Annotated in this window: 83 protein-coding genes, 1 tRNA gene and 1 pseudogene (2 of these 85 only partly in view); 34 read left to right on the top strand and 51 right to left on the bottom strand. The window is 57.4% G+C overall.

The genetic code is table 11. The features are described 5' to 3' along the window. The 6 genes from SELIN_RS12780 to SELIN_RS12810 all read right to left on the bottom strand — a co-directional run. Window positions 1-958 carry the beginning of a tetratricopeptide repeat protein gene (locus tag SELIN_RS12780; protein WP_013507062.1) on the bottom strand. The gene continues 1,004 nt to the left of window position 1, outside the view, so only the first 958 of its 1,962 coding nucleotides appear in the window; it begins with the start codon at window positions 956-958; the stop codon falls past the left edge of the window. Between the two features lie 367 nt (window positions 959-1,325). Then, the gene (locus SELIN_RS12785; RefSeq protein WP_013507063.1) at window positions 1,326-1,703 is read right to left on the bottom strand and encodes a multiheme c-type cytochrome; all 378 of its coding nucleotides are present in this window, start codon (window positions 1,701-1,703) and stop codon (window positions 1,326-1,328) included. Between the two features lie 645 nt (window positions 1,704-2,348). Continuing rightward, entirely contained in the window at window positions 2,349-2,693 is a 345-nt protein-coding gene (locus SELIN_RS12790; protein ID WP_013507064.1) for a hypothetical protein, read from the bottom strand. An 865-nt stretch (window positions 2,694-3,558) separates the two neighbouring features. Further along, entirely contained in the window at window positions 3,559-6,192 is a 2,634-nt protein-coding gene (locus SELIN_RS12795) for a hypothetical protein (protein WP_013507066.1), read from the bottom strand. A 98-nt stretch (window positions 6,193-6,290) separates the two neighbouring features. Further along, window positions 6,291-7,181, bottom strand: a complete 891-nt coding sequence (locus SELIN_RS14250) for a cytochrome c3 family protein (protein WP_013507067.1) — start codon at window positions 7,179-7,181, stop codon at window positions 6,291-6,293. 18 nt (window positions 7,182-7,199) lie between these two features. Next, window positions 7,200-8,435 (bottom strand): hypothetical protein, encoded by a 1,236-nt coding sequence (locus SELIN_RS12810; RefSeq protein ID WP_013507068.1) that lies wholly within the window; start codon window positions 8,433-8,435, stop codon window positions 7,200-7,202. Window positions 8,436-9,064: 629 nt separating this feature from the next. Here SELIN_RS12810 and SELIN_RS12815 point away from each other — a divergent pair. The 3 genes and pseudogenes from SELIN_RS12815 (at window position 9,065) to SELIN_RS15470 (ending at window position 10,191) form a co-directional block, all read left to right on the top strand. Further along, entirely contained in the window at window positions 9,065-9,334 is a 270-nt protein-coding gene (locus SELIN_RS12815) for an Rpn family recombination-promoting nuclease/putative transposase (protein WP_041726140.1), read from the top strand. 152 nt (window positions 9,335-9,486) lie between these two features. Continuing rightward, window positions 9,487-9,828: pseudogene (locus SELIN_RS15465) on the top strand (Rpn family recombination-promoting nuclease/putative transposase); the annotation flags it as partial. Window positions 9,829-9,972: 144 nt separating this feature from the next. Further along, window positions 9,973-10,191 (top strand): DUF4351 domain-containing protein, encoded by a 219-nt coding sequence (locus tag SELIN_RS15470; protein ID WP_269493440.1) that lies wholly within the window; start codon window positions 9,973-9,975, stop codon window positions 10,189-10,191. Between the two features lie 191 nt (window positions 10,192-10,382). Here SELIN_RS15470 and SELIN_RS14950 read toward each other — a convergent pair. Further along, a protein-coding gene (locus SELIN_RS14950) for an IS630 family transposase (protein ID WP_013507069.1) occupies window positions 10,383-11,514 on the bottom strand; the annotation gives its coding sequence in 2 pieces (ribosomal slippage) (window positions 10,383-11,082 and window positions 11,081-11,514; 1,134 coding nt in all). A 207-nt stretch (window positions 11,515-11,721) separates the two neighbouring features. Between SELIN_RS14950 and SELIN_RS14255 the strand changes: the two genes are divergently transcribed. Genes SELIN_RS14255 through SELIN_RS12850 form a run of 4 tightly spaced genes read left to right on the top strand, consistent with a single transcriptional unit; the run spans window position 11,722 to window position 17,444 of the window. Then, window positions 11,722-14,634, top strand: a complete 2,913-nt coding sequence (locus SELIN_RS14255) for a response regulator (RefSeq protein WP_013507070.1) — start codon at window positions 11,722-11,724, stop codon at window positions 14,632-14,634. Next, a complete protein-coding gene (locus SELIN_RS12840) occupies window positions 14,631-15,017 on the top strand; it encodes a response regulator (protein ID WP_013507071.1) in 387 nt (128 codons plus the stop codon). The genes SELIN_RS14255 and SELIN_RS12840 overlap by 4 nt, the downstream gene beginning before the upstream one ends. Further along, complete coding sequence (locus tag SELIN_RS12845; protein ID WP_013507072.1) at window positions 15,010-16,665, top strand: diguanylate cyclase; 1,656 nt, start codon at window positions 15,010-15,012, stop codon at window positions 16,663-16,665. The genes SELIN_RS12840 and SELIN_RS12845 overlap by 8 nt, the downstream gene beginning before the upstream one ends. Further along, entirely contained in the window at window positions 16,665-17,444 is a 780-nt protein-coding gene (locus SELIN_RS12850; RefSeq protein ID WP_013507073.1) for an ATP-binding response regulator, read from the top strand. The genes SELIN_RS12845 and SELIN_RS12850 overlap by 1 nt, the downstream gene beginning before the upstream one ends. Before the next feature lie 343 nt (window positions 17,445-17,787). Here the strand turns inward: SELIN_RS12850 and SELIN_RS12855 are convergent, their stop codons facing one another. Beyond that, window positions 17,788-18,771: an Rpn family recombination-promoting nuclease/putative transposase gene (locus tag SELIN_RS12855; RefSeq protein ID WP_013507074.1), complete on the bottom strand. Its 984-nt coding sequence runs from the start codon at window positions 18,769-18,771 to the stop codon at window positions 17,788-17,790. A gap of 231 nt (window positions 18,772-19,002) precedes the next feature. Between SELIN_RS12855 and glgA the strand changes: the two genes are divergently transcribed. From glgA to SELIN_RS12890, 7 genes are all read left to right on the top strand, one after another. Further along, the gene (glgA, locus tag SELIN_RS12860) at window positions 19,003-20,457 is read left to right on the top strand and encodes a glycogen synthase GlgA (protein WP_013507075.1); all 1,455 of its coding nucleotides are present in this window, start codon (window positions 19,003-19,005) and stop codon (window positions 20,455-20,457) included. A gap of 100 nt (window positions 20,458-20,557) precedes the next feature. Next, complete coding sequence (locus tag SELIN_RS12865; RefSeq protein ID WP_013507076.1) at window positions 20,558-21,580, top strand: Fic family protein; 1,023 nt, start codon at window positions 20,558-20,560, stop codon at window positions 21,578-21,580. A gap of 174 nt (window positions 21,581-21,754) precedes the next feature. Then, window positions 21,755-22,546, top strand: coding sequence for a sulfate reduction electron transfer complex DsrMKJOP subunit DsrO (gene dsrO / locus SELIN_RS12870; protein WP_013507077.1), 792 nt, complete (start codon window positions 21,755-21,757; stop codon window positions 22,544-22,546). Between the two features lie 8 nt (window positions 22,547-22,554). Beyond that, complete coding sequence (nrfD, locus tag SELIN_RS12875) at window positions 22,555-23,742, top strand: NrfD/PsrC family molybdoenzyme membrane anchor subunit (protein ID WP_013507078.1); 1,188 nt, start codon at window positions 22,555-22,557, stop codon at window positions 23,740-23,742. Then, entirely contained in the window at window positions 23,729-26,758 is a 3,030-nt protein-coding gene (locus SELIN_RS12880; protein ID WP_013507079.1) for a molybdopterin-dependent oxidoreductase, read from the top strand. The genes nrfD and SELIN_RS12880 overlap by 14 nt, the downstream gene beginning before the upstream one ends. Before the next feature lie 671 nt (window positions 26,759-27,429). Continuing rightward, complete coding sequence (locus SELIN_RS12885; protein WP_013507080.1) at window positions 27,430-28,167, top strand: response regulator transcription factor; 738 nt, start codon at window positions 27,430-27,432, stop codon at window positions 28,165-28,167. Beyond that, window positions 28,164-29,720 carry a sensor histidine kinase gene (locus tag SELIN_RS12890; RefSeq protein ID WP_013507081.1) on the top strand — a complete coding sequence of 519 codons (1,557 nt, stop codon included), beginning with the start codon at window positions 28,164-28,166 and terminating at the stop codon, window positions 29,718-29,720. Before SELIN_RS12885 ends, SELIN_RS12890 begins: the two co-directional genes overlap by 4 nt. A 21-nt stretch (window positions 29,721-29,741) precedes the next feature. Here the strand turns inward: SELIN_RS12890 and SELIN_RS12895 are convergent, their stop codons facing one another. Next, on the bottom strand, window positions 29,742-31,022 hold the full coding sequence (locus SELIN_RS12895; RefSeq protein ID WP_013507082.1) for a methyl-accepting chemotaxis protein: 1,281 nt from the start codon (window positions 31,020-31,022) through the stop codon (window positions 29,742-29,744). 365 nt (window positions 31,023-31,387) lie between these two features. On the opposite strand from SELIN_RS12895, the gene gloB reads away from it, so the two are divergent. Next, on the top strand, window positions 31,388-32,167 hold the full coding sequence (gene gloB, locus SELIN_RS12900) for a hydroxyacylglutathione hydrolase (RefSeq protein WP_013507083.1): 780 nt from the start codon (window positions 31,388-31,390) through the stop codon (window positions 32,165-32,167). Window positions 32,168-32,914: 747 nt separating this feature from the next. On the opposite strand, the gene SELIN_RS12905 is transcribed toward gloB, so the two are convergent. The 5 genes from SELIN_RS12905 to cobO all read right to left on the bottom strand — a co-directional run bounded on the left by SELIN_RS12905 (window position 32,915) and on the right by cobO (window position 36,714). Continuing rightward, a complete protein-coding gene (locus SELIN_RS12905; RefSeq protein WP_013507084.1) occupies window positions 32,915-33,535 on the bottom strand; it encodes a protein-L-isoaspartate O-methyltransferase family protein in 621 nt (206 codons plus the stop codon). A 3-nt stretch (window positions 33,536-33,538) separates the two neighbouring features. Beyond that, complete coding sequence (phrB, locus tag SELIN_RS12910) at window positions 33,539-34,948, bottom strand: deoxyribodipyrimidine photo-lyase (RefSeq protein WP_013507085.1); 1,410 nt, start codon at window positions 34,946-34,948, stop codon at window positions 33,539-33,541. Beyond that, a complete protein-coding gene (gene cutA / locus SELIN_RS12915) occupies window positions 34,945-35,259 on the bottom strand; it encodes a divalent-cation tolerance protein CutA (RefSeq protein WP_013507086.1) in 315 nt (104 codons plus the stop codon). The genes phrB and cutA overlap by 4 nt, the downstream gene beginning before the upstream one ends. Window positions 35,260-35,435: 176 nt before the next feature. Then, window positions 35,436-35,774, bottom strand: coding sequence for a nucleotide pyrophosphohydrolase (locus SELIN_RS12920; RefSeq protein WP_013507087.1), 339 nt, complete (start codon window positions 35,772-35,774; stop codon window positions 35,436-35,438). A 259-nt stretch (window positions 35,775-36,033) separates the two neighbouring features. Further along, entirely contained in the window at window positions 36,034-36,714 is a 681-nt protein-coding gene (gene cobO / locus SELIN_RS12925) for a cob(I)yrinic acid a,c-diamide adenosyltransferase (RefSeq protein WP_269493427.1), read from the bottom strand. 304 nt (window positions 36,715-37,018) lie between these two features. Between cobO and typA the strand changes: the two genes are divergently transcribed. Continuing rightward, on the top strand, window positions 37,019-38,857 hold the full coding sequence (gene typA / locus SELIN_RS12935; RefSeq protein ID WP_013507089.1) for a translational GTPase TypA: 1,839 nt from the start codon (window positions 37,019-37,021) through the stop codon (window positions 38,855-38,857). Between the two features lie 131 nt (window positions 38,858-38,988). Here typA and SELIN_RS12940 read toward each other — a convergent pair whose 3' ends face one another. From SELIN_RS12940 to SELIN_RS12955, 4 genes are read right to left on the bottom strand one after another with little or no spacing between them, the layout of a single operon-like run. Continuing rightward, entirely contained in the window at window positions 38,989-40,713 is a 1,725-nt protein-coding gene (locus SELIN_RS12940) for a YcaO-like family protein (protein ID WP_013507090.1), read from the bottom strand. Beyond that, on the bottom strand, window positions 40,714-41,385 hold the full coding sequence (gene ispD / locus SELIN_RS12945; RefSeq protein ID WP_013507091.1) for a 2-C-methyl-D-erythritol 4-phosphate cytidylyltransferase: 672 nt from the start codon (window positions 41,383-41,385) through the stop codon (window positions 40,714-40,716). It abuts the gene before it with no gap. Continuing rightward, window positions 41,376-41,948: a class II aldolase/adducin family protein gene (locus tag SELIN_RS12950; RefSeq protein WP_013507092.1), complete on the bottom strand. Its 573-nt coding sequence runs from the start codon at window positions 41,946-41,948 to the stop codon at window positions 41,376-41,378. The genes ispD and SELIN_RS12950 overlap by 10 nt, the downstream gene beginning before the upstream one ends. 3 nt (window positions 41,949-41,951) lie before the next feature. Continuing rightward, entirely contained in the window at window positions 41,952-42,221 is a 270-nt protein-coding gene (locus tag SELIN_RS12955; RefSeq protein ID WP_013507093.1) for an acylphosphatase, read from the bottom strand. On the opposite strand from SELIN_RS12955, the gene SELIN_RS12960 reads away from it, so the two are divergent. Together SELIN_RS12960 and SELIN_RS12965 are read left to right on the top strand one after the other, a co-directional pair. Further along, entirely contained in the window at window positions 42,220-42,753 is a 534-nt protein-coding gene (locus tag SELIN_RS12960; protein WP_041726149.1) for a hypothetical protein, read from the top strand. The two genes, SELIN_RS12955 and SELIN_RS12960, sit on opposite strands and share 2 nt — an antisense overlap. Window positions 42,754-42,809: 56 nt before the next feature. Next, a tRNA-Arg gene (locus SELIN_RS12965) sits at window positions 42,810-42,886 on the top strand. A 41-nt stretch (window positions 42,887-42,927) separates the two neighbouring features. On the opposite strand, the gene SELIN_RS12970 is transcribed toward SELIN_RS12965, so the two are convergent. Further along, window positions 42,928-45,597, bottom strand: coding sequence for a PAS domain S-box protein (locus SELIN_RS12970; protein ID WP_041726150.1), 2,670 nt, complete (start codon window positions 45,595-45,597; stop codon window positions 42,928-42,930). 35 nt (window positions 45,598-45,632) lie between these two features. After that, a protein-coding gene (locus SELIN_RS14970; protein ID WP_156788070.1) for an IS5 family transposase occupies window positions 45,633-46,470 on the bottom strand; the annotation gives its coding sequence in 2 pieces (ribosomal slippage) (window positions 45,633-46,064 and window positions 46,066-46,470; 837 coding nt in all). 1,112 nt (window positions 46,471-47,582) lie between these two features. Here SELIN_RS14970 and SELIN_RS14260 point away from each other — a divergent pair. The 4 genes from SELIN_RS14260 to SELIN_RS14270 are packed head-to-tail and all read left to right on the top strand — an operon-like array spanning window position 47,583 to window position 53,462. After that, the gene (locus SELIN_RS14260) at window positions 47,583-47,975 is read left to right on the top strand and encodes a response regulator (RefSeq protein WP_013507096.1); all 393 of its coding nucleotides are present in this window, start codon (window positions 47,583-47,585) and stop codon (window positions 47,973-47,975) included. Window positions 47,976-48,019: 44 nt separating this feature from the next. Beyond that, window positions 48,020-50,281: a PAS domain-containing sensor histidine kinase gene (locus tag SELIN_RS14265; RefSeq protein ID WP_013507097.1), complete on the top strand. Its 2,262-nt coding sequence runs from the start codon at window positions 48,020-48,022 to the stop codon at window positions 50,279-50,281. Next, on the top strand, window positions 50,278-51,378 hold the full coding sequence (locus SELIN_RS13000) for a hybrid sensor histidine kinase/response regulator (protein ID WP_013507098.1): 1,101 nt from the start codon (window positions 50,278-50,280) through the stop codon (window positions 51,376-51,378). The genes SELIN_RS14265 and SELIN_RS13000 overlap by 4 nt, the downstream gene beginning before the upstream one ends. Further along, window positions 51,375-53,462: an ATP-binding protein gene (locus tag SELIN_RS14270; protein WP_013507099.1), complete on the top strand. Its 2,088-nt coding sequence runs from the start codon at window positions 51,375-51,377 to the stop codon at window positions 53,460-53,462. The genes SELIN_RS13000 and SELIN_RS14270 overlap by 4 nt, the downstream gene beginning before the upstream one ends. 88 nt (window positions 53,463-53,550) lie before the next feature. On the opposite strand, the gene SELIN_RS14275 is transcribed toward SELIN_RS14270, so the two are convergent. The 17 genes from SELIN_RS14275 to SELIN_RS13090 form a co-directional block, all read right to left on the bottom strand. After that, on the bottom strand, window positions 53,551-54,207 hold the full coding sequence (locus tag SELIN_RS14275) for a TorF family putative porin (protein WP_013507100.1): 657 nt from the start codon (window positions 54,205-54,207) through the stop codon (window positions 53,551-53,553). A gap of 293 nt (window positions 54,208-54,500) precedes the next feature. Next, window positions 54,501-56,240 (bottom strand): heme ABC transporter ATP-binding protein/permease CydC, encoded by a 1,740-nt coding sequence (cydC, locus tag SELIN_RS13015; RefSeq protein WP_013507101.1) that lies wholly within the window; start codon window positions 56,238-56,240, stop codon window positions 54,501-54,503. Next, entirely contained in the window at window positions 56,237-58,003 is a 1,767-nt protein-coding gene (cydD, locus tag SELIN_RS13020; RefSeq protein ID WP_013507102.1) for a thiol reductant ABC exporter subunit CydD, read from the bottom strand. Before cydD ends, cydC begins: the two co-directional genes overlap by 4 nt. 6 nt (window positions 58,004-58,009) lie before the next feature. After that, a complete protein-coding gene (locus SELIN_RS13025; protein WP_013507103.1) occupies window positions 58,010-58,348 on the bottom strand; it encodes a zinc ribbon domain-containing protein YjdM in 339 nt (112 codons plus the stop codon). Between the two features lie 84 nt (window positions 58,349-58,432). Further along, window positions 58,433-59,455 carry an HhH-GPD family protein gene (locus SELIN_RS14280; RefSeq protein WP_013507104.1) on the bottom strand — a complete coding sequence of 341 codons (1,023 nt, stop codon included), beginning with the start codon at window positions 59,453-59,455 and terminating at the stop codon, window positions 58,433-58,435. A 64-nt stretch (window positions 59,456-59,519) separates the two neighbouring features. Continuing rightward, window positions 59,520-59,642 carry a hypothetical protein gene (locus SELIN_RS15475; RefSeq protein WP_269493428.1) on the bottom strand — a complete coding sequence of 41 codons (123 nt, stop codon included), beginning with the start codon at window positions 59,640-59,642 and terminating at the stop codon, window positions 59,520-59,522. Further along, complete coding sequence (locus SELIN_RS13035; protein WP_013507105.1) at window positions 59,629-63,000, bottom strand: UvrD-helicase domain-containing protein; 3,372 nt, start codon at window positions 62,998-63,000, stop codon at window positions 59,629-59,631. The genes SELIN_RS15475 and SELIN_RS13035 overlap by 14 nt, the downstream gene beginning before the upstream one ends. A gap of 1,094 nt (window positions 63,001-64,094) precedes the next feature. Beyond that, complete coding sequence (locus SELIN_RS13040) at window positions 64,095-66,842, bottom strand: PD-(D/E)XK nuclease family protein (protein WP_013507106.1); 2,748 nt, start codon at window positions 66,840-66,842, stop codon at window positions 64,095-64,097. A gap of 668 nt (window positions 66,843-67,510) precedes the next feature. Further along, complete coding sequence (locus SELIN_RS13045) at window positions 67,511-68,812, bottom strand: phospholipase D family protein (RefSeq protein ID WP_083806064.1); 1,302 nt, start codon at window positions 68,810-68,812, stop codon at window positions 67,511-67,513. Window positions 68,813-68,821: 9 nt separating this feature from the next. Beyond that, window positions 68,822-69,660, bottom strand: a protein-coding gene (locus SELIN_RS14990; protein WP_156788070.1) for an IS5 family transposase whose coding sequence is annotated in 2 segments (ribosomal slippage) — window positions 68,822-69,253 and window positions 69,256-69,660 — 837 coding nt in all. Because the reading frame shifts where the segments join, the coding sequence is not laid out codon by codon here. A 69-nt stretch (window positions 69,661-69,729) separates the two neighbouring features. After that, window positions 69,730-69,996, bottom strand: coding sequence for a hypothetical protein (locus SELIN_RS13060; protein WP_041726154.1), 267 nt, complete (start codon window positions 69,994-69,996; stop codon window positions 69,730-69,732). A 132-nt stretch (window positions 69,997-70,128) separates the two neighbouring features. Next, window positions 70,129-71,022: a hypothetical protein gene (locus SELIN_RS13065; RefSeq protein ID WP_013507107.1), complete on the bottom strand. Its 894-nt coding sequence runs from the start codon at window positions 71,020-71,022 to the stop codon at window positions 70,129-70,131. Window positions 71,023-71,045: 23 nt separating this feature from the next. Then, the gene (locus tag SELIN_RS13070; RefSeq protein ID WP_013507108.1) at window positions 71,046-72,065 is read right to left on the bottom strand and encodes a lipid A deacylase LpxR family protein; all 1,020 of its coding nucleotides are present in this window, start codon (window positions 72,063-72,065) and stop codon (window positions 71,046-71,048) included. Between the two features lie 133 nt (window positions 72,066-72,198). Next, the gene (locus SELIN_RS13075) at window positions 72,199-73,653 is read right to left on the bottom strand and encodes a TolC family protein (protein ID WP_013507109.1); all 1,455 of its coding nucleotides are present in this window, start codon (window positions 73,651-73,653) and stop codon (window positions 72,199-72,201) included. Further along, window positions 73,650-76,826 (bottom strand): efflux RND transporter permease subunit, encoded by a 3,177-nt coding sequence (locus SELIN_RS13080; RefSeq protein WP_013507110.1) that lies wholly within the window; start codon window positions 76,824-76,826, stop codon window positions 73,650-73,652. Before SELIN_RS13080 ends, SELIN_RS13075 begins: the two co-directional genes overlap by 4 nt. Further along, window positions 76,826-77,953, bottom strand: a complete 1,128-nt coding sequence (locus tag SELIN_RS13085; RefSeq protein WP_013507111.1) for an efflux RND transporter periplasmic adaptor subunit — start codon at window positions 77,951-77,953, stop codon at window positions 76,826-76,828. The genes SELIN_RS13080 and SELIN_RS13085 overlap by 1 nt, the downstream gene beginning before the upstream one ends. 158 nt (window positions 77,954-78,111) lie before the next feature. Continuing rightward, on the bottom strand, window positions 78,112-78,747 hold the full coding sequence (locus tag SELIN_RS13090) for a TetR/AcrR family transcriptional regulator (RefSeq protein WP_013507112.1): 636 nt from the start codon (window positions 78,745-78,747) through the stop codon (window positions 78,112-78,114). Between the two features lie 190 nt (window positions 78,748-78,937). Between SELIN_RS13090 and SELIN_RS13095 the strand changes: the two genes are divergently transcribed. Continuing rightward, window positions 78,938-79,753 carry a formate/nitrite transporter family protein gene (locus SELIN_RS13095; protein WP_013507113.1) on the top strand — a complete coding sequence of 272 codons (816 nt, stop codon included), beginning with the start codon at window positions 78,938-78,940 and terminating at the stop codon, window positions 79,751-79,753. Between the two features lie 194 nt (window positions 79,754-79,947). Here SELIN_RS13095 and SELIN_RS13100 read toward each other — a convergent pair whose 3' ends face one another. From SELIN_RS13100 to SELIN_RS13110, 3 genes are all read right to left on the bottom strand, one after another. After that, window positions 79,948-82,560 carry a PAS domain S-box protein gene (locus SELIN_RS13100; RefSeq protein WP_013507114.1) on the bottom strand — a complete coding sequence of 871 codons (2,613 nt, stop codon included), beginning with the start codon at window positions 82,558-82,560 and terminating at the stop codon, window positions 79,948-79,950. 132 nt (window positions 82,561-82,692) lie between these two features. Beyond that, window positions 82,693-84,486 (bottom strand): YgiQ family radical SAM protein, encoded by a 1,794-nt coding sequence (locus SELIN_RS13105; RefSeq protein ID WP_198007100.1) that lies wholly within the window; start codon window positions 84,484-84,486, stop codon window positions 82,693-82,695. Next, entirely contained in the window at window positions 84,487-84,957 is a 471-nt protein-coding gene (locus SELIN_RS13110) for a chemotaxis protein CheX (protein WP_013507116.1), read from the bottom strand. It lies immediately after the preceding gene. A gap of 460 nt (window positions 84,958-85,417) precedes the next feature. On the opposite strand from SELIN_RS13110, the gene SELIN_RS13115 reads away from it, so the two are divergent. From SELIN_RS13115 to SELIN_RS13125, 3 genes are read left to right on the top strand one after another with little or no spacing between them, the layout of a single operon-like run. Continuing rightward, entirely contained in the window at window positions 85,418-86,836 is a 1,419-nt protein-coding gene (locus SELIN_RS13115; RefSeq protein ID WP_013507117.1) for a PAS domain-containing protein, read from the top strand. Between the two features lie 22 nt (window positions 86,837-86,858). Beyond that, window positions 86,859-87,431 carry a class I SAM-dependent methyltransferase gene (locus tag SELIN_RS13120; RefSeq protein ID WP_013507118.1) on the top strand — a complete coding sequence of 191 codons (573 nt, stop codon included), beginning with the start codon at window positions 86,859-86,861 and terminating at the stop codon, window positions 87,429-87,431. Between the two features lies 1 nt (window position 87,432). After that, window positions 87,433-88,296, top strand: a complete 864-nt coding sequence (locus SELIN_RS13125) for a hypothetical protein (RefSeq protein WP_013507119.1) — start codon at window positions 87,433-87,435, stop codon at window positions 88,294-88,296. A 71-nt stretch (window positions 88,297-88,367) separates the two neighbouring features. On the opposite strand, the gene SELIN_RS13130 is transcribed toward SELIN_RS13125, so the two are convergent. The 8 genes from SELIN_RS13130 to argH all read right to left on the bottom strand — a co-directional run bounded on the left by SELIN_RS13130 (window position 88,368) and on the right by argH (window position 97,900). After that, window positions 88,368-88,844 (bottom strand): hypothetical protein, encoded by a 477-nt coding sequence (locus tag SELIN_RS13130; RefSeq protein WP_013507120.1) that lies wholly within the window; start codon window positions 88,842-88,844, stop codon window positions 88,368-88,370. 97 nt (window positions 88,845-88,941) lie between these two features. Then, complete coding sequence (locus tag SELIN_RS13135; RefSeq protein ID WP_013507121.1) at window positions 88,942-89,952, bottom strand: ATP-binding cassette domain-containing protein; 1,011 nt, start codon at window positions 89,950-89,952, stop codon at window positions 88,942-88,944. 690 nt (window positions 89,953-90,642) lie between these two features. Beyond that, the gene (locus SELIN_RS13140) at window positions 90,643-91,332 is read right to left on the bottom strand and encodes a GTP-binding protein (protein WP_013507122.1); all 690 of its coding nucleotides are present in this window, start codon (window positions 91,330-91,332) and stop codon (window positions 90,643-90,645) included. Then, window positions 91,329-92,540: an ABC transporter substrate-binding protein gene (locus tag SELIN_RS13145; RefSeq protein ID WP_013507123.1), complete on the bottom strand. Its 1,212-nt coding sequence runs from the start codon at window positions 92,538-92,540 to the stop codon at window positions 91,329-91,331. The genes SELIN_RS13140 and SELIN_RS13145 overlap by 4 nt, the downstream gene beginning before the upstream one ends. A 170-nt stretch (window positions 92,541-92,710) precedes the next feature. Then, on the bottom strand, window positions 92,711-94,690 hold the full coding sequence (locus SELIN_RS13150; RefSeq protein WP_013507124.1) for a sensor histidine kinase: 1,980 nt from the start codon (window positions 94,688-94,690) through the stop codon (window positions 92,711-92,713). 40 nt (window positions 94,691-94,730) lie between these two features. Further along, window positions 94,731-95,363, bottom strand: a complete 633-nt coding sequence (locus SELIN_RS13155) for a hypothetical protein (RefSeq protein ID WP_013507125.1) — start codon at window positions 95,361-95,363, stop codon at window positions 94,731-94,733. 13 nt (window positions 95,364-95,376) lie between these two features. Then, window positions 95,377-96,486: a serine hydrolase domain-containing protein gene (locus SELIN_RS13160; RefSeq protein WP_013507126.1), complete on the bottom strand. Its 1,110-nt coding sequence runs from the start codon at window positions 96,484-96,486 to the stop codon at window positions 95,377-95,379. A 19-nt stretch (window positions 96,487-96,505) separates the two neighbouring features. After that, complete coding sequence (argH, locus tag SELIN_RS13165; RefSeq protein WP_013507127.1) at window positions 96,506-97,900, bottom strand: argininosuccinate lyase; 1,395 nt, start codon at window positions 97,898-97,900, stop codon at window positions 96,506-96,508. Window positions 97,901-98,233: 333 nt separating this feature from the next. Here argH and SELIN_RS13170 point away from each other — a divergent pair, with 333 nt between their 5' ends. Further along, window positions 98,234-98,635: a response regulator gene (locus SELIN_RS13170; protein WP_013507128.1), complete on the top strand. Its 402-nt coding sequence runs from the start codon at window positions 98,234-98,236 to the stop codon at window positions 98,633-98,635. A 496-nt stretch (window positions 98,636-99,131) separates the two neighbouring features. Here SELIN_RS13170 and SELIN_RS14285 read toward each other — a convergent pair whose 3' ends face one another. The 3 genes from SELIN_RS14285 to SELIN_RS13190 all read right to left on the bottom strand — a co-directional run bounded on the left by SELIN_RS14285 (window position 99,132) and on the right by SELIN_RS13190 (window position 104,909). Then, window positions 99,132-101,684 (bottom strand): PAS domain S-box protein, encoded by a 2,553-nt coding sequence (locus tag SELIN_RS14285; RefSeq protein WP_013507129.1) that lies wholly within the window; start codon window positions 101,682-101,684, stop codon window positions 99,132-99,134. A 64-nt stretch (window positions 101,685-101,748) separates the two neighbouring features. Further along, complete coding sequence (locus SELIN_RS13185) at window positions 101,749-103,623, bottom strand: ATP-binding protein (RefSeq protein ID WP_198007101.1); 1,875 nt, start codon at window positions 103,621-103,623, stop codon at window positions 101,749-101,751. 14 nt (window positions 103,624-103,637) lie between these two features. Next, window positions 103,638-104,909, bottom strand: a complete 1,272-nt coding sequence (locus SELIN_RS13190) for a diguanylate cyclase (protein WP_013507131.1) — start codon at window positions 104,907-104,909, stop codon at window positions 103,638-103,640. A gap of 1,086 nt (window positions 104,910-105,995) precedes the next feature. Between SELIN_RS13190 and SELIN_RS13195 the strand changes: the two genes are divergently transcribed. From SELIN_RS13195 to SELIN_RS14290, 7 genes are all read left to right on the top strand, one after another. Further along, a complete protein-coding gene (locus SELIN_RS13195; protein WP_013507133.1) occupies window positions 105,996-106,946 on the top strand; it encodes an RsmB/NOP family class I SAM-dependent RNA methyltransferase in 951 nt (316 codons plus the stop codon). Then, window positions 106,946-109,153: a patatin-like phospholipase family protein gene (locus SELIN_RS13200; RefSeq protein ID WP_013507134.1), complete on the top strand. Its 2,208-nt coding sequence runs from the start codon at window positions 106,946-106,948 to the stop codon at window positions 109,151-109,153. The genes SELIN_RS13195 and SELIN_RS13200 overlap by 1 nt, the downstream gene beginning before the upstream one ends. Window positions 109,154-109,237: 84 nt before the next feature. Next, window positions 109,238-111,220: an excinuclease ABC subunit UvrB gene (gene uvrB, locus SELIN_RS13205; protein WP_013507135.1), complete on the top strand. Its 1,983-nt coding sequence runs from the start codon at window positions 109,238-109,240 to the stop codon at window positions 111,218-111,220. Window positions 111,221-112,103: 883 nt separating this feature from the next. After that, window positions 112,104-112,841 carry a hypothetical protein gene (locus SELIN_RS13210; RefSeq protein WP_013507136.1) on the top strand — a complete coding sequence of 246 codons (738 nt, stop codon included), beginning with the start codon at window positions 112,104-112,106 and terminating at the stop codon, window positions 112,839-112,841. 95 nt (window positions 112,842-112,936) lie between these two features. Further along, a complete protein-coding gene (locus tag SELIN_RS13215) occupies window positions 112,937-113,722 on the top strand; it encodes an SMODS domain-containing nucleotidyltransferase (RefSeq protein ID WP_013507137.1) in 786 nt (261 codons plus the stop codon). After that, window positions 113,719-114,504, top strand: a complete 786-nt coding sequence (locus SELIN_RS13220; protein WP_013507138.1) for a hypothetical protein — start codon at window positions 113,719-113,721, stop codon at window positions 114,502-114,504. Before SELIN_RS13215 ends, SELIN_RS13220 begins: the two co-directional genes overlap by 4 nt. 104 nt (window positions 114,505-114,608) lie before the next feature. Continuing rightward, a protein-coding gene (locus SELIN_RS14290; RefSeq protein ID WP_013507139.1) for an ATP-binding protein crosses the window boundary here: on the top strand, window positions 114,609-115,343 show its 5' portion. It continues 585 nt past the right edge of the window; the window shows 735 of its 1,320 coding nt (coding positions 1-735); it begins with the start codon at window positions 114,609-114,611; its stop codon lies beyond the right edge, outside the window.

Below are 115,343 nucleotides of genomic sequence, written 5' to 3' on the forward strand. Positions count from 1 at the left end.
ATGTGAATATGGACTGCACTATGGCGACATCATACTCAAGGGCCTGACCATAGGGAAGGAAGAGCAGTCGAATATACAGAAAAATCACGGAAAACTGTGTAACCAGATACGTCAGAGGAGAGTTATTTTGCAAGTGCGATAGATCGGGCATCCCCCCCACACCATCAATACCCTCCCCTGCCACCAGTGGCACCAGAAGCATTTTCACCCCCAGCCACAGGGGAACCAATGCGAAAGGCGCAACCAGGAACAGTAACCGACGCCACGACACAGGATGACGCTCCTGTATAAAAAAGCGATCCAGCAAAATCAGGGCCAGTGGAAGCACCGCCGTATTCTGCTTGGTAAGCACCGCCAGGGCACCACTGAGCAATGCCATGACATAGAGCACCCATCGATTACGTGCCCCTTCTTTCGATTCCCGGAAAAGCAGAAAAAGATACACCGCCAGAAAGAAAAAAAGTCCCGCAAGACACGACATACGCTGAACAATATAGGTTACAGCCTGCGTTTGCAGAGGATGTGCCAGAAAAATCAAAGCACCACCAAAGACAAAAAGAGGAAGCTGACGAAAGACCCGCTTCAAAATACCAAAAACCAGGCAGGCGGTAAGCAGGTGAATAGTGATATTTACCAGATGATACCCGGTGACCTGCGTAGAGCCAAAAGCGTAATTCAGCGCAAACGTCAACTCGGCAAACCCACGCGCACCATGAAAAACATTTGTTAAAGCTTCCGGCAAAGATCGGATAGCGGGATTTTCGACAATGTTCACTAAATCGTCCAGATACCACGGCACCTGGAGCGTATGCCCATAAAGCATTGCTCCTACAGTACAGAGAACACCAAGCGCCATCAGATCCCAACGCCACCTACTCCATTCACTCTTCTTTGCCGCCTGGACTGGAATATTCTTACGCTTATGCACAGCGCTTTTGCGCACCTTTCGTGGCTTCACTTCATCTCCCTTTCCCTCCTGCCTTACCTTAGCCTTACGCCCAAGCGCAAACAGAAAAACAGTATAACAACAAAACGCAGACCCCGAGTAACAGTGCGGCGATCTGTTTTCTGTCCGCCTGCCATCAGAATCTGCGTTTCGCCAGAACATCCTGTACGCACTTGCATGCAAATGCATACAGCATATCCCGCTGTCACTCTCACATATGGATTTTCATGTACACCAAACCAAGGGCTAACGCCGCAACCAGAAAGCACTGCCACAAGGTCAAAAGAGTCTGTTTCATCAGTTGAGTCCACATATCAGAGCAAAACTCCCCCGCCATGCAATGGAGAAAACACAGCGGGGGAGAACAGGCATAATACATTTACTTTGGAATAGTGAACGTGTGCCCCTGAACCCGCTTCATGTCCCAATTGGTCCAGTAGGGGCCGGGGATTCCACCTTGATTATGGCAGCCAACACAGGCAGGAGCCGTTCCCAGAGCCTCCAGGCTTCCCCCCAGCAGACTCTCGCCAGCTGAAGCAGCCGCGGCCAGGTTATCCGTCGCATGGCAGCTGGTGCAGGCACGCAGCGCACCGTGCATGGGGTTTTGCATATCCTGCAGACCCTGCACCTGAACGCCATGGACATTCCCCATAGCTGCACCAGCCAGCTCACCCTTGTGGCAAGTGCTACAGTTCATGGCAGCAACAGAAGCCACCGCCATCAGAACCACCAGTAACGACAAAATCAGATTTCTCATACTCAACTCTCCTTATCGGTAATCTCCCTGAAGAAAACAGAAGACAGGGCTCGCATCAAGCAAAACCTGACTCCCAGCTTCTTCACAGGAACAAAACTCTCACACAAAGCCCTCAAAGACACCAGAAAAGGCAATTCCTCTCGCCCGCTCGCTGCGCTCACTGGGGACACCAAGTGCGCAAAGGAAAAGGCAGCGAAAGCTTCAGTTTTTCTGTCCCTGCGTTCTCATCGCCTCCGCGAGGGATATCCTTCAACTGGGGTTTGCATTCATTCGCGTCCATTCGCGGTTAAAAATTCCCTACTTTTTGTGAGCTAAGATTTTTTGCCACCCGCTGCGCTTGACGGAACAGCCGACGGGAAAGGCAGACAAAAAAGAAACGGTTTACCGCGTGATGAGTTACTTTTTTGCCTCTGTCTGCTGCTCCTGTCCTGCCTTTGCCTGTGGCAAAAACGCTTCAGTTTTCTGCGAAAATCAGCGAAATCTGGAAACAAAACCTTCTCCGCAGATTGCACAGATTTACGCAGATGAAAACCATGAAACTGGGATCATAGGGACAGGAAACAAAGCCACTACGTACGCTCAATTCATACTTCCCGCTATTTTCTACCCTCTATACCCTATTCCCCGTTCTCCAGCCCCTATTCCCTACCCATGCGCCCGATGAACTTCCGTATCGGCGCGGTGAGCGGAGAGGTCGGCGGCAACGCCATCAATTTTTCTGCTGAGTTTGGTATCAACTTCGTCGATGCGCTTGCTGAGCTTGGTATCAACTTCGTGAATCTGTTTGCTGAGTTTGGTATCAAAGGTGTCAAGCTTGTCATTAAGAGCGAGGATTTTGGTGTCCACTTGTTTAAAGCGGTTATCCATCTTCTCTTCCATCTCAGTAAATTTGCGTTCCATTTTCTGGTCAAGGGATGCAATTCCTTCAGCCGTCAGTTGGAATTGACCCCTTATCTCTTCAAGTAAAATTTCAAAATGCTCTTTTTGCATAACTCACCTCCACAGAGAGAAGATACCTCAAGCAGGGTGAAATGAAAAGATCAGTACGCATTAGATTTAAACTGACTGGCAATCTCAGGCAAAGCTCTCAAAGATACCAAAAAACAATTCCTCTCGCCCGTTCGCTGCGCTCACTGGGGACACCAAGTGCGCAAAGGAAAAGGCAGCGAAAGCTTCAGTTTTTCTGTCCCTGCGTTCTCAGCGCCTCCGCGAGAGATATCCTTCAACTGGGGTTTGCATTCATTCGCGTCCATTCGCGGTTAAAAATTCCCTACTTTTTGTGAGCTAAGATTTTTTGCCACCCGCTGCGCTTGACGGAACAGCCGACGGGAAAGGCAGACAAAGACGAAACGGTTTACCGTGTGAAGAGTTACGCTTTTTTTGCCTCTGTCTGCTGCTCCTGTCCTGCCTTTGCCTGTGGCAAAAACGCTTCGGTTTTCTGCGAAAATCAGCGAAATCTGGAAACAAAACCTTCTCCGCAGATTGCACAGATTTACGCAGATGAAAACCATGGAAGTGGAGTCATAAGAGTTAGGAAATAAAGCAACTACGCCCTCATTCATTCTCTACCCACTACTTTCTACTTTCCATCTACTACCCACTACTTGCTACGGACTACTCACTGACGAGCTGCTCAATACCCCACATAGGTAGTCAAAGCCATGACCGTGGCGGCAAAGGCGGTAACGATAATGGAAGCGGCGACGATAAAACGCAGGGTGAGATTCATGTTATTCTCCTTGCGATTTTTGGTTTTGGATATTCCGGGCAATGCAGATGCACTCTGCACTCCCCGGAAAACCCAGTGAAAGAAAAAACCGGGGGGAGGAACTCCCCCCGGAAAATCAATCAACCTTTACGGGCAAACAAGCGCATCCAGTGTGGCAATGCGGTCATCTCCAAGGCCATAGAGGAGTGTACCGTTATCACTTCCCTGGTGATCAACAATAGGCTTATCAGTCGCCTTGACAGGAATGCCCTTGTCAACTGCTTCATCAAGCAGCGCACACAGATACTGGTCGCCCAGATCCTCAAGGGCGTCAAACATCAGCTGACGGGCAAACATGCTGTTGTGAGCCCAGCCGGCTTTGTCGTCATACATGACGTTTTTCCAGGCTGCTGCTGCTTTGGCAAGTTGTGCTGATTGCATCTCAGAGCCTGCCGTACGCGCCGTAATACGGCTCTTCAGAGTAGCAGCATCCTCGCCCGGTGATTCAGCCAGAATAGCTGCAAAGAGCGTGTCGCCAAAGACCTTCGTACGAGCACGCAGTACGTTGAAGCTTCTCCAGTAGTTATTTTGGGTTTCATCATCGACGTAATGGCAGCTATTGCAAAGGTTGGTCTGCAGGCCACCTTCCCTTGGCTCGAAGGTACCCTTACTGTCACCGTTAAACGGAGTGTGAATGTCGTGGCAGTACGTACAGTCATTGGTGTGGTTCGCACGGCCTGAGGCTCCACGGGTATACTCAGTGGCATCCTTGTACAGAACGTACATGCCGGACTCCGCACCAACGGTAGTGGCAAAACTTGGGCTGTAGTGCAGATAGTTCACATCGTAAACCCGCTTGGAGGTCTCCCATGCATCTCCAGCACCTGAGCGACCTTTGTGACACTCGAAGCAGACACCGTTGTTGCCATCAACAACAACTGCGGCGCTGGTATCGGCGAGATCCACACCACTGTTGAACGTGAAGGCAAATTCAGCAGGCATGGTACGCACTGTCACCAGGTTCGGTGCATTATCAGTGGAATTAGTACCGGCTGGTGTCAGGTCGTGACAGGTCATGCAGCCCAAAGTGTTCCAGCGGGGTTCACCAAGAGCCTCTACAGTAGCCCCGTAGGTCATTCTGGTGAAGTCACGCCCAGTGTGACAGGGAGTACAGCTGGCGCTGGACTGATTACGGGAAAATGCATCAGCAATGTAATTCAGGTGTGTTTTACCCATGCCCTGGGCATAGGCCACGACATTGTTGCGAGTATTGTCACTGTAGTCTGTCCAAGTGGGATTGTCGACTGTAGTCGAACCGCCCTGAGCCAACATTTTGCTGGCAGCGTGGGGGTCGTGACAGATGGTACAGGCGTTGCGATCGCCAGGGTTAATATTGTAACCGGTAATGTAGACATTGCCATCTTCATCTTCGCTGCCGGCAACATAGGGCACATCGTTCGCCTCTGCGCTGCTCTTTGGAACCCAGCCAGCAAAGTGAGTGTCAGTGAACATGCGTCCGTAACCACTGGTCCAGTCGTGATAGAAGTTTTTGTTGAATTCAAGGGTAGAGCCATCTTCTTTCATAAGACCAGCTACAGTGTAGTCCTGACTCAGCTCATACTCAATCATCCCTCTGCTGCTGTAGCCAGCAGAAGCGTTCCAGGTTGCATCCAGATTCACCATGTGGCAGGCAGCACAGAGATTGAACTCTGCGGAATATACCATGCGGTCCTCACCATCAACTTCACTTCCTGCAGCTGCAGGGAAGTTGGCAACATTAGCTGAAGAAGCAAGAATGTCACCCATACCACGCAGGCCGGTACTATGTGGATCGTGGCAGGTTGCGCAGGTCTTTTTCTGAACGCCTTCAAGTGTAGAAGAACCAACACCTAAGTCAAAAATCTCAGGGAAGGTGTCTTCATTGTACGCAGCCTTCAGGTCAGCATCGCTGGTAAAGCGATCCATGGCAAGCAGTGCAACACCACCCTGGTGACTGTGACATGCGCTACAGTCACCGGCACGAGCACCCTGATTGGCGTGACGGCTACTGTAAAACCGCTCAGCTATCTCGTTTGAAATAGGGTTGTTTTGCATGTGTCGTTCGCGAACACTCAAGTCAGTGTGGCAGTAAACACATGCACTTGCAGGCTGCATGGTATTATTCCAGTAAGCCAGTCCATCAGCATCAGTAAACTCACGAACCTCACTCTTGATGGGGTTGTGGCAAGTCGCGCAGCCAACAGAGTGCACGTCACCTGGAAGTGAGCTTACTACCAGACCAAGACTTTCTTCGGCAAAGCCTTCGCTGGTATGGCAAGCACGACAACTGGCACTGGTGCGCCCAGTAGTCTTCATAGTGAGGTCTTCTGGCCCTTTGTAGTTATGGGCAGCAGTCAGGTACTTGCCGACTTCATCCTCGTGACACGAAATACAGCGTGACAGATCAGGATTTGGATAGGGCATTGGGCCCACACCATGGTGATACTGTCCACCACCGTGACAATCCTGGCAGCTGTGTTTGGCCATAAGCAGGGTATCGCCACCGGTCAGCTCACCAGCAAAAGCACTAAAGAAATAGAAGTTATTGTGGTGAGACGTGGGGTTCGTGTGGCAGGTGGTGCAGGAGCTATCCGATACCCTGTCAGCATCCTCGACATTCTGGCCTGGGCTACCGGGCTCCGGTTTCGTGTTCACACTGCTGCCACTGTCGCTGCCGCAACCAGCCATCATGACGGCCGCCGCTAACAGGGCGAAAAGATACAATGTCCATTTACTCTTCATGTTTCTCTCCTTGCATTAGACATATTGGTTTTCAAAAAAGTACTTCTGCTGTAGTGCTGGGCCACCTCCCGTTATGGAGTTGCATATGTCGTATATCTTCAGTGACACTTGGCGCAGGTTGCTCCGCCAGTGGCACTTTCAAGACGTCCGCCCTTCCAGTCCTTGGGGTGAGGGTTCACACCGAGGCCGGTTTTGGCACTGTGGCACTTGATGCAGGTATTGCCGGTGGGGTGACAAGCCTGACAGGTAGTCAGATTTTTGCGGGCTTCGATACCGTGGCCGCGAGCCCATTTATGGGTGGGCAATACGGAGTCTACGTGACATGTCTGGCACTGGGTTTCATTAAACTGCTCGTGAGCCACACCGGACGGGCTTGTCAGCAGGGAGCTGAATCCGCGGCGGTGAGACTCAAGGGCCAGCTCGTTGCGGTTAAAGTCATTATGACAGTCAACACAGAAGCGAGGTTCCGTATGACAGCTGGCGCACAGGCGCTGGTCGGTGCGGGCCGCCAGGGGGTGGGTGACGTGGAAATCGCTGCTGTGCACGTTGTGCAGGCTGCCGCCGAAGGGGCCGAATTCACTGTCTTTGCCACTGGGAGTGTGGCAATCGTAGCAAGTGGTTGCCCTCGGGTTGCGATCCTTGCGAGCTTTGTCGGTGAATTCCTGGTGGCAGGCCATGCAGTCCATCACCTCGGCTTTAGCCATGGGGCCGTGGTTCAGGGCCCAGGCGGGGCCGTGGGTCTTTTTGCCGGGGTAGGTGACGAAATTCATGAAGTCGTTGCCGTGACAGCTGACGCAGGTGGCTGGTTCAGGGCTGAGGTTCTGGAGCCCTTCACCATGGCAGGTGGCGCAGTCCATGCCACCCATGTAGGCGACGTGACGATCGTGGTTGAAGGTCATGGCGCTGTACTGTGCAACGGCAACGGAGAGCCCCCCCAGTGCAAGACATGCAGCTAGCATGAATGCGATGTAGGTAATGCGGTTTTTCATGGGTTGTGCTCCTTGTGCCTAGAAATGGTAGTTAAAGCGAATGCGGCCATAGTAGTACTCGTCCCAGCGATCGCTCTGAATGCGCTCAATGCGAGCTTCAAGTGACGCCGCACGACTGAGAAAAGCGGTGACATCGGCCCAGATACGGTGGGTAGTCTCCTCGTACATGCCGGTCAGGCTTGTCTCGCTGCCGTCATAGACCTGCAGGCTGCGCTCGAACACGTCGATGCTGGCGCCACCGCCCACTTGATACTGGTGGTTCAGCAGGTAGCTTCCGCGGGCACGCACTCCGAAGAGATCCTGACCTTCATCATGTTGACGCAGTACGCCGGAGAAAGAGCCGGAGAAACGCTCCATGCGAACCTGCTCTATGCCTGCCTCAATGACATTGGCATTGGAGACTTCTTCGTACATTTCATGTGTCAGGCGGCCAAAGGCGAACATGCCGGGACCAAGGCGGTAGGTAAGTTGAGCCATGACCTCTTCATATTCGGAAACAGCGAATACAGAATAGATGGATGTGGCGGAAAAAACCGGCTTGGAGGAGAGGTACTCGGTCCTCACCTGCCAGTCTTCGTTCTGGTAGTAGTTGGCTCCAACGCGCAGATAGCTCATGGTATCGGCCAGGTAGTTAAACTGGTAGTCACCGTAAACTTCCACGGTATTATTGTGATCGTAGTACGCGTCTGCGCCCAGAAGTTTGTGGCTGGTATCGCCAGCATCACGCTTCTCCAGATAGGCAAAGTTCATCTTCAGGTTATTATCGAAAAAGCGACCACCTACTTTACCGCCAAACATGAGGTCCTTTTCATGATAACCCTCGTAATACTGGGCATCTCCGCCCCCAAAAAGGCTGAAGGTATAAAAGCTACCGTCGTCATAGTTCATGTTGACGCCATCCATAATAGATGAGCCAGCGGGGTTGAAGATGAACTGACGCCCGACGCGCAGGTCGATGGCGTCATTGATGCCGCGCTTTTCGGCGTAAGCATAGTAAAAGCGATTATCAGCATCGACTTCATCATTGAGGTCGGTACCCAGTCGCCCGTAGAAACGAAAGTCAATACCCGTGTCATGAATGTTGCGGGCATTCAGCATCAGATACTGATAAGCCGGAAGGGCACTATTGCCATCGGGGTCATCGTACCACTCCAGCATAGTACTCGACCTGCCCGTCACGGTTGTCGCCATTGCCGCGCCAGCGCTCAGCAAGGCAACCAGTGCGGCAGCCCAAAAACGTTGCCGAAACTCCATAGATCCTCCTTCTCCTTCAATGTAAAAAGATAGACTTCGTGAATGCAATCACAACTTCAGGATAAACCCAAAGCAATCAGACCGGCGCACGCCCTAACCGCTTCACGGCAGGTGGTGTCCGGTGAAAACACTAGTAAGAGTGCAGCAGAAAAGAAAGCCCAGGCAGCCTCTGTTTTTCATGTCTGGCTGCCGTGATCACGGAATCTCTCTCCTTCCCATGACCATTGAAACGGCGTTCGACTTCCCACTTACTGTAATGAGATAGCTCCTGGGGGTAATCTGAATCTAGTGAATTCTTGTTCACAGAAATGCAACAAAGGGGGAATTGAGGCTAAACGAGGGGCAAAACAGCTGCAAGTAAAAGAGTAACAGTTCCGGTTATTTTTCTGCCACCAGAAAAAAAATTTTCGGATACGGAAGTGACAGTAGCATATGGCGTAATTGCCATTTTAAAACAGCAGCAAGAATACCGAGCAACCTCTATGGCCAGCACAACTCCTGAACGACAGAAATTTTTAATCCGCAGAGTGGGGGCTGGAGAATAGCCAACATCTTCCCCATTCCCAACCCCTAATCCCCCAGGCACAGAAAGACTTGCCTTCAAAATCCCCTGAACCTATACTCGCACCATGGGTGACGACAAAATCAACAATCCACATGATACCTTTGTACAGGCAATACTGGAGCATGAGAATGTGGCGCTGGATCTGCTGCAGCACGAGATGCCAGCACACATTGCTGAAGCGTTGGATTTTTCCACCCTGCAGCGGCTGGAGACCACATACGTCAGTGATGATCTGAGAAAAACCTACAGCGACCGGGTATTTCTGGCAAATTTCAAAAACAGCGACAAGCAGGCCTATGCCTACAAACTGACTGGACGCAAACAGCCTGCTTAAATACTCTCTATCGACAGGCAAATGAAAAATCCCCCAGGTGCAAGGCGCTCGCAGAGCAAGGAACGAGGCGTACATAGAGTACGTTGCAATGACGAGCGACAGCGAGCAACACAGCAGATGGGGGTTTTTCAGCAGCCTGTAAGAGTTATTCCGACGACTGGTGCAATCTACAACTGCTCAAGTACATGAGCGCCCAGTGGCAAAAGTACCTTCGGGAGAACCCCCAGGCAATGAGACTGCCGCCCATCATACCCCTGGTGCTGTATCATGGCGAGGGGCAGTGGCGCCGCAAAGAGATTGTGGATTTGCTGGATGTGAATGATCCCGAGTCCATGGCTCCCTACACCCCGGTCTTCGGTTATGTACTGTGGGATGTATCGCAGATGGATCAGCAAAGGCAGGTATATCGGCCCGATACAAGCGCGTTTTTGATGATCCTGCACCATGGACGCAAGCAAAGCCTCATGGACGTCTTGCCTACCATTATGGTGCTCATTGACAAAGCCGCCTATGACAAGCCTACAACCCTGGAATTGATTTACCAGTTTTTGACCTATGCCATAAGTGTGAACAACGACTTGGATGAACAAACGATACAACGCTCACTGGACAAAGTACATGAGCACAAGGAGGTTGTCATGACCACAATCACGAAAGAATGGGAGGCCAGGGGAGTTCAAAGGGGAAGGCAAGAGGGAAGAACCGAACTCCTGTACGCTCTGATAGAGCGCCGATTCGGCTCTGTGCCGCCAGAAGTGCATGATCGCATCACCCAGGCAACCGAAGAAGAACTCTCCCACTATGCCATAAACGTACTTGATGCAGGCTCAGCCCACGAAGTGGTGGAGATACGCTGAAGCCCGTTATTGCCTTTATCTGGGTAAATCCGCGAAATCTGTGGACTATCTTATTTTCTCTCCCTCTGCGTCCTCAGCGTTCTCCGCGTTCTCCGCGCGAGACATTCTTTATTTTCTGACTTTTATCCCGTCAAAGAGAACAGCCTGAAAGACAAATCTCTCGCCCGTTCGCTGTACTCACTAGTGTCTCGTCACTCTTCAAGTGTCGGATAAAGCCTCGATAGCCTTATCCTCGCATCATCGGTTCTGAATTGCCAGTTTATCTTTGCCCGAAGGTTGTTTCTGTTGGCCTGCCAAGCGTTGACCTCTTCCCTGAGCTTTTCGATGCTATCTATTCTGCGGTTCAGGCATTGTCGGCTTAAAACACTGAGTTCAATTTCAGCCACATTTAGCCAGCTGCCATGCTTTGGTGTATATACAAACTTGAACCGATCAAGGAGCTCTTTTGCCTTTGCGGGCTCAAAGGCCTTATACAAGGCTCCGGCTTCGTGAGTGCTCAGGTTATCCATCACAAGCGTTATGAGCTCAGCATGGCAGTAGTGCTTCGCAATTTTCTCAAGAAACTGCGCCCAGTCCCGCTTGGTCCTCCTGGAGGTTACACTCACAAGCCGCTTGCCGCAAAGCGGCTCGCTGGCTATGAATATATTGCTGACTCCGCAACGGCGATATTCATAGTCATAACGCTCAGGCTGTCCCGGTGAAGCTGGAATCGGCTTGCGTGTTTCGGCAATGAGCTGCTTGGGCGACTCATCCATGCAGACCACAGGACGCAAGGGGTCATAAGGCCGTTTGTAAACATCCAGGATCTTTTCCATGTTGGCCACGAATGACCCACTGTTTTGCGGAGGAATTACCCATGCCTTTTGTTTCCACGGCTTGAGTTCGTTTTTTTAAAATGCGGCGCACCGATTCATGGGAAATGCTTTCAATGTAGTTGAGCTCCACGGCTTTATCGGCCAATAAACGCAATGTCCACCTCGAAAAGCCTTCTGGAGGCTCACTGCAGCTGAGTGCAATCAAATGAGCTTCGAGCTCACCATCTGCCTTGCGCTTATACTCTCTTTCTGGTTTACGTTTCCCAAGCGACTTCTCAAAACCCTCCTCGACAAATCGCCTCTTTACCCGGTCGATCTTGCGCATACTGATATTCAGCACGCGGGCTATATCTTCGTTCTTCACTCTATTTTGCTGGTGGGCTCCTTCGTCTACATCGAGAAGTATCAGGGCGTTGATTACCTTTTGAGACTCATGCTTGCCCTTACTGGTGATCGAAAGAAGCTCTTCGCGCTCTTCTTTGGTCAAGGTCACAATGTACTTCTTCATGGCAAACCCTCCACGTTGTACGTGAAGAAAATTCATCACACCACATGCGATAATTCAATATTGACGTGACACTAGGCAAGCTGCTCACCGGCGCCTGCGGATTTGCCAGGCGCATTCCTGTAGTGTTTCCGTGCGGAGAGTGGTATTCTGTAGCGAGTTATGCCGAATTTTACGTTTTGAAGTAGTCATGCGTTTTGCGGAGGTTGCATGAGGCGGCACTTCACGATCACCCAGCGTATCCTGCTGACCACCATGGGTGGGTTCCTTTTGGCTGGTACGGCTTTGGTGGTGTATATCTATATCACGCTTCCCGGCAGTATCGGCCAGCTCCTGATTGACGAGCAGCAGGCCAAGGCGCAGCGCATTGTCAGCCATATTGAAAACGAGCTGCAGATGCGTCAGCGGGCTCTGGAGAGGCTGGCGCCGCGCCTGCTGGATGGCGAGCTCCTGAAAAGCCCGCAGCAGATCACACAGGTACTGGAAAACCTGGTGATGGACACGATGGAATTCAACGGTGGTATCGCCATCTTCAACGCCCAGGGCATCGGCGTGGGTGAGTATCCCCGCGCTTCCGGGCGCATTGGCCTGGATATTTCCGACCGGGAGCATATGCGCCTGGCCCGCTCCACAAAAAAACCTGTCATTACCCGCCCCCTGCTCAGCCGCAGCCTGGGGGTTCCTTCTTTTTTCATCAATGTGCCTCTTCTGTCGGCCACGGGCGAGGTGGTGGGGTTTGCCGTGGGGGTCACGATTCTGGGGACGGACAACTTCCTGATCAAGATTGGCGATGATCACCAGAGCCACTCCGGGAACTTTTTTATCCTCGACCCCGCAAACAAGCTGATCGTCACTTCCTCACTCTTCAACCTGGCCATGCGGCCGCTGCCGGAGCCGGGAGTTCACCCTGTGATGGATCGCGTCCTGGAGGGTGTGCCGGCGGGTTTTGCCCCCGGTCTGGATGGCAGCGACCGGCTTTTTGCCAGCGCCACCATCCCCCAGCTGGGGTGGGTGGTGATTCAAACGCTGCCCAAGGATCTTGTGCATTCACCGGTAAATCGTCTGGTGGTGCAGGTGCTGATCTTCTCTTTTTTGATTCTTATCGCGGCCTGGACGCTGCTGGCTGCTGTGGTAGCCCGTCTGTTGCTTCCCCTTGGGCTGGCGGCCAGCTCCATTGACGCCATGGTGGATAATCGCGCTGCCTTCACCCCACTGCCCATAGCCGGAAATGACGAGATCGGGCAGCTGGTGCAGGCCTTCAATCGTCTGCTGCTGTCCCGCGACGAACAGCGGCAGCGCCTTTTTCTGGCGACTTCCGGTGTGGGGATCGGTATCTGGGATTATGATATGTCCGCAGGCACAATGACCTGGGATGAGCAGATGTTCGCTCTCTATGGCGCTACTCCCGGCGAAGAGGCAGATGCCCAGCGGATATGGGAATCCCGTGTGCACCCCGATGACCTGGAGTCTGTAAACCAGTTGCTGCACTCCGCGCTGCAGGGGGAGAGTTTCTTCAGCGCGGAATTCCGCATTGTACTGCCCGATGGGAATATCCGCTGGATAAAAGCCAACGCGGTGGTGCTGCGCGCTGATGGTGACGGGGGCGAGCCGCTGCGCGTGATCGGCACCAACTGGGACATCAGCGAGCAAAAGCGGGTGGAGCTGATGAAGAGCCAGTTCGTCTCCACGGTCAGCCATGAGCTGCGCACTCCTCTGACTTCCATCAATGGCTCCCTGGGGCTGATTGCCGGTGGTGCCGTGGGAGAACTGCCGTCCCAGGCCAGGCAGCTGGTGGATATCGCCTACAAGAACAGTCAGCGCCTGGGATACCTGATTAACGACCTGCTGGACATGGAGAAAATTGCCGCTGGCAAGATGCGCTTCGACATGATCCTGCAGGAACTGATGCCCATTGTGGAGCAGGCTATGGAGGCCAATGAGGCCTATGGCAGGCAGTTCAATGTGACCTTTGCTCTGGTGGAGCGCGACGATTCCATGCTGGTGCGAGTCGATGCCCAGCGTCTGATGCAGGTGCTTTCCAACCTGCTTTCCAACGCGGCCAAATTCTCCGCGTCCGCTGAACGGGTGGAAATCGCGGTCATGGCTCAGAATAATCAGGTGCGGGTGGAAGTGCGCGACCAGGGGCCGGGAATCTCCCCGGAGCTTCAGGCACGTCTCTTTACCAAGTTTACCCAGGCGGACTCCTCGGATACCCGCCAGAAGGGGGGGACCGGCCTGGGCCTGGCCATCGCCAAAGAGCTGGTGGAGCGCATGGGCGGCACCATTGGCGTCCACTCGGAAGTGGGCAGGGGTTCGGTGTTCTTCTTTGAACTTCCCGCCGTGCACCGCGACGAACTGTGCGGCCTGCCTCCTGTTCCTGCAGTGGCTGACGGGCGGCCCCGCGTCCTGGTGGTGGAAGACGATCCCGACGTGGCCCACTTGCTGGCCACTCTGCTGCAGCACCATGGCTACCATGCCGACATCGCCACGACGGGGGCGGCGGCGGTTGCCATGGTGGAACAGGTGCCCTATGATGCCATGACGCTGGATCTGCGCCTGCCCGACCGCAACGGTATTTCCATTATTCGTCAGCTGCGCACCCACTCCACCACCGCCCATATTCCCATTGTGGTGGTGGCGGGGAATATCGAGGAAGGGCAACTGGCTCTCAATGGTGGCTTCAACGCCATCGACTGGCTGCAAAAACCCATTGATCAGCAGACGTTACTGGAGTGCATACACCGTGCCACGGGCGGCTCCGGCAATAAGCCACTGGTGCTGCATATTGAGGATGACGAGGATACCCGCCACATCATTTCCCTGCTGGGCCAGGAAGTGGCCACTTTCCATGCCGCCTCCACCAAGCAGCAGGCCCGGCAGAAGCTGGAGCAGAATACCTATGACGTGGTGATTCTGGATATCGGCCTGCCCGATGGGTCGGGCTGGGATCTGCTGCCACTGATCAAGCAGCAGAACAGGATTCCGCAGATCATTGTGCTGTCCGGCCATGAACTGACTTCCGAACAGGCCTCCCAGGTGGATCAGGCTCTGCTGAAGGCCCCCACATCAGTCCAGGAACTGATTGCAATGCTCAATACGGTCAAGCAAGGAGAGAGGGAATGACACTTGAACGCATCCTGTACGCAGAAGACGAACCGGATATTCAGGCAGTTGCCAGGGTGGCTCTGGAAATGGTGGGCGGCTTCACCGTGCGCATCTGCTCTTCGGGGCAGGAAGCTCTGGAAACAGCTCCCGGCTTTGCGCCCCAGTTGATACTGCTGGACGTGATGATGCCTGGCATGGATGGCCCCACCACACTGCAGAATCTGCGGAGAATACCTGCCTTTACCACGACACCCGTGATCTTTATGACCGCCAAGGTGCAGCCTGCTGAGGTAGCACACTACACCTCCCTGGGTGCCATTGGCGTCATTCCCAAACCCTTTGACCCCATGGCCCTCGCGGGCCAGATACGCGCGCTGTGGCAGGAGGTGACCAATGGCTAGTCAGGAAGAGATTGCCGCCAGGCTCAGGGAGCTGCAGGATCAGTATATAAGCCGCCTGAGCAATGAACTGGAAACGCTCAGTGAGCTGGTGGAAAATATCCTCTCCCATGACATGGCACCCACCCTGCAGCTGCTTCATCAGAAACTGCACAAGCTGGCCGGATCAGCGGGAACCTTCGGATTCTCCACCCTGGGCCAGCAGGTGCGCAAGCTGGAAATCCAGACCCAACTCTGGCTGGCAAATCTGCCTGCCGAGCTGCCTGCGGACTGGAATGACTTTGCCGCGCAGGTGGTCAATCTGCGTCAGTGTCTTTCCAGCAAACTCCCCGACCCCGCAGAGGATACCACTCAGTTTCAGCCTATGCAGGAAGCTGCCATGGAGGTGCCCCGCCACCACGAAGCCTCCATCTACATCGTGGACAGTAACCAGGAGCGCGCAGAGGAGCTGGCCTTTACCCTGCGCCACTTCGGCTACAGCACCTCCCGCTTTACCAGCATCACCCAGGGTGGCCTGGCCCTGCGTCAGAAACGCCCACAGGTGGTGATCATCGAAGTTGAGGCCCTGGAAAAAGAGGGAACCGGCTCCCTGATGGCCTTTGCCAATACCCCCATGGTCTTCACCGCCGCGCGGGACGATTTTGACACGCGCATTCAGGTGGCACGGGTGGGTGGCCAGGGATTCTTCCTCCATCCCGTGGATATTCCCAAATTGGTGGATCGTCTCTACCAGCTGCTGCGCACCCGCAACGACAAGCCCTACCGGGTGCTGATTGTGGACGACGACCTGGAGCTGGCCGAGCACTTCAAACTGACCCTGCAGGGGGCGGGCATGGAGGTGTACCTGCTGGAGGAGCCCTCCCACATTCTGACCACGGTGCAGCAGCAGCGGCCCGAGATTATCCTGATGGATCTGAATATGCCCGGCTACAGCGGCATGGAACTGGCCCGCCTGCTGCGCCTGCAGGACGACTGGCTCCACACGCCTATCGTGTATGTCTCCGCCGAAACCGATCTGAAAAAGCAGATGAACGCCGTGGGCTTTGCCGGGGACGACTTCCTGGTCAAACCCCTCTCCAACGAGCAGCTGGTGGCTGCCGTTACCGTGCGCGTGGCACGGGCGCGCATGCTCAGCGAACTGATGGCCCGCGACAGCCTGACAGGCCTCTTTAACCACTCCCGCATCAAGGAGCAGCTGGTGATTGAGCTGGCCCGCGCCAAGCGCAGTGGCAAACCCCTGAGCGTAGCCATGCTGGATATGGACAAATTCAAAACCGTCAACGACACCTATGGCCATGGCGTGGGTGACCGGGTCATCAAAACCCTGGCACACCTGCTGCAGCAGCGGGCGCGCCAGTCAGACACCGTGGGACGCTATGGTGGCGAGGAGTTTGCCGCCATCCTGCCCGACTGCGACCGGGATGCCGCCTGGAAGATTGTGGACGATATCCGCCAGCGCTTCGGCCAGGTTTCCTTTGTTTCAGGCGGTCGCGAATTTCACGTCACCCTCAGCGCCGGAATTGCCGCTTCCAGCCATTACGATGACAGCGAAACCCTGCTGGTGGCCGCAGACGAAGCCCTCTACCACGCCAAGCACACCGGGCGCAACCGGGTCTGCATGGCCCCGGTGGAAAGCACGGAGGCTCCCTGATGGAGGGAATGGAGCAATTCCAGGCCATGCTCAGACAACTGAAACAGGCTTTTCTGGAAGAAGTTCCCGAGAGGCTGGTTCGCATGGAGAACCTGCTGCTGGATATGGAGAAAGCCCCCCACGACACCCGGCTGCACGAAGAGCTCTTTCGTCACGTTCACAGCCTCAAAGGGTCCGGCGGCACCCACGGCATAACTCCCATGAGCACCGCCTGCCATCAATGGGAGAGTTTTCTGCAGGAAAGCACGAAAACAGACAGCGAAACCTTTACCGATGTTGGTCTGAAATACCTGGACATCCTGTCGTGCATCGTCCGGTGCGCCCGCCAGGAAAAACCCGACTACAGCCAGTGCGAACAGCAGCTGGAAGCCCTGCACGCGCGCAACCTGGGCCAGCGACGCTCCATCCTGATTGCCGAATCGTCACGCCTGATGTGCAGCCAGTTCCACAAAATCCTGGCACCCCTGAACCTGCAGATAACCACCGTGGACAGCGGCGTTGCGGCCCTGGAAAGACTTGCCCACAGCGCTTTTCACCTGGCCATCCTGGGAGGCGAACTGCGGGAGCTGAACGCCCACGCCGTCATCGCAGCCCTGCGCCTGAGCGCCAGCCGCAACAGCCAGATTCCCGTCATCCTCGTAACCAGCAGCGAAAAACACGTGCCACCCGCCATCCGGATTGACCACATCCTGAAACGGGACCAGCATCTGCCGGAAAACCTGGCAAAACTGGTGCCGACGGTACTTGGGGAAAGCGGCGAAAGTCTGCCCAAGGGATAGAGAGCGGCCAGAAACAGGAAGAACACTCTCCCGCAGGGCCGCAGAGAAGCGGCAAAGGGAAACTCCTCACCGCAAATGAAAGCGAATAAACACAAATGGGATCACTCAAGCAGAACAGCCATTTTCTCGCAGAGCCGCAAAGAACGCAGGGAAAGAGAATGCCGAAGAGCAGGTCAAATGCATGAAAATCAGCTGGGCGATATAATTATTTCCACCGCAATCGACTTACACCAAGGCCTGGGCCTGGACTACTGGAAAGCGTTTACGAAACTATTCTTTCGCGCTTGCTCGCGGAAAGGCTATTCCCCGAGCCCCGAGTCCCAACCCCCAGCAGCAAGGGGCTTCAGCGTATCTCCACCACTTCGTGGGCTGAGCCTGCATCAAGTACGTTTATGGCATAACGGGAGAGTTCTTCTTCGGTTGCGTGGGTGATGCGATCATGTACTTCTGGCGGCACGGAACCAAATCGGCGCTCTATCAGAGCGTACAGGAGTTCGGATCTTCCTTTGAGTATCCCTCTGGCTTCTCCTCTGGCTTCTCCTCTGGCCTCCCATTCTTTCGTGATTGTGGTCATGACAACCTCCTTGTGCTCATGTACTTTGTCCAGTGAGCGTTGTATCGTTTGTTCATCCAAGTCGTTGTTCACATTTATGGCGTAGGTCAAAAACTGGTAAATCAATTCCAGGGTTGTAGGCTTGTCATAGGCGGCTTTGTCAATGAGCACCATAATGGTGGGCAAGACTTCCATGAGGCTTTGCTTGCGTCCATGGTGCAGGATCATCAAAAACGCGCTTGTATCGGGCCGATATACCTGCCTTTGCTGATCCATCCGGGATACATCCCACAGTACATAATCGAAGACCGGGGTGTAGGGAGCCATGGACTCGGGATCATTCACATCCAGCAGATCCACAATCTCTTTGCGGCGCCACTGCCCCTCGCCATGATACAGCACCAGGGGTATGATGGGCGGCAGTCTCGTTGCCTGGGGATTCTCCCGGAGGTACTTTTGCCACTGGGCGCTCATGTACTTGAGCAGTTGCAGGCTGCACCAGTCGTCGGAATAACTTTTGTGCTCAAGCAGCATGTAGATATAGGCCTGCTTGTCGCTGTTTTTGAAATTTGCCAGAAATACCCGGTCGCTATAGGTTTTTCTCAGATCATCACTGACGTATGTGGTCTCCAGCCGCTGCAGGGTGGAAAAATCCAACGCTTCAGCAATGTGTGCTGGCATCTCGTGTTGCAGTAGATCCAGCGCCACATTCTCGTGCTCCAGTATTGCCTGTACAAAGGTATCGTGTGGATTGTTGATTTTTTCGTCACCCATGGTGCGAGTATAGGTTCAGGGGATTTTGAAGGCAAGTCTTTCTGTCACTCGCGGAACCGCTGAGGGCGCTGAGAAAAAACAGAGGCTTTCTCAGCCTTTCCCTTGCGTCTTGAGTGAGCGCAGCGATCGGGCCACAAAACATGTCCTTTTTCCTTGACTGCCGCTCCTGGTACCTTTAAGAGCTTTGTGTAAGGGTGTATGATTTGAGCGATAACCGTAAGGAGAAAGAGTATGGAAGACCTGCGCGTTCTTTTTGTCTCCAGCGAAGTTGAGCCCTTTGTCAAATCCGGCGGTCTGGCCGATGTCAGCTCTGCCCTGCCCCGCGCCCTGAAAAAGCGGGGTGTGGATATACGTATCATTCTTCCCCTCTACGGAAAAATCGACCGTCAGCGCTATAATATTCAGCCCTGCCTGCCTTCACTGTGCGTGCACATGGGCGACCGTGAGGAGTGGTTTGCCCTGCACCACACCAAACGCGATGGTGTGGATATCTACTTTGTGGAGTGCGAGAAGTACTTTGGCCGCGCGGAGCTCTACCACACCCGCGAAGGGGAGTATCAGGACAATCCCCGGCGCTTTGCCTTTTTCAGCCGCGCCGCGCTGCAGGTGGCCCATGATCTGTGCTTTTCGCCCGGGATTATTCACTGCAACGACTGGCAGACCAGTCTGATTCCCGCCTTTCTCAAACTGGACCACGATCCCTTTTTCCAGCATACCAAAACCCTGCTGACCATCCACAATATAGGCTATCAGGGCATCTTTACACCAGATGTACTGACCTACGCCCGCATCAACCGTCAGCATTTTCACGCCGGAACCTTTGAGTCCTTCGGCGCCATGAACTTCCTCAAGGGCGGTATCGTCTTCGCCGACGCCGTCACCACTGTCAGCCCCACGTACCGTCACGAAATCTGCGGACCCATTGGCTCCGGGGGCCTGCACGACGTGCTGCGCGCCAAGGGGGACAATCTGGTGGGCATCCTCAACGGCGTGGACTACAGCGCCTGGTGCCCCGCCACCGATCCTCATATTCCCAAGCGCTACAACGTGCGCAGCCTGCACTTCAAACGGGACAACAAAGCCGCTCTGCAGGAGCGCATGGGCCTGGAAAAGCGCCATGACCTGCCGCTGTTTGGTTTCGTGGGCCGCTTTGCCCATCAGAAGGGGCTGGATCTGCTGCAGGGGGCCATCGAAGCCGCCGTAGTCAACATGCATTGCCAGATGGTCGTGGTTGGCAGTGGGGAGCAGGAGTATGAACGATTCTTCGGCGAACTGCCCCAACACTATCCCGGCCGCATCGGCTCCTACATAGGCTACAGCGAAGAGCTGGCTCACCTGGTGGAAGCCGGGGCCGACTTCTTCCTCATGCCCTCACGTTACGAGCCCTGCGGACTGAATCAGATGTACAGCCTGGCCTATGGCACCCTGCCCGTGGTGCGCGCCACTGGCGGACTGGAAGACACGGTGGAAAATTACGATGAACTCACCGGCAAAGGCACCGGCTTCAAGTTCCACGACATGACCATCAGCGCCCTCTACAACACCATTGGCTGGGCCATCAGCACCTGGTACGACCGCCCCCAGCACATTGAAGCCATGCGCCAGCGCGCCATGAAACGGGACTTCAGCTGGGACAAACCGGCGCGCCAGTACCGGGAGCTGTACGGGAAGCTGGCGGGGGAGTGAGGGAAGCTGTGGCAGAATACACCGGCGCATCTGGAAAATCCGCGCGACTTTGCTTGAATACATCACATAGCGCCTGATGTGTGGGCGGAGTCAATACGTTATGGACAAGAAATACCACCCCCCATTCACCATAACTCCATCCATACTGAACCTCGTGGCCCGCATCAGTGAGCTGATTGGGGGCCTGGACGCCCGGTTGGATCACGAGAGCGCCCTGCGCCTTCGGCGCATCAATCGCATTCGCACCATTCAGGGGTCGCTGGCCATTGAAGGCAATACGCTCAGTGAAGAGCAGATAACCGCGATTCTGGATGGCAAGCACGTTGTGGCACCGCCGAAGGATGTTCAGGAGGCGCGCAATGCTTTGGCGGCCTATGACTGCCTGGAAAGCTGGTCTGCCCATTCGGAGAGTGATCTGCTGGCTGCCCATGACAGGTTAATGGCCGGGCTGATTGATGAAGTGGGGATGTACCGCCGCAGTGGTGTTGGGGTGATGGCTGATGGTGAGGTAATCCATATGGCTCCACCCGCCGGTCGCGTACCTATTCTGATGTCAGAGCTGCTGCAATGGCTTGCGAATACCGATGTTCACCCCCTGATTGCCAGCAGTGTCTTCCACTACGAGTTCGAGTTTATTCACCCCTTTGCCGATGGCAATGGCCGCATGGGTCGGCTGTGGCAAACGCTCATACTTTTTCGCTGGAACCCGCTCTTTGCGGATGTTCCCGTGGAAAACCTGGTCCATGCCCACCAGTCCGAGTACTACACGGCGCTGCAGGAAAGTACGCGTCAAACAGACTCGGCTCCCTTTATTGAATTCATGCTGCGCATGATTATCAGCGCCTTGCAAGGGATCACCCCCCAAGTCACCCCCCAAGTCACCCCCCAAGTCAGGGAGCTTCTGCGCGCACTCAAAGGAGAAATGGGCCGTGAAGCGCTGCAGGCAGCGCTGGAATTGCATGATCGCAAGTCTTTCCGCGAGCGGTATCTCAGGCCCGCTCTGGCAGTCGGATTGATTGCAATGACGCTTCCTGATAAACCCAACAGCCGTCTGCAGCAGTATCGCCTGACGGACAAAGGACGAAAATACCTTGCCGCACTCCAGCAAAAGGACACGCCATGAAATTCACGGCATGGAGCGCGCGGGCAGCGGTGGCTGGCAGCGTTGCACCCTCTTTCCAAGGGAGGCGCGCACAGGCTCAGCCATGAGTCTGTGAAATATTTCTCCCGCCCCCCCCTTTTTCCACACTTTTTTTTCTTACCCTGATCTTCATTAACCTGTAATGGAGGTCATCCCATGGGTGAACACAAACTCAAACGGCGTCATTTCGTCAAAGGATTGGGTGCCTGGACACTGGCGGCCGGAGCGGCGGCTCAGGCCCAGGCCATCTCCCTGCGCAATCCCGGTCGTGACCAGGAGGACCCGCGCTACGTGGGGCAGACGGGGAAGCGTTTCGGCATGGTCATCGACCTGCGCAAATGCGTGGGCTGCCAGGCGTGCAGCGGTGCCTGCAAGGTCGAAAACAAAACCCCCAAAGGCCATTTTCGTACCTGGGTTTCCGAGTACGAGCGTGGCGAGTACCCGGCGGTACACAAGGTCTTTTTACCCCAGCTGTGCAATCACTGCGCTGAGCCTTCCTGTGTCAGGGTCTGCCCTACCGGTGCCACTTTTTCCCGCGAGGACGGGGTCGTCATGGTGGACGACAAGGTGTGCTGGGGATGCGGATACTGCATCAATGCCTGTCCCTATGACAAGCGCTACTTTCATCCCGCTGCCAAAACCGTCGACAAGTGCACCCTGTGCGCCCACCGCATGGACAAGGGTCTGCTGCCTGCCTGCGTGGAGAGCTGTGTCGGGGGAGCCCGCATCAGTGGCGATCTCAATGACAAGAATTCCGAGATTTCCCGTCTGCTGGGTGCCTACTCTGTCTCCGTCCTCAAACCTTCCCAGGGCAATCGCCCCCAGGTGTACTACATCGGCCTGGATGGATCGGTGCAGAATGCTCCCGTGGGTACGCTGAATCTCGATGACCTGGCCCGCCAGCGCGACGGATTGCCCCGTCGTGAGTGGCAGACGACGTACAAGTGAGGTGAACCATGGATTTTCTGCAATCGCTGACCACCATAGCGTCCATCACTCCCAATCGCCCCTGGGGGCTGGATGTTCCCAACTACTTCTGGTTTACGGGCAGCAGCGCGGCGGCCTTTATCATCTCCAGCTTTGCCCATGTTTTCGGCATGCGCAAATACAAGCCCATTGCGGGATTCTCCCTGCTGCTGGCGTTTGTGCTGCTGGCGGCGGCGCCCTTCAACCTCATCGACGACCTGCGCCAGCCGGGCCGTATCCTCAACTTCTTCGCCTACGGCTGGGAGAATTTCCTCACTTCGCCCATGAAGTGGGGGGTGCTGCTGTTGCTGGCGTATCCGCTGCTGATTCTCTTCGAGGCTCTGGTGCTCTACCGTCCCTTCTTTGTCCGCCAGGCCGAGTCGGCCCGCAGCGCCTTTGCCGGTCGCTGGTTCCGCATGATGGCCCTGGGGAATATGCGCACCGATGAAGCGTCCCTGGCCCGCGATGAAAGACGCGGCCTCATTCTGGGTATCATCGGTATCCCTCTGGCCCTCAGCGTCCACGGTTACACGGGCTACATCCTGGGTGTGGTGCACGCCAACCCGCTGTGGAGCACTCCCCTCATGCCCATTCTCTTCCTGGCCTCGGCCATGGTTTCCGGCACTGGTCTGCTCATCATTCTGCTGCCTCTGGTGCAGAAATTCTTCACCCCCATGGGCCGCGTCGATGGCGACATGATGCGCGAGCTGGCGCGTCTGCTGGGCTGGTTTATCATCATCGACCTGGTGATCCGCTTTTTCTGGCTCACCTTCGCCATGCCCTTTGCCGGTGAGGAGCGCTTTGTGCTGCAGGCCTTCTTCCAGCATCACTTCTTCGATGTCGTGTACATCGAATACCTGCTCTGCCTGTTCGTCCCCCTGGCCATCGCCTTCAGCCCCCTGGCAAGGCGCACGGGCTGGGTCTTTGCCGCCGGCCTCATCGCCGCTGTCGGCGTGTGGCTCTTTCGCTGGAATACGGTTATCGGTGGCCAGACCATTGGCCGCACGGCCACGGGTTTTCTGGAGTACAGCCCCCACTGGTTCGGCCAGGGCAGCATAACTGCCGTCATGGCCAACTGGGGTGTTTTTATCGCCCTGCTCGCCCTGGTGATGGTGCTCTTCCCCTGGGACAAGGAGATGGCGGTACACTATAAAGGAGGAAGTCATGGAGAAAAATAGACGTCAATTTCTGCTGGGCACTGCCGCGGTGGCGGGCCTGGGCGCGGTGGCCGGCTACAGCGAAACCCTCAGTTCCGTGGTGACCCTTGGCGACAAGGGCGAGCGCATGGCCGACCCGGTCTATGGTCAGGCGGAAGAGCCGGAATTCACCATAGACAGCGACGGCAAGGCGCAGCCCAACCCCCGCTATCGTGTGGCTGCTTCGGTGTGTAATGGCTGTACGACCCACTGTGGCGTGCGGGTGAAAATAGACCGCGAGACCAATCAGGTGGTGCGCGTCAGCGGCAACCCCTACAACCTGCTTTCCAGCGATCCATGGCTGCCCTACCAGACGCCCCTTGGCGAGAGCTTCACCCGCACTTCCGGCTTTCAGGAGCAGGGGAATGCCAACCGCTCCACTGCCTGCGCGCGGGGCAATATGGTCTTTGACAAGCTCAATGACCCCTTCCGGGTACTGCGCCCTCTCAAGCGGGTGGGCAAGCGCGGAGAAGACAAGTGGGAGCCCATCAGCGTCGAACAGCTGATGCGGGAAATCGTGGAGGGGGGAGACCTCTTTGGCGAAGGGCATGTGGATGGCCTGCGCGCTCTTCGCGATATCGAAACGCCCATCGACGCGGGAAATCCGGAGATGGGGCCCAAAGCAAACCAGCTGGCCATTTTCGGTACCGGCGATGAGGGGCGTCAGGCCTTTATCGTTCAGCGCTTTGCCCAGTCCTTCGGCACTCCAAACTTCTTTGGGCACACTTCCATCTGCGGTCTGTCCATGCGCGCCGGCGAGGCGGCTTTTCTTTCCGGACTGGGGGCTGATCCCCACCTGAAGCCCGATTTTGAAGAGTGCGAATTTCTGCTGACTATCGGCACGTCGCCTGCCCAGGCAGGCAATCCGTTCAAGCGCCAGGCCAAGCTTCTGGCCCGCGCCCGCAGCGACAAGAATCTGAAGTATGTGGTGGTGGGGCCCATGCTCACCAACTGCGACAGCATTGCCTGCGGTGAGCGCTCACGGTGGCTGCCCATCAAGCCCGGCGAGGATCTGGCCCTGGTCATGGGGATGATTCGCTGGATTGTGGAGAACGATCGCCACAACGCCCACTACCTCGGCATTCCCTCCCAGCAGGCCATGCAGGCGGCAGGGGAACCAAGCTTTACCAATGCCTCCCACCTTGTGGTACAGAGTGGTGAGCGCCAGGGGCATATTCTGAAAGACGGCGATGATGCCCTGGTGATAGATGAACGCGATGGGGCTCTCAAAAAGGCTTCCGAAGTTCTGCAGGCCCGCCTGGAAGTTGACGGCGAAGTGCAGTGGCAGGGCCACCGCTATCAGGTGAAAAGCGCCTTCACTCTCATGAAGGAAGCGGCCCAGGAGCATACTCTGGAAGAGTATTCGCGCTTCTGCGGTGTGCCGGTGAACGATATTATCGACCTGGCCCGCGAATTCACCAGCCATGGTCGCAAAGCGGCCATCGACTGCCACGGTGGCACCATGCACACCACTGGTTACTACACCACCTACGCCATCATGATGCTGGGCGCGCTCATCGGAAACCTCAACTACCGTGGTGGCATGAGTGTGGGCGGCGGCAAGTTCCGCGATTTCAATGGCGCGGCCTACAACCTGGTCGGCTATGCCGGCAAGGTGCAGCCTCGCGGCTACCGCGCCGACCGCGCCCGTCGTGCCTACGAAAACACCAAGGAGTACCGCGATCGCGTGGCTGCGGGTCAGAACCCCTATCCGGCGCGGGATACCTGGTATCCCTTTGCCCGTGCCCTGGAGTCGGAGGTGATCGTCTCCAGCATCAAGGAGTACCCCTACAAGCTCAAGGCCCTCATCAGCTGGAATGCCAACTTCATCTATGGCCAGTCGGGTATTGAGCACCTGCTGGACGACCTGAAAGATCCCCAGCGCAGCATTCCCCTGATCATCGCCATTGATCCCTTTATCAATGAATCGAGCCGCTATGCCGACTATATTATTCCCGACGCGGTGCTCTATGAAACCTGGGGGGTCGTGCGCCCCTGGAATGGTTACCTGACCCGCGCCAACAACTTCCGCTACCCGGTGCTCCCCGCGCCCCAGGAGCGCTTTGCCAATGGCGAACCCATCACCATGGACAGTTTTGTGATTGAGCTTGGCAAGTACATGGGACTGCCGGGCTTTGGTCCAGGCGCCATCAATGGCACCGATGGGAAGAAGTACGCCATGGATCGTCCAGAAGACTTCTACCTGCGCGCTTTCGAAAACGTGGCCCTGGATGGGCAACCTGTGCCTGACATCAGTGACGAGGAAATCAGGCTGGCAGGGCTCGAGGGGTATGTTGACACCCTGAAGCGCGTCAACGGCGAGAACTGGCGCAAGGTGGCCTACTGCATGGCGCGGGGCGGGCGCTACGACGGCAAGGAGCGCGCCTATAACGGAGCCGTGCTCGGCCAGACCTACAAACAGCCCATCAGTGTCTATAGCGAACAGGTGGGCAACCACCGCAACAGCCTCACGGGAGAAAAATTCAGCGGCGTCCCCCGCTACTTCCCCCAGAGCTATACCGATGGCACCCCCCTGAGCAGCAGCTTCGACCCACAGAAGTTTTCGCTGCGCGCCTTCAGCTATAAGTCCAGCGTACTCTCCCAGGCAGTGGCCGCCAGCGACGCCATCACTCAGCTGCGGTACACCACCTATGTGGATCTCAACCCCGCCACCGCCAGAAAACTTGGCCTGCAGCACGGCGACGAGGTTGAAGTGCAATCTCCCGCTGCCGCTATCCGTGGTCTGTTGCGCCTGCGCCAGGGAGTGCATCCCGAAGCCGTGGCCATTGAACACGGAGCCGGCAGGGAGGGAGAAGGCGCCATCACCCTGACAGTTGGCGGACAGACCCTCAAGGGACGCATCAACCGCAAGAGTGGCCTGAATATCAACAAGCTTGGCCTGACCGACCAGAGCCGTGACGGCGTGGCAACCCTGGCCGATATCGTGGTGGGCTCCAACGCTCGCCAGGCCATCCCGGTACGAGTGAGCAGGGTATAGTATAGTTCCCAGCCTATGCCATGCTGGAATGGCAGAATGATTCTGCACAGACGGCATTGCTTAACATTACCCTCACCTTGTTTATGAGTTTCTTTTGCCACTTTTGACTCGCCAAAAGTGGCGCAAAAGCGACCCCCAGTGCTGTCCTTATCAGCCATCCGCTTGCCTGGAACTGTGGACCGCAAACAACCGCCCTCCGTGGCTTTTGGTTTGCGGTTGCCGCCCTCGTGGCGTCAACCCTGTGGGTCCATAGCGTTCCAGTCGGCGCGTCCTGGCTGGGCCAGCACACGGGGGAGAGGCAGAGGAAAGCCGTTCCCCCCTGAGCCCGTCCGGTGAGTGCGACGCCTGGCTGGTAAGACCCGAACGGGACACCTGCAGGAAGCAGGTGGTCCGGCAGCACTGCAGGGACGCAGTGGTCAGGCAACGCAAAGAGGCCCAGGTGCAAGGCGCGGGCGAAGAGAGGAGTGAGGCGTACTCCCTGTACGTCGCAGTGACGAGCGATGCCCTGCAACGCAGCAGATGGGCCTCTTTGAGCAGCCTGCTGCCGGATCTCCAGAACAGGCGAGCAATGAGCCGGATAAACGGGCGTTCGGGGGGAGGGGGGAAGACTTCAGTTATTCAAAAGCTTTTTCCTTCCTGCCGGTTTTCCATTATGCTCAGGGGTGCATGTTATGAAGTACTTCATCGAGGATGCCCCTGTGCCAATGAGCATTTCCGCCCGTGAGGTTCTGCGCAGCCAGCTGCTCCTGTTTGCCGAGGACGATGACCAGACCCGCCAGATGTTTCTGCCGTATTTTTCTGCCATCTTTCAGAGGGTGCTTGAGGCACAGAACGGCATTGAGGCTCTGGAAATGTACCAGATTCACCAGCCACCCGTGATGGTGGTGGATATTGATATGCCCTACCTGAGCGGCCTTGAACTGATCAAAAAACTGCGGCGCGAAAATGCAAACTGCCGCATTATCATCACCAGCGCCTACACGGATCAACGTTACCTGCTGGACGCGGTGGAGCTTGACATCAGCCGCTATCTGGTGAAACCCATATTCAAAAATGACCTGGATACGGCCCTGGAGAAGGTTGCCCGCGAAATTGCCGGTGAGCTGGGGAAGGCCATCGGTTTTGGCGATGGCTGGCAGTATGATCCCGCCACCCGCTGCCTGTCCCTTCAGGGCACGATTATCGACCTGACACCCCTGGAGCGGCAGCTTCTGCATCTGCTGATTACCAACAGCCACCGGGTGGTGGAATACGCGGAAATCGAGAACCGGGTATGGTGTGACCGCGACATGACCCACGACGCGCTGAAAAGTGTCGTTCGGGAGTTGCGGCGCAAGGTGGGGCGATCCTGCATCCTGAATGTTTCGGGGACGGGTTACCGCTTTTGCGATAACGGAGGAACGTCATGACCAAAGCGCTGTCAACACGCCAGACTCTGGTGCTTCTGGTGGCTGGCATGGCACTGCTGGCAGGAACAGGCTCCATGGCCTGGGTGATGATGGACCCCTGCCCATTTCTGCTCAGCTCCTCTGTCATTCGTCTGATGGCCTGCCTGATCGCGGTGGCTATCTATCTTCGCTGGCGCGACTGGCGCATCCTGCCCCTGGCTCTCATGTTCTTCCTGATGGCCTTGCGCCAGATGTTCACACTCCTGAGCAGCACCTACGGCATTGACGAGCCCTGGCTGGTGCAGACCCTGGTGGAAGGGCCGGGCTTTGTGGTTACGGTGCTGGCTTTGCTGGGGGTGCTCTACCTGTGGCGGGTCTTTGCCAATCAGGCCAGGGCCGAAGCGGCGGAAGCCGAGGCTGCTCACAGGCGCCGCCAGATCCATCAGATTCTCGACTCCCAACCTTCCCTGGTTGCCCTGGCCGACAGTTCCACGGTGCTGAGCGCCAATCGCAGTCTGCTGGATTTCATGGGGAGCGACTCCCTGGAAGCACTGGGGACTTCGGTGCAGTGGCTGCGGGATCTGTTTGAAAAGGGGGGAGCGCTGGAGCCGGGACAGAGCTGGGGCGACTTTTTAATCCCGTTTCGTCAGAAAGATATTGCCGAAGTGCGTTTGCACCTGGCGGAGAAGGACGGACAGCCACGGGTTTTCCTGGCCCGCCTCTGCCCCTTTGCCGACTCCACAGAGGAGATTATTGTCACCCTCTTTGATATTACCGCCCTGGAAGCCTATCAGCGTGAGCTGGAACAGCGCCACACGGAGCAGCGCCATATGCTGGTTCAGCAGTCCCGACTGGCGGCGCTGGGAGAGATGACGGGTGTCATTGCCCACCAGTGGAAGCAGCCCTTGAACACCATCAACTGGCAGGTGCAGATGCTGCAGGAGCAGGTCGCGGAGCTGGACAATCCCCGCACCGCCGCGGCCAGCCAGTCGCTGCAGTCCATCCTGGGCCAGCTGGACTTTATGAACCGCACCATCACCAATTTCCGCAACTTCTTTCATCCCCAGGCGCAAGCCACCCGTTTCAACGTCTGCCAGGCGGTGAATCAGGTCATGGAGCTGCTGCAGGTGGAATTCCGCAAACACCATATCCACTTTGACCTGCAATGCGACGTGGAGGGACTCAATGTGTGGGGCCGCATGAATGAGTTTCAGCAGGCTGTCCTGAATATCGTGGTCAACAGCCGGGATGCCATCACGGCTCTGCGACGCAAACGCATTGAGGCCGATGGCGCCAAGGCGGGCAGGTTTGATGGAGTGATCCGGATTACCTGCCGGCACCCTGATGAGATGCTGGAAATGACCATCACCGATAACGGCGGCGGCGTCAGCGCCGAGATACTGCCCCGTGTTTTCGAACGCTTTGTCAGCGCCAGACAGGATGAGGATGGAAGCGGCATCGGTCTGTATGTCGCAAAGATTATCATTGAGGAGCATATGGGCGGCTCCATCTGCCTGGAAAATGGAGAAACCGGCGCGGTGGTAAGCCTCCGGATTCCCGTCAGCCAGAACTGACGGGAATCCGGAATTTCTCCACTATGGCTTCACCGAGACCAGTCCGCGAGAAGCGGTTTTTCCGTCAAAAAAGCTGACCAGATCGACCAGTTCCCCAGCTTCATTCAAGAGCCGCAGAGCCACCTGGGCCACTTTTTCATTGGCATTGCGGGTACTGTCCCAGGTCTGCTCATGGGTCTGGATGGTGTGCATGATCTCCTGGGTCATGCCGGCCATGCTGAGGATTTCCTGCTCCATGGAGCCAATAGTGGCGGTGGTCTCCCGGGCTTCCTGGGAGATGACCACAGTGTGTTCGCGGCTCTGGGTAGCCTGCTCAATGGCGTCGGCGCAGCGCAGGCGCATTTCGCTGGAGAGAGTGTCGATCTCCTTGGCGGTCATCATGGTCATTTCGGCCAGTTTGCGCACTTCGTCTGCCACCACCGAGAAGCTTCTGCCGTTTTCTCCGGCCCGTGCCGCTTCAATGGCGGCGTTGAGAGCCAGCAGGTTGGTCTGGTCGGCAACTTCGTGAATGGAGCGGATAAAGTTGCCGATCCGGTTGGAACTGTCTTCAAGCTTTGCCATCAGATGGGTCAGACGGTCCAGTGACTGGGTAATGGTACCCATGCGCTCAATGGTATCGCGTACCTGGGCGGCTCCGCGCAGGGTAATGTCTTTCATCTGCTGAGCTTCCTGCTCCGCATTGTGCAGCTTTGCGCTGATATGCTCCATCAGCTTCACCAGGCTCTCGTTACTGTTGAAGAGTTCCTGACTGGAGCCATCCAGCTCACGGGCACTGGTGCTGATGATATCGGTGGACTGGCGCACTTTGCCAGTTACATCCCGCAGGCTGCTCAACAGCCGATCCACGGCATTGCCCAGCACATCACGGGGGCCGCGGGACAGCGCTTCCTGCTCCAGGTTACCCTCGCTGGCCTGCTCCAGGGTTCTCGCCTTGGCGTCCAGGTCCGCCAGAAAGCGGTTAAAGGCGCTGGCCACATCGCCTATCTCGGTTCCCCGTTCAACTTCCACCCGCTGGGTCAGATCACCGCTGCCGGCAATGCTGGTGACGGTGGAAATGGTATCCACCCAGCTCATGCGCGCGCCATGCTCACTGACGTTCAGGCCCACCTCTTCATCTTCAGGGGAGGCCCGCACCATGCCCGTTTCCAGCAAAGTGAACCCTGCCTGCATGATAAACACCAGCGCTGTGGCAATCAGGATCCACAGCATATCTATATTCGCCTGGGTCACCAGATCTTCCGGCACTCCCCACGCACTCCCCGTAAACGCAAGCACACCCATGACAACTGGTACGACTTTCACGCGCTCCCTCTTCTCCGAGGCAGAGCAAGCAGCCAGCGCACATCGTCCACCCCATGGAAATTGATCTATCTCACCTTATAGACATGACTTACCAGATAATGTCAACAGGAAAATACTGTGTAGGAAATATGACAAGCGTAAATATGACAGGAAGTTAGGCGAAATGACACCCTGATTCCAGAGACTTGCCTCGCCTAACGTATTTCAAAAGAAACAACTATCCGGTTGGAATTGCAGACAGCGCGAAAAGGCAGTACATTGCCGCAAGCAAAGGCGTCCTGAAAAAAATTCACAATGTCATAAAGCTAACACAAGCTTTCTCGGCAACTTACACAGGACTTCCCCGCCGAAAAAGGAGCGTACCCATGAAAATTATCCCCATTCCCTGCGCCCAGGACAACTACGCCTACCTGATTCTCTGCGAGGAGACCGGAGAGTCAGCAGTGGTGGATCCATGCCAGTTCGCTCCCGTCGATCGCGTCATCAGGCATCATGATATCCGCCCCACGGCCCTGCTGTGCACCCACCACCACGCCGACCATGTGGGTGGTGTGGAGGAGCTGCTGCAGGCGTATCCCGGCCTGCGGGTGTGGGCTCACACTTCAGACCGTGGGCGCATCCCCGGTCAGAACGGCTTCGCCAATGACGGTGATACCCTCACCGTCGGCAAGATCCCGGGGCGTGTCCTCCATACCCCCGGCCACACCAGGGGAAGTGTGGTGTATCACTTTGATGGCGCCGCCTTTACGGGGGACTCCCTGTTCAGCGCGGGCTGTGGGCGACTCTTCGAGGGCAGTGCAGAGCAGATGTACCACTCACTGAACGTCAGGCTGGCCAGCCTGACGGATGATGTGGCCATCTACTTCGGCCACGAATACACCGAAAGCAACCTGCGCTTTGCCCGCCATGTTGAGCCATCCAACCCGGCGCTGCTTGGCTACCACGACGAAGTACAGGCCCTGCGCCGCATGGGCAAAGCCACCACGCCTTCCACCATGGGGCAGGAGCGACTGATAAACCCCTTCCTGCGCTGTCATACCGAAGACGTTCAGGATTACGCGCGGCGCTTTCTGGGTGAAGTGGACCAGGATCTGGACCCCGCAGAGGTATTCGGCATACTGCGTGGGCACAAAGACCGCTTTTAATAACTGAGGTTTCGCATCCTTGCCGCCTTGGCTTCAGGCATTACTGTTCTGATGTTTGCACGCGAAAATAGTATTGATTTTGCATGCTTGACTCATCTGGTATTTCTCTTTTCGTTTGTGGATATTGTCCTTTTTGACCGCGCAAAAAGGACGCAAAAACGCGCCCCCCGAACGCCCGTTTTTTCCGGCTCGTTTGCTCGCCTGTTCTGGAGATCCGGCAGCAGGCTGCTCAAAGAGGCCCATCTGCTGCGTTGCCGGGCACACGGGGGAACTGTCTGCTTCTGCCTCTCCCCCGTGTGCTGGTCCAGCCAGGGCGCGCCGACTGTCAGGCTGCTGAAAAGCCCTCATCTGCGGCGTTGCTCACAAGTGCTCGTCGCTGCGACGTACAGGAAGTACGCCTCACTCCTCACCTTGCTTGCGCCTTGCACCTGAGAACTTTTCAATTGCCTGCATAACGCTATGGACCCGCAGGGTTGCCGCCATGACGGCGGCAACCGCAAACCTAAAGCCACGGAGGGCGGTTGTTTGCGGTCCCCAGTTCCAGGCAAGCGGGCGGCTGAAAAGGACAGCACTGGGGGGCGCTTCCCAGCCACTTTTGGCGACCCAAAAGTGGCAAAAGAAACTCATAAACAGGGTGAGGGCAATGTTAAGCGACGCAGTCTGTGCAGAACCATTTCTGCCATTAGAACATAGCATCAGGGTCAGCGCAGACAATCGCCGCGGGGTGCGAAAGTTCAGTAAGAAGTGTTACAAAAGAGGTACAAAGGCGAAGCCGGGGTGCTCCCAGGACTGCAGAACGCCGTCTTCACCCTTGTGGAGATGCCAGATGGAGCCCGCCACCGGGATCACCAGGTTCCCGTTACAGGCCAGCTGCGGCAGAAGCTGCTGTATGGCTTTCTGACTGGCAGCGCCAGCGGAGACGAGAATGCGGTCGAACACCTGCCCCGGCTGCCCCAGCTCTCCGGGGGTTGCCTTGTCAATGGCTGCCTGGGGAAAATCCCACAGGCTCAGATTCTGCTGTCCCAGCTCCACCAATGCGTCAATCAGCTCCAATCCCTGCACGAAACCCTCGGCACCCACCACATGGGCCAGCAGAGCGGTGGTCCAGCCTGACCCCGAACCAATATCCAGCACGCGATTGCCCGGCTGAGGCTGCAACCGTTCCAGCATGAAGGCCACGGTCCAGGGCTGGGAGATGGTCTGGCCATGACCGATGGGCAGGGGGTGATCCTCATAGGCGTTGAAGAAAAATTCCTCGGGAACAAAGCTGCGACGATCAACAGCGCGGAAGGCTTCCACCAGGGCTGGAGTTTTCAGAACCCCCCGCTGTTTCAGATGCTCCACCAGTTGCAGATTGGAATCAGGCACAGGTCACCTCGGCTTCAGGTTGCGGGAGAATGCGTCAATGGCCCGCTGGCGGGCCACTTTATGGTCCACCATGGGCCGGGGATAATCGATGTTGGGCCTCAAAAGGCCGCTGCTGTCATGGGGTTCGTGGATGTATTTCTCGTCAAGCTCTGCCAGCTGAGGCAAAAAGTGGCGGATGAACTGCCCGTGGGGATCAAAGCGCTTTGACTGGGTGGTGGGATGGAAGACGCGGAAGTAGGGTACGGCATCGGTGCCGGTGGAAGCGGCCCACTGCCAGCCACCATTGTTGGCGGCCAGGTCGCCATCCACCAGGTGCTCCATGAAGTAGCGCTCGCCCCAGCGCCAGTCGATAAGCAGATCCTTGGTGAGAAACATGGCGCAGATCATGCGCAGGCGGTTGTGCATCCAGCCGGTGGAGTGCAGCTGTGCCATGGCGGCATCCACGATGGGGTAGCCGGTGCGCCCCTCACACCAGGCGGCGAACTCCCCTTCATCATAACGCCAGGCTACGGTTTCCGTATGCTCCTGAAAGGCGCGGTTTGTACTGACCCGTGGAAAAGCGCGCAGAATGTGCTGGAAGAACTCCCGCCAGATGAGTTCACTGAGCCACACCCGCGCCCCTTCACTGCCCCCGTTGGCCAGTTCCAGAGCCGCGCTGACACACTGGCGAATGGACAGCACCCCGCAGGCCAGGTAGGGCGAAAGGGCGCTGGTACCCTCTATGGCGGGGAAATCCCGATCCAGATGGTAGCGGCGGATGGGGCCGTCCAGAAAAGCCTGCAGGCGGCGCTGGGCCTCGGCCTCCCCGGCGGGCCACAGGTGGGCCAGCGGGTGGGGGATATCCGTGGGAAGTGCAGCGCCGTCGCCGGGGAAAGGGTGCGGCTGCGTATTTACGATGGGAGCAGGCGCAAGCAGGGCCGGATTTTCCACCACCAGCTTCAGCCAGGCCTTCTGGAAGGGGGTGAAGACCCGATAGCACTCCCCGCGACCACTGCGCAGCTGCCCGGCGGGAACCACCACGTGGTCACAGCAGCGCCGCACCTCCATGCCGTTTTCCCGGAAACATCGCTCCACCGCCATATCGCGCCGCCACTCATCGATGGCGTACTCCTCGTTGAAAAAGAGCCTGCGCGCGCCGGTGGTGCGAGCAAGCTTCAGCAGTGCCTCTGGCACAGCGGCAAAGTCGTGGCAGTCCAGAACAAACAGGGGAATACCCACGGCCTGCAGCTGCAGGCGCAGGCACTCCAGATTGCGCAGCAGAAAATCCCGGCGCACCGCAGCCATGTGGTGGCGCTGCCACTGTCGCTGGCAAAGACAAAAGACGGCCAGTACGGAACCGCCTTCCGCAGCAGCCGCGCCCAGGGCACGCTGATCGCTTATGCGCAGATCATTGCGCAGCCAGACCAGGTTCACCTGGTACTCTCGCCGATCCACTGCAGAAAAGCCGGATGACCACCAGCCACCGGCAGACTCACCACACAGGGGCAGTCGTAGGAGTGCAGCTGCACCACCCGCCGGGCAAGCTCATCCACCAGCTCTGGACGGGTTTTGGCCAGAAAAGCCACCTCGCCCCCCTCCTGCACCGCCCCCTCCCACCAGTAGAGGGAAGTGATGCCACCCAGAATATTCACACAGGCAGCCAGCTTCTCCTCCACCAGGACATGGCCAATGCGGCGGGCCTCCTCCTCGCTTCCGGCGGTCATGTAGACGATAGTTGCGGACATGGTCCCTCCTTTTCACAGAGTGCTGAAAAACTCGTCACTCTCACAGTGACGCAGGTAATTGAAAAATCCACAGGTGCAAGGCGCCCGCAAAGCGAAGAGTGAAGCGTACTCCCCGTACATCGCAATGACGAGCGACAGTGGGCAACACCGCAGATGGGGGGGGGGACAGCAGCCTGTCAATACTCCGTATACTTCCGGGCACTCCCCTTTACCAGCTCCGCCGGGTATTTGGCGGCGCTGGCCTGCAGTTTTTCCATGGCGCAGGCCTGGGGGTCGAGACCCAGCTTGTCGCACAGGTTGACCAGAAAGATGAGCACGTCGCCCACCTCCTCACTGACCCGCTGCCGCTGCTCCGGGCTCAGGTTGCGACTCTGCTCCTCGCTGAGCCACTGGAATATTTCCAGCAGTTCGGCGGCTTCCACACTCAGGCCCATGGCCAGGTTCTTGGGGGAGTGAAACTGCTCCCAGTCGCGTTCGCGGCAGAACTGCCGAATGCTTTCTTTGAGGTGTTGCATGATGCCTCCGGTGCAGAGCGTATTGCATGTCATTACTGAGTTTTTTGAATGCAGGAAAGTCCATTTCCTCTCGCGGAGCCGCTGAGAACACGGAGGAGATGGGCAGCCAGATCAATGTCCCTTGTATTTGCTCAGCACGTCCCGAGTGAGCAAAGCGAACAGGCGTCAAATATTGCCTTTTCTCTTAATTGCCTTTCTTGGAGTGCTTTGTGAGCTTGGTGTGAGACCCTCTTTTGTCTTCCGATGACACCGTGAAGCGTTACATTTCAATGCCGGTTCGCGCGGGAACTCCGGCGTCAAAGTAGTGGCGCAGCGGGACCATTTCCGTGACCAGATCAGCCAGTTCCAGAATGGGCGCGGGCACATTGCGTCCGGTCAATACGAGCTCGACGGAATCAGGACGGTTGCGAATCAGCTGAACCACCTCTTCCACGGCCAGCACGCCGGCACCCATGGCGCCGATGATTTCGTCCAGGATCACCAGCCGATACTGTCCACTGTGCAGGGCCTCCCTGGCCCTCTGCAGGCCATTACGGGCGCGGGCCAACTCGTCTTCGTCCGGAGCGCCCATGATAAAGCGCCCACTGCCGAAGGTTTCATGGACAATGCCTCCCTGCAGCATGGCAATGGCTTTGGCCTCCGAAGTATCCGCCGTCTTGATGAACTGCCCCAGGTAGACCCGGTATCCCGCCCCGACACAGCGCAGGGCCAGCCCGAGGGCGGCGGTGGTTTTGCCTTTGCCATTACCTGTATAGATCTGCACGTAGCCCCTGTCTTCGCCCATGGTGCCTCCTGAGTTCTCGCAAGCTGTTGGTTTGCGGTTATTGTGCAGCAAAAGTGATTGCCATTCAAGGGTGAGGAGCCCTGAAGCAGCAGGCCGTTCCCCCCTGAGCCCGTCCGGTGAGTGCGACGCCTGGCTGGCAAGACCCGAACGGGACACTCACAGGAAGTGAGTGGTCCGGCAGCACTGCAGGGATGCAGTGTCTGCAGGATCTCCAGGACAGGCGAGCCAACGATCCGGAAAAACGGGCGTTCGGGGGGCGCGTTTTTGTGTCCTTTTTGCGCGGTCAAAAAGGGCAAGAATTCGCTGATATGCCGTGGGGGATTCCCCATTTTCGCACTCTTCACGCTTTCCTTTTTTTCAGGCCTATTTCATTTTGCCTGATGTTATGGTAAAGACTTGCCTTCCCGAATATCCGCGAAATACTTTACCAGATTCCAGACACAACAGGAGAACGTCCCCCATGTCCCAGCTCAGCACCAATGATTCCATCCGCAATATCGCCATTATCGCCCATGTCGACCACGGCAAGACCACGCTCGTTGACCAGATTTTTCGCCAGAGTGGTCTCTTCCGTGACAACCAGTCCGTGGATGAGCGGGTGATGGACAGCATGGATCTGGAGCGGGAACGAGGTATTACCATTGCCGCCAAGAACTGCTCGGTGCGATGGGAAGGCGTCAAGATCAATATTCTGGATACTCCCGGCCACGCCGATTTCGGCGGCGAGGTGGAGCGGGCCCTGGCCATGGTGGACGGTGCCATTCTGCTGGTGGACTCTTCGGAAGGCCCCCTGCCCCAGACGCGCTTTGTACTGAAAAAGGCTCTGGATCTGGGCCTGAACATTGTGGTGGTCATCAACAAGATCGACCGTCCCGACAGCCGCATTGATGAAGTGCTGGAGGAGATTTACGATCTCTTTATCGATCTGGACGCCAATGACGAGCAGATCGACTTCCCCGTCCTCTACGCCATCGGCATTCAGGGCATCGCCAAGCACAAGCTCGAAGACGAATCCACGAACCTGAAACCCCTGATGGATACGATCCTCCAGAAGATTCCCGGCCCCCGCCACAACCCCGTTGAACCCTTCCAGATGCTGGTGGCCGACCTGGGCTACTCCGATTACCTGGGCCGCCTGGCCATCGGCCGCGTCGCCCACGGCACCATGGAACGCAACACCGCCCTGGTGTGCATTGGCGAAACGGGCGAGCAGCACTCCCTGAAAATCAAGAAGGTGCAGGTCTACGCTGGCCTGGAGATGGAAGAGGCCGAACAGGTGCAGGCTGGCGACATCCTTATTCTGGCTGGTGTGGAAGATGTGCATATCGGCGACACCATCTGCACCAAGGAGCAACCCAAGGTCCTGCCCCGCCTGCGGGTTGACCGTCCCACGGTCTCCATGCGTTTCGCCCCCAACACCTCTCCCTTTGCCGGCCAGGAGGGCAAACTGGTGCAGTCCACCAAGATCCGCGAGCGCCTGCAGCGCGAAACCCTGCGCTCGGTGGCCATGGAAGTGGAAGAGACACCCAACTCCGATACCTTTATCGTGAAAGGCCGGGGCGAACTGCAGATGGCGATTCTCATTGAAACCATGCGCCGTGAAGGCTTTGAACTCATGGTGGGCAAACCGGAGGTCATCTACCGCCGCGATGAAGGCGGAACCCTGCTGGAGCCCATCGAGGATGTCTATATCGACTGCGAGGAGATTTACCTGGGCGTTATCTCGGAGAAACTCTCCCACCGCAAGGGTCGCATGGTCAACCTGACCAATCGTGGCACCGGGCGAGTGCGGGTGCAGTTCAGCATCCCTTCGCGGGGCCTGATCGGCTATCGCAGCCAGTTCCTCACCGATACCCGTGGCACCGGCATCATGAATTCCATTTTCAGCGGCTACGAGCCCCATCGCGGCGATTTTGCCAGCCGCCTCAGCGGCTCCCTGGTTTCTGATCGCCAGGGCGAAGCCACCGGCTACTCCCTCTACAATATGGAGCCCCGTGGCGTGCTCTTCATTATTCCCGCCACCAAAGTCTATGAGGGCATGATTATCGGCGAGCACAACCGGGACAACGACCTCAACGTCAACCCCTGCAAGGAGAAGAAGCTCTCCAACGTGCGCGCCAGCGGCAAGGACGACGCCATCGCCCTGACTCCCGTACTGCCCATGACCCTGGAACGCGCCATTGAGTTCATCCGTGAAGATGAGCTGGTGGAAGTGACCCCCAAGAACATCCGCCTGCGCAAGGCCATTCTGGACGGACAGGAGCGCCACCGCATGGAAGGCGCTTCCAAGAAGGGATAGCAGACCGCCAGGGTGTGCCGAGCTGAACATGGCAGCCCCGAAGGAATCTGGGTTTTACACAAAAAAGGCCGCGCAGGAAAACTGCGCGGCCTTTTTGCATCTGCGCCAAATACTTCCTTCTGGGCAGATTTTCAAAAGCTTTCCCGGTTGGCCTGCTGAGCATCCACTATTTTCTGGTACGCGCTGAGCACTGCCTGGTGCGGGCTGTTGTTGTCGAGGGGGAGCTCCTCCAGGGCGCTCAGGTGCCCTGCGGCCAACTGTCGGGCCTGGCGCAGGATGTCGGGAGCGATGAGCTCTTCCAGGGGCAGTGGACACGCGCCATCATCCTGCTGGTTTTCCATCAGAACGGTGTGCAGGCAGTGCAGCAGGGCCTGGTTGCGGCCATGGTGGCAGGGGAGCTGGAGGCGCTGTTCCAGCCACTCCAGGGCTTCATCCCGCTCGCCCACGGCCAGGGCAATCAGCATCTTCACGTCACCGCTGAGCATATCCTGCCACAGCAGGCCTTCCTGGTTGGCGGGCATGGCGATTCCCAGGGCTTCCAGCATGGGGCGCCATGGTTCGGGGTCCAGCTCATTCCACTGCTGCCACAACTGATGGATTTCCGGGTACTTCAGGCGGGGCAGGCGCAGTATACGTGGTCGCAGCGGGGCGGCCCGGTAGGTGTTGTTCCACACCAGCTCTTCGGGGGGATAGATTTCGGAAAATCCGGGGGCGATGATCTGGCAGGCGGGAAACCCCAGGTGAGACTGGTCGATGAGGTACAGGTCCTGCCCCATCTCCTGAAAGAGGGTGAGCAGGTCCTGCCACTGCTGATGGCTGTCCGCTGAGCCGTTCCAATGGGTAAAGGCATAATCGGCGGGCTGGCGCAGGCTGTCCATGTGTACCAGTCCGCTGGAGTCGATAAAGTGGGTTTCCAGGTTGCTGGTGCTGGCCACCGCTTCCCGATCCCAGCTGGGAAAGCGCAGGCCCTCGGCGCTGTAGAGGGGGCGTCCCTGGAGGAGTTCGGTGATGGTGCGCTCCAGGCTGACTTCCAGCAGGGGATGGGAGCCGAAGGACCACAGGCAGCGTCCACTGGTCTGTTCCATGAGGACGGCGGCGGTGGCGGGAAAGCGGCCACCCAGGGAGGCGTCCAGCAGCCGCAGGCCGTAACCCTTCTGCTGGAGCTGTTCCACGGCTGACTTCACGGCGGGAAATCCCTGCCATACTTCGGCAGGGATGACTGGCAGGCTGAGGCCCTGGCCGATCATCTGGTACTTGACGGAGCGTTCGATGATTTCGCACAGGGCCTGGACGCGCGCTTCGGCGAGGCTGTTCCCGACGGCCATGCCATTGCTGGCGTACAGGTTGCCAAGCAGGCTGACGGGCAGCCACTGGCGGCTGCCATCGCTGGAGCGTTCAAAGGGCAGGCAGCAGATGTGCCCATCGCCCAGCGGGCCATTGTGGTCCAGCAGGTCGGTGGGTTCCAGTTCGCCGGTGGGGTCGTAGATTTCCCGCAGGTGGGGTGGAAAAATGGCTTCCAGGGAAGCTTCGCTGGCACTGAACCACTGCTCGCGCGGGTCGTAAACCCATGGGGCGTCCTGGCGGGCCAGGTAATAATCGGCAAAGAAGTGGCGGCAGGCCAGGCGCTCGATCATTTCGCCCAGGGCGCTGGCGCGGGCCGCCAGCTCTGTGGTGCCTTTACCGTTGGAGGCCACGGCGGGGCAGTCCCGCTGGGAGAGGCGCACCGAGTAGACGGGGTCGATCTGATGCATCCAGGCCGATTCCTGCAGATCAAATCCCAGGTCTTTCAGAATGCGGGTCATGGCGGCAACGGATTCTTCCAGGGGGGCGTCTTTGCCCGTGATCCAGTGTGACATCTAAAAGCCTTTCAGTATGGCTTCGGCGATGGCCATGTCTTCGGGAGTGGTGATCTTGATATTGCGCAGATCTCCCAGAACAACGGCCACGGGCAGTCCTTCGCGTTCCAGGGCGGAAGCGTCGTCGGTCAGGCCGGCAGTGCCTTTCTCCAGGGCGGTGCGAATGGTTTCGAGGACGAATGCCTGGGGGGTCTGGGCGTGGTAGATGGTGCGGCGATCGAAGGTTCCCTGAATCAGGGGAGGTTCGACGACGACCTTGATGGTGTCATGGGCTTCCACGGCCAGTATGGCCCCGGCGTAGGTGCTGAGCATCTGCTCGAGCCGGACCACCTGCTCGCGGCGTACAAAGGGGCGCACGCCGTCATGGATAAAAACCCGAGCTCCGGCATGGGGAATGGCGCGCAGGGCGGCCAGCACGGAGTCGGCCCGCTCGGCTCCTCCCTCCACCTGGGTGACGGGAACCGGTACCTGTGCCTGTTCCACTATGGAGGTGACCATGGGAGCGTCCTCAGGTCGGCGCACGAGAACATAGGCATCAAAAAAGCCGAAGCTGACGAAGGTTTCAAGGGTGTGCTGCAGAATCGGCTTGCCGGCAAGTTCAAGGTACTGCTTGGGGAGGGTGGCCCCCATCCGTCTGCCCTGGCCGCCGGCCAGGATGATGGCTATTCGCATGGCTGACTCCTTTGCTGATAGTGGGCGGTCATGTAGAGAATACGGCAGATGCTTTCGGTGCAGGAGGCGTACAGCAGCGCTTCGTCCAGATCACGGCCGGCGGCGAAGACGCCGTGGGAGCGCACGATGACGGCGTGCTGCTGCTGCAGTATGCTGGATACCCCTGCGGCCAGTTCGTCGGAGCCGATGGGGTTGGCGCACTCCAGCACGGGAATGCGGGGCAGGTAGTAGCGCCCTTCGGCATCGGCCGGAAGGATCTCATCGTGAAAGGTGGAGAGCACAGTGGCGTGCAGGGCGTGTACGTGCACCACTGCCCCGACGGAGGGGTTGGCGTCGTAAATGGCGCGGTGCACCGGCAGTTCGCGGGAAGCCTGGGGGTGCTCCCCGCCTGCCTCCACCCGAATGACGTCCCCTTCGGTCAGAAAGCCCAGCATGGAGCCCCGGCGGGTAATATGGATGCTTCCATCGGAAGCTCGAAAAGAGATGTTTCCTGAATGTGACGAGTTGAGATCCTTGTCGTAGGTGATCCTGCCAACGCTCATCAGTCTGGCGATACTGTCCATGCTTTACCCCACAATGCGAAAGCCCTCAAAGGCATGGGCCTGCACTTTCCTTTCCTCGATTTCATCCACCCGCGACAGGGGTGGGCCGGCGGCAACCCTGGCCTTGAAGGTCGCCTGATCCGCTTCGTCCAGGCAGGCATAAATACGCACGGAACCATCGGGCAGATTCTCCACGGTTCCCGCGATGCCCATGGCCTGAGCCACGCCGTGAACAAAGTAGCGAAAACCCACGCCCTGAACCTTTCCGCGTACGATATAACACAGAGTCTGCATGGTACTCCTCGGTGACACAGTTGAAAAAGAACGTTTTTCGGTGTATGAACTTCCCCATGATAGTGACATTGAGGTGGTTTTTCAAATGGTTCCGGGAAAAGTAATCGGGTGGAGTGGAATACTGCTGACGGGTCTTGGTCTGCTGGCGCTGGCCTCACAGGCGACGCCACTGCCTCAGCTGGTCGATGCTCAGGAGAGGCAGCTGCGCGAACCTTCCATCTCTGTGGAAAAATCCAACTCACCCAGCGCCTCCATGAAGCTGGATATCAATCTGGACGAACTGGAGATCCGCCTTGATGATATGCCACTCTCCCTGACCCTGGGCTCGGATCGCCCCCCAAAAGACCTGGAATTCACCCTTTCCGGCGGAGACTTCAGCTTTATGTTCGATGACCTGCTCTACTTCGCCGAGCGCAAGAGCCCCTTTCAGATGGCCCAGCGCAATCTGTTTCCTCGGCCAGGGCAGTTGCGTGAACTCAACCACAGCGATCAGCTGAGTTTTTATGAAAATCCATTTGTTTTTCTGAAGTGAGATTTTTACTTGCAATCTCACGGCGCTTTGGGTATGCTCCCCCAGCAGTTTGAGAGGCCCCCGTAGCTCAATTGGATAGAGTGCCGGACTACGAATCCGTAGGTTGCGTGTTCGAATCGCGCCGGGGGCGCCACACATACAACAAGTCCCGCTGGAGTATTCCACCGGGACTTTTTACGTTTCCTCTCTTGTTTCTTCCTGGTGCAACGGCAGCCAGAAGGTGAAGCGCGCGCCGCCATCGGTATTGCGGGCAGTTATCCGCCCACCCATCTTCTCTTCTATAATGGTTCTGCACAGCGAGAGTCCGATGCCGGTTCCCTCCTCTCCCTTGGTGCTGGTAAAGGCATTGAAAAGCTTGTCGGGCAGCAGCTCCGCAGAAATACCACCCCCGTTATCCTCGATGGCAATCATGACAAAGTCTCCCTCCACACCCAGCTCAATGGCGATATGGCCCTGTGGCACGGAGCGCTCCACCAGTACATCAATGGCATTATTGAGTACAGAGAGCACCGCCTGCCGGAACTCTCCGGAGTATCCCCAGGCAGGGGGGCCACCCTCTGTGTCCATATCCACTTCGATGCCATGGCGCGCCAGGCGATCCTGGAGCAGCTGGACTACCGCCCGGACATCATCGGCGGGGGAGAAGGCCGCCATTTCACGGGATGGCCGGTAAAAGCTGCGGAAGTCATCGACAGTCTGATTCATGAACTGAATGAGGTTCATCAGCTTACCCGTGTAGTCCACCAGGGTTTTTCGATCCAGCTCACCCGTTTCCTGCATGTCAGGCAATGACTGGGCAATAATGGCAATATTGTTGAGGGGCTGCTTCCATTGATGGGCAATGGCGCCGATCATGTGACCCAGATCCGCCAGCTTTGACTGCTGGATCAGCAGCGCCTGGTTCATCTCCCGCTCGCGCTCCAGACGTTTTTTCTCGGTGATGTCCCGCACGATACTGAACAGAATCTGGCGTCCGTTCATGGCATGCAGGCTGGAGGTGCGCTCAATGGTCAGAACTCTCCCGTCGGCCGTGCGCAAGGGCTGCTCCAGGAGAATGTGCTTCTTGCGAAGGAGCTCCTCCATGCGCACAGCCACCTGTTCGTGATACTCGGGAGGCAGAATGTCCATGGGCCTGAGCTTCAGCACCTCTTCCCGACTCAGACCCAGCAGGCGACACGCGCTTTCGTTCACCTCTTCAAAGACACCGGGCATATTGTTCTCGTCCAGGGGGTGAATAAAGATGGCGTCGGGAATGGTATTGAAAAGGTTCTGGTACTTGGCGTCGCTTTGCAGCCGCTCCCGTACCTCCAACTCCACCTGTTCGGAAAGGTGCTCGTTCAACAGGTGAAGGCGTCCCTCTATCATCTTGCGCTCGTCAATATCCGTAATGAAGCCATGCCAGAGCACAGAGCCATCGTCCTGCATTTCCGGCATGGCGTAGCCTTCGCGCCAGGACTCTCCCCGCCCGGGCAGGAGCACCCGGAACTCCGAACGCCAGGGGGTCAGGTTGCGGGCCGATTCGTCAATACTGCGCAGCACATCATCCAGCTCATCGGGGTGTATGCGCAGAAATACTGCCTGGACATCATCTTTGACATCTTCAAACTCCAGCTCGAAGATCTTCCGGATACCATGGCTGACATAGGGTGCCGTGAACTGCCCATCGGGCCCGAGGCGAAACTGGTACAGCACGCCGGGAATCTGGGAGGAGAGTTTGGCCAGCAATTCATCGCGGGCGCACAGCTCGCGGTGCTGCTGGCCAAGGGTTTCCAGCAGGACATTAAAGCTCTTGAGCAGTTCGCCGATTTCGTCATTCATCCGCACCTCAAGGAGCTGAGGAAAGAGGTCTGGCTCCCGGGCAGCGCTGCGGATGCTGTGAATGGCCTGGTAAAGAGGGCGGAAGTGACGACGCAGAACCCAGGCCATCAGCAGACCACTGACCAGAGTCAGACCCAGGGCCAGGAGCAGGATGCGCTTCTTCAGGAGGGCAATGGGTGCAAAGGCTTCACTGACAGGCAGTATCGACATCAGAAACCAGTCAGGAGTGGCTATGGAGTGGGCCGATGAGAGCTGGGCCACCCCCTTTGAGCTGACGGAAATCCCCGATCCCTCGTAACCCGACATGTAGCGATCAAACTGCGGATTGATGCCGGATTCCGGCACTCTTGCCATAACATAATCGCTCTGGGTTCCCGTGACAAAAACCCCATCCCGGGGAGAGACGAGCAGATACCCGCCACTGTGTCCATAAGCCTGGGCGGCAATATCGTCCAGGAAATTCGGCAAGGCAAGATTGGTAGCACCGCTGATGACGCCAACCACATTGCCGTCAACCAGGACTGGAGCAGCGATAACCACCAGGGGCCTCTGCAGGGCTCCCCCAATGAGGGGCGGACTGATGACGGTGCGCTTTTCCTGGAAAACCGTGGGCAGATAGGGGCTGCTGGCGTAGGTCAGACCGCGACGTCCCGGCTGCGGCGGAGCATCGGCTCGAACCGTAAAACCCTCATCCACAAAGAGAAGTCCGCCATTAAAGAGCTGATGCAGGGAAGTCCGGTACTCGAGCATGGACTGGATAGCCTCGGGATCATGGGCAATCCCCAGCTGTCCAACCCTGCCTGCCAACTCTTCGAGGGCCTGGACGCGAGCCTGAAAGCCCCGCTCAATCTGGTGGGCCATCAGGGATACCGTAGCGTACTGTTGGCTTGCCAGTAACCGCTCCATATCCTTCTGCAGGGAGTTGGTGACAATAAATGACAAAAACCAGATACCCGCAAAAATTATCGCCAGCGTCGTTACCAGTACCCGGCGCTGAAAAGACTGTCTGCGAACCATAGCTTTCATCTTAACTTTTGCACCTTACTGCATCGACTTAGAACTTATCCATAAATTACGCCGATTTTCCTGTATGTGATTATGGCTGCCGCAAGACACGTCAACCCGTAGTGAGTGACCTCAAGCTTCTCAAAGCGCACATGAATCTTCCTGAAACGGTTGAACCAGGAAATAGATGCTTCCACTATCCAGCGCCTCGCCTTCTTTGATGGGTCACGCTTCTTGTCCTCGATCTCTTCTTTTCGCTGCTTTACATGGGGTATGTATCCGCGCTGAAGAATGCTGCTGAGCGCCTGCTTTCCCTTGTAGCCACAATCTGCGCAAAGATGCTGCTCCTGCTCTGCAGGCTTCTCGAAGACTACGCCATCAAGAACAGCTTCAAGCTGGCTCACATCATGCCGGTTCGCTCCGGTTACGACGATGGACAACGGGACGCCACGACCGTCCACCAGGACATGACGCTTGCTCCCGTTTTTTTCCCCGATCCGTCGGGTTCTTCCCTACGGTTTCAAGAGCCATTGGTGCTTTGTACATTCCGCCATCTATGCTTTGCCACTCCCAGGCAATTCCCTCCATCTCGTCGTACTCAGCCAGCCCTTGACGCCAAATAGCTTCGAATACACCGGCCTTACTCCACTCAATGAAGTACTTGTGCACGGCACTGGCGCAACCAAACTGCTCCTTGGGTATCGCTTTCCACTGACAACCGGTGCGCAGAACATAGACAATGCCGGAAAACGCCTTCCTGGGGTTAAGTCGCTTGCGCCCACCACCAGGCTTGCGCTTGTAGACCTTGTCAAGATCTCTTTGCTGGATTGGCAGCAAAGGCTCAACTCTTTGCCAGAAAGCATCTGAGACTTCCCATGATTGCACTTTAGACATAAATCACCGCCATGAATGATCTCTCACTGAATCATTCTATAGCAAACTATCATGATGGTCAATGATTATTTATGGACAAGCTCTTAGTCAATTATTTCCCCAGCACTTACCACGCGGAAGCAATATTGATTCTGCATGCTTGACTCATCTGGTGTTCCACTTTTCGCCTCCGGATATTGTCCTTTTTGACCGCCCAAAAAGGACCCAAAAACGCGCCCCCCGAACGCCCGTTTATCCGGATCGCCTGCTCGCCTGTTCTGGAGATCCGGCAGACACTGCTTCCCTGCAGTGCTGCCGGACCACTCACTTCCTGTGAGTGTCCCGTTCGGGTCTTGCCAGCCAGGCATCGCACTCACCGGACGGGCTCAGGGGGGAACGGCCTGTTTCTGTCTCTCCCCCGTGTGCTGGCCCAGCCAGGACGCGCCGACTGGAACGCTATGGACCCGCAGGGTTGCCGCCACGAGGGCGGCAACCGCAAACCAAAAGCCACGGAGGGCGGTTGTTTGCGGTCCCCAGTTCCAGGCAAGCGGGCGGCTGAAAAGGACAGCACTGGGGGCCGCTTTTGCGCCACTTTGGGCGGGTCCAAAGTGGCAAAGAAACTCATAGACAAGGCGAGGGCAATGTCAAGCGACGCAGTTGTGCGGAACCATTCCGCCATTTCAGCATATCATCTGGAACACGCAGACAACCTGTCGTTTCGGGGGTGCGAAACTTCAGTTTCATAAAGCTCTATCCGGAATTTTCAGTGCTGCTGAAGAAACTCACCTGCGGTGGATGAGATATTTCCGCACCCGACCTGTGGTTCATTATAATCAACTGCCACACCATAACAATACCTTTTTCTTTTCGGAGCACCAGAGGACAAGGGCTCACGCAGGAGGGTTCCCTCCCCTTCAATTTTCCCGATTAAACAGCGTACCAGTCAATACTTAAACCATCTGTGGCGTACAATGTTCATGGACCCTGCGAAAATTTCCCATTACAGCACATGGCAATGGGAAGTATCGACGAAAAAATCAGCAGACAATATCCGTTATCAATTGACTTTAATTTGTCATTCAGACTACAGTTTTCCTGTGTCATCGGAACGCCGCATACTCCAGGAGAGCATTATGCCCGCAAAAGCCTCACCAATGCGCATTCTGGTCGTCGAAGATGATGAAACCCTGCGCAATAACCTCACCACCATTCTCGCCCTTGAGGGATACAGCGTCGCCACTGCCGAAAATGGTCAACGTGGCATTGAGCGAGTATCCAAGGAAAAGTTTGATCTCATCATCACCGATATCTCTATGCCCAGGCTAGGTGGTGTTCAAATGATCGACAGCATCCGCAAGCGCAGTTTTCTGAATGCAGATACTCCTATCATCGTTTTCAGCGGCACCATCAATATGGATGTAGCGCACGGGATCAAGGGTAAGGTCACCAAAGCCTTCTGCAAACCAGTTGAGTCCGTTGAAGTTCTCAACTACATTCGGATACACCTGGATCCGAATTTTTTGTAGCCATGCGATTCTCGCACGCGTCAACCGGCACACAGGAGCACGCCATGGCTGACACTTCCAAATCTCCGCCTCACATACTGTTTCTGCACGCATTTCATGCTTCTCCCTTTATTCAGCTGCTTTTCCGTGGCAATGGGGAGCTGGCGGAAGCCAGCGATGGAGCGCTGCGAGCGCTGAGATGCCAGCGGGAGAAGCTTCCCGAGCACCCATGGTTACGACAAACAGACGCGCTTCAACTCAACAATGCCGTGAAAATGGTCGCCAGGACAGGCGAACCCGCTGTCACAGCAATCCAGTTGCCCCAAGGTGAAATTTTCCTGGAGTTGACGCAGGTATCCTTGACATCGCAGCAGACCTGCTGGGTTCTGGCAACACAGACTGAGCTCACAGACACCATTGCTTCGGGCAGCTCTCCAGGCTTGCAAAAGCGCAAAGAGGAGTTACTTGCCAACAGACAACGTTGGCAATTTGCGCTGGAAGGCACCAATATTGGCGTCTGGGACTGGAATATCCAGAGTTCAGAGGTCTATTTTTCTCCACGCTGGAAGGAAATTCTGGGTTACCGCGACCATGAACTTCCCAACTCCCTGGAACAGTGGCAACAGCGCATTCACCCTGATGACTACCAGCGCGTCATGCAGGCCCACGAGCCTGCCTTCAGCAAGTCTGACCGGCTCTATCGATCGGAGTACAGACTGCGGCATCGCGACGGTAATTATCGCTGGATCAGCTCCCAGGGAAAGGTCATGAGCTGGGCCAGAGACGGAACGCCCCTGCGCATGATCGGCACCCATGCCGATATCACGGAACGTAAAATCCTCGAAGAACAGCAGGAGCGCATGGTGCGCATCCTGGAAGCCACCACCGACAGCGTCAATATTGCCACCCCCGACGGCACCATGATCTTCTGGAATTCCCACGGACGCGCCATGGTCGGAGTTGAACCCGACGAAGACGTCACTGCCATCTCTTTTGACCTCTTCCACCCTCCAAAATCCCTGAAGATTCTCACCAGAGTTGCGATTCCCTCTGCCATCACCAATGGGATCTGGCAGGGCGAAAACGTCATAACCAACCGACACGGAAAAACCATTCCCGTTACACAGGTCATAATCGCCCATCGCGACCAGCAGGGAAACCTGGAGTACCTTTCATCTATCATGCGCGACATGAGCCCCCAGAAAAAGGTTGAAGAAGCGTTGCGCAGCAGTGAACAACGGCTGTGGCGCCTGCTGGAGAGTACACCACTGGGAGTTGTGATCATAAACTCATGTGGCACCATTGAGTGGGTGAATCCGGCCATGTGTCACAAGGTGCATTATCACTTTGAATCCCTGGCAGGGCACAGCCTGACAAAAATCCTGCCAGAAGAGAGCCGCATGGCCTGGCACCAGTGGTTCGAGCAGTTTGGCAACGCTCACACCAGCTCCAGCGAAGAGTGGAAATTCGTGCGACGTGGGGGCGAGAGCTTTCTGGCAGAGATTGTTTCAACGAGTTTTGCCGACACCAGCGGCCAGTGGCGCATGGTCGCTTATGTCACAGACATAACAAAGCGCAAGCGCTTTGAAGATGAGCTGTTGCGCAGTCTGCGTCAACAGGAGGAACTCAATGAACTCAAAAGCACCTTTGTACAGATGGTCTCCCACGAGTTCCGCACTCCACTGGCTGGCATCATGGGCTCGGCGGAACTGTTGAAAAAATATTTGGAGCGCCTGAGCCCTGAGCGCCGGGATGAACATCTGGATACTATCCTCAGCGGGGTACAGCGAATGGTCTTCATGATGGAGGAGATCCTGGCTCTGGGCGCCATGGACTCCGGACAAACGAACTTCAGCCCATCTCCTGTTGATCTGGTGGCCATGTGCCGCGCGATTCAGGATCAGCTGCACAGTATCTTCCCCGGCCAGCGCATCCAACTTGACTTCAGGGATATTCCGACTTGTGCCATGCTGGACGAATCCCTGCTGCACCACATCCTCACCAACCTGCTGAGTAATGCCCTGAAGTATTCGCCCGCCACATCACCGGTACACTTTTCCATATTCAATACCACCAAAGAACTGTGTTTCCGCGTTACCGACTTCGGGATAGGTATTCCCGAAAGCGATCGCGGGCGCCTGTTTGAAGCTTTTTTTCGCGGCAGCAACGCCAGCCATATTCAGGGAACCGGCATCGGCATGATGATCGTCAAGCGCTGCCTCGACCTGCACAACGGCACCATCCAGATACAGAGCAAACCGAACCAGGGCAGCACGTTCACCGTAACCATACCCCTATCCCAGTGTATTGCGGAGGAGAAATCATGAGACGAATTCTGCTGATCGAAGATGATCCGGTACTACGCCACAATATGGTAGAGCTGCTGACCCTGGAAAATTATGACGTCGATGACGCCCAGGACGGAGAGGAAGGGGTACGCAAGGCCCTCGAAAGCCATCATGATCTGGTTCTGTGCGATATCATGATGCCGAAAATGGATGGGTATCAGGTATTTGAAGCCCTCAAGAGCCATCCGCGCACCGCCAGCATTCCCTTCCTCTTCCTCACGGCCAAGGTTGACAAGGAAGACGTGCGACGAGGAATGGTGATGGGTGCCGATGACTATATCCAAAAACCCGCGCCTATTGAGGAGCTGCTGCAGGCCATAGAGGTTCGTCTGCGGAAAAAACGCCTGCAGCTGGAGCAGGAGCAGCAACGTTCGGAGGCCCTGTGCTCAGAGCTGGCATCGCGAATCCCCCATGAACTCATCACCCCTCTCAACAGTATCCTGGGATATGCAGAGCTGATTATTGAAGAAGAGCCGAGCAACCTCAGTCACCAGGAAATCGTCCCCATGGCCTGCGCCATCCAAAGTGCTGCAGAACGCTTGATGGAAACCATCCACAAGTATCTGCTCTATAATGAGCTGCAGTTTCTGCGCTTCACCGGCAACAGGAGCGGCTCCGGTGAGATACGAGACAACCTGTGCACTATAACCAGGCATATTGGCAGTGACGTTGCGAAAAAGTGGAAGCGCATCGAAGACATGGAAATTGCGCTTCCCGAATATCCCATTCACGCCTGCATTCCCTACTTTTCCCATGTGGTGCGACAGCTGACAGATAACGCCTGCAAGTTTTCTGCAGCAGGCAGCCCGATTACCTTGCAATGCCGCCTGACAGGTAATTCCATAACCCTGAGTGTCAGCGATCAGGGGCGAGGCATTCCCGCAGAAAACCTCGACCAACTGGGAGCATTTCAGCAATTTGAACGCCATCATTACGAGCAGCAGGGTTCAGGACTGGGACTGGCAATTGTGAAACTTATTCTCCAGCACAGCCAGGGCTCTCTGGACATTCAGAGCATCCCTGACCAGGGGACAACCGTGACCCTGGGTTTTCCTGTCACTGTGGACGCACCATGAAGCGCTCCATCGGGAACTCCCTGCCGCTCAAACTCATTATTATGGTTTTCTGCATCCTCAGCATTGCCATTCTGTGGGCAACTGGTCTGTGGCATATCACAAATTCCCGCTCCCAGAGCCTTCAGCAGGTCAAACAGAATCTCGACAACCTGACCTTTGCCCAGGAAAAATATGTCAAGCTGACCATCGGATCCATCGACATGATCATCCGGGAGACCCTGCACGCCCTTTCAACAGAAGACCTTCTGGATAATACCGATTCTGGCAGGCAGCGCCTGCAGTCCGTCATTGAGCGTATACCCGAAGTATCCGGTATAAGTGTCATCGCCCCCTCAGGCCAGATAAGCCTCATCGCCTGGCGCAACCAGGAGCATCCCAGGCCGGATCTTGATGCCCTGGACCGAACGTACTTCACCATCCACTCAGATCCCGGCCACGGCCTGTATATAGGCACACCCTTGCGGAGCAAGCTTTGCGGACAATGGTTCATTCCCATCAGTCGCGCTCAGCACACTGAAGATCACCTGGATTTCGTAGTCATGGCTGCCATTGACTCCCAGGTATTCCAGCAGTACTTCGAGTCGCTGAACATCGGTCGCACCGGTACCATGGCACTCTGGCGCAAGCCACACGGCGAAGCCCTTCTGCACCATCCCTTTCGCGAAGAGCTTCAGGGTATCGCCATGGAAAACAACCCTGTCTTCCTTGACAATCGATGGTATCACAATCCCCACGACAGCTTTCTGTGCCAGTTTCCAGACAGGCAGGACACCTGCTACGTCAGCTATCGCACGGTCGAACAGCTGCCCCTGGTGGTGAGCACCACCATGCAGGCAGAGGAGTACCTGGCGCAGTGGCACCAGGACAGGCTGCTCACCATTGCGATCATGGTGCTCCTCTCAGCGGTACTCGGTGGCTTCGGACTCTATATCCTGCGACAGCTTTCCCTGCAGGAAAAGACGGAAAAAGCTCTGCGCGCTTCGCGCAACAACTTCGAAATGCTGCTGGACAGCATGGACGCCATTATTTATGTCTCCGACATACGCACCCATGAACTGATCTATCTCAACCAGATGGCCAGAAAACTCTATGGCGACGTCATCGGGGAAAAGTGCTGGAAGTATATTCAGGAAAACCAGCAGCAACCCTGCCCATTCTGTCGCTATCACCTGCTGGTTGATGAAAATGGCCAACCCAATGGGGAAAATATTGTATGGGAAAACCAGACACCTTCAACAGGACAATGGTTTCAGCGGCGGGATCGCTCCATTCACTGGAGTGATGGAAGAGTCGTGCACCTGCAGATTGCCAACGACATCACAGAACTCAAAGAAGCAGAAGCACAGATACGCGCCAACCTGGAAGAGGAGCGCAGTATAAATAAAATGAAAAACACCTTTATTCAGACCGTCTCCCATGAATTCCGCACTCCATTGGCAGGCATCATGGGATCAGCTGAAATCCTGGAACGGTACTTTGAGCGCATCAGTGAGGAGCAGCGCGCACAGCATCTTCTCTCCATCCGTAATGGAGTCAAGCGCATGGTTGCCATACTGGAAGATGTCCTGATCCTGGGCAGCCTGGATTCCGGGCAAACCGCCTTCAACCCCCAACCCCTCAATCTGGTCAGCCTTTGTCATACCATCGTGACAGAAATGCAGCAGATCTACCGGGATCGTGAAATCCATATTGATGCCGGGCAGATTCCCAATAACATTGATGCCGACGCAAAACTTCTGCGCTACATCGTCACCAACCTGCTGAGCAATGCCCTGAAGTACTCACCCTTTGAGAAGCCGGTTCATCTGCAGATATCACAACAGCATGAGGAGTATATTATCGTCTGCGTCCGGGACGAAGGCATTGGCATACCGGAGGATGAACAAAAGAACATGTTTCAGTCCTTCTATCGCTGTTCCAACACCGAGGGCATCAAGGGAACCGGGCTGGGGCTGATCATCGTGCAGAAATGTGTCTTTCTTCATGGAGGAACCATAGAGTTCACCAGCAAGGCAGGGCAGGGAACCTCATTCTACTTCTACCTTCCCATCCATTCCCGCTGCCATATTCCCGCCACGCCCTGACATGAAACCCTGAACGCGAACCGGCCCCGCACACGTGCAGGGCCGGCCGACGATATTTTTCCACAAACCACAAATGGTGAGGGCAGAATCAGAAGCTGTAGGTCCAGCTCAGCTCGAGAACACTGTTGTCGCTGTCGTCATGGTCAACGGTGTAGAACAGGCCAAACTCATGGCTTGGAATAAATTCTTTGCTGATACCGATTTCCGAGGTTTTTTCGTCATTGTCGCCAATACCCATAGTGTAGAGGTAGCTGGCAACCGCTACGCCCAGATCGTACTCAGCTCCCAGCTCCACATAGTCAGCATCAAGATCCGAGTCAAGGTTCATGTAGTAGTAGGCGCTCAGACCCAGCTCTTCTGTAGGAGCGAAGAGAACACCAGCATACACTTCATCGTTATCGTCAATATCGCTGTCCATGGGCATGGTCTTCAGGAAACCCAGGTCGTAACCGATAGCTCCAGCTTCGCCTTCGTAACCAAAGGTAATTTCAAAATATGAATAATCAGAGAAATCCCAGTCGTCGTCCAGCAGATCATTGGTGAAATAGGTGGCACCAGCGTAAAATCCGGATTCATGGGAATACAGGGTGCCGACTTCCAGCTCAAGGCCGTTGTCGCCTTCGCTGGGAATACCGTACGTGGCGCCTACATGGCTTTCCAGGGGCAGGGCAGAGGCAGAGGCTGCCAGAACAAGACTTCCGGCGAGAACTCCACCGATGATTCCAAGACGTTTTGCTTTCAACATAACCTTCTCCTTTTGCAAAATGGGCTGTTACCGGGCGTATTGCCTTTCCCTATGGCATACAGCAATAAGCATGCCAGAAAAGAACAGGGGGCCCTTTGCCGTGGCTAAGATTATGCGCCTAACCTACGCCTTGTCAAGGAAATGTTGCGTTATTGCAAGAGGGAGGAAAAGAAATCCCAGGCTTCGCCAGCCCCGAGGAGAAAAATGACTTTGACGACAGCGCACAGCGGGTGCGCAAAAAATGTGCACAACTTTAGTCGGACGACCAGGGCAGGACTGAAGCTGCCCTTTTTCTAGTCACCCGCGCAATTCGTAAAAACCCGATACCGCTCACTGGTACGCAACAACTGTCGATGGCTGCCACTGCAGATCAGCTGCCCGTCCTCCATGAAATAAACGGTGTCCATGGCTTCCAGCCCTGCCGTGATATGGGTAATCAGGATCAGGGTCTGCCCTGCCAGGCTGTCCAGCAGCGTTGCCATAAACTGCTGCTGGGTCACGGCATCCAGGCCCTCGGTGGGCTCATCCAGCACCCAGATGGAGACGTTCTTCAAAAGCGCCCGCGCCAGCACCAGACGGCGAGCCTGGCCGCCGGAAAGGCGCGCCCCCCCTTCGCCGGCCCAGGTATCCAGGCCCTCCGGCAACCCCCTGACAAAATCAGCCAGCTGCGCCTGCTCCAGAGCCTGCCACAGCTGCTGTTCGTCAGCATGGGGCGCGGCAATAAGCAGATTCTCCCGCATGGTGGCGCAGAAGATATGGGACTTCTGAGAGACCAGGGTGATGGTGTTGCGCAGCTGCTCCTCGCTGAGCTGACGCAGATCGCTGTCGCCAAGGGTTATCTGTCCGCTGCGTGGATCCCAGAAGCGCACCAGCAGGTGAGCCAGGGTCGACTTTCCACTGCCCGATGGCCCAACGATTGCCACTTTGGCTCCGTCGGCTACACTCAGGGAAACATCCCGCAGGGCCTCGGCTCCACTGCCCCCTGCGTAGGCAAAGCTGACGCTTTTCAGACACAGCGCCCCGGCAGCCTCCCGGCAGGGGTTTTCAGGGAAAGTGACGGCGGGCTCTACCTCTGTCACTTCCAGCAGGCGGCGGGCCGCTTCCCGCGTCTTGCCCAGGAACTGAAAGGCGTGGGGAATGGGGAGCACAGCCTCAAAGGTCGCCAGAATACCGAAGGTGATCAGGGCCAGCATGGCTCCGTCAAAGACGCTCTGCTGAGCCAGGGGAATCGCCGCGAAGAGGGCGCTCACAGCCGCCAGGCCCGCCAGGAGCGTCATCAAGGCACTGCTGAGGCCACTGACCCGCGCCATGCGCTCCTGCTGCATCAGCAGGCGTTCACTCTCCTCCAGCAGCCGGGCGCGATGCCTGGTATCGGCTCCGTACACCATCAGGTCGGCCATACCCTGCATATCCTCTACCGCTGCGGTGCGCAGACGCGCGCCGCACTGCTGCATGGTCCGACCAATCTGATTGCCCATGTGCCTGACCAGCAGGGGAACCAGCAGCCCGGCCAGGGCGAAGAAAAACCAGAATATCAATGCAAGCACCGGGGAGAGCCACCACAGAAAGGTTCCGGCTATGGCTGCCAGGCCCAGGGCGATCAGCAGCGGTGATATGACCCGGAGAAAGAGGCCGTCCAGGGTATCTATATCGGTGACAATGCGGCTGAGCAGATCGCCACTGCGATGGCGGAGCAGCCCTGCCGGCGCCAGGGGCTCAATGCGCTGGTAAAACCAGACACGCAGCGAGGCCAGCAGACGGAAGGTGGCTTCGTGGGAGAGGATACGCTCGGCATAGCGGCCACCGGTACGCAGGATGGCAAACCCCCGCACTCCGGCACTGGGGGTAAAGAAATTGAACTCCCTGGCACTGATGACACTGAGGCCGGCAAAGGCCGCCGCACTGAGAAACCAGCCCGAAAGGGCCAGCAGACCGACGCTTGCCACCATGGTGGCAAGTCCGAAAAAGGCTCCCCAGAATATCCACAGGCGGCTGGGCCAGAAGAGGCGCACAAAGGGCAGCAGTTCCCTCATGGGAGCACCTCCGCGCGTCCACTGCGCACCAGAGCAGCATAGGTCCCCTCCAGGGCCATCAGCTCAGCGTGGCTGCCCGCTTCCACAATCCGTCCACGATCCATGACCACAATACGATCCGCCAGGCGAGCGGTATCCAGGCGGTGGGTCAGCATCATCATGGTACGCCCCGCAGCCAGGCCCTTCAGGCCTTCCATGATCAGACGCTCATTTTCACCATCCAGACCAGCCGTGGGTTCATCCAGCACCACCAGGGGAGCGTCCTTGGCAAAGGCCCGCGCCAGGGCCACCCGGCGGGCCTGACCACCGGAAAGCAGGTTCCCCTGCTCGCCCACAGGCGCGTCAAGGCCACCGCGCAGAGCATCACTGAAGTCGAGCACCCGTCCGCGTCGCGCCGCTTCAATGACACGGGAACGGGTCATGGCCTCTGAGCCCAGGGCGATATTGTCGGCAATGCTGCCATAAAAAAGCGTCGGCGACTGGGGAACCCAGGCCACATGCCGACGCCAGTGTTCCATGTTCAGGCTGCCCAGATCCTGACCGTTGACCAGGATCTGCCCCTGCTGCAGGGACAGAAAGCCCAGCAGCAGATTCAGCATGGTGGTCTTGCCGGCGCCGCTGGCACCCACCACGGCCACCCACTGCCCCGCCTCGATGGACAGGCAGAGATTCTCCAGAGCCACGCGCTCCGTGCCAAAACAGTGATGGACAGATCGAAAGTCGATGGCGATGTTGCCGACGGGGCCAAAGGGCTCCCCGTCGCGAGGAGCGGCCTGAGCCGGTGCCCTGAGAATGGCCTGGATACCTTCGGCCGCGCCAACGGCTTCGGCCCGGGCGTGATAGTGAGTGCCCAGCTCCCGCAGGGGCTGGTAGAACTCCGGTGCCAGCAGCAGCAGGAAAAGCCCCATCTTCAGGGTCAGCTCCCGGCCATAGAGGCCGAAGTCGAGATAGTGCAGGAAGTGCATCCCCAGATAGACCGCCGTCATGGCAATGGCCACGGCAGTGAGGAATTCCAGTACCGCCGAGGAGAGAAAGGCCACCCGCAGCACCGCCATGGTTCCCTGACGGTACTCCTCTGAAGATTTGGCAATACGCTGGGCCTCATCACGGGAGCGGAAAAAAATCTTGAGGGTCGCCAGACCCTGCAGGGTATCCAGAAAGTGGGCGCTCATGCGGGAGAGGGCCTGGAAGTTCTTCTGGTTCAATGTCGCCGCCCCGCGGCCGATCATGACCATGAAGAAGGGAATCAGCGGCGCCGTGACCAGAAAGATCGTCCCCACCACCCAGCTGACGGGGAAGACCGCCAGGCCGATAGTGGCGGGAATGACTATGGCCAGCATCTTCTGGGGCAGATAGTGGGAAAAGTAGCCGTGCAGGGCCTCCACCCGCTCCAGCAGAGCACTGGAGAGAGACGCGGCACGCTGCTCGCTGGCATAGACCGGCCCCAGACGTCCGATATGCTCCAGCAGCTGCTGACGAACCACCCGACGCACCTGCGTCGAGGCGCGCTGCCCCAGGAGCTCGCGCCCCCAGGCGATCAGTGCCCGCAAAGCAATCACCAGCACCAGGAAACCAAAAAACGGCAACAAGGCCGCGCGGGAAATTCCCTCCATGAACGCTTCATGGATAACGTGGGCCAGCAGCCCCGCCTGCAGGATGATCAGCACCCCGCCAAGACCACCCAATACAACACCCCAGAGCACCCATCGCCGGGAGTGACAGGCAATAGCGTCAAGCCACTGGACAGAAGCCGTTTTCTGCATGTGCGCCTAAACCTTTCTGACAAACTCTGATTTCAGTTTCATGGCGCCAATACCGTCAATTTTGCAGTCGATGTCATGATCCCCTTCCACAAGGCGGATCTGCTTCACTTTGGTGCCGACCTTCACCACCGCCGAAGAGCCTTTGACCTTGAGATCCTTGATCACCGTCACCGTGTCTCCATCAGCCAGGGGAGTGCCGTGGGCATCGCGTACCACCTTGTCCTGCGCTGGGGCAACGGCAGCATTCTTCGGCCACTCGTGGGCGCACTCGGGGCAGACATACAGACTCTGATCTTCATAGGTATAGGATGATTGGCACCGGGGACACGGGGGCAATGTATTCATAGAAACCTTTCCACGGGAAAATTCAAGACCAGGCTCTGGCCGCGATCGTACTCTGCATGCTTGTATACCCGAACCAGTCCTTTTTCAATCAAAAGAACCCTTCAGCGTTATCGTCTCACCGTACTCCCGGACCTCTTCCCTGGTGAAAGCAGCAAACTCCGCCTGCCCCTGGAGAACCTGGGCATTGACCAGCAGCACGGGCATGCCCTCCAGAAAGCCACGGGCGTGGGGAGGGCGCACCGCCAGCTCCAGCCCGTACTGCTCCATGAAGTATGCCTTGATCTGGTGGCGACGGTTCACCCCCGGCGGCAATATAAAGGGCACAAAGCGATCGGGGTCCACAGAGAAATAGTGACGATGCGCCCGGTGCAGCCACAGGTGAACCTGGGCACTGCCCATGGGAAAGGGGGGCGTGGCGCCTGCCTTGACCGCGACAGTTTCCTGCCGGCCTTCTTCGGCGAAATAGCGACAGTGGGTGCGGACCGGGCAGCTTGCACAGAGGGGCACCTTGCGGCAGACCGCCCCGGCAAAATCCATAACCGCTCCATTGAACCAGCCCATGGGACGCTGCCGGAACAGATCCACCAATGAACCTTCCAGGGCTTCTTTGTCCACCACCGCCTTGCGGCTGCCCTGCAGAAAGCGTCCGAAAACCTTCTGCATATTGGTGTCAAAAGCCAGCACTGGCTCGCCATAGCCAAAACTGAGGATGGCGCTGGCCGTGTAATCGCCAATGCCCGGCAAGGCCTTAAGCTGCTTCCTGTCGCGGGGAAAGACCCCGTCATGCTGCTCCACCACCAGCCGGGCGCAGGCCAGCATATTCTCCCCCCGACGGTAGTAGCCAAGCCCACGGTACAGTGGCAGGAAGTCATCCCAGCTGGCTGCCGCCAGAGAAAAGACATGGGGGAAGCGCTCCATGAAAGCCTGAAAATAGGGAATCACCCGCATTACCTGGGTCTGCTGCAGCATCACCTCGCTGACCCAGATACCATAGGGCGTCATGCCCGGCTGACGCCACGGCAGCTCATCGCGCCCATGGGCGCGGCTGAAGGCCTCCATGGCGCAGATGAATGTGGAAAGGGTGGAAAAACTGTTGTTGGGTGTCATTGGCCTGCCTGTATTTTGGTATTCAGACGCGCATGTTGCGCCAGTTGTCTCCTCAGCGTGGCATTCAGCACTTCGAGAGCGAGCCCGGATGGCGAGCGGCAGGCCCTTGAGCCAGGAAGACAAGCGAGCGGGTCTGGGAGTGCAGAATGCCTGCCTTGTGCATGGCACGGTTTTTATGAACTTCCATACCCTTCCCCCACTCCCCATTCCACAAAGCGCTGGTGAAAGGGGAAGTACAACCCCAGGCGCACGGGCTGCGGCCCGAGCTTGCCTGCCAGAAAGCCATAGCGTTCCAGCTGGGGTGCATAGCGCTGCTGCTCTTCGCGCAGGAAGTGCTCCAGCCCCCCTCCTTCGTGCTGGCCGGTTTTATAGTCGATAATCCAGCGGGTTCCCTGGTCATCGATAAACATGCGATCGATGATGATATTGACGATGTGACCACGCTGGTCTGTGCCGGTCAACGGGTACTCCCAGCGGGAGTCCTGATGGGAGGAGGAGAGAATCCAGCGGCCCCGCTGATCGACGCCCATATTCCCGAGGGCGGTGATGGTGCGCTCCACCACGCTGGCTCGCAGTTCATGGGGAACGCCAAGCTGATAGGTGCTCCAGCGAAGGTTTTTGCGCAGTTCTTCCATATCACCGCTCAGGCTCTCTCTCTCATTCTTTTCTCCCAGGCGACGCACCCACTGGTGAAAGAGCACCCCCACCAGGCGGGCCATTTCACCTGCCCACTGGAACTCGGGCTGTGGTTCCCCTTCGTCATGCTGAGCCGGGGTAATGGCCAGATTCGGCAGTATGCGGGGAGCCACACGGGGGATCTGCCAGTCACTGTGCACCCGCTTCAGGGGAACAGGGGGCTGCGCCTGCTGCTGTTCCTCTGCTTCCGGCGCATCGGGCAGCGGTGGTGCCAGTGGCTGCAGCTGCTCCCAGATATGGCGCAGCAGGCTGCCGCTGCGAGGCGAAGCCCAGTCTTCGCCACTGCGATCGGGCCGCAGGCGGGCAAACAGGTGCAGTCCCTTTCTGGCGCGGGTACAGGCGACGTACAGCAGGCGTTTCTGCTCGTTCTCCATACAGCGCTGGTGCATCTGGCGGATATACTCGTAGAGGCTGCTCTCCTTCTGGTCGCGCCCCCGCCGGGCAATGGCCAGCAGCAGCTCCATATCCGCGCTGCGGTGCGGCCCTTCATGCCAGGCCAGCAGGGGCTTGCTCTCGCTGCGGCTGCCGCCGCAGAGGCCGGGAATGATGACGTGATCGAACTCCAGGCCCTTGGCCTTGTGGATGGTCATCAGCTGCAAAGAACTGTCGGCGGACGGGTCTTCGCTGCAGTAGACACTGGCGAGGGCTTCCTCCATATGCTGAATTTCCGGAAAGGGTTCCTCTTCCAGGGAGTGGAGAATGTGCAGAAAGACGCGGGCGTCCTCCAACTGTGCTGGCCGCTCCAGAAAGGCGGGGCCACCCAGCTGCCGCCAGGTTCCCTCCACCCAGCGCGCCAGCCCCTGGCGGCCACGCTCTTCCATGGCCTGGATCAGGGCTGGCCGGATACGCAGCAGGCGCGCCTGTCCATCGGCACTGAGCGGTTCCACACAGGTAGCCTCCTGCAGGCACTGCCAGAGAGTGCGTCCATCGGCACCGGCAGTGAGGAGTTGCAGATCCGCGAGGGTCAGCCCGCACCAGGGTGCCCGCAACAGAGCCAGCCAGGCGATGCTGTCACCGGGATGGCACAGGGCACGGGTGATGATCTGCAGGTCGCGCACGGCGCCACTGTGGGCCAGGGGCGCTATATCTATGGCACTGAAGGAGGTGGCACCCCCTTTGAGCAGGGAAATGATCTCGTCCAGGTGGGTACGGTTGCGGGCCAGGATGGCAATGGTCTCACCGGGATGGCGGGAGCGGATGTCCTCAATACACGCCAGTATAGCCCGCGCCTCTTCCTGCGCCTTTGCGGTTGGCAGCAGGTGAGCCTGCACGGCGCAGTCAGGCCCTTCTGCCTCCCCATGGAAAGCGCTGCTGGCGCTGTAGGCTATGGCTCCGCTGGATATCTCCTCCACAGCGGGAAAGACACGGGAGAATATCTGATTGTTCCAGTGCACGATGGCTGCGGTGGAGCGAAAGTTCACACTCAGGGACAGGGGTTCCAGCTGCACATTGCCAATTCCCTGCTGGCGCGCCTGCAGGAAAAGACCCACTTCGGCCTGGCGAAAGCGGTAGATGGACTGCATGGGGTCACCCACCACAAAGAGGGTGCGCCCGTCACCGGGCTGCCACCCGGCAGTCAGCTTCCTGAGCAGTCGGTACTGGCTGGCACTGGTATCCTGAAACTCGTCCACCAGGATGTGGTTGAGTCGATAATCAAGCTTCAGGGCAAGGTCAGTGGGCTCGTCATCACTGCCCAGACCTTCCACAGCGGCAAGGCTCATCTGGGAGAAATCCACGCAGCCGCTGCGCCCAAAAACCAGCCACAGATGTCCAACGGCTTTCAGAAGCAGCTCATTGATGGCGTGGAGTACCGGCCACTGGTCATCGTCATAGGTGGCAGGAATCAGGGCCAGAGCCTGCAGGGCCCAGCACAGGTTCTCCGCCTGGGGACTGGCGGCCAGTTCCTGGAGCAGAGCCTTTATGGCAGGGATCAAGGCATTCTTGGGAGGGGGAAATCCATCATTTTTGGTGAAACTGCGCCGCCAGGTGCCCTTCTGGGTCAGCAGCAGGCTGCTCAGGGCAATCCAGGCCCCGGTGTACGCCGCCTCGAAGCCCAGCCCCTGACTCCAGTCGATACGGGCCAGGGGATGATTTTCATCCAGATTGGAAGCGGCATAGGCGGCCAGTTCGGCCAGAGACGCCACCGTGGCTTCATCAAGGCCCGCCTGCAGCTCCAGCAGGTAGGAGCTTCGCACATGGGCCAGGGAACGCTCCAGCGCGGCACGATCGGCCTTCCGGGCAGCCACAATGTGGTGCAGCCACTGCTCGCGCCGCTGCAGCATTTCCATCAGAAGGGCGCAGGCCCGCTCCATATCGTTGTGCAGGTGGGTCAGTACCGTGCGCACATGGGGGCACTCCAGCTCCTCCAGGGTCTGCATCGCCGCCTGGCGGTAAAGCCGGGCAGGCTCATCGCTGATGGCCATCTGTCCCCCCAGGCGGGAAAAGTAGGGGATCTGGCGCACGATGGAAGCACAGAGGGCGTCAATGGTCTGGATGCGCAGCCGGGTGGGATGCTCCAGCAGATTCCACTCCTGACGGCGGGCATTGGCCAGCGCAGCGCGGGCCAGCTCCCAGGTGGTGCGCAGGTGTGGGGCCGCGGGAGGCTCCGCATCAAGGGCCATGCGCAGACTGCCCAGCACCCGTTCGCGCATCTCGCCCACCGCCTTGCGGGTGAAGGTGATGGCCAGAATCTCCTCGGGCTCGGATACCTGGCCCAGCAGCGCCAGAAAGCGCTGGGTCAGGAGTTCGGTTTTCCCGGAGCCCGCCGGGGCCTGCACGATAAAGGACGTTGATATATCCAGCGCCCGCGTGCGGGCAGCTTCATCGGCAATGGAGGGGAAGTCACGCATGCACAAATACCTCTTCCTTTTCGTATATTTCGAGGAATTACTCAGGGGGCACAAAGGGTTTTTCCGGAAAATCTGCGCTCATCTGCCCAAAACAGCCAAAGAATTTATCCGCAGATTTCACAGATTTCCGCAGATAAAGGCAAATTCCAGCAGGGTAATCCATGGCAAGTGAATACTGAAGTTTCGCATCCCCGAAACGGCAGGTTGTCGGCGCTGACCCTGATGTCACGCTGCAATGGCCAAAATGGTTCTACACAGACTGGGTTGCTTGACATTGCCCTCACCCTGTTTATGAGTTTATTTTGCCACTTTTTACCCGCAAAAAGTGGCGCAAAAGCGGCCCCCAGTGCTGTCCTTTTCAGCCGTCCGCTTGCCTGGAACTGGGGACCGCAAACAACCGCCTTCCCTGGCTTTTGGTTTGCGGTTGCCGCCCTCGTGGCGGCAACCCTGCGGGTCCATAGCGTTCCAGTCAGCGCGTCCTGGCTGGGCCAGCACACGGGGGAGAAACAGAAACAGGCCGTTCCCCCCTGAGCCCGTCCGGTGAGTGCGACGCCTGGCTGGCAAGACCCGAACGGGACACCTGCAGGAAGCAGGTGGTCCGGCAGCACTGCAGGGATGCAGTGTCTGTCGGATCTCCAGAACAGGCGAGCAGGCGATCCGGAAAAACGGGCGTTCGGGGGCGCGTTTTTGTGTCCTTTTGCGCGGTCAAAAAGGACAATATCCGGAAACAAAAAGTGGAATACCAGATAAGTCAAGCATTCAAAATCAATACGGTTTCCGCGAGATAAACGCCCGTATAATAACAGCTTAACTCAAGACAGCAAGGTGCGCAAGTTGAGTGAATAGTTCCCGGGTCTTACCTTGGCAGCTTTGCGACCCCCGTGAGCACAGCAAACAGGTGAGAGACCTGCATTATTCTTCAAGATTAACGTTTATTCGTGTTCATTCGCGGTAAATCCGGCTGCTACTCCCTCCCACTGCCTTTTCTGGTGCCTTGGCGGGCTTTGTGTGAGGCCTTTCTTTTCTGTTCCGGCTCACCGCACTTCGAGTACAGGCTCAATTCCAGCAAAACCTTCAGTTGCTTCATCAATCCCTCACCTCTCCTCATCCCCCTCATTTCCATCAATGCGGCACAGCAGGGGCAGGGGGCAATAGCGACAGCTGGTGTCATCGCGGGGGCTGATGGCGCCATAGCCGCTGGTGATTTCGCCTGCCAGGTTCTCCAATGCCGCTTTCCAGTTTTGCAGCATGGTCTGCCAGCTTTGCTGGTCGGGCAGAGCGCCAAGCTCCGGCAGCATGCCTTCCTCCATGGCCAGCCCCCGGAAGTGGCAGGCTTCGCGGTTGATCAAGGCGTAGGCGACGGCACCTATGGAGGTGTCCTGCAGGGTGACGGCGTAGAGGGGGAGCTGGGGATCGGCGGGGCGCTCGCCTTCCCAGTCCCTGGCGCTGGCCTGGCCGGTTTTATAGTCGATGAGCACATGCTGGCCATTTTCCAGCTGGTCAATGCGGTCTACTTTCAGTTTCAGCTGCAGCCCTCCCAGGCTGATGTGGTGATAGCGTTCCAGGCTGGCCACGGTGAAGGGCGGGCGTGTTTTTTCGTATTCCAGCCAGTCATCAATCCACTGGGCCTGCATCTGCACTTCCATCTGGGCCAGGGCGGGCGCTATGGTGATATTGAGTTCGTGCTGCAGGCGCTGGATGGCTCTGCCGAGGGAGTCCTCAATGAACTGGCGGCGCTTGCGCGCTTCCATCTTCTGCAGTCCGCGGGAACTCTCCAGCTTGTTCCAGATATCCTCCAGGGCGCTGTGGAGCAGAATACCCCGCACCATGGGGTTGACGCCGGCCAGGGCGCCACAGGGTGCGGTGGCACCAAGAATATGCAGGCCAATGCCCCGAAATGGGCAGAGGGCCTGGTCTTTCAGCACCGAGGCTCCACCGCGCAGCAGGGTATCCGCTGGCAGGCCATGGGCGTGGGTATCCTCCAGTGTCTGAAGGCTGGCGGTGGCAAGAAGCTGACCCAGGGGCGACGTCGCGGTGGCCTCTTCCAGCCGGAGTTCCCGAAGGCTCAGTTCCCTGCGACCGGTAATCAGTGGACTGGGGCGCAGATGACGATCTCCTTCACTGGCAGGATAGCTGAAGATCACTTCGTCGGCGCTTTCCAGGAAACGATGGGTCAGGGCGCTGGCGTACTCCCACTCCCGCCGGGGGCTGGAACGGGGAAGCTGATGCAGGCGCTGGACAGCACCGGGGATCAGAGGATTGGGACGGGGCTCGGCGGGCCAGGCTTCGTCGTGAAGCCCCATGATCCACATGGCGTCAAAGTGGGCTCCTCCCGCCTCCAGCATGCCCATCACCTGCACGGGGGCTTCGCCGTAACTGTGGGGCTGGTGAATGGTCTGGTGGGCCATGGTGCTGATCAGCTTCAGGGCGTCGCCCAGGGGCAGCTCTGCCACTATGGGATCGCAGTGGGAGAAGGTGTACAGCATGGTATTCCACGCTTCCAGTGCCTGATACTCGTCGCTGTTGAGGCGACGATCCCCTGGCCAACCCGCACGGGTCAGGAGCTGGGAGAGGCGTTCGCTCCACTGGCCGGGCCGCGCTTTCCGGGAGCGCAGTTCCTGCATGCCTGCGCCAAGCTCCCGCAGAAACTTCACCAGTCGCGGGCAGTGGCGGCTGGCTGCCAGCCGGATCACGGTCGCCAGGGGCAGGCTGACCTGCTGCCGCTGGCGCAGCTGCAGATCAAGGAGAACGCGATGGTTAAACTCTTCCCCATAACCAGGCAGAAAGGGGCTCAGGAGAATGCCACTGATCTCGGCCTGGGTCAGCTCCACATTCCGGTGGAGGCGGTCAAGCAGGAGCAGGGCGATGTCCACCATGGGCACGCTGGCGAGAGTGCGTCCGGCGGTAATATTGTAGGCCGTGCGCAGGCGGCTTTCCGGGGAAAAGTCCCACTGGGGATAGAAAACGGCGTCGAACACGGATTCCACCTGGTGGCGGACCTGTTCCAGCTGGGGAATGACAATGGCAATGCGGGCGGCGGGGTTCACTTGCAGGCGCGCCAACGCCCAGTGGGCTGCCGACCAGTATTCGCTTTCACTGTCCGCCATGGCCACATGACCGCCCAGGGCGCAGTGATCCTGGGCGATCACCTGTATCACGGTGCACCCCCGCGCCATAACCGCTTCCAGCAGCCGTATCTGCACCGGTGAAAGTTCGTCGAATCCCATCAGAAAAAGACGCGAAGGCTGGGGAAGCGCAACCTTGCGGATCATGCGCTCCACCAGATGGGGCAGACGCGCCTGATCAATCCAGCGATTCTCCTTCAGGGTACTCTCGAAAATGGTGGCCCAGCGCAGAAACGCCTGCAGTTCGGGGATATGCCCGCAGTCAAGCCCCAGGCGGTTTGTGGTGGCACTCAGGTATTTTTCCAGGGGGACATTCCACTGGTGCATCAGGCGCCAGGCGTCCATGGCAGCACTGGCCGCCAGAGTGGTCGAGAGCAGAAAGCCCTCGGATTCCAGGTTTTCAATCTGCTGCTCCCACAGCAACCGCTCCTGGAAGTCACTGAGCACCAGCCGGGGGACTTCCGCCGCCGGGCAGCTGCCGGACAGCACTCCATCCTCCACAAGCTGCTGCAGCCAGGTGCCCCAGGGCAGGATGCGGGGCGTCTGCCAGACCTCCCGCTGCTGTGACTCCATAAAGCCACTGTGCCGGGAGAGGGCCGAGCGCCCCATGCGGCGGTTGGCCGTCAGCAGCAGGCACTGCTCATCCCATTCGCGCCAGAGATCATCGTCGCGAATCCACTGGAACTGGTCGTGCAGTAAGCCAAAGGGAAGGGTCATGCCATATCTCCATTCGCACCCCGATGTGCCGGTGGCGCCTGTGAGAAGTTTTCCGGAAAGAGTCTGATATTGAGCCTGTTCACGGAAAATGTACCGCGAAACGCCCCCCAGTGCTGTCCTTTTCAGCCGTCCGCTTGCCTGGAACTGGGAACCGTAAACAGCCGCCCTCCGTGGCTTTTGGTTTGCGGTTGCCGCCCTCGTGGCGGCAACCCTGCGGGTCCATCGCGTTCCAGTCTTCGCGTCCTGGCTGGGCCAGCACACGGGGGAGAGGCAGAGGAAAGCCGTTCCCCCCTGAGCCCGTCCGGTGAGTGCGACGCCTGGCTGGCAAGACCCGAACGGGACACTCACAGGAAGTGAGTGGTCCGGCAGCACTGCAGGGAAGCAGTGTCTGTCGGATCTCCAGAACAGGCGAGCAGGCGAGCCGGAAAAACGGGCGTTCGGGGGGCGCGTTTTGCGTCCTTTTGCGCGGTCAAAAAGGACAATATCCGGAAACAAAAAGTGGAATACCAGATAAGTCAAGCATTCAAAATCAATACAGTTTCCGCGCGATAAATGTCAGAATAATAACACCTTAACCTAAGACAACAAGATGCGAAACTTGAGTATTGAGCCTGTTCACGGAAAATGTACCGCGAAACGCCCCGAACCCGCAAGGCACAAGACCTGAATCAGAGCTGTGACTCAATGGGCAGCAGCCGGGCAAAACCGGCCAGGAAGCGTCGCCAGAACCCGGCCTTGGGCTCACGGGTGTGAATCTGCCCCTCATGGTCGATCCAGCGCACGCTTCCACGCTCATCAAGATACAGCTGATAGGCAAAGAGCGGGTGGACGCTGTGGTGAAAAAACTCCGTCAGGGATTCGACCAGCTGTTCATCGCGCACAAAGGCGCCAAGCTCCGTGTTGATGTGGGCAGAGCGTGGGTCCAGATTAAAGGAGCCCAGAAAGACCTCGCGGCGATCCACCACCAGCGCCTTGGTGTGCAGGCTGGCCCGTGAGGAGCCAAGGCCAAAGCTGTTGTGGTTTTCCGCCGCGGCATGGGCGCTGGGCCGCAGCTCGTACAGCTCGACCCCTGCCTCCAGCAAGGCTTGGCGACGACGGGCATAGCCACTGTGGGCAATGGCCACATCATTGGTGGCCAGGGAGTTGGTCAGGACGGCGACCCGGATACCGCGCGCGGCCATGTCTGCCAGCATGCGAGTGCCTTCCGCACCGGGAATAAAGTAGGGAGATATGAGCAGAAGCTCCTCTTCCACCATGGCAAAGCGCTCTGCCAGAGCTTCCAGCACACCGGGCTCCAGCTCTTCCTGGTTCAGCGCCTTGGCCGGATCATCGACGGCCAGTGTGGCCTGATCCGTCCACTGGTAGGAAGAGGGGCAGAGGAGCATTTCGCGACTGACAAAGGGGGGCTGCCCATAGACCATGGACATGAGCGGGTGGTCGAGGTACGAGGTGAACCACTCGTCCATGGCATCGCGGTGCCTGCTCAGCCAGTTGACATCGTCACGAACGCGACGCAGCTGACTGATGGGAATGGCCAGGGGGCTGTTCCAGTAATCGGTGAAGGAGATATCAGCCCCATGGGCCAGGGGACCCACGATGACCAGATCAATGTCGGAGAAGTTGAAGGCGCTGCCGGCACTGAAATACTCATCGCCGATATTGCGACCACCGATAATGGCCAGATGACCGTCGGCTATCCACGCCTTGTTGTGCATACGGTGGTTCAGATCACTGCCCCGCAGCACCAGCTCCACCCCGGTACGCAGGATACCCCAGCGGCTTCGAAAGGGGTTGAAGACCCGCACTTCGATATGGGGGTGCTGATCCAGTATGGCCAGGGCGCGGTCACTGCCGCGCACGTCCATGTCATCCAGCAGCAGGGAGATGCGCACACCAGTATCGGCCACCTGCAGCAGCTCGGCAATCAGCAGACGACCCGCCACATCATCCTGCCAGATGTAGTACTGAATATTAAGAACTTATCCATAAATTACGCCGATTTTCCTGTATGTGATTATGGCTGCCGCAAGACACGTCAACCCGTAGTGAGTGACCTCAAGCTTCTCAAAGCGCACATGAATCTTCCTGAAACGGTTGAACCAGGAAATAGATGCTTCCACTATCCAGCGCCTCGCCTTCTTTGATGGGTCACGCTTCTTGTCCTCGATCTCTTCTTTTCGCTGCTTTACATGGGGTATGTATCCGCGCTGAAGAATGCTGCTGAGCGCCTGCTTTCCCTTGTAGCCACAATCTGCGCAAAGATGCTGCTCCTGCTCTGCAGGCTTCTCGAAGACTACGCCATCAAGAACAGCTTCAAGCTGGCTCACATCATGCCGGTTCGCTCCGGTTACGACGATGGACAACGGGACGCCACGACCGTCCACCAGGACATGACGCTTGCTCCCGTTTTTTTTCCCCGATCCGTCGGGTTCTTCCCTACGGTTTCAAGAGCCATTGGTGCTTTGTACATTCCGCCATCTATGCTTTGCCACTCCCAGGCAATTCCCTCCATCTCGTCGTACTCAGCCAGCCCTTGACGCCAAATAGCTTCGAATACACCGGCCTTACTCCACTCAATGAAGTACTTGTGCACGGCACTGGCGCAACCAAACTGCTCCTTGGGTATCGCTTTCCACTGACAACCGGTGCGCAGAACATAGACAATGCCGGAAAACGCCTTCCTGGGGTTAAGTCGCTTGCGCCCACCACCAGGCTTGCGCTTGTAGACCTTGTCAAGATCTCTTTGCTGGATTGGCAGCAAAGGCTCAACTCTTTGCCAGAAAGCATCTGAGACTTCCCATGATTGCACTTTAGACATAAATCACCGCCATGAATGATCTCTCACTGAATCATTCTATAGCAAACTATCATGATGGTCAATGATTATTTATGGACAAGCTCTAAGGCGCTCATGGGCTGCCCTGGCACTGGCCACCCGCCACTGGTAGGCCTCGGGACCACCGTAGAGTATCCGAAAACCCGATGGGCCACTCAGGGGCATCTGTGCCGCCAGCTCCCCTGCGGCAGCCGGAGGTTCATGGGGCCGCTGGTCACGATCGGAAAGGGGCTCCACAGAAGCGCAACCCACAGTCAGCAGAGTGACGCACAGCAAAAGCAGAAGGCGCAGGCAAGAGTGTTTCGGAGGTATCATCATCTGCCTCTCCTTCGTGTGCTGTTTCCGCCAGGAGGCGCCGACGGTCAGGCTGCTGAAAAGCCATGGAGGACGCTTGTTTGCGGCCTCCGGTTTCAGGAAGCGGACGACTGTAAAGGGCAGCACCGGGAAAACTCAGAACACCTGTCGCCACACCAGGGATGTGCTGATACCATTTTCCAGATCAACCCGCCCCTGCCGGCTGCCGTCGGCATCGTAGATTTTCCAGTGACGCTCCACAAAGGTGCTGGCCTCAAGACTGAGAAGGGTTCCGGCTGCCAGGCGGTACTCGGCGAAGCCCACGGCCTGGTAACCTTTCAGTTCCACAAAGCCTGCCGGCTGCAGGGGGCTGTCATCGCGCAGGCGAAAGTGTCCCTGTCCAAAGGCGGCACGGGTGCCGACGCTGAACTGGGGATGGGTTCGATAACGCAGCTCTGTGCGGGGGAAGCCCAGACTGCCGGAAAGGCCCATCTGGTGTGGCGCCCGGTAGCGCACAAAGACCATGGGCAACACATACTCCTTGAGGCTGCTGTAGGAAACGGCCACTCCCAGCCCACTCTCCCAGTCAGGAGAATGGTTGTAGCCCCGCATGAAATAAGAAAAGACACTGACAGAGTCATCCAGCTCCTGCTCGTAGCTCGCGCTGATGCCAACACCGTAGTAGGTGTTCCACTGCGGGCCCGCCAGGCGGTCACGGTATCCAAGGCTGAGGCGCTGCAGTTTCTCCCAGGGGTCACGCCCATCGGCAGTTGCCAGGGCCGGAGGCAGACTGGCGGGATCGCTCCAGGAGTAGCGGCTGTGGGAGTAGCCCAGTTGAAAGTTACCATGGCCGACCTGCACGCTGCTGGTGCCGGACTGCACCTCAGCGGAACTGCTGCCGATGCGGGAATCCGGCAGAGCCTCAAACTGGAAGCTGAGGGTGGTGCGGGCCGCAGCGCTCAGCGGCAGCACTATCGCCACAGCAAGCAGGGCTGTCAGCAGGTGAGCCAGGCCCGGCAGGCGCGTGCTGTGATGTTCATGGGATTGCATTGTCGAAACTTCCTGCATTGCTCTTACTCCAGTACCCGGGAAACACTCAGAGACCCAAAGGTTTCAGTGCCCTTCTGGGTGGTGAATTCATTGGTGCGGAACATGCGACCGTAGGAAATTTTCCAGGGTCCTTTGGAGAAGCCGTAGCCTATGCCCCCCTCCACCACCGTGTGTTCCTTTTCCACACGGTGGCTGTCGCGGAAGGTATTGCCGTCCAGGAAGATGTCATGCACCTGCAGGCGCAGATTCAGGCCGGTGAACAGATGCCAGCGCCAGCGATCGTTATGACGGTAGGCGTAGTCCAGGGGAGCATTGGTTTCAGCAAACCCGCTGATGGGGCTGGAGCCGAAATCGCGGGGCAGATCACGCCCCCAGCGCAGGAAAAAACCCGCATTGGCCCGTGTGGCCACATTGCCCAGCTGCAGGGTAACATGGGGAATAAAGTCCAGCTCGCTGGAGTGCTCGGGAAAATCCCCATGGTAACGCCACTTCTGGCCTGCCAGCACCGAAACTCCCACCTCGTTTTCCAGCTGATGCTCCCACCCCTCAGGGCGCGTTGCCCCAAAGGCTTCATGCAGACGGGTCTGCATACTGCGGGCACCGGACCACTCGCCGATCAGCCCCAATTCCACCTTCAGGAAGCGCATGATATGGTGGTTGCGCCCCACCAGAGAGAAGCCTCCATAGGTCCAGCCCGCGTAGGGCCGGTCGTCCTTCTGCAGCTCGGCAGTTTCAATATTGGCTGGCGTGAAGATCTGCTGACCTATATCAAATCCCCACTGATACGCCAGGTCGGGGTGCCCCAGGAAGGGCCACTGGCGCAGGCGACACAGGGCGCTGCCATCCCCGCTGCCAGGCACACAGGTCGCTGGGGAAAGATAGGAAAAGCGCATGCCGCCGGTGTAGTACCGGTCAGTCTGGGCGACAATATCGTTTTCCAGGTAGAAGGAAAAGATCCCCGGCCCTTCCGTTGCACCAGCACCGGAAACGCAGAAGGCGAACACACAGAAGATGGTGACGAGGACGCGGGGGCAGGAGCGCATGTTTTTTCCCGGGAGCCTTTTTCGTGGTCAAAAAGTGCAAGCAAACTGCTCGCATGTACTTGCATCATTTACCATGCCAGTACAGGTGAAAAGCGAAAGTTTCGTTATCAGGGTTTGAGCAGGAAGTCTGTGTTCAGGTTTCCAGCTCAATACCGCGCCGCTGCAGCAGCGAACCGTCCAGGCGATACAACTCCACCAGGGCACGGCGGTAGTCGGCAATGGAGCGAGCCTGCTGAATACGGGCCGCCAGCAGGTCGCGCTGGGCCTGGGCTACCAGCAGCGCCGTGGAGGTGCCCGCTTCAAATTTTTCCATTTCCGCCCGCAACACTTCCTCCTGCAGCTCCAGGGTAGCCGCGCTGGCCTCTATCTGCTCGCGGCTGCGATCCACTTCCAGGTACGCCTTGCGGACATCAGCGGCCACCAGCTGATTCAGGTTTTCCAGGCTCAGGTCAACCTGATGCTGACTGATGGTGGCAGCGCGATGCTGGGCCGAGGAGCTGCGATTTCCCAGGGGATAACTCAGGCGCAGGCCGATGGTGGCGTCGTAATCGTCACCTCCCATTTCATCAAGGGCACTGCCAAAGGAGTCAGCGTAGCCGCTCTTGCCAAGGGTGACAAAGAGGTCAAGTCGTGGCAGCAGGCCATTGCGGGTGCGGGTCACTTCCAGCTCGCCGCGCTGCTGGCGCAGACGGGCTTCGCGTATTTCGGGGCGCTGCTGCAGGCCAAAGGTAATGTGCTCTTCCAGGGTATCGAGGTAAACAGCGGGGAGCGTGGGCTGCTGCGGAAGCGGAGGCTCAGCCGTGTGTTCAAGGCCCATGAGCCGCGTCAGGTCTGTGGCCAGAACGCGCATGCGGCTGCGGGCATCGATGAGTTCCTGCTGGCGTCGCGCCACTTCGGCTTTGGCAGCTGCCAGTTCGGTGCGGGCCATGGCACCCACTTCCACCCGATCGGTGGTCTGCCGCAGCTGTACGCGGGCAACTTCCAGGGATTGCTCATAGATTTCCACCTGACGCGATGCCAGGGCGTACTCCCAGTAGAGGGACTCTATATTGGCCACCAGGGCCTGGGTGTATCCGCGCAGTTCATTGCGGGAAATATCGGTATCAAGGCGGGCCTGTTCCACCCGCACCAGATTTACCTGGCTGCCGCGCCCCTGCAGCAGGGCCTGATTGATGCCGATGCCGGCACGCCACTGGTGCAGGTTATCGGGGTTATCGATATCCCGTTGATTGTGAGAGAGGATGGCCTCGAAGGTGGTGCCGGTGGCGAATTCCTGGCGGAGGCCACCCTGCAGGTACCACTGGCTGGTGTCACTCTCCACCAGGCCGGCAACACCGGGAGACAGGGTCTGGCCCTGCTCCGCGCCATAGCCGGCTTCCGCAAAGAGGCGGGCGTCGAAAAGGGACTGTTCAACTTCCTCGAAGGTCTGGCGCAGCTGAGGCTGCAACTGCTGCATGCGCAGTTCACGGTTGCTTCGCAGGGACATGAGGACGGCTTCTTCCAGTGACAGCTCCTGGGCGGCTGTGCCGGTTAGCGGCGTTGCCAGCAGCAGGCCGCACAGGGCGATGATAAGGGGTCGTGGTGTCATGGCTGTTTCTCCGGGTTCCTTTCCACGAGTTCTTCAAAGACGGCTTCACTGTCGGAGCGTCGGCGATAGCGGTCAAACCAGCCGGAGAGGTTTTCCAGCAGCATGTAGAACAGCGGCACAAAGACCAGGGCCAGGGAGCTGGCCAGGATCATTCCGCCCACAACCACTGTGCCGATTTCCTGACGGCTGACGGCTCCGGCGCCCGAGGCAAAGACCAGGGGCAGGGTGCCGATGATAAAGGTCATGGCCGTCATGACAATGGCGCGAAAGCGTTGCTGTGCCGCAGCCAGTGCCGATTCAAAGGCACTCATTCCCGTCTTGCGGTTCTGGGCGGCAAACTCCACGATGAGGATGGCGTTTTTGGCGGCCAGGCCAATCAGCACCAGCAGACCCACCTGGAAGTAGATGTCGTTGGGAAAACCGCGCATCGCGGCTGCCAGCGCGGCACCCAAGACCCCAAAGGGAACGGCGGTGGCTACGGCCATGGGCAGTGTCCAGCGCTCGTACTGGGCTGCCAGGATGAGAAAGACCATCAGCAGCCCGAGGCCAAAGGCCAGGCCTCCGGCACCGGCAGCGGCATCCAGCTGGAAAGCTTCGCCAATCCAGCCGATGCTGAGACTGCCATTGCGGCTGAGCACTTCGGCGGCCACGGCCTCCATGGCCTCTTTGGCCTGGCCGGTGGTGTAGCCGGGCGCGGCATCGGCCATGATCTTGGCGGCACTGTTGACGTTATAGCGATTGATGATATCGGGTCCCGAGGTGCGTTCCAGGGTTACCAGCGAACTCAGGGGCAGCATCTCGCCACGGTCGGAGCGCACAAAAACCTTGTTCAGATCTTCGGGCTGACTGCGGAAATCCTTTTCCGACTGGAGGTTCACCTGCCAGTTGCGGCCAAACATGGTGAAGTCATTGACATAGAGGGAGCCAAAGGTGCTCTGCATGGTGCCAAAGACCTGACTGATGGAGACTCCCACATCACGGGCCTTTTCCCGATCCACATGGGCCTGGAAGCGGGGCAGGTTGGTATCCAGGGTGGTGCGGGCGTTCATCAGCTCAGGACGGGCATTGGCCGCCGCCATCAGTTCATTGGCCATGGCTTCGATCTGCTGGGCCGTGTAGTCACCCCGAACTTCCAGGTAACCCTCCACTCCGCCGGTCAGGGAGAGGCCCATGATCGGTGGCGGGGTAAAGGCAAAGACATTGGCTTCGGGAATGCCAAGGCCCATGCCCATGATCTTGCGGGCAACGGACTGGGCATCCTGGCCCGGTCCCTGGCGGTCTTTCCAGTCGGTCAGGTCGATGAAGCCGATACCGGCGTTGGTGCGCAGGGCACCGGCAATGATATCGTACCCGGCAATGCCGGTGAACTTCCGGGTCTCCTCCAGGTGGCCCAGCATACCGGTGATGGTATCACGTACCTGCTCCGTGCGGGGCAGCGCCGATGTGGCGGGCAGCTGGAAGACCACCATGGCAACGCCCTGGTCCTCCTGGGGCACCAGTCCGGGTGCCATGCGTCCCACCAGCACGGAAGTCAGGCCAATGATGGCCACAAAGAGCAGGCAGCCGAGGAGGGGACGACGCAGAAGCTTCTCCACGCACCAGACGAACAGGTTGGTCAGCTTTTCAAATACGCGGTTAAACAGGGTAAAGAAGCTCCAGACCCGGTGGCTCTGCTTATCCAGCAACATGGCACACATGGCGGGAGTCAGGGTCAGGGCCACCACACCCGAGACCACCACGGAGACGGCAATGGTGACGGCGAACTGGCGATAGAGCTCGCCGGACATGCCACCCAGAAAGGTTACGGGAGCAAACACCGCCACCAGCACCAGGGTGGAGGAGATAACAGCACCGGAGACCTGTTTCATGGTCTCGATGGAGGCTTCGCGGGCCCGGATATTGCGCTCCCGCATCAGTCGATCCACGTTTTCCATGACGATAATGGCGTTGTCCACCACAATGCCGATGGCCAGCACCAGGCCAAAGAGGGTCAGCAGGTTCACCGAGAAACCGAAGACCAGCATGCCGGCGAAAGTACCGATCAGAGAGACGGGAATGGCCGCCACGGGAATCAGGGTCGCCCGCAGGTGCTGCAGGAACATGAAGGTCACCAGCACCACCAGGGCTACGGCAATCATCAGCGTGATGACCACCTCCTGGATGGATATGCGCACAAATTCCGTGGTGTCATAGGCAATGGTGTAGGCCACGTCGTCGGGAAAGTTCTGTGCGAGCCGATCCAGTGTTTCGTATACCCGGTCCGCGGTATCCAGGGCATTGGCTCCGGGCTGCAGGTAGATGCCCAGGGGCGTGGCTGACTGGCCATCGTATTTCGCCGAGAAGGCGTAGCTGCGGGAGCCAAGTTCCACGCGGGCCACATCGCCCAGGCGCAGGGTACTGCCATCCGCCCCTGAACGCAGGATAATTTGTTCAAACTCCTCGGGGCTGCTCATCTGTCCACGGGTCGCCACCGTAAAGGTAAAGGCCTGCCCCTCCGGTGAAGGCTCGGCCCCCAGTCGTCCAGCGGCAAACTGGGCGCTCTGTTCGCGAATGGCGGCCGCCACATCGGTGGGGGTAAGCTGGTACTGGGCCAGCTTGTCGGGGCTGAGCCACACCCGCATGGAGTAATCTTCCGCCGCGAACAGGGACGCGTTGCCCACACCGGGCAGACGCACCAGTTCATCCAGAACATTGAGCAGGGCGTAGTTGCTGAGAAAGACGCTGTCTTTGCTGGCCTCAGGGGAGTAGAGCAGTGGCACCATGAGAATACTGGTGGACCTGGCCTCCACCCGTACCCCCAGATCGCGCACGGCCTGGGGCAGCCGCGAAAGCGCTGCCTGCACACGGTTATTGACGTTAATGGCGGCCTGGTCAGGGTCCGTTCCAAAGGCGAAGGTAATGGCGATATTGAGGTAGCCGTCGTCCATGGCGGTGGATTCCATGTAGATCATGTTCTCCACCCCGTTGATCTCCTGCTCCAGGGCAGCGGCCACGGAGTCGGCCATGACATCGGCGCTGGCGCCGGGATAGACGGCACTGACCATGACCTGGGGCGGCACCACATCGGGATACTGCTCCACTGGCAGCACACGCAGGGCGGCGGCCCCCGCCAGAATGATCACAATGGAGACCACCGAAGCGAAAATCGGCCGGTCGATAAAAAATCTGAGCATTATTGCATCTCCTCGGCAGCCACGTTCACCGGAGCCTGATGGCGCAGGGAGACATGGCCATTGGTCACCACCCGGTCTCCGGACTCAAGGCCGCCAAGAATCACCTGACCCTGCTCCGTCACCGGGCCAAGGCGAACGGGACGAGCCTGCGCCTTGTTTTCACTGTTCACCACAAAGACCTGCGGCCCCTGGGCACTCTGGCTGACCGCCTGCTCGGGAATGGTGAATACGCCACTCAGGCTCTGCAGCAGGACGCGTATGCGGACGAACTGCCCCGGTAGCAGCTGGTGGTCGGGGTTGGGAAAAACCGCCCTGACGGAAACCGTGCCAGTGGCGGGATCAATGGTACTGGCAACAAAGTCGATGGCTCCCCCGTGGGAGTATTCGTGGGCACCGGGCAGGATCAACGCGGCCTGGCTGCTGTCTTCTGTCTGTCCACGCCTGATCAGCGCATCGTTTTCCGGCATGGAAAAGCGTACGTGCACCGGATCATTCTGGGTGATGGTGGTCAGCAGCCCTCCGGTGCTGATGAGGTTGCCCTCCGAGACATCCTCCATACCGGTCACACCGGCAATGGGAGAACGTACTTCCGTGTAGCCCAGGTTGCGCCGGGCATCATCCAGTACAGCTTCGGCCATATTCAGGCGCGCACGGGCCTGATCCACCTGGGTTCTGGCCTGATCGCGCTCGCGCTCGCTGACGGTATTGCGCTCGAAGAGACGGGAAATACGCTCCCACTCCCTTTGAGCATGGGCAAGGTCGGCCCGGGCGGCGTCACGCTCGGCTTCGGCGCGGCGCTGGGCTATCTGAAAGGGCTCCGGATCAATCAGAAAGAGCACTTCATCGCTGGCCACCACCTGCCCCTCCTGGTAGCGTTTCTCCTGCAGGATGCCGCTGACCTGGGCGCGCACCTGAACCTGGCGTGACCCATGGATCCGTGCGGGATACTCGCGGTAGACACCCACATCGGTTGGTTGAACTTTTAAGACACTGACCTGGGCTGGTGGCATCTGAAAGCCGCCTTGCTGGGAGGGATCCTGGCCGCAGCCGGCGAGTCCCACCAGGGAAAAAAGCAGTAAGGAACCGGCAATCCGGGGAAGTCGGCGCAAAGAGAGCAAAGAAATCATGGTCGTTCTCCTGATAAGGATGGATTGGTGAAGCAGAACGTGCGGCATTTGATGGCAATACCCCCTCTTCGTGGGCGATGTCCGGTCATAGGGAAGACTCTGCCACGCAAAGTTTGCGCACGTTTTTCGCCAGCATGAAGAAGTGTTAAGCTGTGCTGTCAGTTTTCCTGATTCTGTTTGAGTGTTCCGTAACAGATAATGTCGAAGATATCGGCCGCCTGTTCGCGAAAAGACGCGTAGTGCGGAGAGAAGCGGCTGGTGAAGACGATGCCGTACACCATGTTCTCGACGGCACGGTGCATCTTCTCGCGGTCTGCGGGAGAGCGCAGCCGCCCCTCCTGCTCCAGCTCATCCATCAGCTGATCCCAGTGGTCATGGTCCCGCGACTCGTGGTCGAAGAAGAGGGACTTGCCCCGTTCGCAGAACTCGGCCCGCTCCTGGATCAGCAGCTCGGCGATATCCGGATTCTGGTCAAAAAAGTCAAAGTAGCCGAAGCAGGCGTCGCGCATGCGCTCCATGACGGGTTTTTCCTGCTCAAGCAACCCGCAGGTATACTCGGAGAGCTGGTCCAGTCCCCGTTCGACGGCAGCCAGAAAGAGCTTCTGCTTGGTGGAAAAATAGCGGTAGATGGTTCCCTTGCCGATGCCCAGTTTATAGGCGATCAGCTGCACATCGGTCTGGTGGTAGCCGTGGCGCGCGAAAGCGGACGTGGCTGCCGCCAGAATTTCCTCGCAACGGCGGGCCTGGAGCTCTTCATCTTTGGGACGTCCCGGGGCGCGGCTCTCTTCAGACATGGAGTTGCCTCCTTGTGGAATGCAGAATTAGATGACGGACGAGTCAGTCATCTAATTAGAGCGATCGCCGGTTAATGTCAACAGAAAAGTAACCATCCAGTCAATTTTTTCTGCGAGCCCTTGCACCTTTACTTGCCGGGCAATATCCGGTAGAAGCTATGCAATCACTCCAACAACTGGTGCTCCACCCATGCAGAACAGATTTCTCTCTCCGCCCCAGGCCGTGGCGGCTATCATGGAAAACGGTCGCCGCGTCCTGACACAATCCCCGGGACGTACCTTCGTGCTCAGCCTGCTGGCAGGATTTTACATCGCATTTGGGGCTCAGCTCTCCATCGTGGTCACCCAGGGGGTGGCGGAAACCATGGGTGTCGGAATGGCCCGTTTTCTGGGCGGCAGTGTCTTTTCCATCGGCCTGATGCTGGTGGTGGTCTGCGGCGCAGAGCTCTTTACGGGCAACACCCTGCTGGCCAAAGCGGCGCTGCAGCGGCAGATTCCCTGGCTGAAGGTATGGGAGAACTGGGCTTTGGTGATTGTGGGAAACTTCATCGGCGCCATTGCGCTGGCATGGCTGATGGTGGCCAGCCTGCTGTGGCAGGATACCCAGGCGGCGCTCCAGGCTCTGGATATCGCCGTGCGCAAAAGCACCCTGAGTTTCGAGGCGGCGTTTATCCGGGGTATTCTCTGTAACTGGCTGGTGTGCCTGGCGGTGGTCATGGCGGTGGCGGCCCGCGATATCGCGGGCAAGATTCTGGCGTGCTATGTACCCATCATGGCCTTTGTGGCCAGTGGTTTTGAGCACTCGGTGGCGAACATGTTCTTCATACCGGCAGCCATTTTTCTGGCCAGCTCCAGCGGAATCCACATGCCTGATCTGAACTGGTGGAATTTCTTTGTCACCAACCTCATTCCCGTGACCCTGGGGAATATTGTGGGTGGTGTGGTCTTTGTGGCCATGGCCTACTGGTTTCTCTACCTGCGCGGATCAGCCGCTTCTGCGGAATAGAAACTTCCAGACGCGCGCAACGCTCTTGCGGACCAGAATCTAGCAGGCTGCCGAAAAACTCTCATCTGCGGCGTTGCTCGCCGTCGCTCGTCACTGCAACGTACGGGGAGTACGCTTCATTCCTCGCTTTGCTCGCGCCTTGCACCTGAGTATTTTTCAATTGCCTGCGTGTTTTGAGGTATTTCAGCAAGCTGTTAGGCCCGTGGCAGGCTTACCTCAAAACGGGCTCCGTGGTCCGTGTTGCTGGCACTGATCCACCCCCCCATCTGGCCCTCTATGGCCAGCTTCGCCATGTACAGTCCGGTGCCCGTTCCACTGATAAGGCCTTCGCCACGGGTCACCTCCCGAGTGGTGAAGAAGGGGTCGAAGATACGCCCCACGATGCTTTCGTCAATGCCGGTGCCGGAATCTTCGATGACGATGCGTATGTGATCGGCACTGGTGTCGATGAAAATATCCACACGATCTTCTGCCCCGCCACGGTGACTCTCCTCCTCCAGGCGATTGCGTTTGACGAGGATGGCATCGCGGGCATTGATCATCAGGTTGAAAATACTCTGTTTGAAGGCTGCCGGGTAGATGGAGGCCAGAACATCCCGCGTTCCCTGCTGTGGCTCGCTGCAGCTGAAGTGGATCTCTATTTCGTGAGCCCTGAACTGGGGGCGTAACATGTCAATCACGATCTGTACCTGGCCGCGGATATCGACGGTGCGAGCGGCCTCATGGCGCTGGCTGAAGCCGTAGAGGTTGTCGATGGTGGTGGAGAGCTCCTGCACCCGGGCGATAACCTGGCGGGTGATGGCCTCCACCTCGTCCATGTCGTCGATGCCAGCCTCGCGGCACAACTGCTGCAGGAATTCCACCTGCAGGGCGATGGCCCCCAGGGGCTGCCGCCAGTGGTGGGCAATGGCGCTTACCATCTCGCCCATGGCCGCTGTGCGCGACTGCTGCAGCATGGCCTGTTCACTTTGCCTGCGGTGCTGCACTTCCTCTTCCACCCGCTGCTCCAGCATCTGGTTCATCTTCTCCAGGGTCTCCTGGGACTGGCGCTGCTCCATATAGACACCGATAAGCTCGGCACTGGTCTGCAGCAGACGCGTATCGTTCACATCCCAGGTGCGGGGTTGTGACACATCATCAAAGCCGATGAACCCACTCCAGTGTCCACCGACAAAGAGTGGCAGGATGAGAATGCTGACAATTCCCTGGGCCTCCAGGATCTCCCTGGCGGGAGGCGGAAAGTCCTTCACAATACCATAGATAATCTCCCCCCGCACCAGCTGCTGACGCAGACCTTCCAGGCCCTCTGAATAGGGAATATTCTGCAGCAGGGGATTGTGCAGCTCCGAAGCGACTCCGGGCAGGCAGACTTCATGGGTCTGGCTGGCGCACAGGCCGGCACCTTCCACCAAGGAGTTCTGGAAAATATAGACCCGATCCACCCGGGCGGCTTCCAGCAGGTGCTCCAGTGCCCTGGGGAGTGGATCTTCCTGGCGGCTGGTAAGCAGCACGTTGGAGAGGCCGGCAATGGACTTTTCGTAGCGCAGGCGTCGGGCCAGGGCCTCTTCTGTGCGCTTGCGCTCGGTGATATCGTGGTGGGTGCTGATAAACTGGCACAGCTGATTGCGGGCGTCACATACGGGAGTTATGGTGAGTTCGTTCCAGAAGGGCATGCCATCGCTGCGGTAGTGCAGCACTTCGCCGGCAAAAGCGTCGCCCCGGTCAAAGGCGCTCTGAATCTCCTGCTCCATGGCAGGGCTGGTGTGAACACCCCGCAGCAGGTGCAGGGTCTGACCCAGGATATCCGCACGCTGCCAACCGGTGATACGACTGAAGGCATCATTGACATAGGTGATCTTCTGTTGGGCGTCGCTGATGAGCACCCCCTGGGAAATGGAGTCCAGAGCGTGCCGGTTGAGGCCAAGGGCGGATTCACGTTCATGGAGCGCGCTGATTGTCCCCAGCATGCGCTGAAGCAGCAGCAGGAAGAGGCCGACTATGGCGGCAAAGCCCAGCATACCGGGAAGAATGGCCTGGCGGAAAAGGGCCACCCCTGGCGTTCTGGCCTGCCAGCGCAGCAAACCAAGCAGTTCCCCATCATTATCCCAGAGTGGAACTGCCACCAGTCGCTCAGTCCGGTGATCATGGTGCACGATGGCAAAATCATGGAGGCGCAGACTGCGGGCAACGGCATGCAACGCTTCATTGTCCAGTACCCGCTGCAGCAGAAGCAGGGTGGTGGGTGGCCAGTCCGGCACGCTGTATTCGTCCCAGTTGGTCGGCACCACCGGTGCCGCCACGGCGGCATACACCTCACCATTCATCTGCACATATCCGGAAAGAGCACGGGGTTCATGGCCATGGGAGTCGCGTATTCGCTCGTGCAGCCGCAGAATCTGCTCAGCCAGATCGTCCTGCTCCAGAGTCTGCCGCCCGCCATCCAGGTAGGCGTAGGTCACCCGCCCATTCTGGTCAAGTACCAGGGAGCCGGATATGCCAAATCCGGAAACCAGCCACTGGCCGATGTTTTCATCGGCCCAGGCAATATCCGGGCTGTGGGCCAGCGCATCGCAGGCTTCACTCCAGACGGCGTAGTCGAGGGCAATCTCCCGCAGCCGCTGCAGCGAGATTTCCAGGGCATTTTCCACCATGGCACGCCCGCTTTCCAGTATCAGGCGATCCTGATGCCGGACGCCCACAAACATGAAGCCGGCAATCAGCATGGCCAGGGCCAGGATCAGCACCAGAATCAGCAGTATGCTGCGGCGGCGTATCTGACGAATGTTCAGCAGCGAAGTATGGGTCACCATATTCTCCTGCGGGGATAGTGAGCAAGCAGTTAGAATAAAGCGAAAGTCGCTTACGGTCAATCGACAACGTTACGGTTGGAATCAATGCATGGAAAGCGATACGAACAGGCCCCACCGGTGGCAATTCAACTACGAACGCCAGGGGCTTCCAGAAGGCTTTTTGCGACGGCCTCCGGCAGGACGGCTGCGGACGGTCTCCTTGCGCATTTCCCTGCCTGCGCGCAGGGTATCCTTCTGGGCCTGCTTCCCCACGCTGCTCTTTTCACTCCAGACCACCTCACCGCTGAGGGGATGGCGACCACAGTGGTACATGGCCGTGGAAACCGTGGATGGCGTCGGAGTAAATATCTGCACCTGCTCCGGCATGAACTGCAGGTTGCTGCGGGCAAAGCGGACAAACTCCTCCATGTGCTGTTTGGTACTTCCGGGATGAGCCGCAATGACATAACAGCTCAGGTGGATATGCTGATTTTCCGCCGCGGCCATCTCGCGGTAAAGGCGGGCAAAGCGGGCAGTCACCGCTGCGGAAGGTTTGTTCATCAGCCGCAGCACGGCATCCGCGCAGTGCTCGGGGGCGATTTTCAACTGGCCGCTGACATGGTGGGCAACCATCTGGCGCAGATAGGCGCGACCATGCTTCCCGTCGGCCAGAATCAGGTCATAGCGGATACCGGAAGCGATGAAAATCCGCTTTACGCCAGGCAAAGCCCGCAGACGGGCCAGCAGCTCCACCTGCTCCCCATGGCCGTGAACCAGCTTCGGACAAATGCCCTCGTAGCCAATGCAGTGGCGATGCTGGCAGGGAGTGCCCCGGGAGAGCAGTTCACAGCCGGAGGCGTACATATTGGCGGTTGGGCCACCCAGGTCGCGAATGGTACCGCTGAAGCCCTTTTGGCTCGCCATGTGCTTCACTTCCGAGAGGATGCTTTCCATGGAACGGCTGATAATGCTGCGGCCCTGATGAACCGTGATGGCACAGAAGGAGCAGTCGCCATAACAGCCCCGATGGGTAGTCACGGAGTTTCTGATGGTGGCGAGGGCGCGGATTTCACCATCGGCCCTGCACTTCGGGTGGGCGTCGTGCTGAAAGGGGAGCCCGTGAACGCGGTCGAGCTCCGCACTGCTCAGCATGGGTGCGGGGGGGTGGTGGATCAGAAAGCGCGCTCCGTGCTGCTGGAAAAATCCAGGCGCGCCCTGGTGCAGGGCTGTTTTATGAAAAGTCGCGAACATTTCGCCAAAGGCGTCGGCATCACTTTGCACCGCTTCATAGGACGCCAGCTCCCGATAACCCGCCGGAGCCTCTGCCGCCAGAACGCAGGTACCGGAGATACTCTTGATATCCCGCTGCTCGCGCAGGCTGTGGGCAATCTGCAGTACAGCGTGCTCGCCCATGCCGTACACCAGGATATCGGCCTTGGCGTCCAGCAGAATGCTGCGGCGGATGGCGCTGCTCTGGAGATCATAGTGGGCAATGCGGCGCAGGCTGGCCTCAATACCTCCGATCACCAGGGGAACAGTGTTCTTGAAATAGCGGCGCACAAGGTTACAGTACATGATGGTGGCGCGATCCGGGCGGCGATTGTTGACAGTACCCGGGGTAAAGTCGCAGGACTTGCGGGGCTTGCCCAGGGCGGTACGATTGGCCACTGCTGAGTCCACGCAACCGGCGCTGATACCCCAGAACAGGCGCGGCTCCCCCAGGGCGGTGATATCATCGGGGGTGTCCAGGGATGGCTGGGCAATCACGGCAACACAGTAGCCGGCACTTTCCAGCACTCGGCCAATAACCGCTATACCGCAGTAGGGGCTATCGATATAGGCATCACCGCTGACCAGGATAACATCGGGGCGATCGACTCCTCGCTGGCGCAGTTCGCGGGGAGTCATGGGCAGGAATGTGGAAGTATCAGGGGAAGGGTGCAATCAGACCAGCTCTTTGATGGAAACTTCGACGGAAAATTTGCCGACGCCTTCAATGGCGAAGGGAAGTACGATACAGGGAACGTTACGCGGTCGGGATATGGTATGGCCCCGGCCAACGATAACACTGGGGATGGAGAGCTTGAAGCGCACGCCCATGGCGCTGAGGTTTTTCTTGGCACCACCGGTGATCATATTGACAAATTCGCCCACGGCGTCCTGCACATCCTCGTCAATGGCGTTTTTCTGCTCACCGATAAAGGCGCTGACCAGCTTCAGAACCACTTCGCGGGGAAAGCTGATGACCACCGAACCATGGACATCACCGGCGATACCGATGATGGCGGAAATGTCGAAAGTGGGAGAGATTCCCTGCTTCACAAAGAGTTTTCCCCGCTGGGGAGTAACGCCAGTCATGGTGGCAAGCACATTTACCGTGGACTCAACAAAAGGATTTATGTAACTAGCGTTCATGGGCTTTCTCCCTGGTGAAAACTATGGAGCGCAGGCAATTTGGGCAGATAACTCGACAGTGCCCTGTGCTTGTATCGGCAAAGCTGCGAGGATCCTTGAGGTGCGCCTTGCAGCAGGGGCAGTACTGCCTTGCTGCAGGGTCTTGCAACCCAGAAGATACACAAGTTAACCCAGCCATACTACACCCCCCCCAGGAAAAACTCAAGGCTGTCAGTTTCAAAAGGACCATTACCAGCAGTTTCCCTGACTGTCAACAAAATGCAGCCTGCCCTGGCCTGCCGGGCTGCGGCGCAACAGCCCGGCAAAGCACAGGAAAACATTGACGTAGCGACGAAATAATCCATAATGCCTTTATGCTGAATGAATCTGAATGGCGGCGTAAAGGCGCTTTCCTGTAGCAGGCAGGGCAGCGGTTGCCGCCGGGCAGGTATAGCGAGCATCCTGCTGGAGAGGAGCTTCTGTGGAGACAAGAAAACGAGCTACCATTATCGCCCTGCGGATTGTCATCCTGTACGCCGTCATTGCCGCCCTGTGGATCGTGCTCTCGGATCGCGCCCTGATGGTGCTCTTTGAGGTTCCCCAGACACTGACCCGCATGCAGACCTATAAGGGGTGGTTCTTTGTCCTGGCCACTGCCACGCTTCTTTTTGTGGTGCTCTACGCACAGGTACGCTCCCTGCTGGACGAAGAGCGCAGGCGCCAGGAGGCTCAACAGGAAGCCCGCGAATGGTCCGAGCGGCTGCAGCACTACCTCCACGTCAGCCCCGTCATAACCTATGCCCTCAGTGGCAATGACAGGGAACTCACGCCCGTATGGGTCAGTGAAAATATCCATAATGTACTGGGCTTCGGCTCCGATGAGGTACTCCGACCAGACTGGTGGCGCGATCATATTCACCCGGAGGATATGGGTCAGGTGCTGAAGAATCAGCAGAAACTGCTGAGCGAAGGGGCTATCAGCCAGGAGTTCCGCGTGATGCACCGGGATGGTTCCTATATCTGGATTCACGACCAGGCTCGCAGTGCCGGGCGCAGCGGATTCGCCCAGGAGATTATCGGCACCTGGGCAGATGTCAGTACGCGCAAGTCTGCTGAGCTGGCCCTGCAGGAAACTCTTTGCGGGTTGGAGCAGCAGATTGCTGCTGCCGTCGAGAAAGCTCGCCAGCAGGACAGCATTATCTTCGACCAGATGCGGCGCCAGGCCCTCAACACTCTACTGATCAATATCGCGCACCAGTGGCGGCAGCCCCTCAACGGCATCGGACTGATCATCCAGGATATGGGCGACCAGCTGGATAGCGATAACCCGCAGAAGCAGCTGATTCACTCCACGATTGTCGAAGCCATGGCGGAGGTCAACCATCTCTCGGACACCATCAGTACCTTCACCGATCTCTACCAGGCCAGCAACACGGCTCCGGAGAAAATCAGCCTCCACGCCACTTTCCAGCAGGCGCTCTTCTACCTTCAGGCCAAGCCGCTGTTCAGCAGAGTCACCCTGTTGAAAAATATCCCCGATACCCTCCAGGTCAAAGGGGTGGAAATCGAGATCATAGAACTCTTCATGGAAATCATCCAGAATGCCATGACCGTTGCCGCTGCCCGCGAGCGCGACCGTGTGGACATACGGATCGAGGCCGCCCGCACTCCCCATAATACCATCACCATTACCATCGCCGATAACGCCGGTGGCATCGACAGCAGCATCCTGCCATCCATGTTTGAGCCTTACACCACCACCCAGTTCAAAAGTCGCGACAAAGGCCTTGGCCTCTATATGATGAAACGCCTTATCGAAGAACGTTACCAGGGCAGCATTGCTGCCACCAATGGTCCTGACGGGGCGATTTTCACCATCACCCTGCCTGTGGCCGATTGATCAGAGATATTGCGAGGAACCCATGGAGCAGGATCGCGAAAAATGGAATCAGCGTTATCGGGATAATCCACCAGGCCAGGAGCCGCTGGAGCTGGTGGAAAGCTACGCCAGACAACTTTCTCCCGGCCGGGCACTGGATATCGCCTGCGGCCTGGGCCGCCACAGCCGAGTGCTGGCAGCTCTGGGCTTTACGGTGGATGCGGTGGATATTTCCGATGTGGCCATAAAACACCTGCAGGAACTTGAACTTCCCGGTATCCATGCGCGCTGCGTCGATCTCGATCAGCACACCATAGCTCCAGACAGCTACCAGCTGATTCTCAATATCAATTTCCTGCACCGACCTCTCTTCCCCTCTCTTTTTCAAGGGCTGCAACCCGGAGGCATGCTGATCTTCCGCACCTTCATGGACGGCCCCGAAAACCAGGGCACCCCCATGACCAAAGAGCACCTGCTCCAGCCCAATGAACTGCTCCACCAGTGCGTTCCCCATCTGCGTATCCTGCACTACCGCGAATATATCTCCACCCGCCAGCAGTGGGGCCAGGCCTGGGCCGCCGAACTGGTTGGCAGACGACCGGAAAAGGAAGGGTAAGATGGCCGTTTTGCGCTCCAAGCCAAAAAAATACAGCTGGATAGGGAAAATTCTTCTGGTGCTGCTGCTGGCGACAGCTGCTGCACTCTTTACCACCCAACACCACGAACTGGCTCTGCAGTACAGTGGATTGCAGCAGGTCTCTCAGCACAACCAGGAGTACCTGCAGAGTGCCTTTGAGCGCTCACTGAAAACCTTTGCCGTTCTCTCAACCATCAAGGTGGGACTCTCCATCGTGGAGGGATCGACCATCGGCGTGGGTTTTGGCCTGCAGGTAGGTGACGTGGTCCAGGCGGCCTACGACTATGTGGACATTGCCTGGAAAACCGTACTGGCGGGAGGGATCATCCTGCTGGCCCTGCAGTATCTGCTGGCCATGGCGGAAGCAGCCGCTCCCTGGCTGCTCAGCATCACCTTTGCCCTGCTGAGCCTCACCGTTATCTGCCGGTGGCTGGCTCCCCACAGCGCGGCACTCGGGCGCATCATGCACGCCGTCAGCGCCTTTATGGTCGTGCTGAGTATCAGCATGGCCCTGATCCTGCCCCTGTCAGTCACAGGCGCATCCATGCTTTCCAGTCATATTACCGCACCGAGTCTGAACAGTGCGCAAGGGGTCTTCGACACCATCGAGCAGGATCTGTTCCGGGATTCCGCCGAGGAGAAGAGCATCTGGTCACGCTGGAACGACACCCGCGAGCGGCTCAACAAGGTCAGCGTTTACCTGGAGCAGAAGACCGGCGAGCTGGTGACTTCCGGCATGATGCTCATGGCAGCCTATCTCTTTGACTGCATCGTCTTCCCCCTGCTGCTGTTTTTTCTATTGCTGTGGTTTACCCGCGCGGTGACCAGCGCATTTCTGCCGTAACCCCGCAACCGAAAAAGCCCTCGCATATCCTTGCGAGGGCTTTTTCGGTCTTTTGTATCGGTGTTTTTCTGTCAGAAAATAAAGCGCGCCCCAAGCATCACCTGCCCGGAAAAATCCGTCTCGGGATTGAGGTCCATGGCTGGCGCGATGTCACCATAGATACTCAGGGGCATATTTGGGATAAAGTACTCGATGCCAAAGGGAACCCGTATGCCGAAAACATCATCGGGCTCATCGTCGTCGCTGTGGCCGTAAAGACCAAGGCCGTAGTACACGAAAACGCGACCTTCTTTCACCTGGATAACTCCGTGCTCGTGGAACAGGTAGTCCAGTTTCACCTTGGTCTCAGTGTCTGACCAGCCGGCAGCGAAGTCAAAGGCCCGCTCATTGTCCTGCCAGTACTTGATGCTGAGCCCGGTAATTTCCCCCAGGGCGAAACCGGCAGCAATCCTTCCCGCAGCTGCCGAAGACGGAATCATCAACATCCACGTCAGGGCCAGAAGAAACAGTGCGAGAACAGAGAATCTCGTGCAGTGGGCAATTTTCATAACCTTCCCCGTAAGCAAAGTGGTGGCAAGCCTTTGGCATGTGTGAAAATCATACCAAAGAATTTTTCAGATTGCACCACAGAATACGGTTGCCGCCCTACCACTGCCCTGGAGTGTCTTCAATTCTCCCACCGGTGCGAATGCGGTTGCGCAGGGCCAGTACCTTGCGATCGAGCTCCTGCAGGTGTTTCAGGTTATCCTGCTCCTGGACTGAGGTCTGCAGGACAGCGGCAATGCCACCGTTGCGAATGACGATACGCCGGGGCGCCATCAGGGCCAGGATGGGATCGTGGGTGGCGATGAGTACGATTTTTTCCTCGCGCACCAGCAGATCCAGGGCCCGCTGCCGGTCGATGCCCGCGTTTTCGATTTCGTCGATCAGAATAATGGGCGAACGGCTGAGAAAGGCCGTGTCAGCAATCATCAGCGCCCGTGACTGCCCTCCGCTGAGGGACGTGATGGGCGTATCCGCCTCGAAGGGCTCTCCGGCCAGAGAGTTGGCTTCGCGGATGATGGTGGCAGTAACTTCATCGCGGTTCGCCGTCAGGCGACTTTCGGCGTGCATATCCACGAACTCCTTGACACTGAGGTCCATGACGAAGTTCATATTCTGGGAGAGCTGGGCCACCAGCTTGCGCTCAATGGAAAAGCGCCAGGAAGCGTCGGGCTGCTGGCCATTGACCAGAACGCGCCGTTTGGTGGGCGTGTCTCCACAGGCCATCCACTCAATATCCCCCAGCAGGCGGCTCTTGCCTGAACCGGTGGGACCGACAATACTGACGATATCACCGCGCCGCAGCTCCAGGGTCACCTCCTCGGGCTCACCGCGTTTGTTCTGCCCGCCAATGACGGTCAGGCTCTCCACGCTGAAGCTTTGTTCACTGGCCAGATCGGCCATACCCTGCAGAAAGGCTTCGAAGTTCTCCAGGACACTTTCCGCCGAAGCACCCAGATCCTCCCAGCGCTCCTCATCAATGGAGTCGAGATACTGGGCCAAGGTGCGGGAGTCCTCGGCTGGCAGCTGCAGGCCATAGGAATCAAAGAAATCGTTGACATAGGGATGCTGCGCAAGCAGCTCGGTAATGGTCATGGAATCTCTGGTATGCATGGGAATATCCTCGCTCTGAAGTTTCGCATCTTGTTGTCTTGAATTAAGACATTATTACTCTGATGTTTACCACGCGGAAACAGTATTGAAGTATTGACTTTTCATGCTTGACTCATCTGGTATCTTTTTTCGCTTCCGGATATTGTCCTTTTTGACCGCGCAAAAAGGACTCAAAAACGCGCCCCCCGAACACCCGTTCTTCCGGCTCGCCTGCTCGCCTGTTCTGGAGATCCGGCAGACACTGCTTCCCTGCAGTGCTGCCGAACCACTCACTTCCTGTGAGTGTCCCTTCGGGTCTTACCAGCCAGGCGTCGCACTCACCGGACGGGCTCAGGGGGGAACGGCCTGCTTCTGCCTCTCCCCCGTGTGCTTTCCCAGCCAGGACGCGCCGACTGTCAGGTTGCTGAAAAGCCAGGGAAGGCGGTTGTTTGCGGCCCCCAGTTCCAGGCAAGCGGACGGCTGAAAAGGACAGCACCGGGGGTCGCTTCCCAGCCACTTTGGGCGGATCCAAAGTGGTAAAATAAACTCATAAACAAAGTGAGGGTAATGTCAAACGACGCCGTCTGCGAAAAACCATTTCCGCCATTCCAGCATGGCATCAGTGTCAGCGCAGACAACCTGCCGTTTCAGGGGCGCGAAAGTTGAGCTCGCTGTTATTGCATTTGCACGGCGATGCTCTGCTTGAACCCGCTACTGATCCAGGTTCTCCATCTTTCTCACGTTGCCCATCTGGTACGACTCGCCGATTTTGGTTTCGCCCAGGCAGTAGGAGCACAGGGCCGATGGCATGGAGAAGCGCAGGGAACAGCCCTGTACGGTGCTGATATCCGGCGACTGGGCAAAGAGGGTCGCCAGCTCGTAGGCTCCCTGGCCGGTAATGCCGTTCACGTTCAGGATGCGCCCTTTGGGGTTGACCTGCTGGGTGCGGAAGGCAAAAACCTCCCGCTCGGCCTGGGAGACAATATCGCCCTTGGTGATGGCCACAATATCAGCGGATTTCAGCATGGGGCCGATCTTGCGGGGGGTATGCACGCCGCTGAGGTTATCCACCACGCAGACCGAGGTGACTCCCTTGATATGGGGGGAGCAGCGGTTGCACAGACCGGCGCTCTCGCTGATGAGCATACTCAGCCCCTCGCGGATTCCCCACTGCACGCACTCCTCGATATTACTGACAAAAAAGTGGTCGGGACACATGGAGCCCGAGAGGCCCTTTTTCACCTTCAGTCCCTTTTTTTCATAGAGGGTATCGTCATCGGTGGCCAGGCAGTCGAATTTCACCACGCCGATGGTCTCCTGGCCCGCCAGGGCTTCCGCCACTTTCAGAATAACGGCCGTCTTGCCCGCCGAGGGGGGGCCCGCCACAATCACCAGTTTCATTGGCTCACCCCCACCGTATCTTCAAATATTTTCAGCGCGTGTTTCAGCAGAGCCGCCACATCGTTGTCGTGCAGGTAGTCCCAGCCAATCCACTTCCAGCGGGGATTTTCCGGCAGGACATTCTTCACGTCCGGGTGCAGGGAGGGAAAGAGCCCCTGATTGGTGAGAATACTGCCCATCTCCGGGCTGGCCAGGAAATCGGCCACGGGCCGGGTCAGCTCCAGACGCTCCTTTTTCACCAGCATGAACACCGGGCTGATAATGGCACCGTCCTCGGGCCAGATACTGCGGGCCGAACTGTTCTGGCGCAGCATCCTGGTGAAGAAGTAGGGCATCACCGTCACAAAGGGTTTATGGGCCGACGCCCGGTTGGAAGCGCGCACCATCTGGGCAGGGTGCAAATTGACATCCATGCTGCGGCCAAGGCGCACAATACCTTCGTCGCCGAATTCCTTGTGCAGGTTCAGGAGAATGCCGTTAAACAGGTCAAAGTCGGAAACGGGCAGGGCCACTTTCTTTTCGTAGCGGGGGTGCAAAAGCTCTTCCCAGGTGCGGGGAGCCTCCAGGTCAGGGTAGTTGTCCTGGTGAATGACAAAGACCGCCGGCACCACGGAGAACATGCCGTAGTCACCCCGTGGGTCGCGGATGTCCACACCGCGGAAGGCCTCGTTCACTCCCAGTCCGGCCGTGGTGTCGCAGAAGACGCCCTCCTGCTTCCAGGCTCCGATCAGCTTGGGGTCGAAGAATGTATCAAAACCCGCGCTCACCAGAATATCCGGCAGCTCCTCATGGTTGGACAGGGTGCGGATGTGCTCCTCGATCCACTTGGCGCCCACCGCCGCCGCCTCCAGGGTCGTCTTGACCTCCACCCCCGTCTGGGCGGTGAACTCTTCGCTGAAGCGGCCGAACGCTTCACTCAGGGGCAGGCGCACGGGGCAGGGCAGCAGCCCCTCCACCCGTACGGGAACCCTGGAGCTGGCGGAAAGCGCTTCGCCGCCAGTGGCCTCTTCCAGCAGACCGATCAGGGCGTCCAGGTCGTAATTTCCCTGTTTCGCCAGGGACTGCAGTTTCAGAAACCGGCCGATGGTCTGCACTTTGGCCGGGTCGGAGAACTGTTCAAAACCCCGCGCCTGGAACACCGCCAGTGTGCCGGGATATTGAGTGAGAATCTGCTCTATGGTCATGGAACCGGTAATTTTTGGTTGCACGGGGCACCTCCTTGCCTGTGGAAAATGTATCATGGGTTTTTCCGTAATCTGTTACTGGCGGAAGGGTAGCACAAAGTGCGAGGAGGGAATTGACCGAAGTCAAAATGAAGGAATAATTTGCAGTACAAGGTTATCCTGCTATGGAAAAAGAGGCACACTGGGCCCGCCAGCTAGCTGACGGGCCTTTCCACAGGAATCTCAATGCAGAAGCACGCCCCTTCCGTGGCGCTGCCCAGGATCAGATGGCCATGGAATTTCTCTTCGATGATGCGGCGGCTCATGTGCAGGCCGATACCCATGCCCGCCTCTCCCTTGGTGCTGCAGTAGGGGGAGAAGATGCCTTCGCGTACATGTGCCGGGATGCCGATGCCATTGTCGCGAAACTCCACCTGCACCAGGCCGGACTGCTGCGTCAGGGTGACGGTTATGCTGGCCTGAAATGGCCCCTGGGCTTTCCGCCGTTCTTCAAGCGCATCACAGGCGTTTGAGAAGAGGTTCAGAATCACCTGCTTGAACTCGTTGTGGTAGCCGTGCAGGGTGGCGCTGCGTTCCGGCAGCTGCAGCAGAATTTCGCTCTGACGCAGACGCGGCTTTAGTATGGCGGCTGCCGACTCCAGGGTCTGCTTCAGGTCGAACTCCACGGGGTGGAGGTCCGGCTTGAAGTAGTTCTTGAAACTGTTCACCGTGTCGGACATGTGGGCAATCAGGCGGTTGCAGGATTCCACGTGTTCACTTACCGCCTGCGCGCCTACAGACCCCATCTGGCTCTGGTCCTCGATATCCTGCATATGCAGGGAAAGGGCGTTGAGGGGTTGAGTCCACTGGTGGGCAATCAGTCCAATCATATTTCCCATCTCGGCCATCTTGGTCTGCTGAATCAGCAGGCGCTCCTGCTCCATACACCTGCGGGTCTCTTCGGCAACCCGTTCTTCCAGCTCGCAGTTCATGCGCCGAAGCTGCCCATGGTACGTATCAATCTGCTGCCCCATGGCACCAAACAGATCACGGATACGCCGGTTGGTGAAAATGGCCAGCAGGGTTGCTGCGGAGATGATGAGGAGAACCACGGCTCCGATGGTCATGATATTGAGCCAGGTGCGCTTCCACAGGTCGGCTTCCCGGTAGGCGATGAACTGCTCAATGTCGGTGAGGTAGGCCCCCGTGCCGATTTTCCAGTCCCAGTCGGGAATCAGGCGCACAAAAGAGAGATGTGGCATATCACGGCCCAGGGATTTTTCGTGCCACACATAGGAGAGAAAGCCTCCCTCCGGGTTTTCCCGGGCGACCCGCAACTGCTCCTGCAGAATTTTGGTACCCTGGGCATCTTCCAGCTCCCATGAGTAACGGGGTGGATCCTGCAGCTCGCCGTTCATGAGGATGGCATGGCCATCCACGGTATCAATAAAGATATAGTTGTCACCGTAGCGCAGCTCGGCCAGGGTCAGGAGGATCTCCTGCTGCAGCTCATCGCGGAAGCGATCCAGGAACTCAGCACTGCCGATATACCAGTCCCAGAGCCCGAGATCGCGGACATAGCTGATCTGGGCATGGAAAGTTTCCGGGTCTTCTGGTTTAAAGAAGGCATCCACATTAAAACCTGAGCCCTCTTCCCGGGCAGTCCTGGCCTGCTGACGCACCACATAGTTTCCGCTGGGGTCAGTAATATCGGCCAGGCTCTGCCCTTCCTGGCCGGGATTGCGGGGCAGCAGCACCGACTGCAGATCGTACCGGTTGATCCAGATATAGGAGTCACCCTCCCGCCAGCTCATGGCGCGCAGGGCTTCCACGATCATCTGCTGCAGCTCCTCGTCACTGATGGTGCCGTGGTAGCGCTGATAAAGCGCATGGGCAACCGTGTACGCCTGATCCACCCGCTCGCGAACCGTTTCTCCCAGACGCGCCTGGGCCTGCTCCCGGTGCTTGCTGATCACCTGCACCGCGTTATCCACCCGCTCCTGCAGCATGGACTGCTGGCTTTCCATATGGGACTGGCGAATCCAGTGTTTCTCTTCCTCAAAACGGCTGTAGGTTTCCCGCAGAAAAAGGGTGGAAGAGAGGATGGCTACCAGCAGCAGGCTTACGAGAGAGAAAAGCAGAATCCAGCGACGAATGGAGTGCTCGGTACGGCGAAAATCAAGGGATTCCGGCATGGAAGAGTCTCATTTCTTTTTCCGGGAGCTCTTTCCGCGATCAGGGAACGCGGAAAATCAGCTCATCCGATGGTGGTGAAACGGTGAAACGGTCAAGACGCAGATAGACCCGATACCGGTAGGTGCGACCCCGCACCACCCGCTCGTCGCGGTACTGGCTCTGGCTGGTGGTGGCAATGCGCTCATAGGCCCGCTCTTCGCTGGAGCGCATGATTTCAAAAACACCCTGTTCGGGAGCGTTGATATTCAGCAGAACGGCTCCCCCATGCCAGACAGCTTCCATCCGGGGCGCGGCGGGCAGGGCGCGGAAATCCACATTCAGCACCGCCGAGGACAGGCGCTCACTGGAGCGAACCCCGGCGCAACCGTAGCGGTAGCTGTCACCAGGGATCACGTCAGTATCCAGGTGGGCAAAACTGACCTTCTCGTGGCGCAGGATAACGTGGTCAGGCCCATAGACACTCTGCCCCTGAGGACGTCGCGCCCGCACCAGGCCGGTTTCACCGCGAAAAAAAGGAGGGAACTTGCAGGTAACCAACACGCCTTCGCCAGTATTCACCGCTTCTATAACCACATCGGCGGTCTCTTCTTCCAGGATGATGGGTGTCTTCACCCCGCAGCCCGCCAGGGCGACGAGGAGGAGCAGAAACAGGACGCCATAAACAGATTTCATAGGTATCTCCTGGTTATTCAAGGGCTCGCAGGAGCCTGGGAAGAAAGCGAAAGGGCAGGGGCGCGGCCGCAACCTGATCCACCGTGCCACAGAGAAACAGCTGCTTTTCCGGGCAGAAAAAGAGCCACGAGCCACTGGCACCCGTATGTCCAATCACCGCAGGAACCGGCTTGAAAGGCGTCAGAATCCGGGGAACCTGAAAGCGCATCATACCGGCTCCATACTGAATTGGCCAGCCGGGAAGCTGCAGCGACGCCAGATCCCGTGGCACACCGAAGGAGTTCCAGCGCTGCATCTGCCTCAGGGATAATTCATCGCTCAGCAGCTGTCCTTGCGTCAGGCCCCGCAGAAAATCCAGCTGATCCCTGGCGGTGCTGTACAGATCGCGAAAGGAGGCCATCAGGCGAGGGATGCGCAGGGGCGTGGCACCAGCCCACACCGTGGCCGGCATCGGCTCGTGGCCACCCGCCGGATCACAGAGAACCGTATTTTCCAGGCCCAGGGGCTCCAGGATGAGATTGCGCAGCACCTGGCCAAAGGGCATTTCCAGCCGGTGCTCCAGAACGCCGATGAGAAGCTGGAAGTTGGTATCGGAATAACGGACTCTGGGCTTTGCCTTCCCCGGGGACTGGGGCGGAAAGTGAGCCTCCAGCTCGCTGCGGACATACTCCAGCATCTGCGCAAGATCAATGGAACGGTCACTTTCCGCTGCAATGCCCTCCAGCAGGCTGCTTCTGCCACGGGGGCGATCCACAATCCAGTCGGGCAGTCCGGAGGTGTGGCTCAGCAGGTGCTGCAGCGTCAGTTCGCCGGTAAAGTCCATGCCGCGATAGTGGTGCAGCTGGCCAATCAGGGAGTGGGGCAGGTGAGCGCAGAGAAGGTCGCCGGTGCTGAGCACCCCCTGTTCCTGAAGTTTCAGGAGGGCAGCCGCAATATACAGTTTGGTGATGCTGGCAATGAAGTACGGAGTCTGCGCCCCCATGGGCGTACCATCAGGCTGGGCGCTGCCCGCCACCCCAATCCAGCTCAGCTGGCCATCGACGCTTTCAACGCCCAGGACAGCGTGCTTCACCAGGCGTTCCGCTGCCAGCTGCTGCAGGGCCTCTTCCAGAATCGCACTCACGCCGCCAGCTCCCCGTTACTCAGGCGAATTCGGGGCGGCTGCGGATAGCTTCGAGCTGGACCTTCACCTGTTCAGGCGCCGTTCCTCCATAGGATCTGCGGCTCTGGACACTCTTTTCCACGGTGATGAACTGGTAGATGTCCTCGCCGATGGAGGGGTGGAAGCCCTGCATGGTGGCCAGGTCCACCTCTGGCAGGTCGATCTGATGTTTCTCGCAGTGGGCCACCATTTTACCCACCACTTCATGGGCATCGCGGAAGGGCAGGCCGCCGCGCACCAGGTAGTCGGCCAGGTCAGTGGCGGTGGAGAAGCCCAGTCCGGCCACGGCGCGCATGCGCTCGGCGTTGAAGGCGGCGGTGCAAATCATGTCGGCGTAGATGCGCAGGGAGCCCACCACGGTGTCAATGGTATCGAACAGGGGTTCCTTGTCCTCCTGCATATCCTTGTTGTAGGCCAGGGGCAGGCCCTTCATCACCGTCAGCAGGCTGATGAGGTTGCCGTAGACCCGCCCGGTCTTGCCCCGCACCAGTTCGCTCACGTCGGGGTTGCGCTTCTGGGGCATGATGCTGGAGCCGGTACAGTAGCCATCGGAAAGGCGCAGGAAGCGGAATTCCGAGGAACTCCACAGGATGAATTCTTCGGAGAGGCGCGACAGGTGCATCATCACCAGGGACGCGGCACTGCAGATTTCGATAAAGGCATCGCGATCGCTGACCGTGTCCAGGCTGTTGCGGCTGACACCGTCAAAGCCCAGTTCGCGGGCCACGTACTGGCGGTCGATGTCAAAGGTGGTTCCCGCCAGGGCTCCCGCGCCCAGGGGCAGCACGTTGACCCGTTGATATATCTCGCTGAAGCGCTGGGCATCGCGATCGAACATTTCAAAGTAGGCCAGCAGGTGGTGGGCCAGCACAATGGGCTGGGCCGTCTGCAGGTGGGTGTAGCCGGGCATAATGGTTTCGGTGTGCTGGCTGGCCTGCTCCACCAGGGCGCGCTGCAGATTGCGCACAAGCTCAATGATCTGCTTCACCGCGTCGCGGGCGTAGAGGCGACTGTCCAGAGCCACCTGGTCGTTACGGCTGCGGGCCGTGTGCAGCTTGCCGCCCACGGGGCCGATCTTTTCAATCAGGCGCTTTTCGATGTTCATGTGCACATCTTCCAGGCTGACCAGAAACTCGAAATCTCCGTGTTCGATATCGTGCAGGATACTCTCCAGCCCCGTGATGATCATGTCGCGCTCCACCTCGTGCAGGATGCCCTGCTTCGTCAGCATACGGCAGTGGGCAATGGAACCGATGATATCGTAACGGTAGAGCTTCTGGTCGTAGCTGACGCTGGCGGTAAACTCCTCGGTGAATTTTTCCATGGGCTTTTCGAAGCGGCCACCCCAGAGCTTTTTGTCATCCTGCTTATTCACGGAAACCTCGCTTGTATGATGATGTGAATCGCGATAAGAAAGCATTTTACCGGAAAATACCCCGATGCGGAACACCTGCAGGATCCGGTAAACTGTTGCGGGCAAGGATACCAAAACCTCCTGACAGAAGCAAAAAAGAGTTCGTCCGACAGGTCTGGAAAAAAACCGGAAAAAACGCGCTTCTTCGTGGCCTTCTGGTTCCAGGTTCAAGGAAGTGCTTGAAGTTTTTCTCAACTGATATGATAATCGGGTTTACAATGCCGCAAAGCAGTTTACAAATCGCAACCATATGCGCCGTTCTCTGGGCATTACAACACCGCAAGGAAAGACACCATGTCCACTACCGATACCACCAGAAGCCTGGCAGATATCAGCATACTCTACGTGGAAGACGATCTGCTGACCCTGCGCTCCATCGGGCGCATGATGGGAAGACGGGTGCGTGAAGTGCGCCTTGCGGCCAATGGTCTGGAAGCCCTGGAGGCTTTCGCCGACCATCCGGCGGATATTGTGGTCACCGATATTGAAATGCCCGGCCTGGGCGGCCTGGGCCTGATTGAAAAGTTGCGCCATGAACATGATTTCCGCAATCCCATTGTAGTGCTGACCGCCTACAAGAGTGATCAGTACCAGAGTGATCTGGCTGACCTGCATCTGTACAAGCCCATCAACACCCAGGAACTTTTTGCCTCCATCGAGGCACTGGTACCGAAAATCCAGTGTAGCCATTCATAGACAGAGAAGACATTGTCCTTTTTGACCGCGCAAAAAGGACTCAAAAACGCGCCCCCCGAACGCCCGTTTTTCCGGTTCGTTACTCGCCTGTCCTGGAGATCCGGCAGCAGGCTGCTCAAAGAGCCCCCATCTGCTGCGTTGCCGGGCATCGCTCGTCACTGCGACGTACAGGGAGTACGCCTCGCTCCTCGCTTTGCCCGCGCCTTGCACCTGGGCCTCTTTGCGTTGCCTGACCCCTGCATCCCTGCAGTGCTGCCGGACCACCTGCTTCCTGCAGGTGTCCCGTTCGGGTCTTGCCTGCATAACGCTATGGACCCGCAGGGTTGCCGCCACGAGGGCGGCAACCGCAAACCAAAAGCCAGGGAAGGCGGTTGTTTGCGGTCCCCAGTTCCAGGCACCACTTTGGGCGGGTCCAAAGTGGCACAAGAAACTCGTATACCTGGTGCAGGATAAGATCAAGTGACGCAGTCTGTGCAGAACTACTTCCCTGAACCCGTTACGCTTCTTCAAACTCCACGACCACGTATCCACCGCTGTCGTGGGTATTCCCAAGGCGCACTGAGCCACTCAGCTGCTCGGACAGGGTGTGGATCAGCTCCATTCCCAGGCTGCCCTGCCCCTGCAGCAGAAATCCGGCGGGGAATCCCACGCCATCATCCTGCACTTCCAGCAGATAGCGGCCCCCGGACTGGGGTTGCAGCCTGATGAAAAGGACTCCCTTTTCCCGATCCGCAAAAGCGTGCTTCAGGGCATTGGAAATGAGTTCGTTGAGGATGAGTCCCAGGGGAATAGCCGTGTTGATGCTGAAGGTGACATCGGCGACATCCACCTCCAGGCTGATCGCCTGGGCATTGGCCTTGTAAGTGCGGAAGAGATTCTGGCACAGGGTTCTGACGTAGCCGGCAAAGTCGATGCGCGCCAGGGTGTCCGACTGGTACAGCTTTTCGTGGATCAGGGCCATGGAGCGGATGCGGCTCTGGCACTCTTCCAGAACTTCCACCACGCGGGCGTCATCGGAGCTGTGCAGGGACTGCAGGTTTAACAGGCTTGAGACGATCTGCATATTGTTCTTCACCCGGTGGTGAATCTCCTTGAGCAGCATCTCCTTCTCCTTGAGGGAAGCCAGGGTATTGTCGCGCAGCTGCTTCTGCTCCGTGATATCCCGCACGCTGGCCAGTATGACGTCTCGCTCGTCCAGGGATATCTTGCGCAGGATCACATCCACATAGAAGCTACTTCCATCATGGGGCCGCCGGGCGTGCCATTCAAAACGCCTGACCTCGCCCTGAACCACCTGCTGCCACATCGTTGGCAGCAGGGTGAAATCGTTATCGGGGGCAGAGTAGTCCCTGGCAATGTCAAAGCTGAGTGCTTCTTCGGCGCTGACCCCGTACATCCGCAGCATGTTCTCGTTGACTTCGAGAATCTGGCCATTCACATCGTGAATGAAAATGGCGTCGTTCATGTTCTCGAGAATCGTCTTCTTGGCCAGCAGCTCCCGCCGGCGCTGGCGTGCGAACTTCTCCTGGGTCAGATCACGCACAAAGACGAGAAAGAGTTCCTGGTCACCATACTGCATATTCTGTACCCGCACCTCGCCGGGAAAAACCACGCCATCGCGGGTGCAGTTTTCCACTTCCTGGGTAAAGTAACCCTTGTTGCGCACTGCCAGCAGGCGCTTACGGGTATTTTCCGGGTTAAACTGGCGATCCACATGCCACAGGCGCACGTCCCTGCGCAGTTCTTCAACGGTGTAGCCATAAAGCTCCGAAGCAGCGCGATTGGCATAGACAAACTCACCTTCGATGGAGTGGATGAGTACTGCCTCGACGCTGTTGTCCAGGGTGAAGGAGAGCTGTTCCAGCTGCTGGCGCAGCTGCTCGCGTTCGGTGATATCGCGGGCCACGCCGATCAGACCAATCATCTGGCCATGCTCGTCGCAGTATGGTGTTTTCAGGGTATCCATCATGGCGCGACGACCATCGGGATAGGTCACCCAATCGTCATGGCGGCGAGCCTGCCCATGCTCCAGCATCACCCGATCCTGACGGTGAAATTCGGCGGCAAGTTCCTGCTCAAACAGGTCGTAATCGGTCTTGCCCACAACTTCTGCGCGCTTCGCGCCCACCAGTTGCTCAAAGGCCCGGTTGCAGCCAAGGTAACTGCCGTCACCATCCTTGATGAAGATAATATCCGGTATAGAGTCCAGCAGCGACTCCAGCAGCGCCTTCTGGGTCGTGATTTCCTGCTGGGCACGATTGCGTTCCGTGACGTCGGTGAGTACTCCCACGATGCCGGTGAAATCATCTTCATGAACTTCGATGCGGGACTTGGTGAACACCACATCGGCCCAGCTGCCATCGCCGCGCTGTATCTGCATTTCGCAGCTGAGCGTCTGATCTTTGCCTGCCAGCAGGCGCTGGTCGTGATCTTCACAGGTCTTGCACCATTTAGCCGCGATAACCTCCCGGCAGGTTTTGCCCAGGAGCTCCGGCATGGTGCGTCCCACCAGCTCTTCAAAGGCAGGATTCACCTCCAGATAACAACCATCGGCATCTTTCAGGAAGAGGGGCAGGGGAATGGTCTCCATGAGCTGGCGGTTGAACTCAAGCTCGCGGCGCAGCCGGGTATTGGCCTGGCGCAGCTGCCGCTCCTTTTCAATCAGACGCAGGTACATGCGGACCTTGTTGAGCAGCTGTTGGTTATCCAGCGGCTTGGTGAGGTAGTCCACGGCGCCGACATCGAAACCCTGGCGCACAAACTCTTCACTTTTATAGAACGCGGTGAGAAAGATAATGGGCACATCCATGGCCTGGGGGAGCACTTTGATATGCTGCGCCAGCTCAAAGCCGTTCATGACGGGCATCTGAATATCCAGCAGAATCAGGTCAACAGGCTCGCGCCCCAGGATTTCCAGCGCCTCCTGTCCAGAGGATGCATTGATGACACGGCACTGGGGCAGCTGCTCCAGCAAAGCCTGCAGGCTGAAAAGATTAAAGCTGTTATCATCAACACTCAGAAGCGTATAGCCGGCTTGCGGTGGTGCCATGGTTTTCCTCCTGGCTATGGGTACGTTTTCCTTGAGCAGAGTGCCATTGTTGCTGCCAATCTCTTCAGTCGGGCAGCGTGCTTTCCTGGGGCAGCAGCAGCTCAAAACAGCTGCCCTTGCCCATTTCACTGCTCTGCAGAGTGAGTGTGCCTCCCAGCAGTACTGCCAGGTTACGACTGATGGCCAGACCGAGGCCAGTGCCTTTGAATTCGCGGCTGATACTGCCATCGGCCTGGGTAAAGGCTTCGAAAATGACTTGCCGCTTCGCCTGTTCGATACCGATTCCCGTATCGCAGACGGTGAAGCTCAGCGGCAGATCAGCCCGTCCGCTGGGTTGTATGCGCAGGCTCACGTGGCCCGCACGGGTAAACTTCAGTCCGTTGACGATGAGGTTCTGCAGAATCTGCAGCAGTCGCTTGCTGTCGGTGATCATGGAACCTTGCCACTGATCTTCCACCACGAGCTCCAACCCCTTCTCACTGGCTTCATAGTGATACTTGCTGCGCAGAAAATCCACCAGAAAACTGGTGTGCAGAGGCTCCAGGTGAAGTTCCACCCGCCCCGATTCAAGGCGGGAGAAATCCAGAACCTCGTCGATCATGGTCAAAAGCTCCTTGCCGCAGATGTGGATCACCTTGAACTTCTCCACTTCCTCCGGGCGAAACTCCGCTTCACTGCGCATCAGCAGCGAAGAGAGCAGCAAAATAGAGTTCAGGGGCGTGCGCAGTTCATGGGACATATTAGCCAGGAACTCCGATTTGTAGTAATTGCTGCGCTCAAGCTCGATGGTTTTCTGTACAAGTTCATCCTGAGCCCGCTCCAGGGTGCGATTCTTGCTCTCCAGATCCCGGGCCTGCTGCTCGCGCTGCTCCTCCAGGACGATTTTCTGCTGCAGCTGCTGCTCCAGCGTCAGGCGGTGGCGAATGCGCAGAATCACAAAGATAACCGCCAGTGTCGTCACCACTCCCAGGCCGGTGAACGCCAGCCAGAAAGAACGCTTGATCTGACCAATGACAGGAGCCTTCCGGTAGACCACCAGGTGGGCGATGGTCGTGTCGGCAAAGTCCCTGACGGGCAGCGCGAGCACCTGGTAGTTATGCTCCTGCCAGCGCAGCACTGTCGCGCCGGGTTCGGGACCCATCAGGACAGAGCAGTCAAAGGAGCGCTGCTTTGCCAGGGCCCGCTCCAGGTCAGCCAGCTGCCCCCTTTCATCGGGGGAGGTCAGCGCGCTTTCGATAACAAACTCCGGGCACATCAGGCTTTCACCATAGTTGCGCCGAAAATCCGACGCCGAGACACGGGCTTTCACCGCTGCACGAGGAACGAGGAAGTGATAGGAGGAGGAGGACAAGGTCGAGGAAAACTCCCGGGACAGACTGGCGGAGGAACTCGCCACCTCAACGGAGCCCACATGCACCCCCTGGTGAAAAAGGGGGAACAGAAAACGCAGCCCCGTGGTCATCTGACCACCTTCAAATCCGCTGAGAGCCACGGGCTTTTCAACCATGGCGGCAATCATGGCACGGCTGTGCTGCTGGTTATCCCCGAAGGCATGGGGCGCGTGCATGCGCAGTACCACGGTTCCGTCTCTGTCATGGAAGTAGAGGTGATCAAAGCCCATCCGCTGCAATGAACGATATATGCTTTGCGCTTCACTGGCCAGTTCCCGACGCACGGCTTCCGCCAGGCGCTCACCTCGGGAGTGCTCCCACAGCAGCTGCTGGATGCGGGGAATATTGAAAGCGGTTTCGTAGCTGAATGAGGCTATGGCATGGCGCAGATCAATGGTGTGCTGGAAAAGCTGGCGGGTCTCCGCGATGGCATTTTCGTTCTGAAGAGTTATTCTTGAGTGGGACTGGTGGACAAGGAAGGGCAGCAGGCAGAAAAATATCAGGACAATGGCAAGCAGGGGGAAGTGAATACAGGTGAAGTCCTTCATTGACCAGCGCTGCTTCATGGACCCGTTTCACGGGCTTCTTCCGAGCTGAGCCCATGAACCTCCACCCGGTTGCGCCCCTTGTTTTTCGCCAGATAGAGCGCGTCGTCGGCCCTCTTGATGAAGGTATGCAGCTCATCGTCCGACACAAACTCCGTCACACCAAGGCTGATGGTCACCGTCCCCACCGCCGCGAACTCGCTGCGTTCGATCAGACGGCGGATGCGCTGGGCAAGATGGCCACCCTGGCGGGCGTTGGTTTCCGTCGCCAGCACCAGGAACTCTTCGCCCCCCCAGCGTACCAGGTAATCGCTGGGCCTCAGGCTGCCCCGGACCAGCGCTGCCAGAGTGCGCAGCACATCATCGCCCACATTGTGCCCATGGGTATCATTCACCTGCTTGAAGTGATCGATATCAAAGAGTACCGCCGCCAGAGGCTGCCGGTAGCGTCGTGCCCGCTCGGTCTCCACCCGAAAAATATCCTCGAACTTGCGGCGGTTGTAGCAACCCGTCAGCATATCCGTGGTGGCAAATATCTCCATCTGCATCTGCAGCTGCTTGAGTTCGTTGACATCCATGGCCGTGCCGATACCGGAGCAGCGATCCCGCAGCACCACCGTGTTGGTGGCAAGCTCCAGCCAGCGCTCATCCTGATCCCTGGAGGTGATCCGAATGGTCTTCTGCATCTTGGCCGCCACATCGCAGTTATGCATGGACTCGGCGATATAGCGGAATTCGTTGCACAGAAGCTGGGAGAAGGGAATCTGCTCCAGCTCATCGGCGCTGTAACCGGTAATCTTCAAAAACTCCGGATTGGCATAGACAAAGCGATCGTTCTCCACAATAAAGATGCCGGCAACCGAGTTCTCCGCCAGGACGCGAAACAGCTCTTCGCTTTCGCGCAGACGCTTTTCCACATCGTGACTGTGCAGGGCCATTTCGATATTGGAGTGAATTTCGCGGTCGTCAAAGGGCTTGATGATATACCCGAAGGGTTTGGTGATTTTGGCCCGCTCCAGAGTCTGTTTGTCGGCATGGGAAGTGAGGAAGACCACGGGAACATGGAAGCGCTGGCGGATGATTTCCGCTGCTTCAATACCATCCATGTCGCCCTTGAGCACGATATCCATCAGCACCAGATGGGGGGAGAGATCCTCGACCGCCTTGACAGCTTCTTCGCCATAGGCGCATATTCCGGCCACATCATAACCAAGGTTCTTCAGGGTGCTTTTGATATCCAGTGCTACAATACTCTCGTCTTCGACGATGAGAACGCGTGTCTGTTGCATAGGGAGTGTTCCTGTTACGGGAGCCGGATTCTTTCGATCAGTTAAGTATAGCAAACCTGTCAAGGCTTTTTTGCAAACTCGCTGACTATAGCATATTGTTTTATTGTGCGAAAATTCTTTTGTTCTATTCTGTCACCTCCCCTGCCAGCGGTACAAATCCCCCGCTGAATTACATCGCGTTTTCCATATCACAAGGATATAGTTGACGATTTTCTTTGCCTCACTCCAGTGCGTGAGCTGAAAAGGGCAGTACGGGAGATCGTTTCCCAGCCGCTTTGGGCGAGTCAAAAGTGGCAAAACACTTCGATGATATCTGGCGATGCCCATTGTGAATGTGAATTTCTGGAGTTACATCCGCGATTCATACGTATTAAGTTGGAATTACTTACATCTCAACTTTCGCGCCTCTTGACTTTGGAGTAAAGCGTTAGATAATTGTCATTTGCCACGAGCAAATCGCTTCCGTTTTCCCTGCTTGACTCATTCAGCATCCAGGCTATGCCGTACATTGCCCTTTTTTGGTGCGGCCAAAAAAGGACCAAAAAAACCGCCCCCCGAACGCCCGTTTTTCCGGATCGTTTGCTCGCCTGTTCTGGAGATCCGGCAGCAGGCTGCCCAAAGAGGCCCATCTGCTGCGTTGCCGGGCATCGCTCGTCACTGCGACGTACAGGGAGTACGTCTCACTCCTCACCTTGCTTGCGCCTTGCACCTGAGAACTTTTCAATTGCCTGCATAACGCGATGGACCCGCAGGGTTGCCGCCACGAGGGCGGCAACCGCAAACCAAAAGCCATGGAGGGCGGTTGTTTGCGGTCCCCAGTTCCAGGCAAGCGGACGGCTGAAAAGGACAGCACTGGGGGCCGCTTCCCAGCCACTTTTTGCGGGAAAAAAGTGGCAAAAGAAACTCGTATATATGGTGAGGATAATGTCAAGCGACGCAGTCTGTGTAGAACCATTTCGGCCATTGCAGCATGACATCAGGGTCAGCGCTGACAACCTGCCGTTTCGGGGATGCGAAACTTCAGTTACATGTTAATTTTTTTACGCTATTATACCAGGCACCTGAAGAGAATCAGAGGTTCATGACATGAGTTACAGCAGCCCCCTGCCCGCGGAGTTTCTGCAACGCCTGACCGCCATCGTACCCCCATCCTGGTACGAACAGGTCTTTGCCACCTTTCACCAGCACCGAACCTGCTCCTTTCGGGTGAATACGCTGCGCAGTTCCACGGCGGACGCGCTGGCAGAGCTCTCAGCCCTGGACATCAGTGCCAGCCCGGTTCCCTGGTGCGCGGAAGCTTTTGTGGTGCCCCACGGGCAGCGCTCCCTGCTGAGTACTTCCGCTGCTTTTTCTGAGGGCCGTATCTATATACAGAATCTCTCCAGCATGGCACCCGTACTGCTCCTGAATCCCCGGCCCGGCGAACAGGTGCTCGATCTGGCGGCCGCCCCCGGTGGCAAGACCCTGCACCTGGCGGCTCTGATGGAAAACCGCGGCTGGATATCCGCTGTGGAGGCGGTCAAGGACCGCTTCTTTCGCCTGAAGGCCAATGTGGAAGCCTTTGGGGCTTCCATCGTACACACCTATCTGCGCGACGGGCGCACTGTGGGCCTGGCCTGTCCAGAGCACTTTGACCGGGTGTTGCTGGACGCGCCCTGCTCTTCGGAGGCCCGTTTTCACGCCGACAATCCTGCCAGCTGGCAGTTCTGGAGCCCCGCGAAAATCCGTGAGGCGGCCCGCAAACAGAAGCCCCTGCTCTTTTCGGCCTGGCAGTCTCTCAAGCCAGGGGGAACCATGGTCTACTGCACCTGCTCCTTCGCGCCTGAAGAAAACGAAGCCATGGTGGCGGCGCTGCTGAAAAAATATGGTGACGCGGTGGATATTCTACCGCTGGAGCTGCCCTTCGCCAACACCATACCCGGCCTGACCCACTGGCTGGGCAAGGAGTTCGACCCGCGCCTGGAAAGAACCAGGCGCATTCTGCCCGACGCGTTCATGGATAGCTTTTACCTGGCTCACCTGCGCAAGGTGCCGTGATGAAATACCTGCGAAGCACCCTTTTGCCCCTTTGTCTGCTGGTCGCCACGGCCATGTCCGGCTCAGCCCAGGAGTCGCCCCGCGTCGCCCTGGTGCTCAGCGGCGGCGGAGCCAAGGGCATCGCCCATGTGGGAGTGCTGCAGTTTCTGGAGGAGATGCGCGTTCCCGTGCACTGCATCGCGGGAACCAGCATGGGAGCGCTGGTGGGAGGTGCCTACGCCAGCGGCTTTTCGGTACAGAAGCTGGAAGAAGCCATCAGCAGCGCCGACTGGGAGCGTCTCTTTTCCAGTACGCCCCACCGCTCCTTCATTCCCTTCCACCAGAAGCAGGAAGACTGGCTCAACTTTTTCGACTTCACCATCAACATGCAGGGTACGCGCATCTACCCCGTTGCCGGATTGATCAACACCCACAATCTGCACTTTTTCTTCCGGGAGCTGACGGGATTCCAGCCAGTGATGGACTTTGACCAGATGCCCATCCCCTTCCGGGCCATCGGCACCGACCTGGAAAGCGGCGAAGCCGTCACCATGAGCAGGGGTGATCTCTCCACAGCCCTGCTGGCCAGCATGAGCGTCCCCGGCGTCTTTCCTCCCGTATACCATGAAGGTCGCCTGCTCTTCGACGGCGCCCTGGTCAACAATCTGCCCATCGCAGTGGCCCTTCGGGACTGCAAGCCCGACCTCATCATCGCCGTCAACATCAGCCCCGATACCGATACCGGCGCCCGGGCGGATGAGCCTGCTTCCATCCTGACAGTGGCCCAGCGCATCACCAAAATCCCCGTCCAGTACAATGTGCGCCATGGACTGCAGGAACTGCGCCCCTACGACCTCCTCATCAGCCCCAGAGTCGGCAGCTATTCGGCCAGCGATTTCACCCCCGTACGCCCCCTGATCGCCGAAGGCTACCGGGCCGCTGCCCTGCTCTACGACCAGCTGCGGCCCCTCAGCCTCAGCCCGGGCGAATACGACCAGTGGTATCGCGAGCACCGTACTCCCCTGGCCCACTCGCTGTCTATCCGCACGATCAGCCTGCCTGAGCTGACCCGCGTCAATCCCGACGTGCTGCAGCGACGCCTGCGGCTCGACCCGCAGCAGGCCTTTGACCAGTCCACCCTCCACGCCAGCCTGAACCGCATCTACGCCAGCGGAGACTTTGAGCGTCTGGATTACCACCTGAGCGAGGAGCCCGGCAACGGCACCCACGTTATCATCAGCGCCACGGAGAGGCCCGGTGGCGATTTTCTGCGCTTTGGCATGGAGCTTTACACTGACTCTGAAGGTGACTCCCGCTTCACCGCCCTGGCAAGCTATCGCAAAACCTGGCTGAACGGCCTTGGCGCCCAGTGGCGCAATATCTTCAAGATCGGCCACGAGCGGCAGCTGTACAGCGAGTTCAACCAGCCCCTCTTCCTGGGCAGCGAGCTCTTCCTCGCCCCCCACATCAGCTATCACAGCCAGCCTCATCAGGTGTATCAGCAGGAGCAGCCCATTGCCCGTTACAACGTCAGCCACTATGGCACCGGCCTGGAAATCGGCACCCATGTGGGGCGCTGGGGTGAAGGGCGCCTGGGCATCGTGCGCCGCTTCCACAGGGCCACCGTCCTGGTGGGGGATTCCGCCCTGCCCGAGGACGAGCAGTGGCAGACCGGCTATACCGCCAGCATCACCTATGACCAGATGGATAATCCCACCTTTCCCACCCAGGGCAGTGCCTTTGCCCTTGACTGGTACGCGACCCTGGACAACCCCGACAGCCAGACCTCCTACCGGCGCGTTGAAGGCCGCGCTGCCCACGCCCTGAGCTGGGGCAGAAACAGTGTCGTACTCTCGTTCCGGGGCGGCAGTGGACTGGACACCGATATACCCTATTTCGACCAGTTCCGCCTGGGAGGGTTCTTCAACCTGAGCGCCTATCGCGGCGAAGAACTGGTGGGCGAGCGAGTGGCCCTGGCACAACTGATGGCCTTTCGCCACACGGGCAGCCTGCCCGTGCTGGGCAAAGCCTACAGCGGAGTGCTGCTGGAAACCGGCAACGTGTGGGATGAACCGGACTTCTCCCACGACAACCTGCGCCACAGCCCGTGGTCAGCCAGCCTCTTCACCGCCCTGGACACTGGGCTCGGCCCCCTCTACCTCTCCCTGGCCCATGGCAGTGAGGGCCGGGGCGCAGCCTACCTCTTCCTGGGAATCCCCTATTACTGAGCCGGTAATCCGGACAGATGAAAGTGGAGACCGCGTCCCGCACCTGCTATACTGCAGAGAAACTTCAGCCAGAGGGTGTTTTCCATGCAATTCCGCGTCGTCTCCCCCTACTCCCCCGCCGGCTCACAGCCCCAGGCCATCGAAAAAATCACCCGCCACATCACGGAGGGCACAAAGCACCAGGTGCTGCTGGGGGTAACGGGCTCGGGCAAAACCTACACCATGGCCAAGATCGTGGAAGCCGTGCAGAAACCCACCCTGGTCATCGCCCACAACAAGACCCTGGCGGCCCAGCTCTATCAGGAGTTCAAGGAGTTTTTCCCCGACAACGCCGTGGAGTACTTTGTCAGCTACTACGACTACTACCAGCCCGAAGCCTATATTCCCACCACCGATACCTTCATCGAGAAGGACTCCAGCATCAACGACAAGATCGACCGCCTGCGCCACAGCGCCACCCGCTCCATCCTGGAGCGCCGTGACGTACTTATCGTTGCCTCCGTCAGCTGCATCTACGGCCTGGGCTCCGCCGAATTCTACCTGGACATGGTCATCCCCGTGGATGTGGACAGCGAAGTGGACATGGAGGAGCTGGCCGGAGAGCTGGTGCGCGTGCAGTACACCCGCAACGACACTGACTTTCGCCGTGGAACCTTTCGCCGCCGGGGTGACATCATCGAAATCTTCCCCTCCTACGAAATCGACTCCGCCATCCGCATTGAATTCTTCGGCGACACCGTGGAAGCCATCTGGGAAATCGACCCCCTGACCGGTGAAAAGCGCCGCAGCATTGAAAAGCTGCGCATCTACCCCAACAGCCACTACGTGGCCGACAAAAGCATCATCGAGCGGGCCATCGGCAGCATCAAGGCCGACCTGAAAAAACGCCTGGACTATTTCCGCAGCGAAAACAAACTGCTGGAAGCCCAGCGCATTGAACAGCGCACCAACTTCGACATTGAAATGCTGGAGGAGTTCGGCTTCTGCCAGGGCATCGAAAACTACTCCCGCTATGTGGATGGCCGCAGCGAAGGCGAGCCGCCCCACACCCTGCTCAGCTACATGCCCGACGACGCCCTCATTTTCATTGACGAATCCCACGTCACCATCCCCCAGGTGCGCGGCATGTACAACGGTGATCGCAGCCGCAAAATGACCCTGGTGGACTACGGCTTCCGCCTGCCCGCCGCCCTGGACAACCGCCCCCTGAACTTTGAAGAGTTCAACAGCATCCTGCCCCAGGCCGTCTACGTCTCCGCCACCCCCGCCGAATACGAAAAGGAACTCTCCGGCCACACCATCACCGAACTCATCATCCGCCCCACTGGCCTGCTGGACCCGGAAATCGAAGTGCGCCCCTCCACCGGCCAGGTGGACAACCTCGTCTTTGAACTGAAAAAAGTCATCGCCGAAGGCGGCAAAGCCCTCGTCACCACCCTCACCATCCGCCTCAGCGAAAACCTCAGCGACTACCTCATCCAGCTGGGCATCAAAGTCAAATACCTGCACTCCAAAATCGACACCATCGAACGCAGCGAAATCATCCGCGACCTGCGCCTGGGCGTCTATGACGTCGTCGTCGGCATCAACTTGCTGCGCGAAGGCCTGGACATCCCCGAAGTGCAACTCGTCGCCATCCTGGACGCCGACAAGGAAGGCTTCCTGCGCAGCGAACGCAGCCTGATGCAGACCGCTGGCCGCGCCGCCCGCAACCTCAAAGGCCGCGTCATCATGTACGGCGATAAAGTCACCCAGAGCATGCAAAGCGTCATCGACACCACCGCCAAGCGCCGCGCCATCCAGCAAGCCTACAACGAAGAACACGGCATCACCCCCCAGGGCATCAGCAAAGCCATCGGCAAAGACCTGATCCCCGAACTGGCCGAAGAACGCCAGGAACGCCTGCAAGGCAAAGTGGACATCGGCCAGCTCGCCGACTACCAGATCCGGGAAAAAATCGTGGAACTGCAAGCCAAAATGCAGCGCCACGCCGAAGAACTGGACTTTGAATCCGCCGCCAGCGTGCGGGACGAAATATTCCGGCTGCAGAAGCACCTGGGGGAATGAGGAGCCTGGAAAGGCAAGGGACGTGGAACCGCGTTTGGAGAACCCAAAGGCATTCTGAACCACGAATGAACCCGAATATACACGAATGGGGGAAATTTCACGCAAAGACTGTGGGGAGGGGAAACCGGAAGAGCTTAACCACGGAAATCACGGAAGACACGGAAGTTACCGCGAATAGACGCGAATAAACGCGAATGGAAAGGCAGGATCTCACGCCCGTTCGCTGCGCTCACTCAAGTCGCGAAGACGCAGAGGAAAATACAAGGTTAACTGATTTGGCTGCCCATCTTCTTTGCGTTCTCAGCGGCTTTGCGAGAGGAGATTGTCTTTTCTGAAAAGAGAATTTTAAAGAAAGTGTCTTTCAATACCTCAAAATACGCAGGCAATTGAAAAATGCTCAGGTGCAAGGCGTGCAACACCACAGATGAGGGTTTTTCAGCAGCCTGTAAAGGCAGGTTTCTCGCGGAGCACGCAGGGACGCGGTGAAAAGGCAAGGAGAGATTGAACCACGAAAAACACGAAAGGCACGAAAAAAGAGGAAAAGATATGCATCTCGCCAAGGCGCAAAGTCGCCAAGGGAAAACAAATGAATAAATTCCCCATTTACGAGCTATGCAATAAATTGTATTTTCGCGTAACGTTTGTTGTGTTACCATGCAAGTTGAACCTGGCGTCAGGCTTGGAATGATACGGTTTTGCAAGTTGCATATCTGACGGATAAACTTGTACAAATGCAACACTATACAGAAAGTTGTCGTTTCTGCAAGGGTTGCAGTCTGAGTTTCAGGATAGGAGTTTTTATGTGTCAATTTGGACGTTTTTTCAAAAAGTGCATAACGTCAGTTTTGACGCCTAAATGTAGTTAGCTCTTAGGAAAACAACGATGCACGATAGAATTCCAACGGCCTTTATTTCGTTCGCCGCTACGGAGCTGACAAATAACGGTCTGTCTGGCCCAAAACTAGTAGAGATAACATCGGCCTACGCCGCTGATTTTTCGGTCGATATCCCGCATGCTAGATACCCTTTTGATGCACCAAACAAACGGACAGCACTTCTTGATAACTTGCTAAAATTTTCTCCTAAGCAGCAATATCAAATAATTCGTGAGCTGTGTGATCGACTGAATGCAAACGGGGATATAGCTCAGCTTGTCACTCTAAAGACCAAGTTATTCAGAGAATACCGAGACTTTGCAGATCAAGATAATCTTACGGCTATCCACGAGACCCAAATCATTGAGGCGAGACACTGGTTAGCCGACTATCCAGATGCAAAGAAGCTTTTTGATGAAGCGCTTGAAAAACATAGCCATGGTGTTTTTCAGCGTAATACTTTGGATGATCTGAGGCTGGCTCTTGAAATTCTTGTCCGCCAAATATTTGGAAATCACAAAACCCTAGAGAATCAGATTTCAACTATCGGTCAGTACGTAAAAGATCGGGGTGGCTCGCCACAGTTAGCAAATATGTTTGAGAAGCTTGTGGATTACTACACAAAATATCAGAACACCTATATTAAGCATGACGATGCAGTCATTACAGCTGAGATTGAATTTGTATTCGAGCTAACCAGCTCGTTTGTTAAACACTTTTTGAGGATTAGAAGTGCTAAGAGCTAACAAAGCCAAGCACTGCGACGGCTTTTCCGTTGCGGCTTCGCCTTCACTGCAAAGCCGCGCGTGTTGGCGGCGTTAGAAATCTTGGGGAGTAATCTATGACTGTGAACTCGTACCTCGTCAATTTAGCGAGTGATTTGGTGCTGTCTAGTACAGAAAAATCAAATATTACAACATCTATCAATACGCTATCATCGCGGCTTGAGGCATATTTTGGCGGCGGTATAAATGAAAAGTTTCAATTCGGATCAAGTTGTCGAGGTACGATTCTGCCGAGAAAGGCTGATAAAAAATCGGATATAGATTACATGGTTATTTTTGATACCTCTGATGGTCAAAAAAAGCCACAAACGTACCTAGATAGACTCAGGCGGTTTGCTGAGAATAAGTACTCACGATCAGAAATATCTCAATCTAGCCCCACAATAGTATTATCACTAAATCATATAAGGTTTGAGCTTGTACCTGCTGTGTATAGCTATGGATATCTAATTCCATCGCCAAGGTCCTCATGGGAAGAATGGATGTCAACAGACCCCACTTCTGCGAACCGGCAGATATCGGATAAAAACACCGCTGAGAACAATAAAATTAAACCTTTGGTTAGGTTGGTAAAATATTGGAACGCTACGCAAGGGTACCCGTTCGCTTCTTATGATTTAGAAAAATACATCGTCAACCAGAGTTACTGGTTCTGCACATCTTTAAAAGACTATTTTTACGATTTTTGGCAAAATTTTAGCTGCACCTACGATACTCCGCAATATATCAAGGATAAAGTAGAGCGTGCAAAAAATTATGCGACGAAAGCAAAGCAATATGAAGCCGATGACATGCCAGTATCGGCTGAAATCGAAATCAAAAAGATCGTTCCAATACTATGACTGACGAAAAAGACGAAAGGGTTGATGAGGTATCTCGCTATTATCGTTCAGCGGGGAGGCTAGAGTTTATTGTGGCAGGTCTTTTCTGGATTAACGCCCTGCTTTCTTTGATTATTCTATTCTCTGAGGATATTCCTGTCCTATGGCAGAAATCATTACCGATATTATTTATTTTGACAGTGCTTTTTCAGTTCGTCGCCTCGCAAGTAAATCGATTTTATCTAATCCCGAGAGCGGAACAGTTGAGAAGAAAGCAAATGCTTTCAGATTCTTTTGGCACTCCGCTATCTCATGATAAAACGGCACTATACTATAATAACATGTATGCTCCTTCTATAAAGCGTCTAGGTGCAAACACTATGGAAAATGCATTTTTTAGCTCTGAAGTGGCTGGAAAAATGCTTATCACCAAACGGGCGCGGGTGCTTGTATATATTGCTTGTTGGATTTTTCTGTTTTCGTTACGAGGTATAGATTTAAATGTTATGATGTGGATAACGCAAATTATTTTTTCGGGCGAAATTGTTGCTCAGTGGCTTAGCTTGGAGGCCCTTAGAGTTCGCCAAGAACGAACATATGAGAGACTGCATAACTACTTTTTACATAAGATCGGTGGCGACTCTGCGAAAGAGATTGCCACAATTCTGGATGCTTTCGTAGCTTATGAAACCGCCAAATCGTCGTCTTCCTGCCTTCTTTCATCTAAAGTATTTCACAAACTAAATCCATCACTGACAAAAAAATGGGAGCAAATCCGCAATGATCTGGGTATGGATTTCTAACAATCGCAGTCACGGCGACGCCCATTACATTGCGCCTTCGGCTCCATTTCAAGGGCGCGCGTGCTGCGGGCGTTACAAATTTTCGGATCTAAGGAGAAATGGTATTGGGACAGGTAAGAGCGGAAGTTAATGATGGGTTGCTTTTCGATCATCCCGAACATAGGGATTTCTTAATTCCTTTCTTAAATGGATTTTTTGTTACTTGGGGGCGACGGCGAAGGGAGTATAATACAGAACTGTTCGTCTATTTCCTTTCTCCTGAGGATCACTTCAAAGAATCATATGGATTTGAAAATGAGGTTCTATTGGTCTATGCCCCGTATGATCGTATGGAGCCTAGGACCTTTCAGGCGGTGGAACAAATTCTTGCAACATCGCCAGCTAAAGGAAGGGTAGAAACCCTAAGCTATTTCCTTATTACCGATGTCGAAGATATAGAGGAATGGATGGAGTCATATATATCTTCGCGGCAAGAATCACGGGTAGTTATCCCGTTTCACAGAGAATTGTTAGTTCGCGCAAAACAAAGCGGTGACGATTGGTTTGTAAGGAACTCACTCGACAAACATTTCTTCGGGAGGGATCTTTTTAACTATTCATTACCTCTTATAGACGATGCCTACTTTTTTGGTCGTCAAAACCTCTTAATGGATTATTATGACTCAATAAAGCAAAGTGAAAACCGGGCTATCTTTGGATTAAGAAAAACTGGTAAAACCTCATTTTTATATAAGCTAAAAAGGCTTTGCGAGAGTGAAAGATCAGCTTTTGTATTTTACTATGATTGCAAGGTTCCTCATATACGAAAATCAAAATGGAATGAGTTTTTGTGCGACATA

Source organism: Desulfurispirillum indicum S5 (assembly GCF_000177635.2).
Lineage (GTDB): Bacteria > Chrysiogenota > Chrysiogenetes > Chrysiogenales > Chrysiogenaceae > Desulfurispirillum > Desulfurispirillum indicum.

Excerpts from the sequence above, each read along its gene's own strand:
- SELIN_RS13140 (WP_013507122.1), bottom strand. The coding sequence starts at position 91,332 with ATGAAACTGGTGATTGTGGCGGGCCCCCCCTCGGCGGGCAAGACGGCC.
- SELIN_RS12950 (WP_013507092.1), bottom strand. The coding sequence starts at position 41,948 with ATGGACAGTATCGCCAGACTGATGAGCGTTGGCAGGATCACCTACGAC.
- SELIN_RS13170 (WP_013507128.1), top strand. The coding sequence starts at position 98,234 with ATGTCCACTACCGATACCACCAGAAGCCTGGCAGATATCAGCATACTC.
- SELIN_RS13135 (WP_013507121.1), bottom strand. The coding sequence starts at position 89,952 with ATGCATACCAGAGATTCCATGACCATTACCGAGCTGCTTGCGCAGCAT.
- SELIN_RS12880 (WP_013507079.1), top strand. The coding sequence starts at position 23,729 with ATGGAGAAAAATAGACGTCAATTTCTGCTGGGCACTGCCGCGGTGGCG.
- SELIN_RS12920 (WP_013507087.1), bottom strand. The coding sequence starts at position 35,774 with ATGCAACACCTCAAAGAAAGCATTCGGCAGTTCTGCCGCGAACGCGAC.
- SELIN_RS13070 (WP_013507108.1), bottom strand. The coding sequence starts at position 72,065 with ATGCGCTCCTGCCCCCGCGTCCTCGTCACCATCTTCTGTGTGTTCGCC.
- SELIN_RS13065 (WP_013507107.1), bottom strand. The coding sequence starts at position 71,022 with ATGCAATCCCATGAACATCACAGCACGCGCCTGCCGGGCCTGGCTCAC.
- SELIN_RS12960 (WP_041726149.1), top strand. The coding sequence starts at position 42,220 with ATGGTACTCCTCGGTGACACAGTTGAAAAAGAACGTTTTTCGGTGTAT.
- SELIN_RS14280 (WP_013507104.1), bottom strand. The coding sequence starts at position 59,455 with ATGACACCCAACAACAGTTTTTCCACCCTTTCCACATTCATCTGCGCC.
- SELIN_RS13075 (WP_013507109.1), bottom strand. The coding sequence starts at position 73,653 with ATGACACCACGACCCCTTATCATCGCCCTGTGCGGCCTGCTGCTGGCA.
- SELIN_RS12840 (WP_013507071.1), top strand. The coding sequence starts at position 14,631 with ATGACACTTGAACGCATCCTGTACGCAGAAGACGAACCGGATATTCAG.
- SELIN_RS12885 (WP_013507080.1), top strand. The coding sequence starts at position 27,430 with ATGAAGTACTTCATCGAGGATGCCCCTGTGCCAATGAGCATTTCCGCC.
- SELIN_RS14260 (WP_013507096.1), top strand. The coding sequence starts at position 47,583 with ATGCCCGCAAAAGCCTCACCAATGCGCATTCTGGTCGTCGAAGATGAT.
- SELIN_RS12850 (WP_013507073.1), top strand. The coding sequence starts at position 16,665 with ATGGAGGGAATGGAGCAATTCCAGGCCATGCTCAGACAACTGAAACAG.
- SELIN_RS12845 (WP_013507072.1), top strand. The coding sequence starts at position 15,010 with ATGGCTAGTCAGGAAGAGATTGCCGCCAGGCTCAGGGAGCTGCAGGAT.
- uvrB (WP_013507135.1), top strand. The coding sequence starts at position 109,238 with ATGCAATTCCGCGTCGTCTCCCCCTACTCCCCCGCCGGCTCACAGCCC.
- SELIN_RS13150 (WP_013507124.1), bottom strand. The coding sequence starts at position 94,690 with ATGCCGGAATCCCTTGATTTTCGCCGTACCGAGCACTCCATTCGTCGC.
- SELIN_RS14285 (WP_013507129.1), bottom strand. The coding sequence starts at position 101,684 with ATGGCACCACCGCAAGCCGGCTATACGCTTCTGAGTGTTGATGATAAC.
- SELIN_RS13095 (WP_013507113.1), top strand. The coding sequence starts at position 78,938 with ATGCAGAACAGATTTCTCTCTCCGCCCCAGGCCGTGGCGGCTATCATG.
- dsrO (WP_013507077.1), top strand. The coding sequence starts at position 21,755 with ATGGGTGAACACAAACTCAAACGGCGTCATTTCGTCAAAGGATTGGGT.
- SELIN_RS12865 (WP_013507076.1), top strand. The coding sequence starts at position 20,558 with ATGGACAAGAAATACCACCCCCCATTCACCATAACTCCATCCATACTG.
- ispD (WP_013507091.1), bottom strand. The coding sequence starts at position 41,385 with ATGCGAATAGCCATCATCCTGGCCGGCGGCCAGGGCAGACGGATGGGG.
- SELIN_RS13220 (WP_013507138.1), top strand. The coding sequence starts at position 113,719 with ATGACTGACGAAAAAGACGAAAGGGTTGATGAGGTATCTCGCTATTAT.
- SELIN_RS13035 (WP_013507105.1), bottom strand. The coding sequence starts at position 63,000 with ATGCGTGACTTCCCCTCCATTGCCGATGAAGCTGCCCGCACGCGGGCG.
- SELIN_RS12940 (WP_013507090.1), bottom strand. The coding sequence starts at position 40,713 with ATGTCACACTGGATCACGGGCAAAGACGCCCCCCTGGAAGAATCCGTT.
- SELIN_RS13125 (WP_013507119.1), top strand. The coding sequence starts at position 87,433 with ATGGCCGTTTTGCGCTCCAAGCCAAAAAAATACAGCTGGATAGGGAAA.
- SELIN_RS14250 (WP_013507067.1), bottom strand. The coding sequence starts at position 7,181 with ATGAAAAACCGCATTACCTACATCGCATTCATGCTAGCTGCATGTCTT.
- SELIN_RS13200 (WP_013507134.1), top strand. The coding sequence starts at position 106,946 with ATGAAATACCTGCGAAGCACCCTTTTGCCCCTTTGTCTGCTGGTCGCC.
- gloB (WP_013507083.1), top strand. The coding sequence starts at position 31,388 with ATGAAAATTATCCCCATTCCCTGCGCCCAGGACAACTACGCCTACCTG.
- cutA (WP_013507086.1), bottom strand. The coding sequence starts at position 35,259 with ATGTCCGCAACTATCGTCTACATGACCGCCGGAAGCGAGGAGGAGGCC.
- SELIN_RS13155 (WP_013507125.1), bottom strand. The coding sequence starts at position 95,363 with ATGAAATCTGTTTATGGCGTCCTGTTTCTGCTCCTCCTCGTCGCCCTG.
- SELIN_RS14265 (WP_013507097.1), top strand. The coding sequence starts at position 48,020 with ATGGCTGACACTTCCAAATCTCCGCCTCACATACTGTTTCTGCACGCA.
- SELIN_RS14270 (WP_013507099.1), top strand. The coding sequence starts at position 51,375 with ATGAAGCGCTCCATCGGGAACTCCCTGCCGCTCAAACTCATTATTATG.
- SELIN_RS13185 (WP_198007101.1), bottom strand. The coding sequence starts at position 103,623 with ATGAAGGACTTCACCTGTATTCACTTCCCCCTGCTTGCCATTGTCCTG.
- nrfD (WP_013507078.1), top strand. The coding sequence starts at position 22,555 with ATGGATTTTCTGCAATCGCTGACCACCATAGCGTCCATCACTCCCAAT.
- SELIN_RS13025 (WP_013507103.1), bottom strand. The coding sequence starts at position 58,348 with ATGAATACATTGCCCCCGTGTCCCCGGTGCCAATCATCCTATACCTAT.
- cydD (WP_013507102.1), bottom strand. The coding sequence starts at position 58,003 with ATGCAGAAAACGGCTTCTGTCCAGTGGCTTGACGCTATTGCCTGTCAC.
- SELIN_RS12795 (WP_013507066.1), bottom strand. The coding sequence starts at position 6,192 with ATGAAGAGTAAATGGACATTGTATCTTTTCGCCCTGTTAGCGGCGGCC.
- SELIN_RS15470 (WP_269493440.1), top strand. The coding sequence starts at position 9,973 with ATGACCACAATCACGAAAGAATGGGAGGCCAGGGGAGTTCAAAGGGGA.
- SELIN_RS15475 (WP_269493428.1), bottom strand. The coding sequence starts at position 59,642 with ATGGAAGTTCATAAAAACCGTGCCATGCACAAGGCAGGCATTCTGCAC.
- SELIN_RS12970 (WP_041726150.1), bottom strand. The coding sequence starts at position 45,597 with ATGAAAGCTATGGTTCGCAGACAGTCTTTTCAGCGCCGGGTACTGGTA.
- SELIN_RS13085 (WP_013507111.1), bottom strand. The coding sequence starts at position 77,953 with ATGATTTCTTTGCTCTCTTTGCGCCGACTTCCCCGGATTGCCGGTTCC.
- typA (WP_013507089.1), top strand. The coding sequence starts at position 37,019 with ATGTCCCAGCTCAGCACCAATGATTCCATCCGCAATATCGCCATTATC.
- SELIN_RS12955 (WP_013507093.1), bottom strand. The coding sequence starts at position 42,221 with ATGCAGACTCTGTGTTATATCGTACGCGGAAAGGTTCAGGGCGTGGGT.
- SELIN_RS14255 (WP_013507070.1), top strand. The coding sequence starts at position 11,722 with ATGAGGCGGCACTTCACGATCACCCAGCGTATCCTGCTGACCACCATG.
- SELIN_RS13090 (WP_013507112.1), bottom strand. The coding sequence starts at position 78,747 with ATGTCTGAAGAGAGCCGCGCCCCGGGACGTCCCAAAGATGAAGAGCTC.
- SELIN_RS13110 (WP_013507116.1), bottom strand. The coding sequence starts at position 84,957 with ATGAACGCTAGTTACATAAATCCTTTTGTTGAGTCCACGGTAAATGTG.
- SELIN_RS13190 (WP_013507131.1), bottom strand. The coding sequence starts at position 104,909 with ATGCAACAGACACGCGTTCTCATCGTCGAAGACGAGAGTATTGTAGCA.
- SELIN_RS12810 (WP_013507068.1), bottom strand. The coding sequence starts at position 8,435 with ATGGAGTTTCGGCAACGTTTTTGGGCTGCCGCACTGGTTGCCTTGCTG.
- SELIN_RS13080 (WP_013507110.1), bottom strand. The coding sequence starts at position 76,826 with ATGCTCAGATTTTTTATCGACCGGCCGATTTTCGCTTCGGTGGTCTCC.
- SELIN_RS13195 (WP_013507133.1), top strand. The coding sequence starts at position 105,996 with ATGAGTTACAGCAGCCCCCTGCCCGCGGAGTTTCTGCAACGCCTGACC.
- SELIN_RS13130 (WP_013507120.1), bottom strand. The coding sequence starts at position 88,844 with ATGAAAATTGCCCACTGCACGAGATTCTCTGTTCTCGCACTGTTTCTT.
- SELIN_RS13060 (WP_041726154.1), bottom strand. The coding sequence starts at position 69,996 with ATGATGATACCTCCGAAACACTCTTGCCTGCGCCTTCTGCTTTTGCTG.
- SELIN_RS12790 (WP_013507064.1), bottom strand. The coding sequence starts at position 2,693 with ATGCAAAAAGAGCATTTTGAAATTTTACTTGAAGAGATAAGGGGTCAA.
- SELIN_RS13210 (WP_013507136.1), top strand. The coding sequence starts at position 112,104 with ATGCACGATAGAATTCCAACGGCCTTTATTTCGTTCGCCGCTACGGAG.
- glgA (WP_013507075.1), top strand. The coding sequence starts at position 19,003 with ATGGAAGACCTGCGCGTTCTTTTTGTCTCCAGCGAAGTTGAGCCCTTT.
- SELIN_RS14275 (WP_013507100.1), bottom strand. The coding sequence starts at position 54,207 with ATGTTGAAAGCAAAACGTCTTGGAATCATCGGTGGAGTTCTCGCCGGA.
- SELIN_RS12855 (WP_013507074.1), bottom strand. The coding sequence starts at position 18,771 with ATGGGTGACGAAAAAATCAACAATCCACACGATACCTTTGTACAGGCA.
- SELIN_RS13120 (WP_013507118.1), top strand. The coding sequence starts at position 86,859 with ATGGAGCAGGATCGCGAAAAATGGAATCAGCGTTATCGGGATAATCCA.
- cydC (WP_013507101.1), bottom strand. The coding sequence starts at position 56,240 with ATGAGGGAACTGCTGCCCTTTGTGCGCCTCTTCTGGCCCAGCCGCCTG.
- SELIN_RS12785 (WP_013507063.1), bottom strand. The coding sequence starts at position 1,703 with ATGAGAAATCTGATTTTGTCGTTACTGGTGGTTCTGATGGCGGTGGCT.
- SELIN_RS13000 (WP_013507098.1), top strand. The coding sequence starts at position 50,278 with ATGAGACGAATTCTGCTGATCGAAGATGATCCGGTACTACGCCACAAT.
- SELIN_RS13215 (WP_013507137.1), top strand. The coding sequence starts at position 112,937 with ATGACTGTGAACTCGTACCTCGTCAATTTAGCGAGTGATTTGGTGCTG.
- SELIN_RS12890 (WP_013507081.1), top strand. The coding sequence starts at position 28,164 with ATGACCAAAGCGCTGTCAACACGCCAGACTCTGGTGCTTCTGGTGGCT.
- SELIN_RS12815 (WP_041726140.1), top strand. The coding sequence starts at position 9,065 with ATGGGTGACGACAAAATCAACAATCCACATGATACCTTTGTACAGGCA.
- SELIN_RS13040 (WP_013507106.1), bottom strand. The coding sequence starts at position 66,842 with ATGACCCTTCCCTTTGGCTTACTGCACGACCAGTTCCAGTGGATTCGC.